Annotated in this window: 126 protein-coding genes, 1 tRNA gene, 1 other RNA gene and 2 pseudogenes (2 of these 130 cut by a window edge); 49 read left to right on the forward strand and 81 right to left on the reverse strand. The window is 60.8% G+C overall.

Annotated features, from left to right (window positions below; genetic code table 11):
- Positions 1-1,502, reverse strand: partial view of a DNA topoisomerase IV subunit A gene (locus K5R33_RS01390; protein ID WP_220747175.1) — the 5' portion only. 805 nt of this gene lie to the left of the window's left edge; 1,502 of the gene's 2,307 nt are visible here — the first part of the coding sequence; the start codon lies at positions 1,500-1,502; its stop codon lies beyond the left edge, outside the window.
- 163 nt (positions 1,503-1,665) lie between these two features.
- Here K5R33_RS01390 and K5R33_RS01395 point away from each other — a divergent pair, with 163 nt between their 5' ends.
- From K5R33_RS01395 to K5R33_RS01420, 6 genes are all read left to right on the forward strand, one after another.
- Positions 1,666-2,202, forward strand: a complete 537-nt coding sequence (locus tag K5R33_RS01395; protein WP_220747176.1) for an SH3 domain-containing protein — start codon at positions 1,666-1,668, stop codon at positions 2,200-2,202.
- Between the two features lie 69 nt (positions 2,203-2,271).
- Positions 2,272-3,096, forward strand: coding sequence for an SDR family NAD(P)-dependent oxidoreductase (locus K5R33_RS01400; protein ID WP_220747177.1), 825 nt, complete (start codon positions 2,272-2,274; stop codon positions 3,094-3,096).
- A 69-nt stretch (positions 3,097-3,165) separates the two neighbouring features.
- Positions 3,166-3,372, forward strand: a complete 207-nt coding sequence (locus K5R33_RS01405; protein WP_220747178.1) for a twin transmembrane helix small protein — start codon at positions 3,166-3,168, stop codon at positions 3,370-3,372.
- 3 nt (positions 3,373-3,375) lie between these two features.
- Positions 3,376-3,948, forward strand: coding sequence for a cob(I)yrinic acid a,c-diamide adenosyltransferase (locus K5R33_RS01410; protein WP_220747179.1), 573 nt, complete (start codon positions 3,376-3,378; stop codon positions 3,946-3,948).
- A gap of 160 nt (positions 3,949-4,108) precedes the next feature.
- Positions 4,109-4,867, forward strand: a complete 759-nt coding sequence (locus tag K5R33_RS01415; protein ID WP_220747180.1) for an electron transfer flavoprotein subunit beta/FixA family protein — start codon at positions 4,109-4,111, stop codon at positions 4,865-4,867.
- A complete protein-coding gene (locus K5R33_RS01420) occupies positions 4,867-5,793 on the forward strand; it encodes an electron transfer flavoprotein subunit alpha/FixB family protein (RefSeq protein WP_220747181.1) in 927 nt (308 codons plus the stop codon). Before K5R33_RS01415 ends, K5R33_RS01420 begins: the two co-directional genes overlap by 1 nt.
- Positions 5,794-6,034: 241 nt before the next feature.
- On the opposite strand, the gene K5R33_RS01425 is transcribed toward K5R33_RS01420, so the two are convergent.
- Positions 6,035-6,853 carry a DUF6473 family protein gene (locus K5R33_RS01425; RefSeq protein ID WP_220747182.1) on the reverse strand — a complete coding sequence of 273 codons (819 nt, stop codon included), beginning with the start codon at positions 6,851-6,853 and terminating at the stop codon, positions 6,035-6,037.
- A gap of 167 nt (positions 6,854-7,020) precedes the next feature.
- On the opposite strand from K5R33_RS01425, the gene K5R33_RS01430 reads away from it, so the two are divergent.
- A complete protein-coding gene (locus tag K5R33_RS01430; RefSeq protein WP_220747183.1) occupies positions 7,021-7,899 on the forward strand; it encodes a 3-hydroxybutyryl-CoA dehydrogenase in 879 nt (292 codons plus the stop codon).
- 21 nt (positions 7,900-7,920) lie between these two features.
- Here the strand turns inward: K5R33_RS01430 and K5R33_RS01435 are convergent, their stop codons facing one another.
- The 7 genes from K5R33_RS01435 to K5R33_RS01465 all read right to left on the reverse strand — a co-directional run bounded on the left by K5R33_RS01435 (position 7,921) and on the right by K5R33_RS01465 (position 13,517).
- Entirely contained in the window at positions 7,921-8,778 is an 858-nt protein-coding gene (locus K5R33_RS01435) for a lysophospholipid acyltransferase family protein (RefSeq protein ID WP_255576130.1), read from the reverse strand.
- A 44-nt stretch (positions 8,779-8,822) separates the two neighbouring features.
- Complete coding sequence (locus K5R33_RS01440; RefSeq protein WP_220747184.1) at positions 8,823-9,092, reverse strand: HPr family phosphocarrier protein; 270 nt, start codon at positions 9,090-9,092, stop codon at positions 8,823-8,825.
- 25 nt (positions 9,093-9,117) lie between these two features.
- Positions 9,118-9,510: a PTS sugar transporter subunit IIA gene (locus K5R33_RS01445; protein ID WP_220747185.1), complete on the reverse strand. Its 393-nt coding sequence runs from the start codon at positions 9,508-9,510 to the stop codon at positions 9,118-9,120.
- A complete protein-coding gene (rapZ, locus tag K5R33_RS01450; protein WP_220747186.1) occupies positions 9,507-10,442 on the reverse strand; it encodes an RNase adapter RapZ in 936 nt (311 codons plus the stop codon). The genes K5R33_RS01445 and rapZ overlap by 4 nt, the downstream gene beginning before the upstream one ends.
- 170 nt (positions 10,443-10,612) lie before the next feature.
- Positions 10,613-11,086: an HPr kinase/phosphorylase gene (locus K5R33_RS01455; RefSeq protein ID WP_255576093.1), complete on the reverse strand. Its 474-nt coding sequence runs from the start codon at positions 11,084-11,086 to the stop codon at positions 10,613-10,615.
- Complete coding sequence (locus K5R33_RS01460; RefSeq protein WP_220747188.1) at positions 11,070-12,806, reverse strand: sensor histidine kinase; 1,737 nt, start codon at positions 12,804-12,806, stop codon at positions 11,070-11,072. Before K5R33_RS01460 ends, K5R33_RS01455 begins: the two co-directional genes overlap by 17 nt.
- 9 nt (positions 12,807-12,815) lie before the next feature.
- Positions 12,816-13,517 (reverse strand): response regulator transcription factor, encoded by a 702-nt coding sequence (locus K5R33_RS01465; RefSeq protein ID WP_220747189.1) that lies wholly within the window; start codon positions 13,515-13,517, stop codon positions 12,816-12,818.
- 326 nt (positions 13,518-13,843) lie between these two features.
- Here K5R33_RS01465 and K5R33_RS01470 point away from each other — a divergent pair, with 326 nt between their 5' ends.
- Both K5R33_RS01470 and K5R33_RS01475 read left to right on the forward strand, forming a co-directional pair.
- Entirely contained in the window at positions 13,844-15,442 is a 1,599-nt protein-coding gene (locus K5R33_RS01470; RefSeq protein ID WP_220747190.1) for a phosphoenolpyruvate carboxykinase, read from the forward strand.
- Complete coding sequence (locus K5R33_RS01475; protein ID WP_220747191.1) at positions 15,427-15,948, forward strand: DUF3859 domain-containing protein; 522 nt, start codon at positions 15,427-15,429, stop codon at positions 15,946-15,948. The genes K5R33_RS01470 and K5R33_RS01475 overlap by 16 nt, the downstream gene beginning before the upstream one ends.
- A gap of 21 nt (positions 15,949-15,969) precedes the next feature.
- On the opposite strand, the gene K5R33_RS01480 is transcribed toward K5R33_RS01475, so the two are convergent.
- Complete coding sequence (locus K5R33_RS01480) at positions 15,970-16,728, reverse strand: sulfite exporter TauE/SafE family protein (RefSeq protein WP_220747192.1); 759 nt, start codon at positions 16,726-16,728, stop codon at positions 15,970-15,972.
- A 135-nt stretch (positions 16,729-16,863) separates the two neighbouring features.
- Here K5R33_RS01480 and K5R33_RS01485 point away from each other — a divergent pair, with 135 nt between their 5' ends.
- Positions 16,864-18,561, forward strand: coding sequence for an acyl-CoA dehydrogenase family protein (locus K5R33_RS01485; protein ID WP_220747193.1), 1,698 nt, complete (start codon positions 16,864-16,866; stop codon positions 18,559-18,561).
- Positions 18,562-18,723: 162 nt separating this feature from the next.
- Complete coding sequence (locus K5R33_RS01490) at positions 18,724-19,092, forward strand: META domain-containing protein (RefSeq protein ID WP_220747194.1); 369 nt, start codon at positions 18,724-18,726, stop codon at positions 19,090-19,092.
- A 4-nt stretch (positions 19,093-19,096) separates the two neighbouring features.
- Here K5R33_RS01490 and recO read toward each other — a convergent pair whose 3' ends face one another.
- The 14 genes from recO to folK form a co-directional block, all read right to left on the reverse strand.
- Complete coding sequence (gene recO / locus K5R33_RS01495) at positions 19,097-19,816, reverse strand: DNA repair protein RecO (RefSeq protein ID WP_220747845.1); 720 nt, start codon at positions 19,814-19,816, stop codon at positions 19,097-19,099.
- Complete coding sequence (locus K5R33_RS01500; RefSeq protein ID WP_220747195.1) at positions 19,816-20,145, reverse strand: DUF1491 family protein; 330 nt, start codon at positions 20,143-20,145, stop codon at positions 19,816-19,818. Before K5R33_RS01500 ends, recO begins: the two co-directional genes overlap by 1 nt.
- 349 nt (positions 20,146-20,494) lie before the next feature.
- Positions 20,495-21,415 carry a GTPase Era gene (era, locus tag K5R33_RS01505; protein ID WP_220747196.1) on the reverse strand — a complete coding sequence of 307 codons (921 nt, stop codon included), beginning with the start codon at positions 21,413-21,415 and terminating at the stop codon, positions 20,495-20,497.
- Positions 21,408-22,091, reverse strand: coding sequence for a ribonuclease III (gene rnc / locus K5R33_RS01510; RefSeq protein ID WP_220747197.1), 684 nt, complete (start codon positions 22,089-22,091; stop codon positions 21,408-21,410). Before rnc ends, era begins: the two co-directional genes overlap by 8 nt.
- Positions 22,088-22,972 carry a signal peptidase I gene (gene lepB, locus K5R33_RS01515; RefSeq protein WP_220747198.1) on the reverse strand — a complete coding sequence of 295 codons (885 nt, stop codon included), beginning with the start codon at positions 22,970-22,972 and terminating at the stop codon, positions 22,088-22,090. The genes rnc and lepB (K5R33_RS01515) overlap by 4 nt, the downstream gene beginning before the upstream one ends.
- Positions 22,969-23,754: a signal peptidase I gene (lepB, locus tag K5R33_RS01520; protein WP_220747199.1), complete on the reverse strand. Its 786-nt coding sequence runs from the start codon at positions 23,752-23,754 to the stop codon at positions 22,969-22,971. Before lepB (K5R33_RS01520) ends, lepB (K5R33_RS01515) begins: the two co-directional genes overlap by 4 nt.
- Positions 23,755-23,960: 206 nt before the next feature.
- Positions 23,961-24,386: a holo-ACP synthase gene (gene acpS, locus K5R33_RS01525; RefSeq protein WP_220747200.1), complete on the reverse strand. Its 426-nt coding sequence runs from the start codon at positions 24,384-24,386 to the stop codon at positions 23,961-23,963.
- Positions 24,383-25,009, reverse strand: coding sequence for a LysE family translocator (locus K5R33_RS01530; RefSeq protein ID WP_220747201.1), 627 nt, complete (start codon positions 25,007-25,009; stop codon positions 24,383-24,385). Before K5R33_RS01530 ends, acpS begins: the two co-directional genes overlap by 4 nt.
- Before the next feature lie 196 nt (positions 25,010-25,205).
- Positions 25,206-25,952: a pyridoxine 5'-phosphate synthase gene (locus tag K5R33_RS01535; protein ID WP_220747202.1), complete on the reverse strand. Its 747-nt coding sequence runs from the start codon at positions 25,950-25,952 to the stop codon at positions 25,206-25,208.
- Positions 25,953-26,026: 74 nt separating this feature from the next.
- A complete protein-coding gene (locus K5R33_RS01540; RefSeq protein WP_220747203.1) occupies positions 26,027-26,866 on the reverse strand; it encodes an AraC family transcriptional regulator in 840 nt (279 codons plus the stop codon).
- A gap of 85 nt (positions 26,867-26,951) precedes the next feature.
- Complete coding sequence (locus tag K5R33_RS01545; protein WP_220747204.1) at positions 26,952-27,647, reverse strand: DUF2062 domain-containing protein; 696 nt, start codon at positions 27,645-27,647, stop codon at positions 26,952-26,954.
- 35 nt (positions 27,648-27,682) lie between these two features.
- On the reverse strand, positions 27,683-29,830 hold the full coding sequence (locus tag K5R33_RS01550) for a RelA/SpoT family protein (RefSeq protein WP_220747846.1): 2,148 nt from the start codon (positions 29,828-29,830) through the stop codon (positions 27,683-27,685).
- A gap of 24 nt (positions 29,831-29,854) precedes the next feature.
- Positions 29,855-30,208 carry a DNA-directed RNA polymerase subunit omega gene (gene rpoZ, locus K5R33_RS01555; RefSeq protein ID WP_220747205.1) on the reverse strand — a complete coding sequence of 118 codons (354 nt, stop codon included), beginning with the start codon at positions 30,206-30,208 and terminating at the stop codon, positions 29,855-29,857.
- A 69-nt stretch (positions 30,209-30,277) separates the two neighbouring features.
- Positions 30,278-30,844 (reverse strand): 2-amino-4-hydroxy-6-hydroxymethyldihydropteridine diphosphokinase, encoded by a 567-nt coding sequence (gene folK / locus K5R33_RS01560; protein ID WP_220747206.1) that lies wholly within the window; start codon positions 30,842-30,844, stop codon positions 30,278-30,280.
- A gap of 115 nt (positions 30,845-30,959) precedes the next feature.
- On the opposite strand from folK, the gene K5R33_RS01565 reads away from it, so the two are divergent.
- Positions 30,960-31,526: a LabA-like NYN domain-containing protein gene (locus K5R33_RS01565; RefSeq protein WP_220747207.1), complete on the forward strand. Its 567-nt coding sequence runs from the start codon at positions 30,960-30,962 to the stop codon at positions 31,524-31,526.
- Here K5R33_RS01565 and K5R33_RS01570 read toward each other — a convergent pair.
- From K5R33_RS01570 to def (K5R33_RS01625), 12 genes are all read right to left on the reverse strand, one after another.
- Positions 31,523-32,149 (reverse strand): trimeric intracellular cation channel family protein, encoded by a 627-nt coding sequence (locus K5R33_RS01570; protein WP_220747208.1) that lies wholly within the window; start codon positions 32,147-32,149, stop codon positions 31,523-31,525. The genes K5R33_RS01565 and K5R33_RS01570 overlap by 4 nt on opposite strands.
- A gap of 457 nt (positions 32,150-32,606) precedes the next feature.
- A complete protein-coding gene (gene rnhA / locus K5R33_RS01575) occupies positions 32,607-33,065 on the reverse strand; it encodes a ribonuclease HI (protein ID WP_220747209.1) in 459 nt (152 codons plus the stop codon).
- Complete coding sequence (locus tag K5R33_RS01580; RefSeq protein WP_255576092.1) at positions 33,058-33,672, reverse strand: class I SAM-dependent methyltransferase; 615 nt, start codon at positions 33,670-33,672, stop codon at positions 33,058-33,060. Before K5R33_RS01580 ends, rnhA begins: the two co-directional genes overlap by 8 nt.
- Complete coding sequence (locus K5R33_RS01585; protein ID WP_220747210.1) at positions 33,648-34,103, reverse strand: DUF3429 domain-containing protein; 456 nt, start codon at positions 34,101-34,103, stop codon at positions 33,648-33,650. Before K5R33_RS01585 ends, K5R33_RS01580 begins: the two co-directional genes overlap by 25 nt.
- A 73-nt stretch (positions 34,104-34,176) precedes the next feature.
- A complete protein-coding gene (locus K5R33_RS01590; protein WP_220747211.1) occupies positions 34,177-34,629 on the reverse strand; it encodes a YdeI/OmpD-associated family protein in 453 nt (150 codons plus the stop codon).
- The gene (locus K5R33_RS01595; protein WP_220747212.1) at positions 34,626-35,243 is read right to left on the reverse strand and encodes a LysE family translocator; all 618 of its coding nucleotides are present in this window, start codon (positions 35,241-35,243) and stop codon (positions 34,626-34,628) included. The genes K5R33_RS01590 and K5R33_RS01595 overlap by 4 nt, the downstream gene beginning before the upstream one ends.
- Positions 35,244-35,742: 499 nt before the next feature.
- Positions 35,743-36,132: a hypothetical protein gene (locus K5R33_RS01600; RefSeq protein ID WP_220747213.1), complete on the reverse strand. Its 390-nt coding sequence runs from the start codon at positions 36,130-36,132 to the stop codon at positions 35,743-35,745.
- 169 nt (positions 36,133-36,301) lie between these two features.
- Entirely contained in the window at positions 36,302-37,252 is a 951-nt protein-coding gene (gene ispH, locus K5R33_RS01605; protein ID WP_220747214.1) for a 4-hydroxy-3-methylbut-2-enyl diphosphate reductase, read from the reverse strand.
- Between the two features lie 136 nt (positions 37,253-37,388).
- Positions 37,389-37,625: a hypothetical protein gene (locus K5R33_RS01610; RefSeq protein ID WP_220747215.1), complete on the reverse strand. Its 237-nt coding sequence runs from the start codon at positions 37,623-37,625 to the stop codon at positions 37,389-37,391.
- A 64-nt stretch (positions 37,626-37,689) separates the two neighbouring features.
- Positions 37,690-38,610, reverse strand: coding sequence for a methionyl-tRNA formyltransferase (gene fmt / locus K5R33_RS01615; protein ID WP_220747216.1), 921 nt, complete (start codon positions 38,608-38,610; stop codon positions 37,690-37,692).
- 25 nt (positions 38,611-38,635) lie between these two features.
- Complete coding sequence (def, locus tag K5R33_RS01620) at positions 38,636-39,127, reverse strand: peptide deformylase (protein ID WP_220747217.1); 492 nt, start codon at positions 39,125-39,127, stop codon at positions 38,636-38,638.
- Positions 39,128-39,595: 468 nt separating this feature from the next.
- Entirely contained in the window at positions 39,596-40,120 is a 525-nt protein-coding gene (gene def / locus K5R33_RS01625) for a peptide deformylase (protein ID WP_220747218.1), read from the reverse strand.
- A gap of 106 nt (positions 40,121-40,226) precedes the next feature.
- On the opposite strand from def (K5R33_RS01625), the gene K5R33_RS01630 reads away from it, so the two are divergent.
- The 14 genes from K5R33_RS01630 (at position 40,227) to K5R33_RS01695 (ending at position 52,569) form a co-directional block, all read left to right on the forward strand.
- Positions 40,227-41,411: a MalY/PatB family protein gene (locus K5R33_RS01630; RefSeq protein WP_220747219.1), complete on the forward strand. Its 1,185-nt coding sequence runs from the start codon at positions 40,227-40,229 to the stop codon at positions 41,409-41,411.
- A gap of 550 nt (positions 41,412-41,961) precedes the next feature.
- The gene (locus tag K5R33_RS01635; protein ID WP_220747220.1) at positions 41,962-43,068 is read left to right on the forward strand and encodes a tyrosine-type recombinase/integrase; all 1,107 of its coding nucleotides are present in this window, start codon (positions 41,962-41,964) and stop codon (positions 43,066-43,068) included.
- Positions 43,069-43,275: 207 nt separating this feature from the next.
- On the forward strand, positions 43,276-44,010 hold the full coding sequence (locus tag K5R33_RS01640) for a DUF7227 family protein (RefSeq protein ID WP_444542927.1): 735 nt from the start codon (positions 43,276-43,278) through the stop codon (positions 44,008-44,010).
- A gap of 128 nt (positions 44,011-44,138) precedes the next feature.
- Complete coding sequence (locus K5R33_RS01645; RefSeq protein ID WP_220747222.1) at positions 44,139-44,990, forward strand: hypothetical protein; 852 nt, start codon at positions 44,139-44,141, stop codon at positions 44,988-44,990.
- A gap of 9 nt (positions 44,991-44,999) precedes the next feature.
- Complete coding sequence (locus K5R33_RS01650) at positions 45,000-45,350, forward strand: hypothetical protein (RefSeq protein WP_220747223.1); 351 nt, start codon at positions 45,000-45,002, stop codon at positions 45,348-45,350.
- A 646-nt stretch (positions 45,351-45,996) separates the two neighbouring features.
- Positions 45,997-46,200: a helix-turn-helix transcriptional regulator gene (locus K5R33_RS01655; protein ID WP_220747224.1), complete on the forward strand. Its 204-nt coding sequence runs from the start codon at positions 45,997-45,999 to the stop codon at positions 46,198-46,200.
- 66 nt (positions 46,201-46,266) lie between these two features.
- Entirely contained in the window at positions 46,267-46,500 is a 234-nt protein-coding gene (locus K5R33_RS01660; protein WP_220747225.1) for a hypothetical protein, read from the forward strand.
- 61 nt (positions 46,501-46,561) lie between these two features.
- Positions 46,562-46,789: a hypothetical protein gene (locus K5R33_RS01665; protein ID WP_220747226.1), complete on the forward strand. Its 228-nt coding sequence runs from the start codon at positions 46,562-46,564 to the stop codon at positions 46,787-46,789.
- An 18-nt stretch (positions 46,790-46,807) separates the two neighbouring features.
- Entirely contained in the window at positions 46,808-47,119 is a 312-nt protein-coding gene (locus K5R33_RS01670) for a type II toxin-antitoxin system RelE/ParE family toxin (protein ID WP_220747227.1), read from the forward strand.
- A 406-nt stretch (positions 47,120-47,525) separates the two neighbouring features.
- Entirely contained in the window at positions 47,526-48,509 is a 984-nt protein-coding gene (locus K5R33_RS01675) for a type IV secretion system DNA-binding domain-containing protein (protein WP_220747228.1), read from the forward strand.
- A 2-nt stretch (positions 48,510-48,511) separates the two neighbouring features.
- Positions 48,512-48,850: a hypothetical protein gene (locus K5R33_RS01680; protein ID WP_220747229.1), complete on the forward strand. Its 339-nt coding sequence runs from the start codon at positions 48,512-48,514 to the stop codon at positions 48,848-48,850.
- Complete coding sequence (locus K5R33_RS01685) at positions 48,850-50,934, forward strand: type IV secretory system conjugative DNA transfer family protein (RefSeq protein ID WP_220747230.1); 2,085 nt, start codon at positions 48,850-48,852, stop codon at positions 50,932-50,934. Before K5R33_RS01680 ends, K5R33_RS01685 begins: the two co-directional genes overlap by 1 nt.
- A 55-nt stretch (positions 50,935-50,989) precedes the next feature.
- Complete coding sequence (locus tag K5R33_RS01690; RefSeq protein WP_220747231.1) at positions 50,990-51,982, forward strand: hypothetical protein; 993 nt, start codon at positions 50,990-50,992, stop codon at positions 51,980-51,982.
- Between the two features lie 56 nt (positions 51,983-52,038).
- Positions 52,039-52,569 (forward strand): CHC2 zinc finger domain-containing protein, encoded by a 531-nt coding sequence (locus K5R33_RS01695; RefSeq protein WP_220747232.1) that lies wholly within the window; start codon positions 52,039-52,041, stop codon positions 52,567-52,569.
- A 907-nt stretch (positions 52,570-53,476) separates the two neighbouring features.
- On the opposite strand, the gene K5R33_RS01700 is transcribed toward K5R33_RS01695, so the two are convergent.
- From K5R33_RS01700 to K5R33_RS01720, 5 genes are all read right to left on the reverse strand, one after another.
- Positions 53,477-54,247, reverse strand: a complete 771-nt coding sequence (locus K5R33_RS01700; protein ID WP_220747233.1) for a hypothetical protein — start codon at positions 54,245-54,247, stop codon at positions 53,477-53,479.
- A 3-nt stretch (positions 54,248-54,250) separates the two neighbouring features.
- Positions 54,251-56,107: a hypothetical protein gene (locus K5R33_RS01705; RefSeq protein WP_220747234.1), complete on the reverse strand. Its 1,857-nt coding sequence runs from the start codon at positions 56,105-56,107 to the stop codon at positions 54,251-54,253.
- Between the two features lie 1,367 nt (positions 56,108-57,474).
- Positions 57,475-59,934, reverse strand: a complete 2,460-nt coding sequence (locus K5R33_RS01710) for an AAA family ATPase (protein ID WP_220747235.1) — start codon at positions 59,932-59,934, stop codon at positions 57,475-57,477.
- The gene (locus K5R33_RS01715; protein ID WP_220747236.1) at positions 59,931-60,107 is read right to left on the reverse strand and encodes a hypothetical protein; all 177 of its coding nucleotides are present in this window, start codon (positions 60,105-60,107) and stop codon (positions 59,931-59,933) included. The genes K5R33_RS01710 and K5R33_RS01715 overlap by 4 nt, the downstream gene beginning before the upstream one ends.
- 343 nt (positions 60,108-60,450) lie before the next feature.
- Positions 60,451-60,786 (reverse strand): H-NS histone family protein, encoded by a 336-nt coding sequence (locus K5R33_RS01720; RefSeq protein ID WP_220747237.1) that lies wholly within the window; start codon positions 60,784-60,786, stop codon positions 60,451-60,453.
- Positions 60,787-61,235: 449 nt separating this feature from the next.
- On the opposite strand from K5R33_RS01720, the gene K5R33_RS01725 reads away from it, so the two are divergent.
- The gene (locus K5R33_RS01725; RefSeq protein WP_255576091.1) at positions 61,236-61,583 is read left to right on the forward strand and encodes a DUF3768 domain-containing protein; all 348 of its coding nucleotides are present in this window, start codon (positions 61,236-61,238) and stop codon (positions 61,581-61,583) included.
- Between the two features lie 36 nt (positions 61,584-61,619).
- Here K5R33_RS01725 and K5R33_RS01730 read toward each other — a convergent pair whose 3' ends face one another.
- Positions 61,620-62,195, reverse strand: coding sequence for a recombinase family protein (locus K5R33_RS01730; RefSeq protein WP_220747238.1), 576 nt, complete (start codon positions 62,193-62,195; stop codon positions 61,620-61,622).
- A gap of 622 nt (positions 62,196-62,817) precedes the next feature.
- On the opposite strand from K5R33_RS01730, the pseudogene K5R33_RS19205 reads away from it, so the two are divergent.
- From K5R33_RS19205 to K5R33_RS01770, 10 genes and pseudogenes are all read left to right on the forward strand, one after another.
- Positions 62,818-62,931 (forward strand): annotated as a pseudogene (locus K5R33_RS19205) (MerR family transcriptional regulator); the annotation flags it as partial.
- Positions 62,932-64,383: a hypothetical protein gene (locus K5R33_RS01735; RefSeq protein WP_373314135.1), complete on the forward strand. Its 1,452-nt coding sequence runs from the start codon at positions 62,932-62,934 to the stop codon at positions 64,381-64,383.
- Between the two features lie 933 nt (positions 64,384-65,316).
- The gene (locus tag K5R33_RS01740; RefSeq protein ID WP_220747240.1) at positions 65,317-65,856 is read left to right on the forward strand and encodes a hypothetical protein; all 540 of its coding nucleotides are present in this window, start codon (positions 65,317-65,319) and stop codon (positions 65,854-65,856) included.
- Positions 65,853-66,080 (forward strand): hypothetical protein, encoded by a 228-nt coding sequence (locus tag K5R33_RS01745; protein WP_220747241.1) that lies wholly within the window; start codon positions 65,853-65,855, stop codon positions 66,078-66,080. Before K5R33_RS01740 ends, K5R33_RS01745 begins: the two co-directional genes overlap by 4 nt.
- A 67-nt stretch (positions 66,081-66,147) precedes the next feature.
- A pseudogene (locus tag K5R33_RS19210) lies at positions 66,148-66,546 on the forward strand (DNA cytosine methyltransferase); the annotation flags it as partial.
- Positions 66,547-66,691: 145 nt separating this feature from the next.
- Positions 66,692-67,537 carry a hypothetical protein gene (locus K5R33_RS18970; protein ID WP_255576089.1) on the forward strand — a complete coding sequence of 282 codons (846 nt, stop codon included), beginning with the start codon at positions 66,692-66,694 and terminating at the stop codon, positions 67,535-67,537.
- A gap of 106 nt (positions 67,538-67,643) precedes the next feature.
- The gene (locus K5R33_RS01755; protein WP_220747243.1) at positions 67,644-67,913 is read left to right on the forward strand and encodes a hypothetical protein; all 270 of its coding nucleotides are present in this window, start codon (positions 67,644-67,646) and stop codon (positions 67,911-67,913) included.
- Positions 67,906-68,292 (forward strand): hypothetical protein, encoded by a 387-nt coding sequence (locus K5R33_RS01760; RefSeq protein WP_220747244.1) that lies wholly within the window; start codon positions 67,906-67,908, stop codon positions 68,290-68,292. Before K5R33_RS01755 ends, K5R33_RS01760 begins: the two co-directional genes overlap by 8 nt.
- 294 nt (positions 68,293-68,586) lie before the next feature.
- Positions 68,587-68,847 (forward strand): hypothetical protein, encoded by a 261-nt coding sequence (locus tag K5R33_RS01765; RefSeq protein ID WP_220747245.1) that lies wholly within the window; start codon positions 68,587-68,589, stop codon positions 68,845-68,847.
- Between the two features lie 198 nt (positions 68,848-69,045).
- A complete protein-coding gene (locus K5R33_RS01770) occupies positions 69,046-69,261 on the forward strand; it encodes a hypothetical protein (protein ID WP_220747246.1) in 216 nt (71 codons plus the stop codon).
- 233 nt (positions 69,262-69,494) lie between these two features.
- On the opposite strand, the gene K5R33_RS01775 is transcribed toward K5R33_RS01770, so the two are convergent.
- The 33 genes from K5R33_RS01775 to K5R33_RS01935 form a co-directional block, all read right to left on the reverse strand.
- Positions 69,495-71,702 carry a hypothetical protein gene (locus tag K5R33_RS01775; protein WP_220747247.1) on the reverse strand — a complete coding sequence of 736 codons (2,208 nt, stop codon included), beginning with the start codon at positions 71,700-71,702 and terminating at the stop codon, positions 69,495-69,497.
- A gap of 1 nt (position 71,703) precedes the next feature.
- On the reverse strand, positions 71,704-71,997 hold the full coding sequence (locus tag K5R33_RS01780) for a hypothetical protein (RefSeq protein ID WP_220747248.1): 294 nt from the start codon (positions 71,995-71,997) through the stop codon (positions 71,704-71,706).
- An 11-nt stretch (positions 71,998-72,008) separates the two neighbouring features.
- Positions 72,009-72,212 carry a hypothetical protein gene (locus tag K5R33_RS01785; RefSeq protein ID WP_220747249.1) on the reverse strand — a complete coding sequence of 68 codons (204 nt, stop codon included), beginning with the start codon at positions 72,210-72,212 and terminating at the stop codon, positions 72,009-72,011.
- On the reverse strand, positions 72,172-72,552 hold the full coding sequence (locus K5R33_RS01790; protein WP_220747250.1) for a hypothetical protein: 381 nt from the start codon (positions 72,550-72,552) through the stop codon (positions 72,172-72,174). Before K5R33_RS01790 ends, K5R33_RS01785 begins: the two co-directional genes overlap by 41 nt.
- On the reverse strand, positions 72,549-73,118 hold the full coding sequence (locus K5R33_RS01795) for an N-acetylmuramoyl-L-alanine amidase (RefSeq protein WP_220747251.1): 570 nt from the start codon (positions 73,116-73,118) through the stop codon (positions 72,549-72,551). The genes K5R33_RS01790 and K5R33_RS01795 overlap by 4 nt, the downstream gene beginning before the upstream one ends.
- 4 nt (positions 73,119-73,122) lie before the next feature.
- Positions 73,123-73,584 (reverse strand): hypothetical protein, encoded by a 462-nt coding sequence (locus K5R33_RS01800; RefSeq protein ID WP_220747252.1) that lies wholly within the window; start codon positions 73,582-73,584, stop codon positions 73,123-73,125.
- Positions 73,584-73,760: a hypothetical protein gene (locus K5R33_RS01805; RefSeq protein ID WP_220747253.1), complete on the reverse strand. Its 177-nt coding sequence runs from the start codon at positions 73,758-73,760 to the stop codon at positions 73,584-73,586. Before K5R33_RS01805 ends, K5R33_RS01800 begins: the two co-directional genes overlap by 1 nt.
- Entirely contained in the window at positions 73,757-73,957 is a 201-nt protein-coding gene (locus K5R33_RS01810) for a hypothetical protein (RefSeq protein WP_220747254.1), read from the reverse strand. Before K5R33_RS01810 ends, K5R33_RS01805 begins: the two co-directional genes overlap by 4 nt.
- On the reverse strand, positions 73,957-77,970 hold the full coding sequence (locus tag K5R33_RS01815; protein WP_220747255.1) for a right-handed parallel beta-helix repeat-containing protein: 4,014 nt from the start codon (positions 77,968-77,970) through the stop codon (positions 73,957-73,959). The genes K5R33_RS01810 and K5R33_RS01815 overlap by 1 nt, the downstream gene beginning before the upstream one ends.
- A 40-nt stretch (positions 77,971-78,010) precedes the next feature.
- Positions 78,011-80,491 carry a hypothetical protein gene (locus K5R33_RS01820; RefSeq protein WP_220747256.1) on the reverse strand — a complete coding sequence of 827 codons (2,481 nt, stop codon included), beginning with the start codon at positions 80,489-80,491 and terminating at the stop codon, positions 78,011-78,013.
- Entirely contained in the window at positions 80,488-82,323 is a 1,836-nt protein-coding gene (locus tag K5R33_RS01825; protein ID WP_220747257.1) for a hypothetical protein, read from the reverse strand. Before K5R33_RS01825 ends, K5R33_RS01820 begins: the two co-directional genes overlap by 4 nt.
- Before the next feature lie 74 nt (positions 82,324-82,397).
- Entirely contained in the window at positions 82,398-85,760 is a 3,363-nt protein-coding gene (locus K5R33_RS01830; RefSeq protein ID WP_220747258.1) for a transglycosylase SLT domain-containing protein, read from the reverse strand.
- A gap of 3 nt (positions 85,761-85,763) precedes the next feature.
- Entirely contained in the window at positions 85,764-86,225 is a 462-nt protein-coding gene (locus tag K5R33_RS01835) for a hypothetical protein (protein WP_220747259.1), read from the reverse strand.
- Positions 86,225-88,327 carry a phage tail protein gene (locus tag K5R33_RS01840; RefSeq protein ID WP_220747260.1) on the reverse strand — a complete coding sequence of 701 codons (2,103 nt, stop codon included), beginning with the start codon at positions 88,325-88,327 and terminating at the stop codon, positions 86,225-86,227. The genes K5R33_RS01835 and K5R33_RS01840 overlap by 1 nt, the downstream gene beginning before the upstream one ends.
- Positions 88,320-88,907 (reverse strand): phage connector family protein, encoded by a 588-nt coding sequence (locus K5R33_RS01845; RefSeq protein WP_220747261.1) that lies wholly within the window; start codon positions 88,905-88,907, stop codon positions 88,320-88,322. Before K5R33_RS01845 ends, K5R33_RS01840 begins: the two co-directional genes overlap by 8 nt.
- Positions 88,908-89,032: 125 nt before the next feature.
- Positions 89,033-89,389, reverse strand: coding sequence for a hypothetical protein (locus K5R33_RS01850; RefSeq protein ID WP_220747262.1), 357 nt, complete (start codon positions 89,387-89,389; stop codon positions 89,033-89,035).
- A gap of 1 nt (position 89,390) precedes the next feature.
- Positions 89,391-89,813, reverse strand: coding sequence for a hypothetical protein (locus tag K5R33_RS01855; RefSeq protein ID WP_220747263.1), 423 nt, complete (start codon positions 89,811-89,813; stop codon positions 89,391-89,393).
- Positions 89,814-89,824: 11 nt separating this feature from the next.
- Positions 89,825-90,787 (reverse strand): major capsid protein, encoded by a 963-nt coding sequence (locus K5R33_RS01860; RefSeq protein WP_220747264.1) that lies wholly within the window; start codon positions 90,785-90,787, stop codon positions 89,825-89,827.
- An 11-nt stretch (positions 90,788-90,798) separates the two neighbouring features.
- A complete protein-coding gene (locus tag K5R33_RS01865) occupies positions 90,799-91,575 on the reverse strand; it encodes a hypothetical protein (protein WP_220747265.1) in 777 nt (258 codons plus the stop codon).
- Positions 91,576-91,817: 242 nt separating this feature from the next.
- Complete coding sequence (locus K5R33_RS01870) at positions 91,818-93,338, reverse strand: portal protein (protein WP_220747266.1); 1,521 nt, start codon at positions 93,336-93,338, stop codon at positions 91,818-91,820.
- Positions 93,335-93,481, reverse strand: coding sequence for a hypothetical protein (locus tag K5R33_RS01875; protein ID WP_220747267.1), 147 nt, complete (start codon positions 93,479-93,481; stop codon positions 93,335-93,337). Before K5R33_RS01875 ends, K5R33_RS01870 begins: the two co-directional genes overlap by 4 nt.
- A complete protein-coding gene (locus K5R33_RS01880) occupies positions 93,468-93,890 on the reverse strand; it encodes a hypothetical protein (protein ID WP_220747268.1) in 423 nt (140 codons plus the stop codon). The genes K5R33_RS01875 and K5R33_RS01880 overlap by 14 nt, the downstream gene beginning before the upstream one ends.
- A complete protein-coding gene (locus tag K5R33_RS01885) occupies positions 93,890-95,455 on the reverse strand; it encodes a hypothetical protein (protein ID WP_220747269.1) in 1,566 nt (521 codons plus the stop codon). Before K5R33_RS01885 ends, K5R33_RS01880 begins: the two co-directional genes overlap by 1 nt.
- Positions 95,456-95,710: 255 nt before the next feature.
- Positions 95,711-96,217: a hypothetical protein gene (locus K5R33_RS01890; protein ID WP_220747270.1), complete on the reverse strand. Its 507-nt coding sequence runs from the start codon at positions 96,215-96,217 to the stop codon at positions 95,711-95,713.
- 72 nt (positions 96,218-96,289) lie between these two features.
- Entirely contained in the window at positions 96,290-96,763 is a 474-nt protein-coding gene (locus tag K5R33_RS01895; protein ID WP_220747271.1) for a hypothetical protein, read from the reverse strand.
- Positions 96,760-97,134 carry a hypothetical protein gene (locus K5R33_RS01900; protein WP_220747272.1) on the reverse strand — a complete coding sequence of 125 codons (375 nt, stop codon included), beginning with the start codon at positions 97,132-97,134 and terminating at the stop codon, positions 96,760-96,762. The genes K5R33_RS01895 and K5R33_RS01900 overlap by 4 nt, the downstream gene beginning before the upstream one ends.
- Entirely contained in the window at positions 97,131-98,354 is a 1,224-nt protein-coding gene (locus K5R33_RS01905) for an ATP-dependent DNA helicase (RefSeq protein ID WP_220747273.1), read from the reverse strand. The genes K5R33_RS01900 and K5R33_RS01905 overlap by 4 nt, the downstream gene beginning before the upstream one ends.
- Positions 98,351-98,911 (reverse strand): hypothetical protein, encoded by a 561-nt coding sequence (locus K5R33_RS01910; protein WP_220747274.1) that lies wholly within the window; start codon positions 98,909-98,911, stop codon positions 98,351-98,353. The genes K5R33_RS01905 and K5R33_RS01910 overlap by 4 nt, the downstream gene beginning before the upstream one ends.
- Before the next feature lie 176 nt (positions 98,912-99,087).
- Positions 99,088-99,618, reverse strand: coding sequence for a hypothetical protein (locus K5R33_RS01915; protein ID WP_220747275.1), 531 nt, complete (start codon positions 99,616-99,618; stop codon positions 99,088-99,090).
- Positions 99,618-99,995 (reverse strand): hypothetical protein, encoded by a 378-nt coding sequence (locus K5R33_RS01920; protein ID WP_220747276.1) that lies wholly within the window; start codon positions 99,993-99,995, stop codon positions 99,618-99,620. The genes K5R33_RS01915 and K5R33_RS01920 overlap by 1 nt, the downstream gene beginning before the upstream one ends.
- 116 nt (positions 99,996-100,111) lie before the next feature.
- Positions 100,112-100,699 (reverse strand): MT-A70 family methyltransferase, encoded by a 588-nt coding sequence (locus tag K5R33_RS01925; RefSeq protein ID WP_220747277.1) that lies wholly within the window; start codon positions 100,697-100,699, stop codon positions 100,112-100,114.
- A complete protein-coding gene (locus K5R33_RS01930) occupies positions 100,696-100,878 on the reverse strand; it encodes a hypothetical protein (RefSeq protein ID WP_220747278.1) in 183 nt (60 codons plus the stop codon). Before K5R33_RS01930 ends, K5R33_RS01925 begins: the two co-directional genes overlap by 4 nt.
- Positions 100,875-101,057 (reverse strand): hypothetical protein, encoded by a 183-nt coding sequence (locus K5R33_RS01935; RefSeq protein ID WP_220747279.1) that lies wholly within the window; start codon positions 101,055-101,057, stop codon positions 100,875-100,877. The genes K5R33_RS01930 and K5R33_RS01935 overlap by 4 nt, the downstream gene beginning before the upstream one ends.
- Before the next feature lie 119 nt (positions 101,058-101,176).
- Here K5R33_RS01935 and K5R33_RS01940 point away from each other — a divergent pair, with 119 nt between their 5' ends.
- Positions 101,177-101,401: a hypothetical protein gene (locus tag K5R33_RS01940; protein ID WP_220747280.1), complete on the forward strand. Its 225-nt coding sequence runs from the start codon at positions 101,177-101,179 to the stop codon at positions 101,399-101,401.
- A 7-nt stretch (positions 101,402-101,408) separates the two neighbouring features.
- Here K5R33_RS01940 and K5R33_RS01945 read toward each other — a convergent pair whose 3' ends face one another.
- Complete coding sequence (locus tag K5R33_RS01945) at positions 101,409-101,603, reverse strand: helix-turn-helix domain-containing protein (protein ID WP_220747281.1); 195 nt, start codon at positions 101,601-101,603, stop codon at positions 101,409-101,411.
- A gap of 28 nt (positions 101,604-101,631) precedes the next feature.
- Here K5R33_RS01945 and K5R33_RS01950 point away from each other — a divergent pair, with 28 nt between their 5' ends.
- From K5R33_RS01950 to K5R33_RS01990, 9 genes are all read left to right on the forward strand, one after another.
- Complete coding sequence (locus K5R33_RS01950; protein WP_220747282.1) at positions 101,632-101,997, forward strand: helix-turn-helix domain-containing protein; 366 nt, start codon at positions 101,632-101,634, stop codon at positions 101,995-101,997.
- A 293-nt stretch (positions 101,998-102,290) separates the two neighbouring features.
- Positions 102,291-102,443, forward strand: coding sequence for a hypothetical protein (locus K5R33_RS01955; protein WP_220747283.1), 153 nt, complete (start codon positions 102,291-102,293; stop codon positions 102,441-102,443).
- Entirely contained in the window at positions 102,443-102,898 is a 456-nt protein-coding gene (locus K5R33_RS01960; RefSeq protein WP_220747284.1) for a hypothetical protein, read from the forward strand. Before K5R33_RS01955 ends, K5R33_RS01960 begins: the two co-directional genes overlap by 1 nt.
- A 157-nt stretch (positions 102,899-103,055) precedes the next feature.
- Positions 103,056-103,472 carry a hypothetical protein gene (locus K5R33_RS01965; RefSeq protein WP_220747285.1) on the forward strand — a complete coding sequence of 139 codons (417 nt, stop codon included), beginning with the start codon at positions 103,056-103,058 and terminating at the stop codon, positions 103,470-103,472.
- 346 nt (positions 103,473-103,818) lie between these two features.
- Positions 103,819-104,778: an exonuclease family protein gene (locus K5R33_RS01970; RefSeq protein WP_220747286.1), complete on the forward strand. Its 960-nt coding sequence runs from the start codon at positions 103,819-103,821 to the stop codon at positions 104,776-104,778.
- A gap of 76 nt (positions 104,779-104,854) precedes the next feature.
- Entirely contained in the window at positions 104,855-105,823 is a 969-nt protein-coding gene (locus K5R33_RS01975; protein WP_220747287.1) for a RecT family recombinase, read from the forward strand.
- A 334-nt stretch (positions 105,824-106,157) separates the two neighbouring features.
- Entirely contained in the window at positions 106,158-106,478 is a 321-nt protein-coding gene (locus K5R33_RS01980) for a nuclease domain-containing protein (RefSeq protein WP_220747288.1), read from the forward strand.
- A complete protein-coding gene (locus K5R33_RS01985) occupies positions 106,478-106,771 on the forward strand; it encodes a hypothetical protein (RefSeq protein WP_220747289.1) in 294 nt (97 codons plus the stop codon). The genes K5R33_RS01980 and K5R33_RS01985 overlap by 1 nt, the downstream gene beginning before the upstream one ends.
- Complete coding sequence (locus K5R33_RS01990) at positions 106,758-107,942, forward strand: site-specific integrase (protein ID WP_220747290.1); 1,185 nt, start codon at positions 106,758-106,760, stop codon at positions 107,940-107,942. Before K5R33_RS01985 ends, K5R33_RS01990 begins: the two co-directional genes overlap by 14 nt.
- Before the next feature lie 75 nt (positions 107,943-108,017).
- On the opposite strand, the gene K5R33_RS01995 is transcribed toward K5R33_RS01990, so the two are convergent.
- Both K5R33_RS01995 and K5R33_RS02000 read right to left on the reverse strand, forming a co-directional pair.
- A tRNA-His gene (locus K5R33_RS01995) sits at positions 108,018-108,094 on the reverse strand.
- Positions 108,095-108,155: 61 nt separating this feature from the next.
- Positions 108,156-108,638, reverse strand: coding sequence for a GNAT family N-acetyltransferase (locus K5R33_RS02000; protein WP_220747291.1), 483 nt, complete (start codon positions 108,636-108,638; stop codon positions 108,156-108,158).
- Positions 108,639-108,683: 45 nt separating this feature from the next.
- Here K5R33_RS02000 and K5R33_RS02005 point away from each other — a divergent pair, with 45 nt between their 5' ends.
- On the forward strand, positions 108,684-108,872 hold the full coding sequence (locus K5R33_RS02005; RefSeq protein WP_220747292.1) for a DUF6324 family protein: 189 nt from the start codon (positions 108,684-108,686) through the stop codon (positions 108,870-108,872).
- A 3-nt stretch (positions 108,873-108,875) separates the two neighbouring features.
- On the opposite strand, the gene K5R33_RS02010 is transcribed toward K5R33_RS02005, so the two are convergent.
- Positions 108,876-109,364 (reverse strand): MmcB family DNA repair protein, encoded by a 489-nt coding sequence (locus K5R33_RS02010; protein ID WP_220747293.1) that lies wholly within the window; start codon positions 109,362-109,364, stop codon positions 108,876-108,878.
- A gap of 159 nt (positions 109,365-109,523) precedes the next feature.
- On the opposite strand from K5R33_RS02010, the gene ssrS reads away from it, so the two are divergent.
- Positions 109,524-109,677, forward strand: a non-coding RNA gene (gene ssrS / locus K5R33_RS19270) — 6S RNA.
- 69 nt (positions 109,678-109,746) lie between these two features.
- Here the strand turns inward: ssrS and K5R33_RS02015 are convergent.
- Together K5R33_RS02015 and K5R33_RS02020 are read right to left on the reverse strand one after the other, a co-directional pair.
- Complete coding sequence (locus K5R33_RS02015) at positions 109,747-110,466, reverse strand: alpha/beta fold hydrolase (protein WP_220747294.1); 720 nt, start codon at positions 110,464-110,466, stop codon at positions 109,747-109,749.
- Between the two features lie 4 nt (positions 110,467-110,470).
- Positions 110,471-111,049, reverse strand: the 3' portion of a protein-coding gene (locus K5R33_RS02020; protein ID WP_220747295.1) for a 2-hydroxychromene-2-carboxylate isomerase. It continues 15 nt past the right edge of the window; only the last 579 of its 594 coding nucleotides appear in the window; the start codon falls outside the window, past its right edge; the stop codon is at positions 110,471-110,473.

Consider the following 111,049-nt stretch of genomic DNA (forward strand, 5'->3'; position numbering starts at 1 on the left):
TCTCGCAATTCATCGGCAATGGTCTTCCATTGGATCGTAGGGTCATCGAGCAGGTCTTGCAGACCAGCCCGTTCCTCCATCAAGGCATCCCGCTCTTTGAGCAGCGCCATCTCTTCCAGCCGCCGCAACGCCCGCAGGCGCATGTTCAGGATCGCTTCCGACTGCACCTCGGAGAGGGTCTGCGCCCCCTCGGCGGGCAAGGGCGACCGGTAATCTGCCTCATCCGTGGCGCGGACATAGCCTTCGCCCCAGGGCTCAAACATCAGCGCTTCTTTGGGGGCGTCATCGTACCGGATGATGTCGATCACACGGTCCAAATTGAGGTAGGCGAGGATGAACCCCTCCAACACTTCAAGCCGGTGATCGATCTTGGCCATCCGGTGCCGGGACCGGCGCAGCAGAACGTCTTGGCGGTGATCCAAGAAGGCTTGCAACACCTCGCGCAGAGAACAGACCTTTGGCGTCACACCGTCGATCAGAACGTTCATGTTCAGGGAAAAGCGTGTTTCCAAATCGGACAGCCGATAGAGCGTTGACATAAGAACATCGGCGTCGACGTTCCGCGTCTTCGGCTCCAATACGATGCGGATATCGTCGGCGCTTTCGTCACGCACATCGGCCAGGATCGGGACCTTTTTGGCCGTCACAAGCTCCGCCAGTTTTTCGATCAGCTTACCCTTCTGGACCTGGTAGGGAATCTCGGTCACGACGATCTGCCACTGCCCTTTGCCCAGGTCCTCGACCGTATGGCGGGCCCGCAAACGAAACGCGCCGCGCCCCGTGCGGTAGGTCTCTAGGATGCTGTCCCGCGGCTCAACGATGACACCGCCCGTGGGAAAGTCTGGGCCCGGGATATGGTCGAGGAGGGTTTCATCCCGCGCGCCCGGCGCCTTGATCAGGTGCAGGCAGGCAGCGATCAATTCGTCCAAGTTGTGGGGCGGGATATTGGTCGCCATCCCGACGGCGATGCCCGCCGCGCCATTGGCCAGAAGATTGGGGAAAGCGGCAGGCAAAACAACGGGTTCCTGCAACGTCCCGTCATAATTATCGCGGTAATCCACCGCGTCTTGGTCCAGCCCCTCAAGCAAGGCTTCGGCGGCGGCGGTCATGCGCGCCTCGGTGTAGCGCGCGGCGGCTGGGTTATCGCCGTCGATATTGCCGAAGTTCCCCTGCCCGTCGACCAGCGGATAGCGCACGGCGAAATCCTGGGCGAGGCGCGCCATGGCATCGTAGATCGCCGCATCGCCGTGGGGGTGGTAGTTGCCCATCACGTCGCCAGAAATTTTCGCCGACTTTCGAAAGCCGCCGTTCGACGCCAATCGAAGCTCTCGCATGGCATAAAGAATGCGCCTGTGGACCGGCTTCAAACCATCGCGGGCGTCGGGCAAAGCCCGGTGCATAATCGTCGAGAGCGCATAGGTCAGATATCGGTCACCTATGGCGCGACTCAGCGGCTCGGAGACCACCTCCTCGGGCGGCGTCGTGTCGTTGGGGTCACTCATGAATTTGGATGTACGCCTCTGCCCTCGGCCTCGCAACAACTCGGCACTAAGGAATGTGGCAAAACTGTGTTATACAGGAATCGCCGTTGGACCGGGGGAACTGGACAGCCCCCAGTCTGGTTTGTGGACCAGATCATTTTTCGTCCGCTGGGGGACTGCCGCTATGCTACGACTGACCTTTACGCTCGGGGCCGCGCTTTATGCCGGTTTTGTTATTTGGGGCGAACCTGAAACGCATGCCGACGAAAGGGGTCTGCAAGAGGAACCAGTCATCGTAGCGGCAACCGACGGGGCCGATTTTGACCGCCCAACGATCTTGGGCCTCACCCCGTCGGCGCCGGCGGTGACGCGCGCTGCGGCCACGGTCTCTCCGGTTCCTGACCCGGCAGCGATTGCAGCCTCCGCACCCCTGCCAAGCGCCGTGACGCCGCGCCTTATCGGGGAGCCGGTCGTCGTCAGCCTTGTTCAACCCGCCTCGCCAACGGCGTCCCGGGAAGCAGACCGCGACCTTCTGCGTGTCACAGGCAGCCGAGTGAACATGCGCTCCGGCCCGTCCACGTCCAACCGCGTTGTCTCTAGCCTTGTGCAAGGGACATTGGCGGAACCGATTGGCGAGGAAGTTAACGGATGGTTGGAGATCCGCGAGGTAGAGACGGGGCTGACAGGCTTCATGGCTGCCCGCTTCCTCGACCCCGCCTAACCAGCGCCGTCGGTTTGCCTTTCCATTGAGACCCCGCTAGCCCGTTGCGAGACAAAGGGCGGGCGAGCGATGGCGAAGCGCAGTATACTGATCACCGGATGTTCGTCGGGCATCGGCCTGGACGCTGCGAAAACTCTGCGTGCGCGCGGTTGGACCGTGTTCGCCTCCTGCCGCAAAGAGGAAGATTGCCAGCGACTTCGGGCGGAGGGGTTCCTGGCCCCTCTGCTCGATTATGAGGACGAGGATACGATCCAGGCCGCGTTGGCCGAGGCCTTGGAGGCCACAGGCGGCACGCTGGACGCGATTTTCAATAACGGTGCCTACGCTATCCCGGGCCTCGTGGAAGACCTACCCACGCCCGACCTGCGACGGATCTTTGAGGCGAATTTTTTCGGTTGGCATACGCTCACACGGGCCGTCATTCCGGTGATGCGCGCCCAAGGCCACGGGCGGATCGTACAGAACAGCAGCGTCCTGGGCTTCGCGGCGGCGCCTTGGCGCGGGGCCTACAACGCAACGAAGTTCGCGGTAGAGGGTCTGACCGACACCTTGCGGATGGAGATGGCCGGAAGCGGCATCCACGTCAGCCTGATCGAGCCGGGCCCGATCACCAGCGCGTTTCGCAAAAACGCCCGGCGAGAGTTCGAAGCGACCATAGACTGGCAGGCCACGGCACGGGCGTCAGACTATGAGAAGGCGATCACCAGGCTTGGGTCGACCGACCGCGCGCGATTTGAGCTGCCCCCATCGGCCGTGACGGCCAAACTGATCCATGCCATCGAGTCGCCCCGTCCACATCCGCGTTACTATGTCACGGTTCCAACCCACCTAGGGGGGCTGTTGAAACGGGCTCTGCCGACGCGTGCCCTCGACCGGCTGCTGCGTAACAGCTGACGCAAATGCAGCCTCGAAATCCTGGGCCTCCCGTCTAGGTCCTCGTTAAGACTTCAGAAAGGAACACCTATGGCCGACGATCCCCTCTTCTACGTGGTGGTGGCTGCCTGCCTCGCCGTCGTGGTCATCCTGTTGGTGGGCATCGGCGGGTTTGCAAAAGGCGGCGAGTTCAACGCCAAACACGGCAACCGAATGATGCGCTGGCGTCTCGTCGCCCAGTTCATCGCCGTGGTCTTGCTGCTGGGTTTCGTTTGGTTACGCGGACGGGGGGCCTGACGGATGGTTGTGCTGTCGAAAATCTATACGCGCACAGGCGATGCGGGCACCACAGCCCTCGGCGACGGATCGCGCGTGCCAAAAACCAGCCCCCGCGTCGAAGCCTATGGAACGGTGGACGAAGCCAACGCGACAATCGGCTTGGCCAGGCTCCACGCCGCAGGTGACATGGACGCACGCCTTGCGGCCATCCAAAACGATCTCTTCGATCTGGGGGCCGACCTTTGCCGTCCGAACATGGACAAAGATGGAGAGGCGGAATACCCGCCCCTGCGCATGGTCAGCGGCCAAGTCGAGCGCCTGGAGGCGGAGATCGACGCCATGAACGACGCGTTGGAGCCCTTGCGATCCTTCGTCCTGCCGGGGGGGTCCGCTTTGTCGGCGCATCTCCACCTGTGCCGCACGGTGACCCGGCGGGCGGAACGGCTTTGCGTCGATCTGGCTGGCGAAGAAGACGTGAACGAGGCAGCGGTGAAATATCTCAACCGCTTGTCGGACTGGTTCTTTGTCGCCTCGCGCATCGCGAACGACGATGGGCGTAGCGACGTTCTGTGGGTGCCCGGCGCCAACCGGTAACCCGCCGGCATGTCAGGGGGACACGGCGCGATGGATCACATCGGAAACGCCGCGCAACAAACGGTGCGTCACAAGGCCCCGTAGGGTCGTTTTCCGTCTGTTGCCCCCCGAAACCATGGGCTAACACGCCTCTCAAAGATTTGTTTCGGAGGAACACGCAATGAAGGTTCTGGTGCCCGTCAAACGGGTGATCGACTATAACGTGAAGGTCCGGGTCAAGGCCGACGGAACCGGCGTGGACCTGGCCAACGTAAAGATGTCCATGAATCCGTTCGATGAGATCGCGGTCGAAGAGGCCATCCGCCTCAAAGAAAAGGGCGTTGCCACCGAGGTCGTCGCCGTCTCCATTGGCGTCAAGCAAAGCCAGGAAACCCTGCGCACGGCGCTCGCCATGGGGGCTGACCGCGCCATTCTGGTGACCGCTGCCGACGACGTGCACACCGACATCGAACCGCTCGCCGTCGCGAAAATCCTGAAGGGCGTGATCGACGCCGAAGAGCCGGGCATCGTCCTGGCCGGGAAGCAAGCGATCGACAACGATATGAACGCGACCGGGCAAATGCTGGCCGCGCTGACAGGCTGGGCCCAAGCGACCTTCGCGTCTGAGTTGACCGTCGAAGGCGACAGCGCAACCGTGACGCGCGAAGTCGACGGTGGCTTGCAGACGATCAAGGTCAAGCTGCCTGCCATCGTGACCGTTGATCTGCGCCTGAACGAGCCGCGCTATGCCTCTTTGCCAAACATCATGAAGGCGAAGAAAAAGCCGCTGGACGAGAAAACGCCCGCCGATTTTGGCGTTGACGTCGCCCCGCGCCTGGAAATCGTCAAGACCGCCGAGCCCGAGGCCCGCAAGGCCGGGGAAATGGTCGGATCGGTCGAAGACCTTGTGTCGAAACTCAAAGAAGCGGGAGCCGTCTGATGGCCGTTCTTCTGATTGCCGAAGTCTCCGGCGGTGCGCTGAACCTGGATGCCACCTCCAAGGCTCTGACCGCTGCCAAGCAGTTGGGCGATGTGACCATCCTCTCCGCTGGCGAGGGATGCCAGGGCGCCGCTGCCGAGGCTGCGACGTTGGACGGCGTGGCGAAGGTACTCTGCGCCTCCGACGCAGCCTATGGTCATGATTTGGCCGAGCCGGTCGCGGATCTGATCGTGTCGCTCGCTGGGGACTACACCCATATCTGCGCACCCTCCACCGCGGCGTCCAAGAACATCCTGCCCCGCGTCGCCGCGCTGTTGGATGTCATGGTGATCTCTGAGGTCACCGCCGTGGTCGATGCCGACACGTTTGAGCGTCCGATCTACGCTGGGAACGCGATCCAGACGGTGAAGTCGTCGGATGGCACGAAGGTGATGACGATCCGCACCTCGACATTTGACGCGACGGGCACCGGTGGATCAGCCTCGGTCGAAGAAATCGCACCGGCGGCCAACCCCGGTCTGTCGGAGTGGGTCGAAGACAAAGTCGCCGAAAGCGATCGCCCGGAACTGACCTCGGCCGGTGTTGTCGTGTCGGGCGGGCGCGGCGTTGGGTCCGAAGATGACTTCGCCCTGATCGAGAAACTGGCTGACAAGCTTGGCGCCGCCGTGGGCGCGTCGCGTGCCGCTGTCGACTCAGGCTACGCGCCGAACGACTGGCAGGTTGGTCAGACCGGAAAAGTCGTGGCGCCGGATCTCTATGTGGCCGTCGGTATCTCGGGCGCGATCCAGCACCTGGCTGGTATGAAAGACTCCAAGGTGATCGTCGCAATCAATAAGGACGAAGAAGCCCCGATTTTCCAAGTTGCAGACTACGGCTTGGTCGCGGATCTCTTCACAGCCGTCCCGGAACTGATCGAGAAGATCTGATCCCCGGACATCGACACCGTCTGACGCGGCCTTCTGGGCCGCGTTTTTCGTTCAAGGCCTACCGTTTTACGAAAGCATGCGTATTTGGGAAGCCCTGTGTGTTCCGGCCATGCCCCGGCGCAGCGACAGTCTGGATGCGACCGCGCAACGACCACCCAAAGGGCTGTATGGCCCCTGGCTCAATATGGTCCGAGAGCCGATACCCCTCCCATCCGGCCATGTCCACTGACCGCCGAGAAACCTACGCCGCAAGACCGTCGCGGCGCCCGATTGTGCGCGCGAGGGCCCTGGCAACCTGTTCGTGAGCCCTCCCCGACAGGCTCGCGAGCGCACTTGCCCGTTCCGTTTCGGGGAAGATCAACTCTGCCAGATGATGATCCTCGGTTTCTTCTTCGATCTCGCAATGCACAAGGTTGTCAATGAGCGGCTCCAACGTCTGGAGCATCTCGACCGTGACGAACAGGGGCTCTGGTCCCAAAGGACCCTGAGGGGGGCGTTCGATCCACAGCAGGACTTTGCGCCCGGGGACCCGCGTCAGCAGAAGACGCATCCGAGCGATCCAGGCTTGCGCCAACTCTTGGGTCACGATCGCAAACTTTTCCGGTGAGCTGTCCCGCAGGGCGCACAGCATATGACGCGTGAAAGCGAACTCACTGAAATCAATATCTTGAAACAGTGTCTCCATGAGAATGGAGTGGCGCAGAAACCGGTCATTGCGCCTGGGATGCACACTGTAGAACCGGTTCGAGATGTTCGCAGCACCCATGGCTTGTACGACAACGGTATCGGCCTGGGACAAGACAGGCATGAGGGCAGCGTCCTGGGCAAAGACGTCCAGACTGCCGTTCTGGACACCAAAGTTTATGACCCTGCGGTGCGTCAGGTTGCCAAGACGGTCGCTAAAGGGATCCTCGATATACTTCCCGAACGCCTCTGACCCGCCGAGCACGGCGGTAAAGCCGGCCTCCAACGGCTGGGCAGGTCCCCGAAACATCGTCCGAGACACGCCATAGGTGCACGGATCATAGTCCAGGAGGTCGGTGTATCGGTCAAAGCTCATGACTTGGTCCCGCAGGCGATTCGACACTGGCACCGCCTGTTGTGGCCCGAGACACGTTAGCGCTTCGTTGATGCGCACATTTGAAGCGAAACCGTCACATCCATCGCCACCGCTTGCGGCCCACCGCCCCGCTGCTAAGGTCCGGCCAACCGGATAGGAGACGGCGCATGGAGATCGGCAGCATTGGCATCGTCGGCGCGGGGCAGATGGGGAATGGCATCGCCCATGTCTGCGCCCTAGCGGGTTACGACGTGACCCTGACGGATGTCCGCCAAGACGCCTTGGACGCCGCACGCCAGACCATCACCCGCAATCTGGACCGCCAGGTCAGCCGGGAGAAAATCACGGCCGACGCCCGCGACGCGGCTTTGGCCAAGATACGCATGACCGCGACCCTGATCGACACCGCCTCCAGCGACCTGATCATTGAAGCCGCCACGGAGCGGGAGTCGGTCAAGCAGGCCATTTTCGAGGATCTGGTCCCCCACCTGGCGCCCCAGACAATCCTGACGTCGAATACCTCGTCAATTTCGATCACACGACTGGGAAGCCGGACAGACAGACCTCAGAAGTTCATGGGGTTTCACTTCATGAACCCCGTACCTGTCATGCAACTGGTTGAGCTGATCCGCGGGATTGCCACAGATGCGGAGACCTTCGCCGCCTGTGAGGCGGTCGTCACGCGCCTCGGCAAACAGGCGGCCACCGCCGAGGATTTCCCCGCCTTTATCGTCAACCGCATTCTGATGCCGATGATTAACGAAGCGGTCTACACGCTCTATGAGGGGGTGGGCACGATCACCAGCATCGACACGTCCATGAAGCTAGGCGCGAACCACCCCATGGGACCGTTGGAGCTTGCGGATTTCATCGGGCTCGACACCTGTTTGGCCATCATGAACGTCCTGCATGACGGCCTGGCGGACACCAAGTATCGTCCCTGCCCGCTTCTGGTGAAATACGTGGAGGCTGGCTGGCTGGGGCGGAAGACGCAGCGCGGCTTTTACGATTACCGGGGGGACGGCGATCCGATCCCGACGCGGTAACGAGGGGCGAAGCCAGGTCTCTTAGCGTCCCGACAAGGTGCGTTCGCGCAGCCAGCCCATAAACTCTTTCGGATTGCCAGCGAACGGTTTCCACTCGGACGGAGGGATTGCGGGTCGCACCTGGGGCGCTTGCGGGCGATTGAGCGCGTGGACGACCTCATGCAGCAGCAACCCTTGGCGCAAGGTCGCCGAAATGAGGTTCGCGATCTGATAGGCCCGCGAGTTCCGACCGGTGAAATAGATCGGCACCACCGTCGCACCCGATAGGCGGATCATCTTGGCGGTGAACGGGTTCCATTCCTTTTCCACAGCCGGCCCAAAGGCCGTCTCGCTGGAGGCCACGGAGCCGGACGGGAACAGCACAATCACCCCACCGTCGGACAGATGTGCCATGGTCTCTCGACGCATCTCCAGGTTTCGCTGCCGTGCGTCCGCCTCATGGGGAAACGGCACGGGGATCATGAACTGACCGATTTCTGGAACACCGGTCAGCAAGCTGCGGGTCAAGATCTTATAGTCGGTCCGCACCCGCCCGATCAGGTCGGCCAGAACCATGCCATCGACCAAACCATGGGGGTGGTTTGCGACAACGATCACGGGCCCTGTCGCGGGAATGCGGGCGATCTGCTCGTCTGGCGTATCGATCCGGATTCCCATCACCCGGAGGGCGTGGGTAAAGAACGCCTGCCCTTCTTCTACGCCCTCACGCTCGAACTTGCGGATCAGGTAGAGCAGCCGAGCCTTACCGGTCAGCCACTCCATCACCTTAATCACCCGTGCCCGCCACGGATCCGTGAAGGTTCCAGCATAGCTCAGCTTGGTACGATCATAGGGGACGTAATCGGGCGGAGGCCCAGCAGGATCCGCCTGGACCTCCACTGGATCTGTCGGGGCGGGACCCTGACGGAGGAAGCTGACGTCACTCACATCGGTTCTCCAAACTTATCGGCCACAAGCGCGGCCAAGGCGTCCATCAAAGCATCCGCGTCGTTGCCGCGCGTCTCAACCTCGATGCTGGTTCCGCAGGCCGCAACCAGCATCAACAGGCCCATGATCGAGTCCCCCTCGGCATGTTGACCTTCGCGCCGGACGACTGCCGAAGCATCAAAGCCTTCGACACATTCGACGAACTTTGCCGAGGCACGGGCGTGAAGCCCCTTTTCGTTGATGATCTGCAACGCACGCTGCGCCATGCCGTCCCCCTCTCGGACCTGGTGGTCAGGCCGATGGCCCTTGGGCCACATCCATGTACCGCGTTCCGGCGGCTTTCGCCAAGGCTACGGCCTCGGGCATGGGTTTGGCACGGCTGCGCGCGAGTTTGATCAACGCTGGCAAGTTGGCCCCATAAAAAATGACCCGATCGCTCGGGGCGCAGGCGGTCATCGATAGGTTGGATGGGGAGCCGCCAAAGATATCGGTGACGATCACAACACCATCACCGGTATCCACGGCATCGGCGGCGCGACAGATTTCGCTTTCCTTGGCGGAGCGGTCGCAGGAGGCGCCCACTGCGATGGACTTCACACCATCTTGAGGGCCGATGACATGTTCGACCGCCCTACGGTATTCGTCTGCCAGCCCTCCATGGGCCACGATGACTATGCCGATCACGCGGCGTTTCCCCCATCGGCCACCGGCCTGGTGACCTTAGACGTTACCTCGCCCCCGTGTTGCGCCAGGAGTCGATCCAATTCCCTATGACGTTTAGACACCTGCCATCCGGCCTCCGCAAGGGTGTCCCCAAGCAATTCCGTAACGGCAACCGACCGGTGTTTGCCCCCGGTACACCCTAAACCGATCGTCAGATGGGTCCTGCCCTCCTCCTGATAGGCTGGCAGGGTAAACTGGACGAGATCCGTAAGCCTTCGGAAAAAGCCATCAAACCGCGGGTCGGCAAGGACATGGTCCCGGACATCGGGGTCTTTCCCGGTGCGGGCACGCAGTTCGGGAACCCAATGGGGATTTGCCAAGAACCGAAGGTCAAACACCAGGTCCAGCCCACGGGGCAGGCCGCGTTTGTAGCTAAAGGACTGCACCGAGATCGCGAGGGCTGCGTCGGTATCAAACCAGCGCAGGACTTCGGCCTTCAGGTCATGAACCGTCAACGTGGTGGTGTCGATAATCACATCGGCCTGATCCGCCAGGTCGGAAACCAACTCTAACTCACGCTGAACCCCGATCTCCGTATCCTCATGCGGGGCCAGAGGGTGGCGGCGGCGGGTTTCCGAAAAGCGCGCAATCAGCGTGTCCGCCGCGCAATCCAGATAGAGCATCCGCGCGTTAACGGACGGATCCGCGCGCAAGGCCTGTAACCGTGACATGAGGGCCGCCACGCTGAAATCACGGTTTCTCACGTCCAACCCAAGCGCCAAGGGGCGCGGATCATGCTGGGCCGTCGCCAGAAGACGCGTGAGCATCGAGAGCGGCAGATTATCAATGACTTCATAGCCAGCGTCTTCCAGAACACGGATTGCCGTCGTGCGCCCGGCCCCCGAAGGGCCCGTAACAAGCAAGACATCAAGGGGATCGTGCACGTCGGTCATCGTCCCAACCCTATGGAAATCGCGGTATGGGTAGATCTAGGTGGCGCGCCCGAGATTTGTAACCGGTGTCACATCGCCGCGAGGTCACGGGTCACGAGCTGTGGCAGTGCCGCCAGAGTATCGGGGCAAGTTGCGCCGCCATGGGGACCGGCTGATAGTCCTCTTCGTCGTCAGGTCTGCGGCAGGCCCGCTCTAACCCATAGGAATAGCTTCGCAGCCAAGTCGGGGCTGTAAGGATGCCGCAGCAGCGGGATTGCTTGGTCGAAAACGGTCACTGTCTCCTCGGGCGGCAGCCGTCCGAGCGATGCCTCTAGGGACAGAATACAGGACAGGGGCGTTGGTCCACACAAGGACACGGGGACAAGCCCCATACCCCTCAATTCCAACTTGGCGATGGCGGTCGGCGGTGCAGCCATGCGCACATGCCCCTCTTCGCGCTGCAACAGGAGCCGGTCATCACAGATCAAGCCCGCACCGTGGACGATCAATTGGGCGGCCAGGCTGCTCTTACCGGCGCCCGAGGGCCCCACGATCAGAACCCCCTTTCCCGCCAAGCTCACAGCCGTCCCATGGACAGACAGGCCTCCGGTGGTCAGGGTGACAGGGCTTATCCCCTGAGGCCAGCCGTCAGACAGGGAGACCAACCACGAAGCGGGCGCCCAAAGGCTCGGACGTCAAGTCCGCGTCTGTGGGACGGATGTTCTCGGCCCAGATAACGCCGCCATGGGCCTCTACGATCTGTTTTGAGATCGCGAGACCTAGGCCAGAGTGATTGCCAAACTGCTTCACGGGGCGTTCCGAATAGAACCGGTTGAAGACCTTGGTGAGGGCAGCCTCGGGGATGCCGGGACCCGTATCCTCGACGACGACCAGCACCCGATTATCCCTACGCCGAAGCCAAACGCGCACGGCGTCGCCTTCTTCGCAGAAGGACAGCGCGTTGGTCACCAGGTTGACGAACACCTGGGCCAAGCGTGCCTCCAGCCCCATGATGACGATGGGTTCCTTCGGCAGGTCCGTGATGAAATCAATATCGTCAAGCTCCGCCTCTTGGCCGTGATACTGGGTCAGGTTGGAGATCATCTTGACAAGGTCAAACGGCTCCTCTTCTTCCTTCACCAACTCACTGTCGAGCCGCGAAGCGTTCGAAATGTCGGACACCAAACGGTCCAAGCGCCGCACATCGTGTTCGATCACTTCCAGCAGGCGACCGCGCTGATCGTCTGTTTTGGCAACGCGCAACGTCCCCACCGCCGAGCGAAGCGACGCCAGCGGGTTCTTGATTTCATGGGCGACATCGGCCGCGAACTGTTCGTTTGAGTCGATCCGGTCGTAGAGCGCAGCCACCATCCCGCGCAGCGCACCGGACAGGCGCCCAATCTCGTCTGGGCGCGCGGTCAGGTCGGGAATGCGGACCCGCTGGGGCGACATCTTACGGGCATGTTTGTCGCGACCGAGTTCCGCCGCGGCGGACAAATCGGACAGCGGGTTGGCGATTGTCGAAGCAAGAACCAAACTGAGACCTATGGAGACCAGAAGCGCGATGACGAACATCTGCAACAATTGCTCGCGCTCGGCCCGGACGAGCGCATCAATCTCTCCGGCACGGGTCGTTACCGCAATCGTGCCGACCTGACCGCCCCCGGCGGAAACAGGCGTGACGACGGTGTAGAGCTGTCCAGCCTCGCCCAAGTAACCTCGGATTTGCGTCTCACCCGGAGCAGAGGTGCGCACCAAGTCCTCCGCCACGCGCAGCGGTTTCGGAGCCGGACCTGTGTCGGGCGTGAAGAGCGCGGACGTCGTCTCCCAGATGGAGTTGAGCACGCTGGTGATGATCGTCGTCTGCTGCGTGGGATCGTTGAGCCCCCTGACGGGCACCGTCTCATTGGACCCGGTGGCCTGGGCGATCAACGTTCCGTTGGTGTCAAAGACATGCACCTCAACACCCGCGGGGAGGTCCGTCGCGGCCAGCAAGGCAGGGACGTCGATCCCGTCCCCTGCCGCGAAACTGACGGGCGCCGCCGTAGGGAGGGACGCCTCAAGGACGTCGGAGATCAGCAGGGCTTCGGTCACCAGACCTTGTTCGCGCTGCACCACCAAGCTGTCGCGAGACGGGTTGAGGAACAGCACCCCGGCGACCAACAAAAGGATCGCGAGGAGGTTGAACAGAATGATCTTCCGCGCCAGCGGCGAGCGGTCCAGTGAAAACAGACCGCGCCGTTCCCTGGCGCTGGCAAGTTCCGCTTCGGTGCCTTCGGGACGATCCCAATCCTCGCCCAGGACGACTTCTCCGTCCTCCTGGGGTTGGCCGCGGCCGCGTTTCTGCGGCTCTGGCATCACATCCATCTCGGTTGCCGAAGCCATGGCCTCAGCCTATTCCTCGTTATAGCGGTAGCCAATACCGTAGAGAGTCTCAATCGCCGAAAATTCCGGGTCAGCGGAGCGCATTTTCTTGCGAAGGCGCTTGATGTGGCTGTCGATAGTCCGGTCATCCACATAGACTTGGTCGTCATAGGCCACGTCCATCAGCTGGTCGCGGGACTTCACGAAACCGGGGCGCTGCGCGAGGGCTTGGAGCAGAAGGAACTCGGTGACGGTCAAGGTCACGTCACGTCCCTTCCACTTCACCGCGTGGCGCAGGGGGTCCATGCTCAACTCGCCCCGTTGCATGACCTGAGTCTCTTCCGGCGCCTCGGTTTCATCAGAGGCAATGGCCTCCTGCCGGCGCAAGATTGCGCGGATGCGCTCGACCAAAAGTCGCTGGCTGAAGGGTTTACGGACGTAGTCGTCCGCGCCCATGCGAAGGCCAAGTACCTCGTCGATCTCATCATCCTTAGACGTCAGGAAGATCACCGGGACCGACGACTTCTGGCGCAGACGCTGCAACAGATCCATGCCGTCCATACGCGGCATCTTAATGTCGGACACGCAAAGGTCCGGCAGCTCTCGGCTGAACGCATCGAGAGCGGACTGTCCATCATTATAGGTTTTCACATCGAAGCCCTCCGCTTCGAGTGTCATGGAAACGGACGTCAGGATATTCCTGTCGTCGTCGACGAGCGCGATACGCGACATGTGCATGTCCTCGTGGTTGCCTGTGTACTGCCGTTTGTTTTCCTCCGACTGTCCGAAAATTCCCGACAGAATCAACTGAAAACGCGAATCAGGTGATTCGCACGCAGAACTGTGGCCCCGTTGCCATTAAGGCGGCGTAAAGGCAGTGGTCCGAAAAAGATGAGGCGCCCGGAATCCGCGCCCAGATGATAACGCAAACAAAACGAGATGGTTGCGCTAACGTACCCTAAACCAAACACGACCGTGGTGGTAGGCTCCTGCAATCACGGCGCGGTCAGCGGCGTGACGCCATTTACAGACGGACATGTCCTGACAGGAGCCCGATTATGACCAACCTGCGCGTGAATCCCGAGCAGACGCTCGAAGCCCAAGGCATCACGGGTCTGGGTCGTGTCTATTACAACCTGCTCGAACCGGCGATCATCCAGGAAGCCTTGACCCGCGAAGAAGGCACGCTGGGCAAAGGCGGCGCGTTCCTTGTTACCACCGGCAAGTTCACGGGCCGCTCGCCCAAGGATAAGCACGTTGTCCGTTCGGCCAGCACCGAGGGTACCATCTGGTGGGACAACAACGCTCCGATGGAGCCAGGCGCCTATGACGTGCTCAAGGCCGACATGTTGGAGCACATGAAAGGTCGCGATTACTTCGTGCAGGACCTCTTCGGGGGTGCAGATCCCGTCTACCGCCTGGACGTGCGCGTCGTGACCGAGTTGGCCTGGCACTCGCTCTTCATTCGTCACATGCTGCGCCGTCCTGACGCGTCGGAACTGGCCAGCTTCGTGCCTGAGTACACCGTCATCAACTGCCCCTCGTTCAAAGCCGACCCCGACAAACACGGCTGCCGGTCAGACGTGGTCATTGCCATGAACATGGACGCCAAGGAAATCCTGATCGCGGGCACCGAATACGCAGGCGAGAACAAGAAATCCGTGTTCACCCTGCTGAACTACATGCTGCCGGAAAAGGGCGTCATGCCGATGCACTGCTCGGCCAACCACGCCGACGGCAACCCCACCGACGCCGCCGTGTTCTTCGGCCTGTCCGGCACTGGCAAGACCACCCTTTCGGCTGATCCCAACCGCGTTCTGATCGGCGACGACGAACATGGCTGGTCCGATCGCGGCACCTTCAACTTCGAAGGGGGCTGCTACGCCAAAACGATCAACCTCAGCCGTGAGGCGGAGCCGGAGATCTACGACACCACGACCAAGTTCGGCACTGTGATCGAAAACATGGTCTTCGATCCCGACACACTGGAGTTGGACTTCGACGACGACAGCATCACCGCCAACATGCGCTGTGCCTACCCGCTGGAGTATATCTCCAACGCGTCGGAAAGCGCCCTGGGCGGCCACCCGAAGAACGTCGTGATGCTGACCTGCGATGCCTTCGGCGTGCTGCCCCCCATCGCGCGTCTGACGCCTGCCCAGGCTATGTACCACTTCCTGTCGGGCTTCACCTCCAAGGTCGCTGGCACCGAGCGTGGCGTGACCGAGCCGGAGCCCACCTTCTCCACCTGCTTTGGCGCCCCCTTCATGCCCCGCCGCCCCGAGGTTTATGGCAAGCTACTGCAAGCCAAGATTGCTCAGCATGGTTCCGACTGCTGGCTGGTGAACACTGGTTGGACCGGCGGCGCCTATGGCACCGGCTCCCGGATGCCGATCAAGGCCACGCGCGCCCTGCTGACCGCTGCCCTGAACGGCTCCCTGTCGGCGGGCGAGTTCCGCAAGGATCCCAACTTCGGCTTCGACGTGCCCGTCGCTTGCGAAGGTGTGGACGACGGCCTGCTGGATCCGCGCAGCACCTGGGCGGATAAGGCCGCATACGACGCCCAAGCGCAAAAGCTGGTGGACATGTTCTCCGACAACTTCGCACAATACGTCGAACACATCGACGAGGACGTGCGGGCTTGCGCTATCGGCTAACTTCTATCCTGACACTCGGCCTTGCCCTCTGGGGCGAGGCCTCCTCGGCTCAGGTCCGCCTGCTAGAGACGGGTATCCTTTGCCCTCGCATCTCCTCGGGCGAATTGATCGAGGCTCCCGGTACCGAAGCAGGCGTTATTCGCCGGATTGATCAAGGCCTCGGCTTTGACCTGCCGGGCCGCACAGTTCCAATAATGGACAATCTGGGGTTTGGGTTCCGCATCGCGCTGAAAGACGGCGCCTCGGCCCAAGACGTCACTATCGTTGTCACGCATCCTCCGATGGGGGCCGCGCAAGTGACCCGCCAGGAATGGGCAGACACCATCTGGCCGGGCGAGACCAACCTCAACCTTTTCACCTTCGAAGAAGACTACGAGAAGGTGCCAGGGCCTTGGACCTTCTCGGCGGAGATCGACGGCGAGACACTCGTCGAGGTGCCGTTCACGGTGACGGAGGACGGCGGACGCGGTCCTGTCGAGGCGGCCTGCTTTCGCTTTATGTCCTAATGACAGCCCACCTAGCCCCCGTCATCCCAGCACGCCTTTACGGATCAGATTGATCCCGGCTACGACCAACACGATCAGTGTGACCTTCTTGAACAGCGCCTGATCCATCCGATCCTGGAGCCGGAATCCCACCGCCATGCCCGCCAAAGCCGCAGGCAAAAGGGCAGCGGAAAAGACCCCAGTGTCGGCGTTCAAGACACCCGAGCGGAGATGCGCCAAAACCAGAACGACGGACCCTGCACCATAGATTACGCCCTGGACCACCATCTGACGGGCCTTGGGCGTCTCAATTGCCAACAGGTAAAGCACCGTTGTCGGCCCCCATGTCCCGGCAAGCCCACCCAAAGCGCCAGAGATCAGGCCGATTCCCCACTCCGCAGCCACGCGCCGGTGCGGCGGGATGGTCAGGCGCACTCCGCTGAGTTGGATCAGCGACAGGCCGACGACCGGTATGCCGAGGATGAAGTAGAACCACTGCCGGGGGATTAACGTCACCAGCTGCGCGGTCGCGAAGATGGCCACCACAACCACCACCAAGTACCGCCAATGCAGACGCGCCGCATCTTTGGCGGCCGCAGGGCCTTGGCGCGTAACTTGCCAGCCATTCGTCACCAGAACGGACACCAGAATACCCGCAAGGGCCAACCGCGGGTCCAGGAAACTACTCAGCCCGGAAATCATGATGAGCGGCAGCGCAAAACCCACCGAGCCTTTGACCACACCGGCAAAGAAGGCGATACTCACCGCAAGGGCCCAGTCGATGGGTGACAGAACGTCCATGGCCCCCTGCTACGCCTCGGAGCGATCTGGGGCCAGTCAAAGTGACGCGGACATATTATTTTCTTGTCCGCGCCCCTTTCGGGAATTAAGTTACGCTGCAACTGCAAAGACAGACTCGCGAGACAGGAGCCTCCGATGCCCCATGATGGCCAGACAATGCCCGTTGCCGACACCACTGCCGGTGTCCTGCTGCCCGATCTACTGACGCTGACTGCTGAGGCCGTCACGGTCGTCGAAGCCCTTACGCAGAAAGCAAAAACGGCCGTTCAAGCGCGCGTGACCAAGGACGGGCGTATCAGCAACGGCCTGGTCGAGGCGGAACAGACCGCGACCCATGGCTTTGCCTGGCTGGCCACCTATTCCCAGTCGCTCACGCAGATGCAGAAATGGGCCGAGCGCCTGACCGCCGATGGTGCCTTCGGCGAAACCGAAGCGCTGATCCATCAGATCGCGTTCGGCGAGTACCTCTGGCAGCTCTACGGTGGCATCCCCATGAGCCAGACCGAAATACTTCGCCCGCAAGACATCGGCCTGAGCCAAGACGATCAGCGCGACATGATGACGCCCGCCGTCATGCTGCTGTGCAACCAAGGCAACAGCCAGGCTGCGCGCCAGCGCCTCGTCGAATTGATGCGCGACCAGACCGCAAACGCCACCTTTGGCACCACCGGTCTGGACGAAGAGCTGGAGATGATCCGCGATCAGTTCCGCCGTTGGTCCACGGATCGTGTCGCCCCCCATGCCCACGAATGGCACCTGAAGGATGAGCTTATCCCCATGGAGGTCATCGAAGAGATGTCCGAAATGGGCGTCTTCGGGCTCACCATCCCCGAGGAATTCGGCGGTTTGGGTATGCCGAAAGCGGCCATGTGCGTCGTCTCCGAGGAACTCTCCCGGAGCTACATCGGGGTCGGGTCGCTCGGCACCCGGTCTGAGATCGCGGCGGAGTTGATCCTCTGCGGCGGCACGGATGAGCAAAAGCAGAAGTGGTTGCCGCGCCTTGCCTCGGGCGAGACCCTTCCGACGGCAGTCTTTACCGAGCCGAACACCGGCTCCGACCTCGGGTCGCTGCGCACGAAAGGCGTCAAGAACGAGGCCGGGGACTGGATCCTGAACGGCAACAAGACCTGGATCACCCACGCCGCCCGGACGCAGGTGATGACCGTGCTGGCCCGGACCATTCCGGACACGAACGACTATCGCGGCCTGTCCATGTTCCTGGCCGAGAAGACCCCCGGAACGGACGAGCAGCCCTGGCAGGATCCCGGCATCTCTGGTGGTGAGATCGAGGTGCTCGGCTATCGAGGGATGAAGGAATACACCGTCAACTTCGACGACTTCGAAGTGAAGGGTGAAAACCTGCTGGGCGGCGAAGAAGGTCAGGGGTTCAAGCAACTCATGCAGACCTTCGAAAGCGCCCGGATCCAGACGGCCGCGCGCGCTATTGGTGTGGCCCAAGCCGCCCTGGACGAGGCTCTGGCCTATGCCGAGACGCGCAAACAGTTCGGCAAGGCTCTGGTGGAATTCCCCCGTGTTGCCAACAAGTTGGCGATGATGGCCGTGGAGATCATGGTCGCCCGTCAGCTCACGTACTTCTCGGCGGATGAGAAGGACAACGACCGTCGCTGCGACGTGGAAGCCGGGATGGCCAAGCTGCTCGGGGCCCGTGTTGCCTGGGCCAGCGCCGACAACGGGTTGCAGATCCACGGCGGCAACGGCTTCGCGCTGGAATACCCGATCAGCCGGATCCTTTGCGATGCGCGGATCCTCAACATCTTTGAGGGCGCCGCCGAAATTCAGGCGCAGGTTATCGCACGTCGCCTCCTCGGCTAAGTCTGAGGCGCAAGGTCCGTATTACGGCCTGCACGCCGATCGCTATCGCAAGGTCCGCCCATTGGGCGGGCCTTTTGCATTTGGGGCCGGACGAGGGCGCAAACAGAGGTATGATGCATCGGTGACATGGGGGTGATCCCGGTCCGCCCACCGGAGAAACCCATGTTATGCACCTTGCTGGCCCTGTTCTGCCCCGACGAGACAATCAGCGGATACGCGGAGCCGACCGTGTCCTACGCCTTGGTCGAGATGGCCGAAGCCGACGTGGCGTTAGATGCAACGATTTCTTTTCCGGAGGAGGGTGTCGTCCAAGGGCGCGGGCCGTGCAACACGTTCACCGCGGCCCAGTCCCTCCCCTACCCTTGGATCAGCATTGGCCCGGTCAAAACGACACGCGCAGCCTGCCCGGAGCTGGCGTCAGAGACGGCGTTCCTGGCCGCCTTAGAGCGCGCGACCCTGGCCGAGGTGCAAGGCCCGACCCTGATCCTCTCGACCGTGGATGAGGTGCTTTTGGTCTTCCGCGCGAAGTGATCGGTTACGCCCGGCGCAGCGCCTCGATCAAGCGTCCACGGGCGGGCGGCACGGGCCGGTCACCCAGGCTGGGGGCCAAAAAGGCTTTGAGAAAGTGCCCCGTGACGTCGAGGGCAGAAAGAACCTCGGACAGCGTCGCCTCTGCCCCCAAAAGCATCGGCGGCAGTGGTAGCAGACGGTCCGCCCAGACCCCTGCCCCCGCACGGCTGACGGCGCGGCCCGTGCGCGGCGAGATATAAGCCAGATCCTCCGTCGTACCCGTTGCAGCGCAGGCGCTGAGATCCAAGCGCAAGCCGGTCTCCGCCAACAGCGCCACTTCCCAAAAGGTGTAGTCGCGCAGCCAACCTTGACCGTCCGCGAGGGCATCACACAGTGCCTCGGTCCGTGCGTGGAAGTCTGGCAGCGCCTCCCGCTCTGGGAGCGCAAAGGAGCACAGCGCCGATGTCGACGTCAGCGCGGCCAGGCGGAGCGGGTCCGATAGAACGTCGCCCGCGCGGCTGCGGATCGGTTCGGGGCTATAGGTGCCAAGGTGGTCCACAAGTCGGGCGCGCCAGGTGACCGACACGGCGTTGCCGGGCTGTAGCAGTGGCGCCTTTTTGCGGGAGCGTCCCCCGTGGACCACGCCCAAGTGACGACCATGGTCGCGGGTGAAAACCTCTAGGATGGCAGCGGTCTCGCCGTGGGGCCGTGCCGCCAGGACGATACCTCGGTCGCGCCACTCGATCATGTGAGACCGTCTTCATCCAAGAGATGGCGGCCCGCGCGGTCTTCGACCTCCAACACCCAAAGGTCCGGGTCGAAGCTGGCCTGTTTGGCGCAGGCCGCATCGCAGTCGCGATCTGCACCTTCGGCAAGCACGATCCAGGCGCGATCCCCTGTGGTGAGGTCAAAACTGCGCTGATAGACGCGCGCCTGGCCATCAAGCGTGTTGAGTTTGACCAGAACCGCTCCGGACGTGTCGTCCCCGTGGCGCACGACCATGCATGGGATGCCGTAGAGATCCAGGCGCTTGCGGTAGGCCGCGACCCAGAATGATGCGGTGAGGCGGGTCATCGGGCAGAGGGGGGCGTTGCCCCCCGCCTGCGGCTCCCCCCGCATATTTTTGGAACATCGAAGGGGGGGCGGGCGGGTGTTATGGTTAATGGAGAGTGAAGAGGTTGGCGGGCTGTGGGGCCATTGTCTCGTGATCTTGGCCGGAGGGCGTCCACTGGGTGACGGCCCCAGGGAGAGCGGTGAGATTGGGTGTGGTTTCGTATGTGGCCGGTGTTTCCAGCCTCCGTTCGTGGACACACGGCAGAGCGTGATCGACGGGGATAGGGGACTGAAGACGCTGGCGCGGCGCGTCCCTTTGGTGCTGTCACATCCGCCTTGCGGTGGGACCGCTTTGAGGGTGTGCTGCGCCTCATGCCTCGCCGTCTTTGAAGTCGAGGCCCATGGCGTCGAACCGCTCCGCTTCGTCCAACCAGCCGGGGCGCACCTTGACCTGAAGGAAGAGGTGCACGCGGTGGCCGAGGAACTCTTCCAACTCGGCGCGGGCCGCTTGGCCCACCGCTTTGGTCGTTTCACCCTTCCGACCCAAAACGATGCCCTTGTGCCCATCGCGGACCACATAGATCACCTGGTCGATCCGGGCCGAGCCGTCGGGGCGGTCTTCCCAAGCTTCGGTCTCGACAGTCAACTGATAGGGCAATTCTTGATGCAGGCGCAGGGTGAGCTTTTCGCGCGTGATCTCCGCTGCGATGGCCCGCAAGGGCGCATCGGCGATTTGGTCGTCCGGGTAGAGCCAGGGTCCTTCGGGGACGCGGGCGGCCAAGTCGGCGCGCAGATCATCGACACCGTGTCCCTTTTCCGCCGAGATCAAGAAGGTCGCCCCAAAAGGATAGCGGTCGTTCATCTTTTGGGTCAGCGCCAACAGGGTTTCGGGCTGCACCCGGTCGATCTTATTGATCGCCAAAAGGACGGTCGCGCCCTGATCCTTGCGGTCGTCCAGGGCGGTCAGGATGGTCTCAACGCCGTCTGTCAGGCCCCTGTGGGCCTCAATCAGCAGAACCACCACATCGGCATCAGCGGCGCCTGTCCAGGCGGCAGCGACCATGGCGCGGTCCAAGCGCCGTTTGGGCCGGAAGAGCCCTGGCGTGTCCACGAACACCAGTTGGGACGCGTCCTGCTGGGCGATGCCGCGGATGCGCGCCCGGGTGGTCTGTACCTTATGGGTCACGATGGAGACCTTGGCCCCCACCATGCGGTTCAACAGGGTGGATTTGCCCGCATTCGGTTCGCCGATGAGGGCGACAAAGCCCGCGCGCGTCATCTCGTCAGTCATTGCTTACCTTTTCAAGGAGCGCCTTGGCAGCGGCTTGTTCGGCGGTGCGTTTGGCCTTTGCTTCGCCTTCGGCCTGGCGACCATCATCGAGGCGGGCCGCGATGCGAAACACGGGGGCATGGTCGGGCCCGGATCGGTCCAACACGACGTATCGCGGCGGGGGCATGCCACGCCCCTGGGCCCATTCTTGCAAAGTGGTCTTGGCGTCCCTGGCATCGGCCTCAACCCGGGATAGACGGTCCCCCCAGAGGCGCAGGATCATGTCGCGCGCGGCCGACAGACCACCGTCCAAATAGACAGCGGCGATAACCGCCTCCATCCCATCCCCCAACAGAGCGATCTTGCGGCGCCCGCCCGTCATCTGTTCGGAGCGTCCCAATTTGAGCACGGCGCCTAACTCCACTTCGCGCGCTACATCGGCGCAGGTCTCCTTGCGGACGAGGGCGTTGAAACGGGGGGCAAGCTGACCTTCGGTGGCGGCTCGGTCATCGCCCATGAGGGCCTCGGCGATCACCAGGCCCAGAACGCGGTCGCCCAGGAATTCGAGCCGCTGGTTGTCCGCCCGGGTCGCCGACGCGATGGAACTGTGGGTCATGGCGCGGATCAGCAGATCAGGCCGCGTGAAGACATGGCCGATGCGGTCTTGAAAGCCGCGTAGTTCCGCCGAGATCTTCATGGTTGCGTCCCCTTGGCAAAGAGCATGACGCGGCCCCGCACAGCCTCGGCCGGAATGAACCCGCGACCGCCATCGGCCAGACTGCGCCGGCTGTCGCTGGCCACCGCACGGTTATCGCCCAAGATATAGAGCGTGCCATCAGGCACCTGGACAGGCGCAATGTTGTCGAGATCAGACGCTCCGCTTTGCAGGATGCCGTAGCGCGCGCCGGAGGGCAGGACCTCGGTCGTGCAGGCATCATCGGGGCATCGTTCGTGTCGGGCGGGCACGCCGTCGATGATTGGCACGCCATCACGGAACGCCACCGTCTGCCCGCCGAAGGCAACGGCGCGGGCGATGTTGAGAGCCAATTCATTGCCGTTGTCGGCGAACTGATAGGTCACCAGATCCCCGGATGTGACCTCCCCCCCAATGGAGTCGAACGCCAAAAACACCGCCTCTGCGGGCAGGGTCGGTTCCATATGGGCGGATGTCATGCGGAGCGGCGACCAGAGGGCCCGCGTCGCAACCAAGAGCACCATGACGATCAACAGCCCCGTGCCGACCACGTAGCGGCCAGCGGGGCGAAAGCGGTCGGGGTCCACCGGGCGAGGGGCGGCCAGGAGCGCCCAGATCAGCATCCCAAGCCCAATCACCGGCACGGCGAACAGAGCGGCGAACCAACCGCTGCGTCCCATGTCATGGAGCCGTCGAACCACCGCCGTAAACCAGCAGGCCGCCGACAGTCCGAAGATCAGATAGAGCGCCAGACGGACCCACAGGGGTGCCGTCTCGAGGGAGCCGCTCGTCGCCAAAAGCAAGGCGATCACCTGAAAGCAGAGCGTCCAGACCAGCAAGCTGACGCGGCTGCCCGTGCCAGAAAGACCGATGTGCGGCGTCACACGATCTCCTCAAAGAAGCGGTCGAGGCGCCAGGTCCAGAAGAACAGCATCCGGCTGCCCGCAGAGGAGAAAATCACTCGGTCGGCCCGACCGATCAAATTTTCGTAGGGCACGAAGCCAACCCCGCCACGGGACCGCGGCGTCCGGCTGTCGGATGAGTTATCGCGGTTGTCGCCCATGAAGAAATACTGCCCTTCGGGGACCGTGAACACGGGCGTCGTATCGCTGGAGGTCACGCCCACATCCAAAATCGAATGGGTCACGCCGTTGGGCAGTGTCTCCAGGCTGCGGGGCTTTTCGCAAGCGCCGCCTTGACCGACCGGGGCATTGGCGCAGCGGGGCAGAATGCGTTGCGGCCCTTGGGGTTCGAAGGTTTCGATGAACGGCTCAACGGGCTCAACCGGCAGGGCTTCGCCGTTGAGGTACAAACGACCTTCCCGCATCTGAACCGTATCACCGGGCAACCCTATGAGGCGCTTGATGAAATCGTCGTTCGTGACTGGGTGGCGAAAGACGACCACATCGCCGCGTTCCGGCTCGGACCCCAGCAAGCGGCCTGAGAAGGGGCAAATCGAAAACGGGCAGGAGTGACGGGAATAGCCATAGGCCATCTTGTTCACAAAGAGGAAATCGCCGATCAGCAGCGTGTCCTTCATGGACCCCGACGGAATCCAGAAGGGCTGGAAAAAGAGGGTTCGAAAGACGCCCGCGATCACCAACGCCCAAAAGACCGTCTTAACGGTTTCCCAGGGTCCTTCTTTCTTATCCGCGCGCGCTGCCATGCCTGCTGTCCCTTGCGTTTTTCTCCCCCTGCCCCCTGCCCTCGCCCCTGTCAACCGGGGCCATGGGGCAACCCGCGCGCAGACCACCGAATGCCAAGCTAGACCAAAGGCTGCCGACGGCTGACTTGGGTCGGTTTGGCTAGGAAGTCGTGGCTTGGTCAGGGCTGTCCATGATGAATACTGGCAGCCTTCGCGACACGGTATGGTTAAGCCTGATCCCGGCGGGGAAGCGGCGCGCGCGGGTGGGCCTCGATCACGACAAAGGCCTGGGCCCAGGGTCGGTCGTCGGTCAGGGATACGTGGATTACCGCCTCATGGCCCTCTGGCGTCATCGCGGCCAGACGCTCTGCAGCCCATCCGGTCACCGTCATCACTGGCTGGCCCGTATGCAGGTTGGTGACGGCCATGTCCTTCCAGGCAATGCCCATGCGCAGGCCGGTGCCCAGCGCCTTCGAACACGCTTCTTTCGCGGCCCATCGCTTTGCGTAGGTGCCAGCCACGTCTTGGCGCCGCTCGGCCTTTGCTTGCTCGATTTCGGTGAAGACACGATTGCGGAACCGATCCCCGAACCGGTCCAGAACGCCCTGGATGCGGTCGATGTTCGCCAAATCGGTCCCGACGCCGAGGATCATGGGGCCGGATTGCGCCGCCACAGGGTCAGCAGGCCATCGCGGATCAAACCCAGACCGGCCAGACCGAACAGAGCCGAGGCGCCGGCATCTAGCCAGCGGCGCAACCGCCGGTAGGCCAACCGCATGGGGCCGCGTGAAAAGGCGAAGCCGTAGACGAGGTAGATGGCAACAGTGACCCCCATGGCCAAGGGAACCAGCAGCCAGGCAAGCTCGGGCGCATCCACAGGCGTGCCGACGGCGATGGTGGCTGTCCAGGCAAAGACCGACTTCGGGTTGGAGAGATTGAGCAGCAAGCCCGCACGGAACGAGGCGACCACGGGCGGTGGTGCCCCTTCCGTTGTATCCAACGCGGAGCGACCGGCGCCCCAGGCGAGGTAGATGAGGTAGAGACCGCCGAGGATTTTCAGAGCGATCAGGGCAGACGGCGCAGCCGCCAAGACGGCGCCGAAGCCTGCAGCAGCCAAGATGCCCCAACCACCGAGGGCAAGGGCCATCCCAAGGGTCAGGGCGACCGTGGCGCCAAAGCCGCGCGCCATTGCCGTGGTCACCACGGCGACAACTGCAGGACCTGGCGAGGCGCAGACCACAGCGAAAGTGGCCAAGCCGATCAAGAGGGTTTCCATGTGTCGTCTCCAATCTGCTCAACCCGCAGTTTAATACCCGAAATCTTTGCAAGTCAGGTGCGGCGGGGAAAAGAGTTTTCTCAGAAAACTCTTTCAAAGACTTTTGGACCAAAAGTCTTTGCCCCCCAAACACCCGTCCTGTCGCAAGATACGCCGCTGCACCGATCCGCAGTCGTGCTGGCCCTTGCGGCCCCTCTCAGGCCGCTGACCGAGCCAGGTCCATGAGGCGCCGCATCTCTGCGATTGCACCGTCCAGACCCCGAAAGACGGCTTCACCGATCAGGAAGTGCCCAATGTTCAGTTCGACCACTTCGGGCAGCGCAGCGATGGGCCCGACGGAATCGTAGCTGAGGCCATGCCCTGCGTGGACTTCGAGGCCGAGCTCATGGGCGAAGGTCGCCCCTGCGGTGAGACGTTCCAACTCTGCGGCAGCGGCCCCATGGTCGCCCGCGTCCACGGCATGGCAATAGGCCCCCGTATGCAGTTCGACCACGGCGGCGCCCACGCGCAGGGACGCCTCGATCTGGCGGGGATCGGGCGCAATGAAGAGCGACACACGGGCGCCTACCTCGACGAAGGGCGCGATGTAGCCAGTCAACCGATTGGCATCGCCCGCGACCTCCAATCCGCCCTCGGTCGTCCGCTCCTCCCGCCGTTCAGGCACGAGGCACACCGCATGGGGTTTGGTGGCCAAGGCAATGCGCGCCATCTCCTCCGTAGCGGCCATCTCGAAATTCAGCGGAACGTCTATGGCTTCGTTGATGGCGGCCATGTCCTCATCGCGGATATGGCGCCGATCTTCGCGCAGGTGCGCCGTAATCCCATCGGCACCGGCCGCCTGGGCCGCAAGGGCCGCGCGGACGGGATCGGGGGTCGCGCCCCCACGTGCGTTGCGCAGGGTCGCCACGTGGTCGATGTTGATGCCGAGCCGCAGAGTGTCCATGGGATGCCTCATGAGATGGAACCGCCCCGAAGCTGTAGCCCAGCGGTTGCGGCGGCTCCATCCCCCGTTCCCCGCTAGACGGAGGTCACGGGGACGCAGACCTCGGTCACCAGGTCCTCGACCGGCGTTGTCCGCACATTATTGAGGTAGCGTTCAAAGGGGATTCCCGCGCGCGGCACCAGGTTCCGTTCTGACAGCGCCACATTGAACATGTAGTGCCAAGCCGCCGGCAGGCCGAGGTAGGGCCCCACGTGGGTCAGCACGGCAAAGTCGCCACCTTCCACATCGACCCGCTCCATCGCGGGCGGCACCTCACCGGAGAGCACGACCCGGCCCGCATGGGACCGGAGATCCTCGACCGCCGTATCCTGTGGACTGTCGTAGTAGATCCCGATGGAGTCGCCTGTCGGCTGGCCGGAGGCTGTCAGCATATGGTCCATCTTTTGGAAGACGGCACCGATCTGCGTATAGGCGCCGCGATGGGACAGGGCGGCAATCGTGAAGGATGTCTCTGAACGGGTTTCAACGGGGTACATGGTCCAATCTCCTGTTTTGGAAGGGATGAGTGGCGAGAGCATTCGACGCCCCGCCCGCGCGGCCAGCGGCGTGACGCCAAAGGCCCGACGGAAGGCGCGCTCGAAGCTCTGCACGTTGACGTAACCGCACCCCTGCCCCACGCGGACCACGGGCAGGTCGGTGGTGACCATCAAAGCGGCGGCGCGGTTCAAGCGTATGCGCCGGACGACCGATGAAACACCCTCGCCGGTGATCTCATGGAACACGCGACTGAAGTGAAATCGCGACAATGCAGCCACATCCGCAAGCTCATCCAGGGAGAGCCCCCTGACGAGGTTGCGGTGGATGTGGGTCATCACACGGTCGATGCGTGGGGCTTGGGGATGGCGGGTCGTCATGGGGCCCACGTACCATGGTCCCATCCGACAGATCTTGCGGGATTGCTGCCTTGGTCGGCCCTGTCCTTGGGCGGTGCGAGGTGCCTCAGGCGGCGCCGTCGCCGGGGGGCGCCTGCAACTTCCGAGCCGCTTTGGCGGGACCTGAGGCCGCGGCCTTCTCAGCCGCGCGCGCCCGGATCGCATCCAGCTTTTTCTTGATCTGTCCGCGTCTGCGGCGCTGGTAGGCCTCAATCAACGGCAGGCTGATGGTATAGGCGGCGAGGCCGGTAAAGATGCCCGGAACGATCCCGCCCACAAGCCACGGATAAAACACGTCGTCCCAGAACAAATGGGTGGCGGTCCAATCAACGGATCGCCCGGTAAGCGCATACCAGGAGTTCCAGAACACATCCGCGCCAGCATCAAAGAACTTGCCGAAGATGGATTTATCGACCTCCCGGTCCATGTCGGACCCCAGCATCCAGTGGCCCAGGTTCAACGACACCACACCAATGGGGACGTAGGTCAGGGGGTTGCCAAAGAAGGTCCCCAGCAGCGCGGCCATGACATTGCCGCGCACGAGCCACGCCAGGAGCGCAGCCACCACGAAATGCACGCCGTAGAAGGGGGTAAACGTGGTGAAGACGCCCACCATAATGCCACGGCTGATTTTACGAGGCGTATCGGGCAGCCGCCGCAACCGGTGTTTCACATAGATCGCAGCACGGCCCCAGCCCCCACGGGGCCAAAGCGCCCGGAGGAATGATTGCCAGATCGGCAGCTTATCTCGGCGTTTGAACACCGGCGCGAGCTCCTCCTACGGCGCGGGCGCACCCCTCAAGACAAGGCGGCCCCGACCTCCATCGGTTTCGCATCTCGCAGGCGATGGCGCACCACCTTGGCGACATCGTCATCGGTCTCCGTTGCCATCATCACGGCGTGCAGATGCTCCCGATCACGCACGTCCACGTCGATGTGAAGTCGAAAGAAGTCAGGCTTACGGTCTTCGAATGTCATGTTCGAGATATTGGCGTTCTGCTCGGCGATCAACGTGCAAATCCGCCCCAAAACGCCAGGATCGTTCGAAATCGTGATGTCGAGCGTCACGGCGTTTTGGGCGGCGTGGTGACCCGGGTGCCAGCTGAGATCGACCCAACGGTCGGTTTGATCCTCGAACTCGGCCATGCGGGGACAATCGATGGCATGGACGTCCACGCCTTGGCCGCGATGGGTCAGGCCAACGATCCGCTCGCCAGGCACGGGCTGGCAGCAGGGCGCACGGGTGAAAGAGGCGCCGGGTTCAAGCCCGACGATGGCTTGCTCGGCCTGGACGTCCGGGGCGGGGCGGGCCGCCGCCAGTTCGGGATAGAGGCCCGAGACCACGGCGCGGGCGCTGATCTCCGAGGCGCCGATGGCGGCCAGCAGCGCCTCCGCATCTTCGTGACCCGCAGCGCGGGCGGCCGTGGCCAGGGCCTTGTCCGACGACGCCTTGCCCACCTGGGCAAAGGCCACGCGCGCCAATTCACGGCCCAAGCGCACATGGCCGGAGCGGCGTTCCGCCCGCAGCGCCTTACGGATAGCCGACTTGGCGCGTCCCGTAGTCGCGATGTCGATCCACGTCGCCTGTGGGGTCTGCGCTTCGGCAGTGACAACCTCGACCGACTGCCCGTTGCGCAGCCGTGTCCAGAGCGGGACCCGCATGCCGTCCACCTTTGCGGCCACTGTCTGGTGCCCCAAGCGGGTGTGGATCGCATAGGCGAAGTCGATGGGTGTTGCCCCTTTGGGCAGTTTGATCACTTCGCCCTTGGGCGTGAAGCAGAACACCTGATCGGTGTACATCTCCAGTTTGACCGCCTCCATGAACTCCGCATGGTCGGCGGATTCCACAAAGCGCTCGGTCATCTGCCGCAGCCATTCGGCGGGATCCACGGCAAAGCGGTTCTCGGCCCGCACCCCATCGCGATAGGACCAATGGGCGGCGACCCCACGCTCGGCGACTTCGTGCATCTCGCGGGTGCGGATCTGAACCTCGACCCGCTTCCCATCTCGGCCGGAGACGGTCGTGTGAATAGACCGGTAGCCATTGGATTTTGGCTGGCTGATGTAATCTTTGAACCGTCCCGGCACCGACCGCCAGCGCTGATGGATGGCGCCCAAGGCCCGGTAACAATCGCCCTCGTTCTCGGTGATGATTCGAAAGCCGTAGATGTCGGACAGCCGGCTGAAGCCGATGTCCTTCTCTTCCATCTTGCGCCAGATGCTGAAAGGTCGCTTCGCCCGGCCAAACACCTGTGCGGCCAACCCGGCCTTATCCAACTCGGTCACGATGTCGTCGCTGATCCGTGCGATCACATCGCCCGTTTCCTGGCGCAGGGTCGCGAACCGACGCAGAATCGAAATCCGCGCCTCGGGGTTGAGGACCGAAAAGGACAGATCCTCCAACTCCTCCCGCATCCATTGCATGCCCATGCGTCCGGCAAGCGGCGCATAGATTTCCATGGTTTCATGGGCCTTTTGGGCCTGCTTTTCGGGCTTCATGTGTTTGATCGTCCGCATGTTGTGCAGACGATCGGTGAGCTTCACGAGGATCACGCGCATGTCCTTGGACATGGCCATGAAGAGTTTGCGGAAGTTTTCGGCCTGTTTTGTCTCGGAGGACGACAATTCCAGGTTGGTCAGTTTGGTGACCCCATCGACCATCTCGGCGATATCCTCGCCAAACCGCTCTGCCACTTCGGCATAGGTCGAGCGGGTGTCTTCGATGGTATCGTGCAACAGCGCCGTGATGATGGTGGCATCATCCAACCGCTGTTCGGTCAGCAGGCCCGCAACGGCCACCGGATGGGTAAAATACGGCTCCCCAGAGCGGCGGGTCTGGCCTGCGTGCATCTCCGCGCCATAGGCGTAGGCGGCGCGGAGTCTGTCTTGGTCGGTCCGCGGGTTATAGGCCCGGACAAGCGCGACAAGGTCGTCGACCTCGATCATGGCGGTCTGGGCCATTGGCGGTCCTTACTTCTGGACCTGCGCCTCCATCAGAGCGCGCAGCAATTTCTCTTCGGACATGTCATCCTGGGCCGGTGCGTCTTTCTCAACGCCCATCAACAGGGCCATGCTGTCCTCTTCCGGCTCGTCCACTTCGATCTGCGTCTGGTTGGACTCGATCAGACGCTCCCGCAGATCATCGGCCTGCTGCGTCTCATCAGCGATCTCGCGCAGGGCCACGACAGGGTTCTTGTCGTTGTCGCGATCCACGGTGATCGGCGAGCCGGTCGCGATCTCCCGCGCACGATGCGCGGCGAGCATCACAAGCTCAAATCGGTTCGGAACCTTGTCGACGCAGTCTTCTACGGTCACGCGGGCCATGGGGCGCACCTCGGATCGGGAATAGGAGCGCTGGACATACGCGCGACGACGGGGCTTGACAACCCCGACCTAGAGCGGATGCAGCCGCCGAATACCCTTCCGCGCAGCCCTAGGCAGCCCCCGCACCATGCTGCGAACGCTCTGCCCCGTCAGGGGATGGCGCCACTGGGGCGCGATCTGAGCGAGAGGGATGAGGACAAATCCACGGTCCTGCATCCGCGGGTGGGGCACGAGCAGCCCGCTGGGGGCCGCGCTCCGCTGGGCCCCAAGGTCCAGCCCCATCCAGCGACGGACCGTGCCTGCATCCGGCAGCACACGGCCATCGGTCGCGATCAGATCCAAATCAAGCACGCGGGCACCCCACCGCAACGATCGGACACGCCCAAAGCGATCCTCGATTCGGTGAAGACGGTCCAAGACGGACCGTGACGGCAGATCCGATTGAATGGCCGCCGCGGCATTGACGAAATCGGGACCAATCCCAGGTGGCCATGCAGGCGTGGCATAGAGGGGGGAGACCCGCGTCGATGGGCCAAAAACCGCGCGCAACGCACCGGCGGCCAGCGCAAGCCTGCGTGCATTTCCCGCACGCGTGCCTGCAGAATTGGCACCGAGCGCGATCAGGTGTAATGACATAAGATGGTGCCTACTTATTGCGCGTTGCGTTAAACTCTTTACATACCCCCGAACGGAAGTCAGCGCCCGGACACTCACACACTCACCCGGTAAGCTGCCTCAAGAGGAAAATCTGATGTTTTACCGAGACGAGCGCTTGGCGCTCTTCATAGACGGGTCGAACCTATACGCAGCTGCCAAAGCGCTTTCGTTCGACATTGACTACAAGCTTCTGCGTCAAGAATTTGTCCGACGCGGCAAGATGTTGCGGGCGTTTTACTACACCGCGCTTCTGGAGAACGAAGAATACTCACCGATTCGACCGCTGGTTGATTGGTTGCAGTACAACGGCTTCACCATGGTGACGAAACCGGCCAAGGAATTCACCGACAGCCAGGGTCGACGCAAGGTTAAGGGCAACATGGACATCGAATTGACGGTGGACGCCCTGGAGACCGCTGAGCACGTTGACCACATCGTCCTGTTCTCCGGCGACGGGGATTTCCGTCCGCTGGTAGAGGCGCTGCAGCGCAAAGGTGTCCGCGTATCGGTTTGTTCGACGATCCGGTCCCAGCCTCCGATGATCGCCGATGATCTGCGGCGCCAAGCCGACAACTTCATCGAGTTGGACGAGCTGCGCGATGTCATCGGTCGCCCGCCGCGGGAGCCGCGCGAAGCCGACGCGCAAGTGGCCGCCGGCTAAGGGCCTTTGGGCGGGCGCGGTCGAAACGCTGGCAGACGCCAACCGAACCGGATCGCCCCTGCCCGCAGCGCAAAGGTGACAAGGGCGCAGGCCCCCATGGGGGCCAGGCCTGTCGCGCCCAACTCCCGCGCCAAGACCGCAGCGGCCCCACCCGCCAAGGCTGCGGTCACGTAGAGTTCGCCTTGCTTGAGGACGAGCGGGACTTCGTTGCAGACGACGTCCCGCATCAATCCGCCCATGCAGCCGGTGACAACGCCCATCACGACCTGTACCCAGATGCTTTGTCCCAGGCCGTGGGCGACCGCGACCCCCGCTGCGGCGGCAACGGACAGGGCGATGGCGTCCAGCCACACAATCCAAGTTAGGCGCGAGGCGACCAGATGATGGGTGAAGAACACCCCCAGCGCGACCGTGGCGGCCACGGCCACCGGCGCGGGGTCAGCGATCCAGAACACAGGCTCCCGCCCGAGCAATAGATCCCGCAGGGTGCCGCCCCCCACCGCTGTCAAACAGGCCACAAAGATGAAGCCCACCGGGTCCAGTTGGGCCCTCGCCGCGACCAGGGCACCAGTCATCGCGAAGACCAAGACGGAGGCCAAATCGAAGGCGGCGGCGAGTGTCATGCGCCCCCCGGGCGGTGGTCGCCCAAAGGGACCTCAGAGGCGGGTGTAGCACCGGTGCCGTCAACTTGGACCACTGCGGCGCGCCTGCGACCAAATGCGGATCGATACGGGGCGACCCGGGCCTGTGATGCCGATCCCCGGCGGTTTGTATTCGATGCGCCTGCGGCGCCGCCTATAAGCTGGGACGCGGCTATCCCATCAAAACAGCCCCGCATGTCGATGCAGGCGGCCAGGGCCTTGCGATGACGCGCTCCACAGACGGCGCCTAGGCTTCGCACCGGGCCCATGGGTAAGTCGGACCGCCAGTCCTTGCCAATCGCCACAACTCGCTTGGCCCCCCAGCCAGACGGCCACTGGCGCGCGCGGTTGGCCGCAGTTCGCGTCTGTCCCGAGGAGCAGACCGCGTAGCCGCCAGGAAACCAGCCGCAGACAGAGACGACCTGCGATGATCGCCCCTTCATCGGGCGGATTTGAACGGCGCCATACCTGCCCGCGCCAGGGCGTCCGCCCGTTCGTTCTCCGGGTGGCCAGCGTGCCCCTTGACCCATTCCCAGGTCACCGAATGGCGGGCTTGGGCCGCATCCAAGCGGCGCCAGAGATCCTCGTTCTTGACCGGCTTGCGCGTGGACGTCTTCCAGCCATTGCGCTTCCATCCGTGCAACCAAGCGGTGATCCCGCCTTTGACATACGCGCTGTCTGTCACGACCGTCAGGGTCACGGGCCGTTCCAAGGCTTCCAGGGCATGGATCGCAGCCAAGAGTTCCATCCGGTTGTTGGTGGTATCGGCTTCGCCGCCGGTCAGCTCCCGCTCCTTGATGACGGTGCCGTCGCGGCTTGCGATCAACAAAGCGCCCCAGCCGCCGGGTCCGGGATTCCCGGAGCAAGCGCCATCGGTATAGGCAATCAAATCAGTCATGGTCTTTCCGGCTCAGGTGAACGATGTAGCCCGCCGCGTGGCCATCCAGCCCCATGGCTTTGCCCTCCCGCCTGGAGAAGGGGGTCAGGCCAGCAGCCCCGGTCATACGGTCGAGATCGCTGGCCTCGACATAGGTGTACCGGCGCCCGAGCGCATCCCGTTGCATCCCGGCGCCGCGCTTCATGGCCACATGCAGCACGCCACCAGGGCACAGGGCCTGGGCCGCCCGTTCAACGAGACCGGGCACCTCGACCTCGTCCGCATGGAGCAGGGAAAAATTCGCCCAAATCCCACGATACCGCGGGTCCGTCGGAAGATCTGCAAAGACCTCTTGTCGGGCATCCACGCCCTTTTGGCGGGCAAGGGCGACCATTTCTGCGGTGGCATCCGTAGCCTCCACCGTAGCACCAGCCGCCGCGAAAGCCTGCGCATCATGACCGGGGCCGCAGCCCCAATCGAGGATCGGTCCGTCCCCATCCGGCAGCGCCGCCAAAAAGGTCGCACGATCCGGATCGGTGTCTTGACCCATCGCCTCATAGTCGCATGCCTTCGCCGCATAGACCGCGATGGTCTCGGCGTCTGTCACAGGACGATCGGAAGCAGGCATAAAATAACCCCCGTTGTCAGAAGGATGCGAAGTTTCATCCACCATTCGGGCGCAAGGCCCTGGTTCCAGAACATCCAGTCCAAGGCAAGCAGCCCGACAAATCCAGCCATCAGCGCCATCGCCGCCGAGACCGGGCCACCCCCGACCATGAAGAACGCCCAAAGGGCAGGCAAAACCGACAAAGCATAGCCCGACGTGGCGACGCCTTCCTCGGCCCGGGTGGAAAACCCCCAGAGCACGCCGGACATGAACGCCAAGATCACCGTCCCGTAAGACAGGCCGACATAAGGTCCGATGAACCGGGGGCCGACCCATTGCATCGTCAGCGACGCGGCTTGGGGCACCCACATCGTGACCACGCCCCAGGCGAACGGCAGAATTCCGGCCAAACCAAGGACCAAGGCAGAGGTTGGAACACGCGATGTAAACATGACCGGGGGATGCCACGGTCAGAGGATTTTCGAAACCTCCATTTTCGCGGAAGGCGCGACCGGAGAGGTACGCCTAGCGATCCAATGCACCCAGCACTTCGGCAATGCGTTTGTCGCGGGTGGCGGGGCGTTTCGCGGTTTCGATCCGATGGAGCAAGCCGCGACGTTTCCCTGGGCTGAGCGCCTCCCAGGCGGAGGTTTTGTCCGCTGCCCGCAAGGCAATGGACAGTTCGGGCGGCACCTCGACCACATTCGGATCAGCAGGGCGCAGGCGGACCGAGACAACCTCGCCCGGTTGCAGACCACTGGCATCGAGGAATGCCTTCCCCGCCCAAAGGAACGCTTCGTCTACGACCGGCGCGCGCGTTGGCGCCAGATTGACGGGGTGGTCCCCGATCTCCCCTTCGACGCGCTTGGGCTGGCCCAGAGCGGCCATAACATCATCGGGCAGGCGCAAGATGGTGTAGGTGCTACGCCCCCACTCCAGCGGTCTGAACTGCCCTTCGAAGGTGACCCAGTCGGTCACGCCCGCTCTAACGCGAGACGCCCGGCAAGCGCGGCAAAGACGGCGGCAAAGGACCGGTTGAGCCAAGCCATCGCCCGCTCTGGCGAGAGGATCCAAGCGCGACAAGTCCCGGCAAAGACGCCGTAAACCGCAAAGACCGCGAAGGTCATCGCCATGAAAACCGCGCCCAGCAGCGCCATCTCCAGCGTCGCGCGGGCCGGATCCCCCGAGAGGAATGGCGGCAGAAGTGCCAGGAAGAAGATCGACAGCTTTGGGTTCAGTACGTTGATCAGCGTGCCGCGCCAGGCCACGCGCCAAAGCGGGTCAGAAACCTGCTCGGCGGGTTTGACCGCAAGGGCGCCGGTCTGCCGTAGGGCCCCCCAGGCCATCCAGAGCAGGTACGCCACACCTGCAAACTTGACGACGTTAAAGAGCAGTGCGGAGGTATGCAGCACCGCCGCCAGACCAAGCGTGGCGGCCAGCAGGTGCGGCACGATCCCAAAGGTACAACCAACCGCAGCGGCCAAGGACGCGATGCGCCCACGCCCAAGGCCCATGGCAAGGGTATAGATCACGCCTGTGCCTGGGGCGATAACGACGACGAATGCGGTGACGATAAATTGCCAGGTAATCATTCCCGGAGCATGCGCGTTCGGGACAGGTCGCGCAAGGCTCTAGGACTTTGCATCACCGCGTTAGATGGCAACGCTGGTCAGCGTGGGCACCGGTGCCAAGTCCGACGGCGCCGCCAGGATCAGGGTGAGGAAAACGACCGCCAGCAGAGCGGCGGGAACGCGTAGTGTGTAGGGCATGGGTCTTCTCCGTGTGTTTGGTTCGAAGGGGTGCGGATCTGTCCGCCTGTGATCCAAACATAGGGGTGCGACGTCCTGCCGCATAACCACGATCCGTCACGCTTTGGCGATCCGGCGTGACGGCGGCGCGATCACTTGGTCAGGCGACCGCCGGGCACAAGGTCAGGGTCCGCGAAGTTGTGGGTGGCCGCATCCGTCTGGGTCAATCTCTGGCATGAACACACGGCCTCGAACGGCGCGCTTGCATCTCCAACAGCACCTCTGCCCTAGAGGTCATGGACAGCTTAACCTCCCGACGCGAGGGATCGGTCGCGGGCAACCCTCACCGCCGGTCGGTACATCCCATCAGGTCATCGGAAGGCAGGTAGGCCGTAACAACTGGGCAGAACACGACAACGCCACTGCGGTCGCGCGCGATCAAACAAAGTGCAGGGTGAGGCTCTCCCCTCGGGAGGGCCAACGCTGGCGGGAGGACGCCATCTCCCATCGCCGTCTTCTCAAAGGCTTGAAGCGAGGCGCCGTCAGTTTTTCCAGTCGGCTTTCCGACCATTGGGTCGCCCGGCGCCTCCTCGCGAGTCGGCTTGCAACCCACCCAGCGGTCGTACCGCGCGATGGTAAGTCCTTCGGCCTCGCCTGCCGCACCAAGCGCAGCCACGCCATTGGCCGAGACAGAGGAACAACTGGCATTCCCCTCCAGCCGCGCGATGGACACTAAAGCCGCCGTATGCTGCGGTCTGCCCTTGGCTAGGCCTGCGCTACGACCGCAGGACATCGACTGCGCATAATTGCAGACCGGTTGCGGCAGCGTTGGCCCGCGCCAACCGGGCTCGCGGGTCCAAGTGGCCGAGGCACCGGTCGGAAGGCATTCCCCCCCGCGACAGTCAGGCCGGTTCGCGCAGGACCCGTGGTACCTTGAACTCCACGTTCTCCTCGGCGGTGACGACCTTTTCGACGGTCATCTCAAACCGCTCTCCGAAAGCAGCTACGACTTCGTCGATCAAGACCTCCGGGGCGCTGGCACCGGCCGTAATCCCGACAGATCCGATCCCCTCCAGCGCACGCCAATCGATATCCGTGGCCCGCTGGACCAATTGCGCATAGGCGCACCCTGCTTTGGCCCCGACCTCGACCAGGCGCTTGGAGTTGGACGAGTTGGGCGCCCCCACCACCAAGATGGCATCGCACTTGGGCGCCATGGCCTTCACCGCCTCTTGCCGGTTGGTGGTGGCGTAGCAAATGTCTTCCTTGTGTGGCCCGACAATCGCTGGGAAACGCGCTTGCAGCGCGGCCACCACGCCCGCCGTGTCGTCAACGGACAAGGTTGTTTGGGTGATAAAGGCCAGCCGCTCCGGGTCGCGGGGCGTCAAGGTCGCGACGTCCTCAGCGGTTTCGACCAGCAAGACCTCCCCCTCGGGCAGTTGACCCATGGTGCCAATGGTTTCTGGATGACCAGCATGGCCGATCATCACCATTTGCAGGCCATTGTCGTGGTGGCGCGCCGCCTCAATGTGGACCTTGGACACAAGGGGACAGGTGGCATCCACAAAGGTCATCTCCCGCGCCTCAGCGGCGGCAGGCACCGATTTCGGCACGCCATGGGCCGAAAAGATGACGGGCCGGTCCGGGGGACATTCGTCCAATTCCTCGACAAAGACAGCCCCCTTATCGCGCAGGCCATCCACGACGAACTTGTTATGGACAATCTCGTGGCGGACGTAGACGGGCGCGCCCCACTTCTCCAGGGCCATCTCAACGATCTTGATGGCGCGGTCGACGCCCGCGCAGAAACCACGCGGGGAGGCAAGATAAAGGGTCAGGGGCGGCTTGGTCATGGGGCTGTCCTCGGATGTCCTAGGCAGATGTATGCGCCGCGAGCGGAGGGGTAAAGACGCTGGCCGTACGCCCCTACCGTCGGAATAGGGACAGGCCAAAGGCTGAGGACGCCGGGACCGGCGGACGAAGCCCCGCTTACCGCCGCCAATGGGTGGGCACGACGATCAACGCACCCACCGAGGCCAGGATTGCGTTCAACCCCGGAGCACGAAAGCCCAGGCCAAACATGATGGTGACGAAATAGAACACAAAGGCCCCGCCGACGCAGATGATAATGCTCTGCAGGATCCCATTGTGGGTAAAGCCCGTGCGCTCGCTCACGTAGCCGACGATCCCGGCGATGACGACCGTTCCGATCAGGGTTGGAAACATGGTGGGCTTCTCCTGGGGGCTGCCGCTCTCACTGTCGGGCGGCAGTCGGCGAGGGACAAGCCCCTTAGGTCTCGACCGAGGCAAAGGGCTGGCCTGCCTCGACCCGCGCGCCGCGCCGCCACTCTTCCGCCGCCATGGGCCCGCGTCCGGCGGGCTGTACCTCCAACAGGGACAGGGCGCCATCACCGCAGGCGACCACCAGACCCGGCGCGTCCAAGACTGTGCCCGGTGCCCCCTGCCCCGCACAGGTCTCGGCCCGCAGCAGCTTGATGCGCGCCCCATCGCGCAGAACGAAGGCCCCCGGAAAGGGCGACAGGCCATTCACCTGCCGGGCCAACCCCGTGGCAGGCAAGGTAAAGTCGACCCCACCCTCGGCCTTGTCGATCTTGTCTGCATAGGTCACGCCCTGGTCCGGCTGCGCCACCGGGGACAGCGTCTCCAACTGGGGCAGAACACGTCCAATCAAACGCGCGCCCATTTGCGACAGACGGTCATGCAAATCACCGGTGGTCTCGGTCGCGCCGATGTCCGTCGCTTCGCGCATCAGGACCGGACCGGTATCGAGCCCAGCCTCCATCTGCATGATGCAGACCCCCGTGCGGTCGTCGCCAGCCATGATCGCGCGATGGATAGGGGCCGCGCCCCGCCACCGGGGCAACAGCGAGGCGTGGATGTTCACACAGCCCAGGCGCGGCGCATCCAGAACCGCTTGGGGCAAGATCAGACCATAGGCCACGACCACAGCCACATCCGCCTGGAGATCGACAAAGTCCTGCTGCGCCTCGGCGTCGCGCAACCGAGTGGGGTAGCGCACCGGCAAGCCCAGCGCCTCGGCACGGGCCTGGACCGGTGACGGCCGGAGCTTCTTGCCGCGCCCTGCGGGCCGAGGTGGCTGACAATAGACGCAGACGACCTCATGCTCTGCCGCCACAGCCTCCAACACGGGCACGGAGAAATCCGGCGTTCCCATGAAAATCACGCGCATCCGTCCCCCCTCGCGCCCGTTTGGGTCATCCATACTTGCGGAATTTGCGCAGCAGCATGTCCCGCTTCATCTTGCTGAGACGATGGATATAGAGCTTGCCGTCCAAGTGGTCGATCTGATGCTGAACCGATGTGGCCCGCAACAGGACGAAATCTGCCTCACGCGGGACCCCGTCGCGGTCCAGAAAGGCGACCGTCACGGCGCGGGGACGACGCACTTTGGCAGAGACACCCGGCAGGTTGGGCGACGCCTCTTCATAGTCCCGCAAATCGACACTCGCGTGGAGGATCCGAGGGTTGGCCAAGTAGGTGATCCCCTGCCCGTCTCCGCTGTCGACGACGGCCAAGCGCTGCAGGATGCCCAACTGGGGCGCGGCCAATCCGACGCCCGGCATCGCCCGCATGGCGGAGACCATCTCGTCCCAGATTGCACGCGTCTCGGCGGTCACGGCAGTGACGGGCGCGGCGGGCGTGGTCAGCCGCGGATCGGGCCAGCGAAGCAGGGGACGATGGGTCATGCCGCCTCCTGCCACGGGGACCCGCCCGGGGTCCAGAGACTGGCGCATTTGGACGGGTAGGAGGTCGTTCGTTGAACGACTGCTGCGACGATGCCGGGGGTTTGAGGCCAAGGCGACTTTTGATGCGGGCGCTCCCGATCCAGAGGGCACATCCTGGTTTCGGTCACGTGGCTGCGTGTTGGCGTCTCTCGCGTCTAAAATGCCACTGGTGCAGTCTTGCGATAGGTCTGGGGTCATGCTCGCGGCAAAACCAGCATAACTTGCTTGGACACCGTTCGCGCGACGCGAGGGGCTAACACCTGCACGTTTTGATTTATCTGGCTTCCCGCTTCGCATTGGGAGCTGAGCATGAAAGCGACCACTGGCGCAGTTCCGAATGGGATGAGCCATCCGAGCCGTTCGCGAGCGTTCAACATATGGAAGGGCGCCGTAGCATCACAACCCAACCGTCACCCACCCCGCAGGGCGTTAGCCCGCGTCCCGCGCGCGCTCCCGCTTTAACTTGACCATCTTCCGCGTGATCATCTGACGCCGCAGCGGTTTCAAATAATCAATGAAAAGTTTGCCGTCCAAATGGTCGATCTCATGCTGCACACATGTGGCCCAGAGACCGTCCATGGTTTCCGTCTGCTCCGCCCCGTCGCGGTCCATCCAGCGCACCGTCACCTCCGCCGGGCGCGTGACCTCACCGTATTGGTCTGGGATCGAGAGACATCCCTCTTCATAGACATTCGTCTCATCACTGGCCGCAACAACCTCGGGGTTGAACATAACCAGGGGCCGGGGCGCCTCGCCCTCTTCCTTGATGCAGTCGAGCACGATGAGCCGGTGCCCAATGCCCACCTGCGGCGCAGCAAGACCAATGCCAGGGGCGTCGTACATCGTCTCAAGCATGTCATCGGCCAAAGAGCGCAGGCTGTCGGACAGGTCCGAGACCGGCTTGGCCACTTGCTTCAGACGCGGGTCGGGGTGGATCAGGATCGGGCGTTTCATCCGGCAGCAAATAGGCCGCAGCAGCCCTAGGCGCAACAGGGGCGCGGGCGTTGCGTCCACCCCCAAGCGGTGTCACATCTGCCTAGACCCAGCCGCAGGAGCCACCATGACGACCGATCCCCGTTTCGACACGCTCATCGAACGCCGCGACACCCATTGCTCCAAATGGGACGGGATGGAGCGGATCTTTGGTGTGCCCAAGGACGATGGATTGGCCATGTGGGTCGCCGACATGGATTTCCGTCCGCCCGCCTGTGTCCTCAAGGCCGTGCAAGACCAAGTGGACCACGGCGTCATGGGCTATTTTGACGACGAAGGGCCGTACCGCGAAGCGATCCGCTGGTGGATGCAAACGCGCCATAACTGGGACCTGGACACCGCAGGAATCTTCACTGTCCATGGGTTGGTGAACGGGACCGCGCTCTGCGTCGATACCTATACCGCACCGGGGGATGGCGTCATCCTCTTCACGCCCGTCTACCATGCCTTTGCGCGGGTTATCACGGCCAACGAACGGCGGGTCGTGGAATGTGAAATGGCCTTTGATGGCACGACCTATACCCCTGATTTTGACGCGTGGGACGCGCAGGTCGCGGATGCTGGCGCGAAAATGATGATCTTATGTTCGCCCCATAACCCCAATGGTCGCGTCTGGACGCGCGCGGAGTTGGAGGGGTTTGCCGACTTTGCCAAGCGCCACGACCTGATCCTCGTGTCAGACGAGATCCATCACGATCTGGTCTTTCCAGGCCACGAGCACACCGTCATGGCGCGCATCGAAGGGATCGAAGACCGCCTTGTGATGATGACGGCGACCACCAAGACCTTCAACATCGCGGGCAGCCATTCTGGAAACGTCATCATCCCCGACCCGCACCTGCGCGGTCAATTTGCGAAACGGCTATCGGGCCTGGGTCTGTCGCCCAACTCCTTTGGATTGTTTATGGCAACCGCCGCCTACAGCCCGGAGGGTGCAGCCTGGGTGGACGACTTGGTGACGTACCTCGATGGCAACCGCCAATTATTCGACGCAGGCATCAACGCGATCCCGGGCCTGCGGTCGGTCCCCCTACAAGCGACCTACCTGAGTTGGGTCAATTTCGACGGCACCGGCATGTCACGGGAAGACTTCACCAAGCGGACGGAGCAGGACGCGAAGATCGCCGCGAACCATGGCCCGACGTTTGGCAAGGGCGGTGAAACCTTCCTGCGGTTCAACATCGCCACCCCGCGCGCCCGCGTCCAAGACGCGGTTGACCGGATGAGCGCCGCTTTTGACGACTTGCAGTAGCGGCGGGCAGTCTTGGCCTGCGGGCTCGGGTCGAAGCATCGTCTGACCGCCGCAAGGGGTATGCAGGAGCGACGTGTGGGCAGGGTCCGCTCCCGACCGATGGATCTGCCTATTGCAGACTTTGGGGCTATGCATATTTGGAGAACATCAAAGGACCCAGGCCGCGAGGGATGATGGGGTTAGCGTATGGAACGAGAGGGATACGGTCGTCGGTTCCTGAGCAAGCCCTGGCGGGCGGACCTTGAGAGGCCCCGCAAGTCCCCTGCCCTAAACGCTAGGGACCGAGGGTCACGCCGGAGTGCCGGGGGCGCGTTAGGCACCGCAAAGAAACTGTGCGAACTCGGCACCCAAATCAGCACAACCTGTCGATGGAGTGGTACCACCTCCCCGGCTCGAACGGGGGACCTCCTGATCCACAATCTGTATTTGCCTGTTTTCATAGCACACCACAGCAACCCTTGAGGGGGTTTTTTTCTTTTATTATCTTATGCTGTTCGACTATCCTTACTCATGTTGCCTTCTCCTTACGCACGCGATTTGAGAGCCTAAGATGAGCCTAACGGACCTCCTGATCAAACGTCTGAAGGCCCCAGAGAAGGGGCAGAAGACGTACTACGACGACGCCCTGCCCGGCTTCGGGGTCCGTGTTTCCCAAGGCGGATCGAAGTCGTTTGTTGTGCTTTACGGCAGGGATCGCCGGCGGCGCACGCTCGGGAAGTATCCCGACCTCAAGCTCGCCGAGGCGCGGAAGCTCGCAAAGCAGGCACAGGTTGATGTAATGTTTGAGGAGGAGCATCCATCTTTGCCGCCGATGACCTTTGACGAGGCCCGGCGAAAGTTTCTGGATGACTGCGAGGCGAGAAACCGGCCGAAGACGGTAGTCGAGTACCGTCGCCTTCTGCACCGCCACTTCACGTTCAAAGGTGACCTTTCATCAATCACCCGCCGTGACGTGGCGCGCGCGGTCGAGAAGATAAATGCGCGTCCTTCGGAGCAGCACCATGCTTTCGTCGCAATCCGTACAATGATGAATTGGTGCGTTAAGCGCGCCGTTCTAGAACACTCGCCCGTGCCTGCTATGAGCTTCAAGACAACCGCTCGAGATCGCATCCTATCTGATGAAGAGATTGTGATTGTCTGGCAACGAGCAGATGAGATTGGCTACCCTTACGGTCGGATCATACAGCTTTTGTTGCTGACTGGTCAGAGACGCGGCGAAATCGTTGGATTGCGCCGAAGCTGGGTTTCCGACGATGAGATCGCCTACCCGCGAGAGTTCGTGAAGAACGGACGGCCGCATCGCGTTCCTCTGACCGAGCGGGTGCGCTCGCTTCTAGATGGATTGCCTGAGAAATCCGATCTCTTCTTCCCGTCGCGGCTTGATGCATCGAAACCGTTCAATGGCTTCTCAAAGTGCAAACGCACCTTCGACAAAGAGATAAATGTGGAACCATTTACGCTGCATGACCTGAGACGGACCTTCAGCAGCTCACTCGCCCGACTCGGCACGCCGATCCATATCACCGAGCGCCTCTTGAACCATACGTCCGGAACGATAAGCGGCGTTGCGGCCGTGTACAATCGGCACTCCTATTTGCCAGAGATGCGTGAAGCCCTGATCAGCTACGAGCAGTTTCTAGAAGACCTGACCCAGTAGCCCACGTTAGAGATCACCGAGACATCGGAGAAGTGTTGCGCACCAGCAACAGAAGTGCACTTGTTTCCGAGATTTCCGAATTTCTTTCCACTCCTCATCCGTCCTCACTCGGGCTCGCGCGCGTGCATAGCTGCGAACGGCGCTCGGTGACCGGCGATTAGAACTGCCTGACTTGGATGTCCTCAACTCTTTCTGAGGACATCCAAAATGCCAAAATTTCTAATCACGAGAAAGTCGCACAACCGGGTGAAGGGGCCAATCATGGTGACAACGAGTCCGCGCGTGACGTGTCCTGCGGCCTGCCTGCTGCGCAAATCGAGCGGAACCGATGCGGCTGGTGGGTGCTACGCAGAGCACGGATTTCTCGGTGGCTTCATCTGGACAAAACTTGATCGGCTGGAGCCGGGTCAGACGTTCAAAGCGGGACAGATGCGGGTGTATGATCTGCCACAGCTTTTGGCTGTCATACGGGAATTGCCCGACGCGACACTCTGGCGGCACAACCAGGCGGGCGATCTCTTCAGCATCGATCAGGAGACTATCGACGAGGAGACCTTGGCCGAGATCGTTTCGGCTAATCGTGGTCGCAGCGGCTTCACCTATACCCACTACGACGTGCTTTCGAATGCGCATAATCGGCGTGTCATTCGTCAGGCCAATGAGAACGGGTTCACGGTCAACCTCAGCGCCAACAATTTGGACGAAGCCGACTCATTGGCCGATCTCAGGATCGGCCCGGTGGCGGTCGTCTTGCCCGCGCAGCAGCGTGCGAACGTCACGACGGCGAGCGGCCGCAAGGTCATTATCTGCCCGGCGATCAAGCACCCCGGTATGACCTGCGCGACCTGCGGGATTTGTAGCAAACATCGGGAAGCCATCGTCGGGTTGCCTGCCGTTGGGGCGGGTGCGACGCGCGCGGAACAGGCGGTTATTGCGGCGTAAGCTTTGACGCCTTTTCGTGTCGAGAAGACGGCGACGCTCCTTTCACGAACCGGCAGGTCTGATCCGTCTGCCGGTTCTTTCGTGCCCGGCCATCCCGCGATCCGCATCGCGTGGTAGACTACCGTTATATGAACGATCACTTCCTCGGGCCGCGCCGCAACGTTCCGGTTCACGCGACGAACCAGACGAGCGCATCGGTCGAACCGGCCTTACAAACCAATGACGAACCGGGTGCGAACCCGTCCGAACAGCCTCTTCCCCAGACACCCGAGCAACACTGGCTAACGGTCGAGGAAGCGGTCAGCTACTGTGCGGATCAGGGGCTGTCGCGGACGGCGAAGACGGTCAGGAAATGGGCGGAGCGCTCCTTTCACCTGCCGGATGGTGAGGTTCTAGCGCAACGCGAGGACACGCTTTGGGGCCGTTACCGGTGGAAGATCGAAGCCGAGTCCCTAGCCCGCAAGGTTGCGGAAGAATTGTCCCGTGAGCGCGATGCCGGGCGCGAACCGGCGCAAACCGGTGCGAACGTCACGGCCGAGGTTCCGCCGAACGAAGGCGCCAATATCCCTTCGAACTTGGCCGAACCTGTGCGACCAGGTTCGAACGTGTTCGGAGCCAAGCGGGACCAGAAAACCCCATCGGTTCTCATCGAACCATCAGCGGAAAAGATCGAACCGGTTCACACCGGTGCGCACAAGTTGGAGGTGTCCCAGGTCGGATCGGACGAGACGGCCCGCCTCAAGACGGAGGTGAAAGAACTCCGCGAACAACTCAAGGTGCGCGGGGAAGAGATTACTTTCCTGCGTGAGGAGATCGTGTCCGCCCGAGGTCAGCGTGGCGACGTCGTGAAGATCGCGAACCAGATGCTCGGGACGTTGGAGACGATTGCCATCGGCGGGCGGCTGGAAAGGCCGGTGGGGAAGAGCGACGGGACGCCTGTGCGTTACTCACAGCCCGAGCACGACGCGGGTGCGGTATAATTCCAAGACATGAAATCCATCGGAGACATTCTCAACGAGAACGGAAGTAAGATCACGCTGAAGGCGCGGTACTGCACGATCTACCATCCCGTGCGGATTGAGTTGGGACTGAAGGTGACTGAGTACGTGCTCTGTGACGGCATCAGCAAGCTGTCCAATCGGCCGGGCTACGAGTGGTGCTTGGAAAGCCGCGAGAACCTCGGCGCCTACATCGGGATCAGTTTGAGCACGACGAAGCGACACATCGCGACGCTGATCGAGAAAGAGCTTCTGGAGCGCAACGGAGCGGATCAACTGCGGGCGACGGTAAAGTGGTACGAGGCGGTCGAGTTTTATCGCGAAAAGACGGGTCTCCGATAGCGGCCAGTGGGGTGTGAACCGGTGGGGGTCAAAATGAACCCCACCGGTTTTTCTTTGGATTACCCAGGGGAGAGGGGGTCAAAATGACCTGCGGCCTCAGCTCAATTTGACCCTCTGAGCGGTTCAGGTTGACCCCCTGAGAGGGTCAACCTGAACCCCAATAAATATATAGTTATATAAACATACTAGGGATAACGGTTTTCAAAAAAGAAAAGGTCGTCACGAACGGGGGGGTTGGAAAGACCGAACCCTCCACCAAACAGGCCACCAGGCTCCACACAATCCACGTGAGCGCGTTTAAAACGCGAAAACGGTGAATGGGGCGCTTTCCCTTATTTGAGCCCGCAGCGCGGCTTCTATGGCCTCTGAGCGTGAGCCCTTCCGCGCGAGTGGCGCCGATCCTCTGGTCTGGTACAATTCCGGCATATGACCACGTTGAAAATTGCCGTCGAAACCGCCCAAGAGCTTTCGCCCGAGCACCAAGCCGAAATCGCCGAAGCGATCCTGCGCTATACCGAGCAATTCCGTCTGCCGGTGATCCGATAGGGAAGCGCGCTTGACCGGGGCGCCTAAGCCCGCGACAGTTTCCACGCCTAGGTGTCGCAACCGAGGTGATCGCGATTGCCTCCTTTCAGGAGTAATCGTGATGACTAGACTACTGAGCAAGAAGCAAGTTCGGGATATCGTTGGATTGAGCTTGTCTCACATAGATCGCATGGAGACCGAGACGGCATATGCGCATTTGGAGTTTCCAAAGCGGGTGCAGATCGGGTTCCGGGTGTTCTGGGTCGAGGCGGAGATCAGCGACTGGGTTGCTGCGCAGATAGCTAAGCGCGATGCCTCCTCGTGAGGCACGGGGGACGGGGTAACTCGTCCCCCATTTTGGTTGTGGTGTGGATGCTGATATCCTGACGGTATGACAAAGCTGGAACAGGCCATCGAAGCGCTGCGCGCCCTGCCGCCCGACGAGCAGGAGCTGATCGCAGAGGAACTGTTGTTTCGGCTGTCGAGCCCGTCCGCCATGACGCCAGAGCAACGCACGATTGTTGAAGAACGGCTGCGCCAAGGCCTAGCAGAAGCCGAACGCGGCGAGGGCATCCCCATCGACGAGTTCCGCGCCAAGGCCGAAGCACGGATCGCCAAGGATTGAGACGAACGGCAGGAACGGGCCGCGACGTTGAAAGATCGGCGATCCGTGGTACCATTCGGACATGAGCAAAACACTCGAACAGGCCATCGCAGAGGCGCAGGAGCTATCACCGGCACGGCAGCAGGTGGTGGCCTTCTATGTCGAGCGCGCGCTGGCGAACCAGCCGGTCGCGCCTGACGACGCGTCGACGCTGGAGGGCTTGCAGCAGGCCCTCGCGGGGCAAGGCTATGACGAGGACGAAGCCCGCGCACGGATGAACGCACGGATCGAGGCCGCCCGCACCGCCTAGCCTATGAAGCCGAAACGGGTGACACCTGCGGCCGACGAGGCTTTGGCCGCAATCTTCGACTACATCAACGCCGATAATCCCGAAGCCGCCGCACGCTACTACAGCACCGCGCTCGATACGTTCTTCGGGCTGCCGGACGGCTTCGTCCCGCACCGCGCGAGCGACAGCCTCCCGGAGGTCATCCGCGCGCTGCCTGTACCTGGCTTTGGTGGTTACACGCTCCGCATCGCCATCTTGGACGATGCGGTCTACTTGATCACCGCCTTGCGTCCTGGCCTTACGGACAAGATGAAAGACGACCGTACGTTGCCGGGCTGGGACGAGGTGTAAGCGGCGCCCCGAGCGTGCAAAACTCTATGGAATCGTACGTGGAATCTATCGTTCGTCCTGTTTCCACGATCTGACGCATGGTCGGAGGCTGACCATACGGCCCCAAACAACACCATTCCGCATCAACTGGTCGTCAGGCTAACGCCATGACCCAATGCCCTTCAGGGCTATCACCCCCGAAGTCCTTACGGATGAAGCGCATTGGGTCATGGCGTCTTCGCGCCAGACGACACAGTTGAGCGGGGACACTTCCGCCGGAGGCAGACGGCTACAGCCCCCACGATCCCTTCATCTTTTCATCAGGCCGAACCTGATAGGATGGAGACCGGATGTCCTTTAACGGGAGAGGGCTAGCGGTCGCGGGCTGGTCACCGCACAGGGTTCCGCGATCTAGCAACCTCCCGTTATGGTGCGTCACATCATCGGACAACACGGCGCGGGGAAGACATCGCTTCTTCGAAAGATGATCGAGCAGGACGCGGCTCGCGGCTTTTGCGTGTTCGACACTTCCGGACAGTTGACGCCGCTGATCGAGCACGACCTCCTCCTCGATCCAGGATCGACCCGGTGGTCGCCCTTCGCAGAGCCGGTCGACCGCAACCTCGCGCCGAACCTCTTCGCGAACACCATCGTCGATCTACTCGGCCATTCGGGCCAGGATCGGCCGCTCTGGATCGTCAACCTCGGCCTCAACTGCCGGTTCCTCGCGTCCGCGTTCATCGATGCGCGATGGAAGCTGACGCAGGTTCCAGACTTCCTGCTAGACGCAACCGTCCGAGCCCAGATGAACGTGGCCGATCACGGCACGCGACGCTATTGGGCGTACTTCGAAGCCATGTCAGCCCGCGAGCGAACGTCTCACATCGCAAGCACGTATAGCATGTTCGCGACCCTGCTGCTCGATGATCGGATCAGCGCGCTTTTCCAAACGCGCGGCGGCAAGTTCTCCCTGGCAGACATCTCGAAACAGCGATTGGTTGTGCGGCTGCCTGTGCGAGAGTTTGGCCAGGAAGCCGTTGCCTTCATCGGTTCGCTTATGCTGGCCTACATCAACGTCTTGGCGGAAAACGACTTCGCTGTCTACGTCGATGACTGCGATCTCTTTGCAAATGGCATTCTCCTGGAGATGGCGACACGCGGCCGATTTAGACTATGTCTTGCACATCAATACCTCGATCAACTCAATCCGAAACTGCTGGCCGCAATTCTTGGTAATCCCGCTGAGCGATACATCTTCCGTGTATCCTCAAAAGACGCCAACATTTTATCTTGTGACTTGCCGCCCAACGACTCTAAGGTCTCCTTGGATCAATTGGGCATGCACCGTTACCGCACCATACCGTTTGACAGATACAGTCCAGACGGCCGGACATTTCCACTGGAGAATTAGAGTTGAGAGTTTCAATCACACAAGAAAAGCGCAAGGCAGGGCTGCTGGGCGGAAAGATCGAATGGCAAACCTCTATGACGATCACCGCTACGGAAGAAGAGAAGGCCATCGTCTCGGAGTGTAACCTTGGTAAGTTTGATATCGTCTCCTTGCCAACCGTTAGCATTGAGAGCGAGCAAGACTTGAACGTTGACCGTTTAATTTCCACGAAGACGATGGTCACAAGCACCAACAAATGGCACGCCAACCAGATGGCAGGCGAAATGAAAGCGGCTGCAGCAAAAATCAAGGCACTTATCGAGGAAACTATGGCCGACGAAACAGGTGAATTCGATCTCTGATGGATGATGCGCTCGGCTTAGTCTTCGCCGCGTTCATATTCGTCTGCATCGTATTCGCGGTTGTTGCAGCAAGCTCCGCTATTGCTATTGCTGCTGTCCCAGGTGCGATTGGCTACGCGATCTATTGGACCCAAGTGAAATCGCCTGCGGCGCGGGAGCGGCAGGCGAAAGATCGGACGATGCAGCTTTATCGGTCGGTGAAGGGTAAGTTCACCGCCATCGACATCCCGGATTTTATCGGCGGGCGGATCGGCTACCCGGATGATGATGATCCGAACTCCCATGTGCAGTTCGAAATCGCGACTCGCTTGGTCACCTTCGAAAACCTGGACGATTACCCGCCAGAGCCCCCGGAACTCTGCGATACCATCGAGGGCGGCCGCTATCGGGACTTCCTGAACCAGGTGTCGCCGGACGATTACCGCGCGCGGTTGGAGCACATCTGCAACCTGGCCGAACTCTGCAACCGGCCGATCACGAACGAGACGGTCGCGACCGTCATCTACACCGCCGTCGAGGTGCTGGACGACGGACGACCAATCCTGCCGGTGACGCGCAAGAAGTTGGACGAACACTACAGCCAACAGAAAGGCGTCGCGCCGCAGGACTACAAGGGCGACCACATTGTGCGGGACTATCTGCGCGGCACGCCATTGGAGCTGATGGGGGAGATGGTCTTCGAGGAGCCACCAGTCGCGATCCCGGATCATTTGCGCAACCAGCACCACATGATCATCGGCGGGACGGGGCACGGCAAGACGCAGTGCCTGCAAGAGATGATCCTGCGCGATCTGGAGGACGAGAACGCCTGCGTCGTGGTCATCGACAGTCAGGAGGGGATGTTGGAGCGATTGCTCCACGTCGTGTCCTGGGATCGGGCGATGTACTTGGATGCGGGCAACATTCGAAAGCCCCTGGCGCTGAGCGCCTTTGCCATCGGATCGACAACTCGGCCGGAGGACGAGCCCCGCGTGCGCATGGCAACGGCGCTCTATGAACACATGTTCGCGTCGCGCGAGACGAAGTTCACGACCAAGCAGCAGACGCTCTACCGCTTTCTATCGCGCTTCCTCTTCGTCATTCCCGACGCCAACTTCGACACTGCGTTGGACATCCTAGAGAACGGGTTTGAGCCCTATGGTGACTACGTCGCGCACCTGGAGGAGACCGAACAATCCTTCGTCCGGGGCAATCTCGACAACCCCAAAGCCAAGGGCGCGAGCCAGGGCTACCGCCAGACACGGCAGGAGGTGGCGCAGCGGCTCTATACCTTGCTCGAAAGCGCGACCATCCGGCGGATGTTCAACTCGCCGGAGAACCGCGTGGACATCCCCCAGGCGATCCGAGACGACAAGATCATCCTGATCAACACGGCGCAGCAGACCTTGGGCCTGGAAGGCGCGAGCCTCTTCGGCCGCTATTGCATCGCCCAGATCGCGATGGAGGTGCTGGCCCGGCCGGAGACGCCGAAGCGCGTCTATTTCTATATCGACGAGGCGCAGGAATACCTGAGCGGCGATCCGATCATCCATCGCCTGTTCGAGCAGGGCCGCAAACGGGGCCTTTGCATGATCTGCGCGTTCCACCGGCTAGGGCAGATCGGGGAAGATCTGACGGACATGATGCGATCCCTGACGTCCATCAAGTTCGCCGGTGGGATCAGCAACGCCGATGCGACGAAGCTCGCCAAGGAGATGCGGACGGATGCCGAGACGATCACTGGCCAACCGGCGCTCTCCTTCTGGGCCTGGTTCAAGGGACAGGAGCCGGGCGTTTATCGGGTGACACCCCAGGTGCTGGAGGATCGGATCTCTGCCGAGCCAGATGACATCGACACGCTTAAGGAGATGATGGTGATGGGCCATCACTATGATCCTGAAGCCTCGGAGGAGCCTGACGAGCGTGGGGACGAGGTCGAGACGGCCGAAGATGGGGAGGCACCGCCGCCGTCCGAAGAAGACTTCGCGAGTTACTACAATGATGGGTGGGACGACGATGCACCCTCCGAGCCGAAGCCCAAGCCATCACGTCGCGATCCGCCCACCGATGACGTCGATCCCGATGCGCCACAAAACCTCGACTAGAAAATTGCTATACTTCATAGGTGATTACACGCCCCATCGCTAACCGACGCATCCCATGCTGACCTTTGACGAGGCCACCCGGCCGCGCCACAACGACGGTATGCGGAAGCCACGGTTCAAACGCGTACGGCCCAAATCGGCACTGCAACTGCGGGAGGGCGGCTATCAAATCCTGGAGCTGCTCCATCAGTTCAAGGCGCTGCGCTCGCACCACATCGGTATGCATCTGCCGCAGCGCCACGAGCGCGGGTTGCTGCATTCACTGCGGAACCTCTTCGACCACGGCCTCATCGACAAGGTGGAAGAGCTGCGCCGGTTCAACGCGCTCTACCAACACGACACCTACACCCTTGCGAAGAAGGGGAGAGAGGCCCTGGCGGGACGGGATCTGCCGTTGCGGTTTGTCCCGACGGACGGCGAGCTGGGCTTCCTGCTGACCATCGAATGGGATCACTCGATGATGATCATCGATTTGATCTCGAACCTTGTCGCGGGCGCGCAGCAAAGCGGCGTGCGGCCTATCTCGGCCGAGGAAATCGCCCTCCAGGCCAAGGGACGTGTGCCATTCCTCTTCCCCCGCAAAACCACCTACAGGGATCGAGAGACCGGCGAGGAGCGGCCCTTCTTAGTTCGGCCGGACGGCGTTATCGGGTTCGAGTATCCGACAGGGAAGCGGGCCTTCTTCGCCATCGAGGCCGAGCACAACAAGCCCAACAGCCGCAAGGAGGACGACAATCCCAGGTCGCGTCAGACCTCCACCCGGAAGACGCTCAAGCACTACCGTGACGTGGATTGGCGTCGGGTCTACGCCAATCTCGATATCGGCAACATGCGTGTGCTGGTCGTCGCCCCCACGCCCACCCAGATCGAGAACAAGTTCCGCATCGCGCGCAGCATCGTCCCCGAAAGCCACCTCTTCCTCGGCCATTGGCTTCCAATCGTCCAGGGCGCGGACGTGCCCGTTTTGCCCGGCGTCTTCAACGCGCCATGGCTGCGGGTTGGGTTGCCGCCCGAACGGATCGACGCCTCCACCTTGCGCACAGGCTAAGCGCCTAACACCCTGTGATAAAATGACCTGCGGAAGTTCCAAAAGGAGGGGCCGTGGTGTCCACATTCATCGACTTCGATGCGGTCAAAGCCGCCAATCCAATCGAGACCGTCGCCAAGCGCCTTGGTCTCGACCTGAAGAAAGCGGGCGCAAGCCTGCGTGGCCCCTGTCCGTCCGGTGAGGGCGGGCCGAGGGCTTTAGCCATCACGCCCAGCAAGGGCCTCTGGTACAGCTTCGGCTTACAGAAAGGCGGAGATGTCATCGAACTCGTCGCCCTGGTGAACGGATGCTCGACGAAAGACGCGGCACACTTCCTGTCGGGAACCGTTCCACTGGAGAAGGCCAATCGGTCTTCGCCGGAGGGGACGGAACGTGGCTTCCGTCCCCTCGACTATCTCGAGCCTGACCACCAAGCGGTGCTGGCCTTGGGGATTGAGCCAGAGGACGCGAGCGCCCTTGGCATCGGCTACGCCCCTCGCGGCATCCTGCGCGGGACTGTGGCCGTCCCGATCCGCACAGAAGACGGGGCACTGGCCGGATACATCGGAATCACCGAAGCCACGCTCCCGCCCCGGTGGGAGATCTAGAGCACTTGAGATGGCCGGAGACGGCCATCTTTTTCTTGGCCGGTCGGAGTGGGCGACATGGGCGGTATGGTTTTCTGGCTGGAGTGAGCGGCCCGTGGTAGCCTGCCTATGCAGCGCGCGGCACTCCAACCATCTCAATCGAAGGGAAAAACGGTGCCCAAAAGACATGCGAAACGCGGTCAGCGACAGCTCAAAGCCGATTGCAAAGACGTCCTCACCGGCGTCGGCAAAGAACTCCTCTTGGTCGGTCTCTACGGCGTCAAAGACCTCACCGGCGTTGATCTCCATGCGAGCCCGAAAAAATCGCCGCCCCCTTGGAAAAAGGGTTGGGGCGCGCGCTAAGCGCCACCCCAACACCCTCGCCCCCGCCACGACGCGCCCGAATGGTCGGACGCGTCACAGCAGGGGAGAGGGTATGACCCATACGCGGCACGCTCTGACCATCTTGCCCGCAAGTGACTGTCAAGCTGGATCCCACAACAAGTGGGGTCCTTGCCGCTTTACGGCCCATAGTTCCCGTTCTCTCGACAACGCGATTGCTGCAGTGCAGCCTCTCAAAGCGGCCACTTGCATAACAAGCAGCGAAGTACAGCTCTGAGCCCAGTAAGTAAGTCGGATGCGCTGCGGCGAAGGACCGCTTCACCCTTTGTGAACCCGATTTCTATGTCGACTGTGCCATTGATTTCCCTACCGCCACCTTTGTGGTGCAATTGCATGAGTGGTGCAACACGATGGCTCCAAACGCATGCCAAAAACCTGACAGAACTAAAAGAGGTTTTGCCAAACCTCTGCGGCACAACACTCTTCAACGAAGTTGGCGCTTATGTCAGGTGTGCCAAAAACGACCGATAAAGCAATCGCCTAAAACACTGTACGCAATATCTTCATTACAAAAACCCTAAACGAATCATTGTTCGCGGTTTTGCTCTACACGGAGAAGGCTAGAGAGAGCATCAACATCCAAAAATGCGGCCTCCGCATCCCCTGAAAGTTCGTGTGCTTCTGACGCTGTCAGCAAGCCCGTAGAAAAATTCGATGAAATCGCCCCCAATAGATTTCGAAGTATTCTCTCATTGGGAACACTGGGGCTCAGCTCAAGCATCGCATCCCGGTTTAATCCAAAAACGATACTGTTGCAGTTCAAGAAGTCAGACCCACAAGCTTGTGCGCTAGGACATGCTGAGTAGACCCCAAAACTTACTTCGCAGTATGTATAAATTGTGGGTTCCTGTGCCACCTGCAAGCCGCCGTCGCATCCAGAATCCGAAAAATTTCCTACGCAATTAAAGCCATCTTGATCCGGAAGTCCCATAATCGTGGGAAAGACCTCCTCTCTTCTCCATGCACAGCGACCGCCAGGGGATGAAATGAAAACCTCCCTGAAGTTATCAGACGGCGCAATCGATACCTCGCTCAATTTTCTCCGAATGGCGGCAACCGGTGAAGTGGACGTACAAGCATCTTCCGAGGCCGGGGTTGGAATTGCGCAAGATACTGTTGCAGCTGCAATACCGCCGTCACGTCCGCAAGCACCGTGGCGGCATGAACGCGGTTCCGATCCACAAACCTCCCCAGCACCGCTTAGATAAAGGGGTTCTGTGGTGATCTCTTCCGCACCGATGGCGGTTCCAACATTCACTACTGCAATCCAAACCAGAGCACTTGCATAACTTCTCATGAATCAATCTCCATCTGCGGCGTCGGCGTCGTTCACTGCCGCATCTGAAATCTCAGTCAAACTAGCGACGCAGATCGCCGTGTATAGACCAGTGTCTGGATCAGCTCCTGTGGACACGCGGCTAGCTAGATTTACTATCCGCGTAACTTCCCCGTCAGCAGTCTCTCTGGCCCAGACCCAAACTTCCGACTCGGCGTCAGCGGGGCTGTCAACTTCATCGCCGCCCGCCAACAAGCGGTTAACTGCGGAGTCTGATCGAACCCTTGCGAGCCTCGCAAGCTCTGTACCTGAAGCAAGAAAGCGAAGCTCCAACTCCGTGGGTAATCTCCATGTTCGCCCTGACCCAGTGGAACGTTGATCGCAAAAATACTCTCCAATATCTGCCTCAACAAGAAATCTTGGGTTACTCCAAACCAACGAAGTCTCTGGATCGACGCAACCACCATCAACCGGAACTAATCTAAGAAAAACAAAGGAGGACTCTTCATCGCAGAGTTCTGCTTCCCTAGACTCGATTATCAGCTTTAAGCTCCCGAAAGAGAAGTTCGGAACAGCGTCTACGGGGAAAGAGTCAGCCGATATGGTTGCAATACTCGGGCATGAAGCTGTGCCATCAAGAAGGATTTGATAACACTCCTCTGTCGCCTTTCGAATTTCCTCCCGGGAAGCGAAGAGGCGTTCCAACTCTCTCCGAAAGACTACATCTAAGTCGGTTACTGATAATACCGCACCATCATTGTCGATAGCTTCAAAGATGTCCGGGTTCTCTCTTGCTGCCGTTATTCGGTCTATGGCTAGGGCATACCGATCAAGCGCTAACTCCAGTTCCCGAAACCTATTACGATTTAAGCTTTGAAGAACCGGATTTGGTGCGTTGTATCCTATGGTCTCATAGTTGAGCAAATAGCCGACATATGGCCATGGCCTGTCGGCGACCGCATCCGGAAAACTCATGGCAGCGTTCACAAGGCGCTGCAAATCCTGTATTCGTGAAATGTCAAAATCAGGAGTTAAGTCTAGGTTGAATGCGTCGTCGCCGAACCACGGTCCAGCAGTTTGAATCTCGATGTTTGCATCGCGCCGTTGTAGCGCAGTTTCCACAATTCTTGTGAAGCTCGCCGATGCCTCCACACCGACAGCGCCAAAGTTTCCACCACCACTCAATGATGCCCGAAGGCTTTCACGTTCCGTCTGAGACAATGTGTTGATTCTAGCGATTAGATCGAGCCGCCCGCCCAAACCTACGGCAGCAACAAAAGCATCGCCGCATCGGCGAGAATTGAGATTCGTACCACCGGTATCAGTGTCTCCTACAAGCGCTTCTGGTATTGAATGAATATCCCCACCAATGATCTGTATGCTCACATCAACTGTTAGCACGACAAAAAGGTTGTGTTCAGTACGCTCGAATTCTCTCTCTGTACTGTAAGAACCCGATGCGCTGAAACTAGCGTAAGAACCAGAAGCGGACACAGAGAGAGATTCGAACTCTCTTAGAAATTCTTCTGTATCTAGCAATCTGAGAGAATAGGTTACCCTTTGTGCCGGATCGATTTGGGAGGAATCGGTAGAAGCCGGGCCATCCTTCATCAGTTCGGATAACGAACTTGTTGAATCGACGCAAAATCCTCTCGGTTCGTTGATCGCTGTATCAAAACCTTGCCCGAGATCGAGGACTCCACCATCCAAATCAACGCGAAGGCCTTGAGCAAGAACTGGAAAAACCATGCTGCAGAATAACGACGAAAAAATCGCTAAAGAAAGAAACCCTCTCATTTCGCCCCCCACCAAAAAAAAGCACACCGTTACCAGATTGTGCATCTTGTTCGGCAGCGTCGCAGTACGCGAAACTCTGGTCAAGGAATACCTTTCACTTCGAATTGTTGCTCATCACAACCGGTGCACCAGCCCACAGTCGATGTCGTGATCTTTCTTAACCATCTGATCGTGCTCACCCGCATAATACAGCTTTCCAGCCGGGGTGTTCATGAATCACATAGTGAGCAAAGCTTGAACGAGCGCTATCGGGTTTCTTCTGCCCGTCCGCGCGAAACGCCTGATTGACAGCAGGTGGTTTCAGTTTGCCCACCGGCAGGTCACCCTGAAACCACCGTCTTTGCAGCAGTTTGCTTCATATACTCCAAGCTAAGCGACGTCGAAGCGGCCATCTGACATTGGAAGGCTTTGTCCGCATAACAGGCATCCGGTCTTTGGACAGTGGACGTGACTCCCGGCCCTTAGCAGCCATTCAAAGTGCAGGCCAATGCTGCGACGCAGCCGACCTAAAGCAGACCTTAGATTTTCGCCAAACGCAAATGCTCGTTCAGGGCACAGTAAGTCTCAGCTATCGTTCTGCGTTTTCTGTAGCGTTGCCCCACACAAAACCCAATCAAGCCTCAAGTAATGCTAGAACCAAACCACCAGAGTCATTGGTCCTGACGCCCGATCTGCGGCCATCGAGGCTTCCTAATTTTGGCATCAAACCAAAGTCACCTCAATAAGAGCACGCACAGATTGAGCAATCTGATAGCCAACTATGACTTCATCCACAGTGCCTTCTAGTCTAGTTGTGCTGCCCGTGTCTGGGTCAGTGAAGTCCACATACGTAGTTGTACCTTTTGGCGGCGGCGCATAAAGTGTGGCTTGATCCAAAGAAAATGTCACAACTTGACGATCTTTTCGAAAAGTTACTCGGGCATTCGCGACGGGAAGATCTGACAAAGTACTCTCCATTTTAAGCTCTTCGAGAACCTTAGCAGCCTGCAGAGTGTTTGAATAGACAATCACACGGCAGCGGATGGACGTGCTTCCAGATACTCTTAAGCGTTCTCTGCATCTGGGCACTCCGATCGTAGATTTCTGTATGAAATCCCAACACTTTCTCATTACCACTTCATCGGTCACGTAGAAGTATTGGTCTGGTAGGTCTGATGATGTCCTATCGGTGTTGACGGCCCATACCGGACGCTAAGCGCGCTCTTCAAAGTTGCATCTCGGCTTCTCGGAAGCGGGCATTGACGGATTGTGGCAGATGTCTCTTTTCAACCGAGACAGAAAATCTGCATGATTGCAAAAGTTCCTGGATAGCCCCTCTGAAGGCAGCCCACCTTCTGGCGTAGAACTATCCCGTTTTTGCGAGGACCGGTGAACTGCTGGAAAGCGACACAAGCCCGGAGAGCTCTCATAGCAGCTGCGACGTTCCTACCTCGGCCTTGGAAATGAACCTTTCATTTCTGAGCTGACTTGCGTTTTAGGTTGAGATTCGTCGCTGAACATGGGCAGCGCAGCGCCTCGGCTGGACCGTTGCGAGGCGTAACATAGAGCCATGCGTCGCAATCCGGGCATTTCGCGCAATTAAGGAGATCGCGAAAGGCTTTCACTACCGGCTCAAAATCCTTTGCGCCGAAATTAGCCCACTCGTTGAAGTGGACAGCACGATTGATCGCCCAGTCTTCTTCGCCCTTGTGGGTACTGGCCTCCTTCAGCTTCCGTTTTCGCGCCAGTGCATCCGCCTTCTGGGTCTCGTTGCCCCAGGATTGTCCCGCATCAGCTGCCTTCCCAAGCAGGTCTTTCAAGCGAGCCATGGCACTCGGGAGCAAACTTCCCATGTCATAGCTGTTATCGACTCTGAAAATCGTGGGCGCAGCCAATTGGTCCGCCAGCAGCCGTGAGACAAATTCCATGTGACGGCGCAAGATCGGTGCTGCTACCTCGACTTTGCCTTTCGCAAGCTCAGCTTCGATACCCGCCCATACATCAGGGTTGAACTCGACCAAAGGGCCGGTGTCTACCGACCAGCTGTCAAATGCGATGGACGTGTTTCTGGTAACCAGTTTCGCCGAGCGCATCTGCTCCGCCCAAACCTTGTCATGGGTGGCGATCACGAACTGAGTGTCGGGGAACTCTGACATCAACAGTTTGCAGAATTGATATCGATGATCTGCATCAACGGACATGACGACATCATCGAGCAGCGCGACCGTGAACCCATCCCCAAGAAGCCGTTTCATAAGAGCGAGGTACAGACACACACCCATGCCATCTTGATGGCCTTCACTATGAAACGCCCCGGGTGGGAACAGCCCACGCTCGTAGAAATTGACGTCGAAATCCAGGCGCCCTTCTGTCGCCTTCAGCCGAGCGACAAATTTCTGTTCGTCACCGTCGTTAAGGGCCCGGTAGAACTTGCTGAAATCGTCTTCTACAGCATCATAAAGTGCGTCGAGCTCCGTTTCCATCGCGCTGCACCAAGCCTCATATGCCACTTTGCTGGCATCGCGCGCTTTTTGGGCTTCGGCCTCAACCTTCCGTGCATCACGGTAGTCGCGAAACCTTTGGTCGGCGTTGATCAGGAAGCTTTGTGCCTCAACGGTCGCCGTCTGATCAGGTTTGGCCCGAACAGCTTCGGTAAATTCGGACAGCGCCGTATTGAAGCCGGTCGGCAACGCGGGCCATCCCTCTTCAAGCCGATCCTCTTGGGCCAATACATCAGAAAACTGCTTCAGTTTTTCCTGCAGGGACGCGAGGTCTTTGCCCCAGGTCTCGATCTGCGCTTGGAACTCGGTCGCCTTCTCTGCTTTTGCGATGCGATGTGCTTCGAGGAGGAGCGCTTTCAGGTTTCCGACCTCTGACGACAGAGCACTGGCGTCATCCATGACACTTTGCTGGACTTCTCCTGCTGTCTTCGATTTCTCTTGCTTGGCGTGCAAATGCGCCAGAAGATGTGTCTCATCTGGCCACTCATGGTCGCACATTGGGCATTCAGGTCCGTCGACAAGCTTCAGACCTTGGGACACCAACGCCCGTTGCTGCAGTGCGATCAGCAGCTGAGGGTCGTTGTCGAGTTTTCTTATATGGCCAAGAAGGCCGACAGCTGCCGGCGTTTCCAGTGCTGGCAACCTGTCGACCGTCTCTTTGAGCTTCGTGAGCTCAATCAGTGCTGCGGCCTTGTTGAGGGCTTGCTCGGAAGAGGGCTCCGCCAGTCCGTGGTCAAGTTTGGTCTCCGGCGTGACCTCTTCGAGAGCCGACAACCCAAGCAGTTGACGCTTGGGATTCACAGCGCTCATCACATCAGAGGCAGAAAGAGACGACACGCTAAGGTGTTGGAGCAGGGTGTCACGTTTGTTCTTCGTATCTCTTTCGGCCGCGGTCGCAGCACGATTGAGCTTGCCAAATGCCGTGTTCAAGACCGAGCGAGTTTGCCCTAGGTCTTCAATCTTCAGAATGGCCTGGATTTCCTTGGACCGCTCCGTGGGCTCAACAAGAATGAACTTCAAGATTTCCCGTCGGGCGAGCGTGATCTCCGGATGGCTTGCCACTTCCTCCAGGATTTCCACGATATCGGCATCATTGGGTTCGATCTTTGGTTTCTTTGGCGCTGAAACGCTGCGTGTGAGCTTTGCCGACTTCCCAAGGGTTGGGAATGTCAGCTCCAGTTCAACAAACGCCGCATCCGGGAAATTGGTGCGATCCACATGTGGTGCATGATCTCCGATGCTCAGCCCCTTAGTGCCGCGCCCCGTCAGACGGCCGATCTGCCCGGTCAGTCCAAATTCAATCGCATCGATCACCCCGCTCTTGCCGGATCCGTTGGGGCCAGACACCGCAAAGGTTTTGCCATCCAGATTGATGTCTAGTTTGCGAATTCCCCGAAATTCTTCGATATGCGCTGAGGCAATCTTGATCATAAAACCTCGCCCCCGTCCGGCAATGAGAAGATATCGACCAGCTCGTCTGCCTTCGTCTTCTTCTCATCCAGGAGACAGTCCTTTAGCTTTTCGATTTTGGCAGTGTCAAAGGTTTCGTCTGCCTCCAGTGTCTCAATAAACTTGGCGACCACAGCCGCTTGCAGTGACGCCATCAATTCAACTCCTAAGGCTTGCCGCACTTTCCTGACGCGAGGGTTAGCGAGGTGGCCCAACCGGCCGACCTTGCGCAGCGCTATGCCGCCAGAACAGCCTAATGCAATGACAGGTTTTCGTCGATTCTGGTGAGCTTTGATGTCAGGCGGCTCGTAGGTCAGCCGGGCTACCGAACGTCCGCTTCACCTGAGACGGTTTGCGTGCGAAGCACTCGCAGCGAATGTCGGCTTCCCGCCCATCGATGCAAATTAACCTTGCGGGTCCTAGATACGGTCACGTACAGCGCTAGACCTTTCGTCACCTACGAAGACGTAGGAGCCAGTTGTTACCGTAGATGTGCACTTAAGAAGGTCTCTCCCTCCCGATCAGAAGATCCGATTCTGCCGTCCCACCTTCCATCGCTGCTTTGAACCAAGCTGGCTTACGAACCCGGCCGGACCACGCGAGTTCGGAGTTCTCGGGGTGTCGGTACTTCGGCGTGAGAGCGGATTTCTTGTCGGCTTTCCCAGCCGTTACCAGTTCCGCGAGGGTGAATCCGGCCTTTTTCGCTGCTGCGTTTAGGGCGGTCAGAGCCGCTTGGCGTTTACGCGTTTCGAAATCTGTGATCGCCTTGGCGACATCTTTCTCTAGGGTTTTCAGTTCAGCCAGGGAAAGCATGTTGAGATCAATAATGGACATCATGCACCTGTAAAATTGAGTTTTCTGGTCAGCACCCCAGTCGTTAGGGAGTGGCCGAGGTTACTATAGTAGAGCTGACAAATCGGCGGATCTAGACTATATTGAGTTGTGTTAGTTAATTCTATTTATGAAAAAGTACGTTGTAAAAAGTGTTTCCGTGATTGGCATCGGGCAATGGAAGTATGAGTATAAGAATATCCCTGATGCGATAGCTGGTGTTCACGGTCTGTATGACGACGTGTTGGCGGGGCACCCACGAATGGACTTCATCGAAGTCATGGTTGAGTTCACCGGCGGAGCATTTGAACGCTGCTGCTACGAGACCGAGGAACGCGTGATCTGGTGGCTGAGCCGCTTCGAAGACGTGGTCGAGATCTAGGTCAGTAGGCGTCCTCGCCCGTGCTACGATGCGTCCGAATGGTCGGGCGTGTCGGAACACGGGAGAGGACATGTCCCAACAAGAAACGACGATCATTCGCAGTCACAACGACCGCTTTCGCACAGGTGATCAGATGATCCCAGGCACGGTGGTGATGACACAGGGTCTGGTGGCTCATCTGCAGGCCACCGACATCGAACAACGAGACGTCGTGCGTATCGTGCAAGAGTACGATGACTTCACGGCTGACAACGATCCCTATGGGCAGCATGACTTTGGAGTCTTTGAGCTGTCAGGGGAACGGTGCTTCTGGAAGCTCGATCTGTACGACAATGACAAACAATACTTCACGCCAGATCCCACCAATCCAACTGTCACGCACCGAGTGCTGACGATCATGTTGGCTAGCGATTACTGATTTGAGGCCCTGCCGTCGGCAGGGCCTCTTCCTTTTTTATGAAGTCGCCCGCTTCAACGTCCGATACACAGTCGCCCGCGACACCGCGAACACCTCCGCTAGATCACCAATCGTATATTCACCTGTGCCGTGCATCCGCAGGAGTTCGGTCTGCTGCTTGGCCGACATTTTTGGTTTCTTGCCACGCAGCTTGCCCTTGGCCCGAGCGATGGCCAGACCTTCGCGTGTTCGCAGTCTGATGAGGTCGGCCTCAAACTCGGCAAAGGTGGCCATGATGTTGAAGAACATCTTTCCCATCGGGTCGGTTGGATCATAAACCGTCTGTCCGAGTGCCAAGTTCACCTTCTTGCCAATCAGCTCTTCAGCAATGGCGCGAGCATCCGGAATCGACCTTGCGAGACGATCCATCTTCGACACCACGAAGGTATCACCCTCACGCACAGCGGCCAGCGCCTGGTCGAGGCCTGGCCGGTTGCGGTTGGTGCCAGTCATGCCGTGGTCGGTGTAGATGCGATCCGGTTCGACGCCGAGCGCAACCAAGGCATCTCGCTGCACCGTCAGATCTTGTTTGTCTGTTGAACAGCGCGCGTAGCCAATTTTGGTGGATTTCATACCGGAAGTGTACGTTAGAGGGGCGTCTACTGCAAATCAAATAGAAACAGTCTAACGAGACACTTCCGAGCCAACAAATGTAGGTGACAGCTTCGCGGTAGGGAAGTGTCCGTTAGACGATCGTCTATCGTACACAAGTTACGGGATTTTCCAGAGCAGAGGCGAAGACGTCTGCCTCCTTCAAAGAGAAACATGTTCTCTCACAGCTACTGCGCCAGCGCACTTAGTTGAAACGGAGACGATAGGCCTACACTTGCGCTCAACCTGTGTACGCCAGTCAAAACCTGCGACTTCCCCCCATCACGAGACGCCTTGCTGCAAACTCTTTCTCGAGCGAGACTTACTGACGCCGTTCATCATGTTGACCTGAACAGACTTACAGTGTTCGGTAAATCTGTGACGATTAAATGCGCAACTGAAGAGTAGGCGATTTCACTGCCGGTAGGACGGGGAGTAAATAGATTCAATAAATTCCCTTAGAAGCAGACATCAAGGAGAACCTATCCGCAACATTGAATTGTTCGCGACATAGTTCTCAAAGAGAGTATCACCTGTGAATGCAAAGAGTAATTCAGATCCTGAAGCCTTCAAAACAATCGCTGAAGTATCAAAGCTGTTGGATGTGCCAAGCCACGTACTACGGTTTTGGCAGTCCAGACTCCCTCAAATAACGTCAGTCAAAGGTAAAGGGGGTCGGTATTACTACCGACCTAAAGATGTAGCGCTACTACGGGAAGTGAAAACACTTCTTCATGATGAAGGCCTTACCATTAGAAGAGCTAAGGAAATCCTACACGATAGATCGAAGGAACCACCAGCACAAGTCGATACAGAAACTCTGTCGGATCTCACAGCTGATGGTTTCATCCTCGATCTTGATGATCCTCTTGTAAGGCTAATACGTGTGAACGACAAGTCGAACACCACTACCGAGATCGATTTACATAGCTCCGATTTCTTGAAGCAGCTCGCGTCGGCGCGCCTGCAGGCAGTCGGCGGGGAAGACCGCATTCTCAACGTCACAGTACTAATTCCCGCCAATCAGATCAGGCCAATCCGTTTCTCGGCTACGACAAATGATATCGCACATGCAAGATCGCTAGCATTCCAGAAACTTGATGGCATGACACCGTATCGTCTAGACGAAATAGAAGTCTCTGTGCATCGCGATCTGCAATTAAACGAAGTATTTGTTGCCGCCGTGGCCAAGGAAACGCTTCAAGAAGCCTTTGATTTTTGCATAAACAACAAGTTCGCACCCATACAATTTGCTAGCAAGCGTCTTGGACAAGACTACCCATACCATGCAGAATTTAGTTCTGAGAGTATTTCCAGGCCACAAGTTACAGCGCCGACCGACTACGATACAGAAACGAGCACCAGTCCAGACACCCGCCAAAAATCTGAGCGACCGAAGGAAGCAGAAACAGCCCGCGTCAAGGTCAAACAAGCCCTTGAGGTGCAAGGACGAAAGCTTCTATGCGCAGAGGAGGGCATTCTAGGGTTCAATTCGGCAGGGCTGGCAACTGCAAAGGAGAGCTTGAGGGAAGAGATCGGAAGCGATGGAGCAATGGTTCTAGCTGCTTTGCGAAGCCAATTAGCACAGCTTCAGAAAGAAGCAGTGAAGCGCCAATTACCAGAAGAACTCCTTTCACGCCTGACGTCCTACTCCGTGCCTCTAAACTACGAGACGCCTGCCCTCATCTTGCTCGACGGTCCTATGGCCTTTCTAAAGGGAGGGCTTAACGATCCCTACACGACTGACGCGTTGGACGGCGGCTTCATAGGCGGCTGGCAAAAGCTCTGTGATCTGCATGATCAATTTGCTAGTTGCTTCAATACAACCGGTGTTGAAACGGATTCAGAACTAGATCTGGCCGAAGACTTCGATATCGACGAGGCACGCGACCTTACAGAGCAAGTACTTGATTCCGTCGGAGGCCCCAGCGTTTCGGAAGAACTTGTCATTGTTCTCCAAGCCACGAGAGACGCTATCGAGAAAGCATCTGAAGGGGCAATTCAGCGAAAAGGTATAGTCCGTCGTGCACTAACCTTAATTGGTTCAATCGCAGCTTTCGCCGCTACTGGTACAGCCCTGCACTCCTGGTCTGTGTCGGTTGAAGGGCGCATCATAATCGAGAGACTACTGCCGCTCGTTGAGCGGTTTTCCGCTCTGTTTGCATCTTAAACTGATGATACACACAAAACAACTGATGAATATCATCAACTTAATTGCCGACCGGAATACAATCTTGTAAATAGAGGATTTTTCTAGAGCTTATCAAACATCCAGCGTGACATCCGAGCGGTTTGACGACGATGCAGGTCATGGTCATTACGTTGCTTGAGAAACTACTATTCTCTAAGTACTACTCTTTAATATCGTTGGCCATGAGATCATCTGTTAAGCGAGACAGCAGCAATGCAAGAATGAGGCTGGCCCTCTTCTGTATGCAAAATGATGCACTGGTTCTGATTGTAGAATGTCTGCGGCTCGAACTATTGACTTTCTGACATTCAATCACCGAATATTGACGGACTGAGCTAGCGCCGCATCACGAAAAGAGATCTTTTAAGAATAATATGTTTTCAAAAAGCAAAAGAAAGCCCCGAAAGAACAATTGCATTGTTTCGGAATCCTACTCCAGACCGCCACAAGAAAACTATTCCGACTAGCGAGCGGTCAAGAGAATAGAAAGCAAAGTAAGCCTAAACCAACAGCACCCATACAAATCGGCAGTCAGAAGGACGCTGACAAGAGGCTTCCGCTTTCAAGAGCATGTATGCCTTGAACCTAGAAATCCTCGAGACAGGCGCGACGCGTCGACGACCCCGAAGATGCGTCAGGGCTGATTCCAACAACCAAATGAAACCGAACCGGAGCCTAGAAAGAGCCTAAGACGATCTAAAGCAACGGCTAACATACTGTTTTCTATGGTACCACCTCCCCGGCTCGAACGGGGGACCTCCTGATCCACAATCGCGAATTGCAATTCAGGAAGCATCATAAAAACAGATGTTTAGCCGAAAGGTTTGTAACGGGACGGTGGTAAAAAACCGTATCTCGCCTGCTTTCTTGCGGGCGGGGTGCATCCCGAAGTTACAACCGTGAGGCCAGCAAATGAGCGATTTCGATCTGAGCAATCCCGACAAGGTGCCGTTGGGGGGAAAACTAACCCCGCAACAATTCATCGACATGGCCAAGGCGCACCGCGCGGCGGACCAATTGGCGAGCGGGCACTTTGAGCGGAGAGATGGGCAGGCGTGTTCCGTGGGGTGCTTCAACTATGACCTAGGGCAGACACCTGGTGATTTCGAAGCATTGTCTGAATCAACTGGATACCCCGAATGGGCGCACCGCTTTCAGGAAGCTGTTTTCGAAGGTCTACCGGACGGCGACCGGCAAGACTGGCATGTTCAGTTTGCGGAGCGCGCGGCGGCGGTGTCCGACTGGGGCGCTTTTTACCATCGGCTTATGATCGCTATCCTAAAAGTAGCCATCCCCTACGATACATCGGGATGCGTGAAGCGCGTAATATCCCTGCATAAGCGTGCCCCGGACGTTTCCCGAGAAGAGTGGGCCGCCGCACGGGCCGCCGCAGGGGCCGCCGCACGGCGCGCTTTCCGCGATGCGTTTCTTGAGCCGGAGGTTGGGAAATGAACACCAACCAACTCCCCACCGCACCCTCCCTACTGCCCCACCAGACGCCCGCAGGACGCCGCCGGATGAAGTCCGCCGTGGCCGACAAGCTGGCCGCTGAGAAGGCGCTTATGGACCGCCTGACACGGCCTGACCTGCACGCTCGGACGATGCTGTCGATTGCGGATCTGTGTTCCGCCACACCCGCCGCGCCGGGTCACTCACAAGGTCAAGGACAGGCATGACATGGCATCACGTCCCCGGCACGGACTGTCCCTCTGCGCAGGCGGCGCTGGATTGGATATGGGCATCATGCTTGCCGAGCCGGGCTTCCACACCCGCGCCTACGTTGAATGGGACGAATACCCCAGGGACGTCCTCATCGCTGCCCAGCGGGCAGGATACTTGGCCCCTGCCCCCATCTGGGACGACCTCACAACCTTCGACGCCAGACCGCTTGCCGGAGCGATCGACACCGTACTTGCCGGATACCCATGCCAGCCGTTCAGCGCGGCGGGCAAACGACGCGGGGCAAACGATCCCCGACACTTGTGGCCCCATGTCGCCAGAGTGTGCCGTGAGCTCGGGACAGGACTCCGATGGATCATCCTCGAAAACGTCAGCGGCCACGTCACCCTCGGCGCAGAGACCGTGTTGCGAGAACTATGGGACATGGGTTTCACGCCTGCGGTTGGCCTCTTCACAGCGGCAGAAGCAGGCGCGCCGCATAAGCGAGAGCGTTGGTTCAGCGTGGCCTACCGCCAAGGCGATGACGGGCGGCGCGAATACGAATCGTGTCTTACGGGGTGCCGGCGGCCCGGATCTGCAAGAGGCGACAGAGAATTGGCCGACACCGATGGCCGGGACACCGGCCCAGAACGGGAACAGTGCGGCGGGGAACAGCGATTTCACACGGCGGGCCGAGACGTTGGCCAAGGCGATGATGTGGGGCACGCCAGTCGCGAACGACGACAACAAGTCGCCTCAAGCCCATTTAGCCATGAAAGCCCGAATGAAGGGCGGGCCGCGGAACACGGTCACATCGTTGCAGGTGCAAGCCCGCATGTGGACCACACCGCAGGCCCACGACGTCAGCCCGAGGGGATCGGGGCAGATCCCGACAGCGGCGGCCGGCAATGCCTGCCTGGCGACCGATGCGCAGCAGTTTCCAACGCCAGCCAGTCGAGATCATCGGTCACCAAACACCACGCCCTTCAAAACGCGCGGGGGCGAGAACAAGGGCGAGCGGCTTCCGAATTTCATCGCCCATTCCTTCACCCACCCGGCCCCCAAGCCCACGACCTTTGGCAGATTGTCATTCGAGACGCGCCGGAACTTGCTCCGGCTCTTGGCCGAGGCGGGGTTTTTCAAGCGGCCAAAGCGCATTGGGCGGCCGTATTCGGAACCGACCCGTCGCAATCCGAGGGATGCAGCGCGGGCACACTGGCGCAGATACCGGAGTTACGAGCGGTGGGAACACCGCCGAAGGACGTGGATGGCGCGGCGGTTGAACGTGTTGTTCGTCGAATGGCTGATGGGCTGGCCGCCCGGTCACGCGCTTTGCGATTGCTCGGCAACGGCGTTTGCCCACTGGTCGCAGGCCATGCGTGGCGCACTCTGTCAGCAGCCCACGGCCTTAGCCGCTTGGATCTGGAAACCGCCGGTCCCGAAACCAGCGCCGAAGCAAGGGAGTCTGTTCTGAGGTCGTTACAGGAAACGCACCTCAACCTGTTCGCCCGTGGTGGGCGGAACCCCGGCGGGCACACTTCGCGGATACAGCCCGCCGGGGCAACTGATTGGAGATGATGATGCAGTTCAACTATCCCGAAGGGCGAAAGCCGCAACCAACCCCGGAGATTGAGGTCGGCAACGTCTACGCTAGCAAAAACACGCATAAGACGAAGGCTTGGCTTGTCCTCAACATAACGGGAAACACCGTCCACCTTCTTGGCTTGGATAGCGAGGGTGAAGTTTCTTCGACGCAGTCTTACGGGATGCATTCCTTTGAGCGCCGAACCCTGATCGGTCGCGTCAATCTTTCGAACATGGAGTTCGATATCGAGGCAACCAATGACTGACATGCCGGAAACGATTTGCGCACGCTATTACCCGGCATCAGGGGTAGTCAACGCGCGTGTAGATAACAATTGGACGTTTGCGGCGCACGGATGCGTAGAAGCCAACTACCGCCGCGCCGACCTACCCTTAACCCGCGAGAAGATAGAGGCGATGGTGAGGCCGTTGGAGTGGCTGGAGCGCAGAAACAACGCCTTTGAGGCGGGCGACTACTCCATTCACTGCAACGCTTCGCCATACGATGCGGACCAAATGTGGCGCGTGAAGTTCCACGGCAAGGTCGTATGCAAACAAATCAAGGGATCTGACCGAGCGATGGAATGGGCAGCAAAGCATCGCACCGCCCGCATTCTCCGCGCCCTTGGCATGGGGGATGGGTGATGCGGGTCAGCTCCTTCGAGTACCTAGCCAAGTTGCATCCTGATCGTCCCCCATACCCGAAACCGTTCGTCTGCGTGATTTGCCAGGAGAACCAAGATACCAAATGGCCAGGACCGGTGCAGCATTGGCCAATTCCACCGATCTGCCACTATTGCGAAACGCTTTGGGGTGCGAAAGGTCTTGGTCCAAACGGGTCTCACAAAGACCGTCGCCTTGCGCGGCAGGTAAAAGCCTTGGCTTGCTCGATAGAACAAGCCGCTTGGCGTGCAGAGCATAAGAGAAAGGGTATCTTCAATGGCGCGTGACTATGACAGTTCGCCGGTCAGTGACAGCCTTGGCCTACAAAACGTCATTGTGGGGCTGGCCGATGATCTGCAGCAAATGCGGACTGGCCAAATTAGCCCACAAGATGGAATGGCGCGCGCCGCTGTCGCCAAGCAGTTGTTTAACGGCGTTCGGATGTATTTGCAGGCCATCAAAACAATGGAGTCGATGGCAAAACCGGTTGGTGGTGAGCCTGACCTGTCTCTTATCGACAGCGACAAAGAGACCTAACATGACTGCCGAACCCTTCACTCACGCCGCTCGCCTCCAGACAATGCGTAGCGACTTTGACCGCCTGCGAAAGCTAGTGAAGTCATGGGCCGCGTACGAAGAAATTGAACAAGCCTGGGATCGGATTGAGCCGTGGCTGGATCAGTTGCAGCCGAAGACGGCTCCGAGCCGGTATCGACATAGAGAAGGAGACGCGTGATGGACTACGAAGACGATGACCTAGACGGGGTTCTGTTCCGTTTTTGGATTAGAGCGGCATCGTATCCTGGCGGTTGGCCGCTTCGACTGTCGCAAGTGTTTAGCGATCACAAGCCCTCTGACGGAGGCAATATGCAGCCTAACCACTATCGCGCTGCGCTTATGACTCTCGCAAAAGAAAAGGGCGTCAATCTTCCCCAGAGAAGCAAGCAATGACCCTCCCCGCCCACCTATCCGCCGCCCTGGACGCCCTAGGCGTGCGTAACGACCCCAAGCCTGTGCAGACTGCACCCAAGCAACACCCGGCCCCCTGGCGTCCCTCTGAGGGCGATACAGAGCCGCCTTTTTAGCGCCTCTTCCTTCGCAAACGCAAAAAGCCCCGCCGACCGAAGCCAGCGGGGAAGTTGACAGTGGGGAAGGCGCGCTTTTCCCGGCGCGCACGGGGCCTGCTACGGAGCCGAAATCGACCCGTTAGTCCATGGGTCTGCGTTGATCGCAGCGATGGAGCCTTGCTCTGCGATGGAGATTTCGGCGATTTTTTGCCCCTGGCCGGTCATGGTGATTGCGGTGGCCCGGAACAATGCACATTCCAGGCCGTCCAGAACCGCGTTTAGGCCGCCAGTGGTGGCTGCTCCAAATACAATCTGGCGGTCAGTTTGCAGAAGCCCAGTGCCAGAGGTGATCGACTGACGTCCGACCTCCGTGCCGTAGAGGTTCACCACAACCACCTCATTGGCGACGTCGATCAGCACCGATAGGTCAATCCAGGCATCGGCGGGGAGCTCTCCTAAATCCGTGGTGTTGCCGAGGTTGGTGCCCGTGCTGTCCTCGACCGCGCGCGTAAAAACGCTGGCATTGCCGTCCGTGCGGATCTGGCCAGCGGAGTGCTGTGCGGCCAGGACGACGTTTTCCAAGGCCGTGCTGCTGCGAATGAGGGCATCGAAGCGCCAAGCTGTGGAGCCTGTGGGTGGCGGGTCTGTCACGAAGTAGGTGTCTGCCCCCAGGACAAATACATCGCCCGCCTCTGGCCCGCCTGGGACGCGCTGCGCATCGGTAATGTCTGAGGCGACACCACCTGCCCCGCCCGCCGACACCACGCACTGAATATCGGCGCCAATGTCGATGTTGCGGATAGTGTAGCTGGCGTCGTTCGCATCTTCGATGACCCGTCCGTTGCGGACCCAAGCATAGCCGTAGTCGTTTGCCTCGACACCCGACCACGTACCCTGTGATGACGTGAGCGTGCCGCCGACCGTGAGCGACCCCGTGACGACTGGAGCGGCCTGCAACGTGGGCACAGCACTGGCGGACGGGGCGTTGTTCACAATAGCCGTTAGATCCGCGCCCTTGCCCTCCGCAGGACCACCGACCGCCGGTGTGACCGCCGCGATGATCTGAGCAAGCGACCCGAGGTTGTCGAACCGGTCAGCCGCGAAGGCTGTAGCGTAGCTGATGAGTTCCCCACGCAGACCAAGCACAATGCCGCCCGTGTCGGTGATAGGTGCGGTGCCAGCGTTGGGGCCGTCAAAGAAGGCCGGTTGGCCCGTGATGTTGTCCGTGAGTGTGATGGGATTGTCGCCAACAACATTTAAATCGAAACGGCAGAAAGAACCTGCGTTAGCCTCGCCGGGTGCGATGAAGGTGTTCCGTTCGAAAACGCCGCCATTGCACTGAATGGACGTGTGATGATTGCCGCTCGTAGCGATCACGCAATCACGGACAATCGGGTCGACCAAGGTCACCCTGTTCCCGCTGTCGGGAAAGCTGGTGAGGGCACCGTGCATGGTGGAGCCCCGTGCCAGTAAAGGCGCTTCGACGGCAACGACACGCTCGCTACGCACGCCTAGAACAGGCGTTCCCGTGGGTAAAGTCGTGCTGATAAATTGGAAAGATGGGTCCACGTGAGGGTTCACTTCGTCACGCGCGTCACCTGTGAAAAGCAAGCCTTCGCTGTCTTCGTGAACAAAAGGCCCTTCTGCTGCGGCTACCGTCTGCGGCGAGATATTCCAACAGTCCGCATATACGCGCTGATAGGTGCAGCGCCGAACAATCAGGCCACCCGCAAAACCTAGAAGAATAACCCCGACGCTGAGTAGGTCCCGGAAATTGCAACGCTCAAATGCGAGTGTCCCCGGCGTTCCACGGCTCGACCCAATGCACCGCACGCCGTGCATCTCCATTGGGTAAGACCCTTGCAACTTGTAATCCCCAAGCCGGTCGGTACGCAGGCCGTAGAAATTGCAATCTGATACAGTCAGGTATTCAACGTCGCCCTGCAATTCCAAAAGTCCCGCACCGCTGTCATCGCCTGTTGGATGCGTGAACGTCAAACCCGATAGACGCACGTTCTTCGTGTGGCGCAACTCCAACCCGTGTGTGAAACCGGCGGACCCGGAGCCGATGATTTCGATAGGCGCGGCAGGCGTCACCCCAACCATGTCCTGCTCCACCCTCCGCATCAGGCTGGTGTCGATCATCGTATTGATGCCGATGCTACCCCCGCCATCAGCAACAGCTTCGTTCAAGGCCGTCTGCAATTCGGCGATTGTGCTGACCACCACGTCGGGAACGTTGGGCACCACACCGTCAAGGAGATCCCCATCGCCAAAAAATGGAACGCCTCCATCGCCGAAATACGTACCTCCAAAATACGCCATGTCAGACTTCGGCCTGGTGGATGTTAATCGTGGCAGTAGTTGTGTCATCGTAGTGGCCCGCCAGAGCCAGCCAAACGCGCACACCCATCGGCAAGGTCATCTTATCGCGGGTTCCGGGTTCAATAAAATCGCCGTCCGCAACGTCACGCGTCGGCGGAGTGCCATCAGACGACGTGTGTAGATAAACCACATACCCGGTCGTGTTCGGAATACGAATCTGTGTGTTTGGCGCGGGCGAGGTGTATTGAGCGGCTTGCGGCCAGCCAGGGGATACGGTGACGGGAACATCGGCCATTTGAAAATCCTTTATTGTTGGGTTGCTTTGGCGTCGCATTCGTCAGCGATGCGATCGACGGCGACGATCTTGTCGTTGGCTTCGCCCAAGGCCGTGTCCTGGGCGACGATGATCCGGGCCACGTCAGCCGCTGTTGTGGCGGTCAGGTCGGGCCCTGGCACCGGCGTGCGCAGGTCATCGGGGATCGAGCAGGCTATCAGCCGCGTCTCCGTCACGACTTCGGGTTTCCCGCAGGAGGCGCAGAGCGCGCAGAGAAGCATCAGAAGCAGCGTCTTGGGCATCGGGGGCGTCCTCTATGGCGGCGATAATAGCTTGTGCGTCTCTGGCCCGTTCCTCGGCGGCCAGACGGGCCTCTGCGGCGATGCGGGCCGCGTCCTGGGCCAACTCAATCTGGGCTTGCTGGGCGGCGATCTGGTGGGCCTGGGCGGCCACAAGGGCGCGTTCGGCTGTCAGTTGATCGGACAGCTGGTTGGCCGACCTATTCTCAACCAGACCCCATCCCACGCCGCCAAGCGCGACGAGGACCAGGGTCGCGGTGATTGGGCTGCCGATCATGCGGCGGCACGATCTGAATCGGACAAGAGGCGTGCAGCCTTAAACGCGCCACGGAAAATGGCCTCGGCCAGTTCGTCCATGTTCTGATCCGCCACGACGCATTCGGCGGCGTTCGATCCGAAATAAGGCTCCGTCAGGATGGCCGGCGCACGGCCCTGCCAAAGCGACCGACCACCGCGATCGTGACGTCCGCGCACCTGCACGCCTCGGTCGCGATTTCCGAGCACGGCAGCGCAGCGGCTGCGAACTTCCTGGGCCAAGAGTAGGGATCCACGGGTGCCGCTGGACAGCGTGAGCCCACCGTTCGCGCGGGCGCTAGCCGATCCGTTGAAGTGGAGTTCGACGGACACGTCCGCGCCCCAAGCATCGACCTCGGCATATACCCGGTCGATCTCCGCAGAATAGCCTCCGCCACCCTGGCGCCGAAAGATCCGAACTTGGTTCCCGTGGGCCGCGATAAGTGTGGCAAGGCGACCATTCCAGTCGTATTCAGTGCGGCCGTCAGTGACGCGCACTGCCCCTTGGGCGCGTGCGTTGTGGCCGACGACAATAGCGATCTTGGTCATGTCCTTACTCCCGGCTTGCTTTGCGTTTGAAGAATTGCGCCAAGGCGGACAGCACGGCGCGCAGGCGGATGAACAGGCGCCAGGGCGGGTAGCCGACCACGTTCCACCACCGCCATTGATCGCGGTCCTGATCCGGTAACGATAGTTGGAGGCCGACGAGCGCCTGATACCCGGCCCAGATCATGCTGGCGTTCCAGACGGCGTTGATCGTGAGCCCGCCGCTCGCGTCGTTCCACGCGGCCCAGGCTTCGGGGGCGAAAAATGACCGGAACAGATCCCAGTAACCCATGCGCCACGCATAGGAGCCCGTGCCCCAGAACATAGCTTGGCCGAAGGCCCGGATCGCGGCCCCCAATGGGTCGATGCTGGGATCGACGCCTTTTGCCCACGCCGTGCGGGAGAAGGCCAGCTGCACCATCAGGCAAAAAACAAAAGCGACCCATGCGCTCAATTCGTTAAGCCACATCAGTGTGTCCTCGGGGTGTTTGGTTCGTCGTTGGGGGTTCGGTCTTCGTTGATCCGATCCAGCATCCGGCGCATCTGAGCGTTCAGATCAGCTTGGGCGGCCACAGTCTGTTCGTGGGCCTTGCGAGCGTCGTCGTCCTTACCGCTGCGGTTCGTGAGAAAGCGCCAAAGGTTCATAGCTTCTGCTCCAACCGTGTGAGGATGTCGCGAAACATGACCAAAGTCGTTTGGGTTTGGACGCTCTCCGCGTGCTGCCTATCGGTGAGGGTGTCGATCCTCTTGCTTTGCTCGTGGACCTTCCAAGCTAGGCCGATGATCACGACGCCAGAAAGGCCGCCGCCCAAGGCATTCAGAATGGTATCAAGCCACTCCATCAAACAGCCCTCTCCGCAACGCCGTTGCCAATGTAGTAATTCCCAGGTCGGCTGATTGAGGTCGCGCCGTCGGCGTCGTAGGCGATGCCCGTCAGCATGTTCCACAACAGGTTGTCCGCGATGATTGTGCGCGTCGTCTGCACGCCGTCATCGTCGGGGCCGGTGATGATCCCGACTTGGTGGTTGGCGGTATCGCTCTGCTCGGCGGTCCAATGCTCAAAGCTGATGGTGTTGTCGGCCACATGGGCTAATCGGACACCCCGAACCGTAATTGCCGCCTCGTATCCGTCGCCTTCCATCACGTCGGGCTGATAGTGGCGGCACCGGAAATCCGTGATCTCGTTGTTGGCAATGCGCCACAATTCGCCAGACGACACAAAGATCGCGTTGCCGTTGCAGCGACGGATCGTGTTGCCCGAAATGACCCCGCGCGTACCGTCGTTCCGCGTGCCTGACGTGTTGGTGGCGCCCGTGCTGATGCCGTTTCGGCCGTCTTCGACAATATTGTTGACGACCATGCAATCGCGCACAAACCGCTTCATTTGCACGAAGTTATCGCAGCCCATCGCTCTGTTGTTGGCGATATAGACGCGACGCCCGATGCCTTCTCGGAAGTAAGTGTATGGGGCTCCTAGGCTGACCGTCTCGTCAAATTGCCCGTTGCCACCCGACAGATAAACAGCGCAGTCCTTCGCCCCTATGAAGCGATTGCGTTCGATCGTCATGCTGTCGGCCGCGCCGAGATCCAGCGCAGAATCCCCGCCGAAGCCCGTGTCGCTCCAATTTGGGTTGGCCGCCGTGACGACGTTGCCTTGCTGGTCCAGCGAACCTTGATCGAACAGCAGGCCCTCAACCCACACGTCGCGATACCCCGGAAGCGTCTTTACGCCGTTCACGCCAAACGTCTTGGTCGGGATGCTGCGTAGGTTAACTGTGCCGCGACCCGTGATTTTGAGGTCGTAGGTCGGCGCTTGGCCGGGGGTACGACCCTGCGATGGCGCAAAGAAGAACAACCCTAATTCGTCGGTGCCGTCGATTGTCTCACCAACGTCACGTCCGACAGGTCCGGCCCACGGAAACGCTGCGCGGATCGTGCCGTTGATCTCAATGCTCGGATGCACGTCGGTGTCTATGACCAGAAGGTAACCCTCGCTGTCGCCCATGAATGTCGACGACGCGCCCTGTAGAACGTACTCTTGATTTTCGGTGAACTCGATCCGCACCCGCTTGCCCAGCTGCGTCCTCGCGAAGGCCCAAAGCGCCCGGGTCGACGCCGTCGTCTCAAGTGTCGTGGCCGCAGTGCCCGCAGGGCCGAAATGCTCGGGGCGATAAGGCTCGATCGGGTCTAGGCCGGGAAGGTCAGCAATGACCGTCGATGCCTTACGGACGCGCCAGGCCGCTTTGCGCACTCGGACTTTGTTGCCCTCGGGGACGTGGACCGAGTTGGCCGCCCACCAAGTCACCAATTCGGCCCGGGTGGTAAACTCGCGCTTTGTCTCTTGCTGCGATGCAAGGCGTAGCCAGCTGCCCCAAGTGGAAACGCTCTTGCCGCGGAAATACGGCATCCCGCCCGCCGCAGGACGATGCGCCAACTGCCACCCGCTGTCGGTGTCCCCCGTCTTGTCAGGCACATGGAGAACTTGCCAGCCAAAGCCGTTAGTCGGTGCGCCATGCGCGGTTTCCAAGAAGTTCGTCGTCGGGCCAAAACGCGCCAGGGTGTCGAAACTGGCTGTCAGATCAGCGAAACCAAGCTGCACGTCGCCGTCGATTTTGACGTTGCCTTGGATGGTCATGTTGCCAAGACCATCGGCCCAGACGTTGGTCCCCAGGAAGTTCCATTGGGTGGCGCTGTTCGACGAGGTGACCGTCCCGCTCCACGCGTACCCGGTGCCGTTGTTGGCGTCGATCACCCAGCCGAACGGATCCTGCTGCGCGCCCGATTGGAAAGGCGGAACGCGCTGCATGGCGTCAAAGACGACGATGCCGCCGACGTCCGATTGGGGGCCGATCTCGGCCAGTACGTCGCCCTCGCCAGCCGACCGCCAGCGCAGGTTCTTGAACGATACCGCCGTGTTGAGGTTGGTCACGTAGACCCGGGCCGACCCGAGGTTCTGCGCATCAAACACGCCTTCGAACTCGCCGCCCCAACGGTCGGCCACGATGTGTTCCAGCGGGTAGCGCGCGGGCTGCGGAGTTTGGTCCGGATGGAACTTCCCGTCCATGCGGAACAGCTCCATGTCGTCCACATACATGCCGTAGCCCGCGAAGGATTCAATGTTGAACTCGGGCATGTCGTTGTCGCTGGGTCCGTTGCCAAAGCTGGAACCCAGGAACTCGACACAGGCGACGGCAAATTCACTGACGGCCGACACAGGCGCAGGCTGGTCGAGTGTCAGCGTACTATCCCCATCCGTCGATATGATCTTTGCGCGGAAGGGGCGCCGATTCGTGCCCCCATCGCGGAAGACGACAACTAGGCCCTCGACGTCGCTGGTGGCGATGGGCGCGTCCACTGTGACCTCTACGCTGCCCGCTGTCAGCGTGGCCCAGGGCGACCCAAAATACAGCGCGCGGTCGACTGTGTCGTTGGCAGAGTAAGCCGCGGTGGCCGTCGTGCTCGACGTGACCTCCACGATCCTGATTTTGCGCCGAAGCGTGCTGCTGCCCGTGCCCCAGACGTTGACTGTCTTGCCTTCGTCTGACGCGCTGAAGATTGGCCCGCTGGCCGTCAGCGTCGTACCCGCCTGACGCACGGTGACACCCGTCGCGTCCTTGTACTGGAACGACCGCCCGCCAGAGAACGTGCGGATCCGGTCAAAGACACAGTTCTGGGGCGTCGCCACACGGATCGCGGTATTGTTCGATGACCCGATGCGGATCTCGTTGAACTCAATCTGGGCTGCGCCAACGTGGTCGATAAAGACGGGTGAGTTAAACTGAGAACCCGCCCGCCCGAACTCGATACCGCGGATGCCGATTTCCGTCTGATACGCAGGGGCATCCGGGTCGCCCATTTGAAAGACGGCCCCCTGCTTCGCATTCGGCCCGTAACCGTGGTATGCCACCGTGACGATGGTGCTGATCGCCCCGCCGTTGTTCGCGCCGCAAATCGTGCCCTTCTTTCCGCCGGTCGAGGTAAAGTCGATGCTGTCGGTGACCGTGATTGCGGGCGGTAGGACCAGCTGCGCGCAGTTTGTCTGGAGCGTCTCGACAAAGAATAAAGCCGCTCTCTGCAAAATCTCCGTATCGCTTTCGTTGCTGACCCCGAGCGTGCCGAACCACTTCACGTGGATGTTGGCCGGGTCATAGATCCGTAGCCAACGGCCAGCGCCCCCCTCAGATGGTGCCAGGGTGAACACCCCGTCATCGGCTAAGGTCGAGGCGGCGTCCCACTGAAACGTGCCATTGTCTGCCACAAACACCTGTGCGCCCGCGACGAGTTTGCTCAGTTCAATATCGCGGACAGCCTGCGTTGAGGCGGCCATAAACGCGCGCGTGGGATCGAGCGGAAGCACGATTGGATCGTTGGCATCCGGGCCCTGTCGAAAGCCCCCCTGCCCATCCCCGACCAGTGTCCGGTTCGCACCCAAGACAGGGATGCGCTGGATCTGACGCAAGCCCGTGGCCGGGTCTGGCACAACCCGCACCGTCGATCCGACCTCGCGCCACAGATCAACGATCGAGGCATTCAGTTCCGTCAGTTCGGTGTTGAGGTGCTTCGTCAGCGACGGATCAGTCGGCAGGTAGTCGGTGGAGCGATAAGGGATCAATCGGCCCACAACGATGACCTGATCCCCGGCACGCAATTCCGCGTCGAAGGTCAAGGTTGCCTGATCGTCCACCCCGTTGACCAAGTTCGTGTTGATCGTGAACGCGGTCGTTTCGTCATTATTGACAAAGACGGTTAGCCCATCGTCCGCGACCATTTGAAAGCCGATCTCAAACGGCCCTCGGCTGTCTGCCGCAACTGTGAACGGATGCACGCGGTTCGTGCCGGTGGGTATCTGTGCCATGGCGATTTGATGGTGCCGCCACGCACACTCAGACCATGCACTATCGGCCCAGCATCCCCGCGAAGTCTGGAACGCTTATCTCTGTGGATCCTGGAGGCACAAAATACCCGGCCCCACCATTGCGTTCCGACCGCGCGGCTTTTGCCCTAAAGTCTTGAGATGCTTCGGGATCTAGGATCATTTGAAGCTGGTCAAGAACCATCCTGTCGAATGCCAAACCGATGTAGGGAAGGTCTGTGCCGGGCGTGTATCTGTCCAGCATTCGCACCGTCTCACGGCCAAAATTCGTTTCTTCGCCAGAGGCCAATTCGATCAAATTGCCGAACGTATAGTCCCAGGCGTCGTCAGCCACATTAGCTAAAGGGCCCGCACCCCAGCCGCCAAACCCGGACCCGAACGACGTTTCGCCAGTGCTAACCAGATCGCCAAGGACGCCAAAGCCTCCGCCTTTCAATGCCGCTCGACCCCAAAACAACGGGTCGGTCATGTCTTCGGGCTCACGCCCAAGGGCCAGGTTGTAGAGTTGCAGCGCCACCGCCCCCATGACGGTCGCCCCGGCTACAAGATCGGCAGCGTACATCGCCCGCGATGCGTTGTCGGGCATCGACATGATGCGCCCGTACTGGTTGGCGGAAAACGCCATGATGAACGACTTCACCATGGTCAGCGACTTGCCCACCTCGTACCCAACCGACCCCGCCGGTGCATCGCCCTCGATCTTGGACCGGATGAACGTCGAATCCGTTGGGATGGCCATCTCCATTTGGTCATCGATCATTGCCTGCATCTTGAGAAAGATCCGGTCAGCCTCACGCGGCGGCAAACTGGTGTTCTCGCGCCACCAGATGGGCGGCAGGAACTTACCACCGTTGGCGGCCTCAAACAGGCCATCGCCTCGGAACTTGTCCCATTCGTCGGACGTGACGCCTGCCATCTCCAACCGGCTGCGCAGCGTGGGGTCCAGATCCTGCATTGCACGATTGGCCTGGTTAGCAAGCCCTGCGGCCTCAAGCTTCCACCATGCACCTCTAGCCGCATCGGTCCAACCGGCGAGGCCCTGCGCTCGGAACACAAAGCTGGACAGGCGCTCCCCAATGGCGGCTGGCGGAACCTCGCTTTGGTACCGGGCCATTGTCGTCCCAGGGTCGGCTAGCGTCTCGAAGATATAGCCCATTTGAAGAAGTTCTTCCCGGCTTGCGGACGAAGCCATCAACTCGACGTGATTCGATACCAAGTTGGCAGGGTTCAGGCCAATCGTCTTGGCAGCCATGCGCATCGAGTTCAGATCCGACACCGACGAGATAATCGCCCTATCCAGCATGGCCGCCGACAGGAAATGCCGCACGGTCGAAAAGAACCGCGCGCGCATGGCCTGATTGACGCTGCTGGGCTGCACGCCGCCGGTCGCCACCCGGAACATGCGCTTGGCCCTGACGGCGTTCTCTGCGGCGTCCTGGCCCATCTTCTCGTCACCGGCCTTGCGTGCCCGCTCCGCGACAAGCTGGGCCATGTAGTCGATACCGACCTCGGGCTGGGCGGAGAACTCCCGCAGGGTCACAATGTCCCCGGCCATCTTCTGTAGATGCGAGACAATGGCACCAAACGGATCACGATTGCCGTAAGCCTCATTGTAGGACAGCCAAGCCTCGGCATCGTTGAAGTGCAGCACGCGGCTTTCGTTGGCGCTGGCAAGCAACGACTGCCCCACCGGCCCGCCGTAGCGCGGATTGGCGCTCTCCTTACCAAAGGCGATGTTGTCGTAGACCTCTCGCAACAACAGGCGCTGCGACTCCAACGACGGCTCGCCACCGGCATCGGCCATGGGACGCCCGGTTAGGCGGTCTTCCATGCGGTTCCAGTTGATCGAGCCGCGAATGTCCTGAAACCACTTGTCGAAGCCCGCGCGCGTGATCGAGATTGCGTTGTGCGCGTGCGGGATGCCGAAGTCTTCCAGCTTCCCGATTGAACCACCCGCTTCGTTGAACATGCGCCGGGCATCCTCAAACGCAGCCTTCACCGCTTCAGCCAACTCACCGGCCGCCTGATCGCCAGTTTGCTCCCCGTGCATCTCACGAGCCACGTTCCGAAGGGTGGCAGGATCACGAACGTTGCCCGCCAGGTTGCGACCATGACGCACCAAGAACGTGTCAATTTTCTTGTAAAACAGACGCGTCAGGGCGGCCTGCTGGCTTTTGAACGAAGCGCCCTTGTTCTTGCCCGCCACCCAGAACTCCACCCTCTGCGTCAACAGGCGGGCCGGGTCCTTGGCCTCGTCCACCTGTTTTTGCACCTGCCGCTTCCAAGCCAGAAACGCGATGCCTCGATGCCGTTCTTCGCCAACGGCCTTTCGCATCGCGGCCTTGGTATCTTCCCCTGCCATTTGGTCCGCAATGTGATCCGGGTGCCCCTGGGCCCGGTATCGGTCGCGCAGATCGCGGTAGATCGCTGTCGCTTCCTCGCCCCGGATCTTGCTTATGTCGCCGGAGTCGATACCGCGCTGCATACAAACGTCAAAGGTCATCGGCGGGGGCCTCCACATAGTTCAACGGCAGCCAAGAACGCCTCGGCCTCGTCCAGTTCGGCAACTTCGTCGTCAAAGCCATCGGCCAGACGCAGTTCGGTCAACACAGCTTCATCATAAGCCCGTGCGTCAGGGCTTAGGGGGTCGTCGTAGATTGGGGGGGTGGCGGCGTCTGCGACGGCGTATCGCGCTGATACCGCTGTCGGATCAGATCCTGCATCTGTCGCGCCCTGTCGGTTCCCTGGTTCTCGAACATCGCCCAAAGCATCTCGTGGCGCGCCGTCATTCCCTCGGGTTTGTCCATGTCGCTCTCCAATCTGATGCCGGGCCTCGCGGGCGAGGAATTGGTCAATCACGTCGTCAATCGCACCACCGCGCCGGGCCACGATCGATGCAATCTCGTCCATTTCCGCATCCGATAGAAGGCGGTGATAGCCATTGGCGCGCATCCAGTCCGACGCCTGACCATATACCGCGCGCCCGTCGCCAACCCTAGAGGGTGGGAAGAACGGGCCGGACGCGCCTTCCTCCGGCTCAGTCCGTGGTGCCCGCAGGTCGGTATCAATCGCGTCCAGCGCGTCGAGCATATCCAGATCGGCTTGCAGGCGGTTGATCTCTGCCATGTCGTCCAGATCGGGCCGCTGCCCGTTTGCCTCTCCACCAAGCACGTCGATAAGCTGCTGACGGGCCAGATACCCGTTTTCCTCGGGGATCAACCGACCAATGCCCGGAAGCGCGTCCTCCGCCTCGACAGAAGGGATGTTGTCCAGATCCATGCGACCGCCACGCCTAAACAGCCCAGGAGCCCGAGTGTTCGTCACCCCAATGGCGCGCAGTTCCGCGGCGAAGTCGCCATCGGGATCAATGCCACCTAACGAGCGCACGTAATTGGCGACGGGCCGCTTTGGCGGCCTGACCTGGCGCGTGAGGTCTGCAATCTGGCGCTCAAGATCCTGGCGAAGCGTGTTGCCTTCCAAGCCGGTGTCTTCGGCGACCAGAGGTGGGCGTTCAATCCACTCCGGCGGGCGCGGCGGGCCGAATTGCTCCACCAGGGTTTCAATGTCCGCCTCGCGCCCGGTCGCCAAGGCATCCTCTACCTGATCGGCAATCGCCTGCGACTCCACTGCGGGCCGCGCAGACGTCACGGGCACAGACTGACGATCCCTAAAGTAAGATAGCCCACGCTGGGCCGCGATGGGTACACCGGCAAAGATCCCACCGACAGCGGCGGCCATGGCCAACTGCCCAGACACGCTTGGATCGGGAATGTCCAATCGCTCCGCCATGGCAAACTGTGACGGAAGGGTCGCCGCCTCGGTCGCCATGTTGATTGCCGCCTCGCGCCCGATAACGCGCATGGCGGATCCGCCAGCCGCACCGCCAAGAATCAGGAATGGGGCCTGGCGTAGGTCGGCCACACCAGAGACGACAGCACCGCCAAACTGAGGGAGAAAGCTACCGGGCGGCAGCGTTTCTAGATCATCTTGAGCCGCCTGATACTCCCGCCGCAGCGTGTCGTTTACGGTCTGCTGAACGGCTTCACTGCTGAAATCCATATCGGGCAGCAGAGGGGTACCGTCTCGCTGGGCACGGCGCGCAACCTTGAGGGCGTACTCTCGCAGCATAAGGTCGCGCTGCACGTCCCGCTCAAGGAACTGGTCCGCCTGTGCGATGCCCTGACGACGCATTTCGGCCACGACCGCATCAGTCCCGAGCGCGTCAAGCACACGCTGGCCGAGGTCTTCCTCTACGCGTGTCCGCTCACGCTGCACACGAAAGTTGGCGTTGTCTTCGAGATTGGTCGCACGGTACGCGGCGGCAAAGCCCTGCATGAACGTCGAAGGAGCCCGATCAGGGCCCCTTGGTTCAAGCGCGACACTTGGATCAGATGGCGGAAGGAAAAAGGTCACCGCGATGCCTCCAACAAGGCGTCCATGGAGAACTCAAACAGACCGCCATCGGCGGAGCGCACGTCTGTCTCAGACCCTTGGTAGCGTATCCGCAGCATGTGCCTCCCGTTGCGCGTCGGGACGACCTGAATATGACGGAAGCCCACGCCAGCATCGGCCAGAGACATGCCCTCGATCATTGGCGGTGAATTGGCGACCTCGGACCAATCAAAGGCAACCGCCTCGTCATCTGTGCCATATGCCTCGGTGATGAAGTTGCCTTGCAGCGCCAGGGCGTCGCGCAGCGCCTGTGTGACCATCTCACCGTTGACGTTTGGCGGCAGAAGCGTCTGCGTTCCGTTGACCTCCTGGATGCCCCCCAGGAGGCGCCCACGCCGATCCGTGGTCTGCCCGGCGGCTTGCTGGACAGCGGCGATAATGGCCTCCTGCTGCCCGGCCTCGTCCAGCTTCGCGCCTCCGGTGTTTGCCGCATACAGGGCAGACGCCGCTTTCCCAAGGTCGCCCCGCGCGCCGACGTCGATCCCAGCGAACGCGTCGCCAAAGTGTTCCGTAATCGTAGCATTCAACGCGCGACCATTTGGAGGCGATGCCGTGCCCGCCGCAATCATCTCACGGCCCTTGAGGATGGACACCGCCACGTTTGGGCTCACCCCACTCGCCAGCATCCGACCGGCAAACTTGACCTCCGCCGGGGCGTCTAGGCTTTGGATCACGCGCGGCGACGCATCGCCCAGACCCGATACCAACGCCCCAGCCACAACGGCTTGCAAATCCGCAGGCGTATCAGCGGAAAGGGCGGTCGACAGATCGTCGGATTCGGCATTGGTCAGATATGCCGGAACATCCACATGTCCCGTGACCTGCATCTGATCCCCATATTCCCGCCGTGCCCGGAGCCCGGAAACATATTCGTCCATGTTCTCCGGGGACAGTTGTGGCAACGGTGGCGGCTGAATTGGAAAATGTTGCTCTGCCCAGGCGATAGGATCGTCCTCAAGACCTTTTTCAGTCAGTCGATTCAGATCCTTACTCGCGTCGATCAGATCAAGTTCCCATTCGGCGCCGATTGGTTGTGCTTCTAAACGCTCAATCTCGGCCCGCTGTTCATCCGGTGACCACCCGAGAAACTCGGGTGCCATATCACGTAACATCGACTTGGCCCCGGCCTCCCGCGCCTTCTCCGGGTTGGCAGCAATTGCCGCAGGATTGCTCAATAAGCTGTCATACTTGGATGTGCCGTACCTTTCCGCAGCAGCAATCACAGTATCCCACTGGTCGTTCCATTCGGCCCTTTGAGCCTGAGCGCGCCTGGCTTGACGACGGGCCGCGCGCCGCTCTGCATCACGTAACACGTTGGCGCTTTGCTCTGGTGTCCAAGCCGCGCCGGGCAATGCTTCACGGGAGCGAAGAACCTCCGTCAGGTTGGCGCGGGCCGCATCAGCAGCCTCGGCATTTCCCGCCGCCACGGCGTCCTCGTAATCAAGCGCATACCGATCAGACAACGCGCGGGTCGCGTTGTTCGCGCGCCGCTGCGTCTCGTCATGATGCTCAGACATGGCCCCAAGAACCTGCTGCTGCGCCATGGACGATAGCCGCTCGCGCAGGGGAACCCGAAATTCCTCGGGCGCCAATTCGACCAGATCGTCAACGAAAGCCTCCGCCTGTTTGCGGAAGCCCTCCGGGTCGCCCTGATAGCCGCGACGCATGGTGAGAAATTCTTCGGCCCCGCGACCAAGCACCTCGGCGTTATAGGCGGCCATGGCCGACGCGTTGTGCGCCTGCAAGATCGGGGACGACGACGGCATGTAGAGGGCTTGCTTAAGGCGCCCGTCAGATCCCCGGATCATCGGCGCCTGATAGTCGTAGAGAATGGGCGTAAAGTCTGGGCCGCTGCGCGTGGAGCCCGTGGTCGAGCCGATACCCGCACCCGAGACCTTGCGGCTGCCTTCGTATTTCCGAAGCCACAGACCGGCAAACTCGCCAGCGGTCATACCAAGATTGCCGCCATTCAGGCGAACCGCATCGCGGCCAACGATGGACGCGGCGGAGGCGTTGGGATTTGCTAACAGCTTCGCGGCGCCGCCCCCGCCCTGTTGGTGGGCGAGGTACAATTCTGCGCCGGTCGGATCGCGGCCTAGGACACGGCGAAGCTGGGCCGCATTGTCGCGTGCCAAGCGCGCCGCCGCCTCCGTTGAGGCAACAGGATCAAAACGGTTTGTGAGGCCATATGCGCGCGCCGTCGAATTGATGAACTGAAATAGCCCGGTTGCGGAACTGTTCGGGTTCTTCGCATCCGGCCTACCCCGGCTTTCGATCCAGGCGGTGCGACCAAGGTATTCCGGCGGCAGGCCAAATTCGCGCTCGTAGCGGCTGAAATTGATCCCTGGCACGGTCGACGTCTCAAAACGATCATTGCCCTGCCCGCCATCCAGGGCATCGTCACCACCGCCGCCAAAACGGTCATTCTCCGACGCAGGCATCCCGCGCGCGCGAAGCATCTCTTGCGCCTCCGCCCAAGCCTCATCGGGGGTGTCGTCACCCTGCGATACTTCGGTGATGATCCGGTCGTACTCCGGCGGACGCTGATCCAGCGGCAAACCCGCCATGTTCATCAGGCTTGTGAGGATTACGGCCTCGTCCATTTTCGAAACGGTCGAGGCAGGCGAAGCCGTCTCTGTCGGAGCGGCCTCATCTATGACCGCGGCCTCCGGTTCCGCAGACTGACGTCGATCACGACGACCGACAGAGGACGGCGGCGGGGCCACCTCGGTAGATTGCGGCGCCTCTCCAACCGGCGCTGGCGGACCCTGCACGGGACGGGTTGGATCCACGCGCATGTAAGGACGGCCGCCAAAGGTTCGCGCGGTTGTGCCGGGGGTGGCCGGAGGCCGTGGCGACGGGCCGCCAATCTGAGGCAGACCATCCGCGTTCGGCGCCTGCGGAAGCCCTGGGCGCGCGCCTGGCGTTACTGGCTGACCAGACCCTGGCGCCGTAGGCGCTTGTCCCGGCTGCGGCGGTGTCAGGCCTGTTGGAGCGGGCGGCGCCGGTTGCCCCGTCCGAGCAGGCAGTGTCCCGCCGGGCATCATCCCAGACGGTATAGGCCCGCCTTGCTCATACGGCGCGGGCGCCTGCGGGACCCGCTCGATGAGGCGCCCACGCTGCCAATCGAGGGTGTTGGCCATGCTGCGGCCAAGGCTGTCTCCCTCGACTTGCATTTGCGAAACAGCAATGGGTTCCAACGTTTCATAGGCGGCATCCATCGCGTCCGCCAAAATGCCAAACAGCGGCGAGGGCGCCGCTGGTGCTTGACTGAAATTGGAGACGGGGGTGGAGCGGGTGACGGTGCGCAGTGTCGCCATGTGTTATCCCCGAGTCCGATAGTTGTAGAGATTGAAGATAGACGGCCCGGCTCGCACGAAGCCTTGCAACAGACCGGCGGTGCCCGCAGCGCCAGCAGCGCTCGCTTGAGCATCGAAGTCAGCAGCGGCTTGCATTTGATTGCCCACGTTGATGCGCCGCTCGCGCCCCCGCTCGTCCCGAAGTTCCGACATATACGACAGCGTGCCGACGCCGGGCCTTTGCTGGTTCGCGCCCAACGCCGCCCGGATGCTGCCGAGCTCACTTTCAAGGCCACGACGGGCTTGGGTGTCGACCTGATCGGCCCTCGTGCGCGCGACCCCCGCGTTGATCTTGGCCTGAGCCTTTTGCGCCCGCCCGGCCTGCAATGCTTGGAAGCCGCCCAATACGGGGGCCGCTGCGGATGCCCCGAGCGCCAAACCGGGCGAGGCCGCCTTCAATGCTGCAAGTCCAAGTCCTGGTCCCATTAGCCTGTCACCTCTTGGTAGAGCGCCAACACACGGAACGGGCCGGGCGTGTCGCGCTCGATTTTCATGTCTGGGTAATCGCGGTTTCCGAGGATCGGGAAGCGATAGATCTTGGTTCGTAGGGTCGGCGGATTGCTCAACACATCGCCAAACGAATAGCCCCCGACCTGGCGCCGCGTGCCGTTCAAGACGACGCTGAACGGCCCGGTCTTCTGCACGGCCACGCCGAGACGGATAACACGCGGCTGGACCATGCCCCGGCGCGAACTCTCTTGGATGCGCGACACCCAAGGCGAGATGAACGCGTCAAAGAAAAGGCCAATCTGCCAGTCGCCATCGGGCGCTTCGCCCGGCCACGCCCCGTCAACAGGCAGCACCGCTTGGCCACCGTAACCGTCGTTCCGCATGAGGGAGACCGTCTCCCCAACAAGGTGCGGGGCGGTCAGGGTGGCGTCGCCAGACACCGCGCTATCCACCCAGAGTGTTTCGTCAAACCGCTCTAGGAATCGCTGCGTGGTGCCGTCCACGTCGCGGTCAACGAGATACAGGTATTGGTCGAATATCGGGTTCGCAATCTTGTAGGACCCTTCGGTGACCCACGGCACAAACCCCACGGTTTCTTGGTCGAGGTCGTTGCGCCACGACACCGCGGCCATGGTCCCGCTGCCGTTCACCACAAGCAGATACTTCTCAGTGGTGCGGAAGTTGGCGCCGGGCCCACAAAGCGCGACGGGGTTGTCGATTACCTGCGGATGGAAGACCGTCATGTCTCGCACCTGCCAACGCAGGTTCACGTTGCCCATCAGGTTCGCATAGAGAACCGTGCGCTTAGTGTGGTCGATGAAGGCAACCCCAGCATCCACCAGGGTCGGACGAACCAGAGACGACGCGCGCTTGTCAAATAGGATCGCGCGAAACGTCGATGGAGAGATGACACCATTCCCACGCGTGGGCACGTAGTAGCTGCCTCGATCGCTCAACAGGATCAGATCGCCCGCGTTGATCGCGTGCAGGAATCGCGGGACGTCATCGCCAACCTGGCGAAGGATCGCATCGTCTTCATCGGAACCCGTGACGAAATCCGTAACCGACCGCACAGAGGACAGCGCGATGAGGTCAGGCACCTTCGGAAAATCGCAGAGGATCAACCGACCACCAACTGCGCTGCCCGACCGCGCCCAACCGTTTTTGGTCGACATAAGCGGCTCGTCCCAGACTGTGGACGGCAACGGGGCGATGCTGACCTTGCTGGACACCGTACTGGATCCAACAGGGTTGGATAGGTTCTCGCCGTTGTCTGGGCCGTCGTAGAATTTAACCGTCGCCACGAAAAGGTCGTTGCCGCTGATCGCCTGCACAACGCCCTGATACTTTGTCTGTTCGCCCTCGACAGCCTGCCCAATCTTGAAGGTTTCCGCGTTGGCCACCGTGATGCGAAACGACGGAGGCAAGGTGTTGAGGACCGTCGCCTGCACCGAGGTGTTGCTCGTCACGCTGGTGATCCGAAACTCTTGCTCGCCATACCGGAACACCTGCAAAGCATCGGTAACGTCAAAAACCGGCGCGCTGGACGTCACCGTGATATTGCCGGTGCGCGCGGACGGGGTGATCGAAACACCTGGCTGGAACTGCCAATAGGGTTGTGCCGTCGCGTCGCCGGGGGTGGCGTCAAACGTGATCCGCGCCAGGGACCACACGCCATCGGTCAACTCCAACACGATGATGCCAGCGCTTGGATGCCCGATGAACGTCTTCTGACGGAACGTTTGCACCCAGATGCCATTGAGGTCCGTCCAGGGCACGGAGCGGTTGTTGTAAACGGTCGCACCGTCTTCCTGAATGACCGTCAGACGATCAGCCGCCAACAACAGCCCATAGACCAAACCATCCCGAGGCCGGATCTCGCCCAAGTATTCGTAGCCGGTGCCGTCTCGGATGAACATGGATCCAGGCCGGGCTTCAATGGCGCGGCTGGCCAGAGACCGGACGTTGCACGCGTCTTGGAGCGACCGGCTGCGCGCTTCAATGTCGTCCGCTTCCAGAAGATCCTCGCGCACCGCCATCAGCGAAAAGTCGGCTTGTTTGATGACGGTCTTAACCACCGCGACCTCGACGGGCGGACATTAGACGACCGGGCGACCGAAACATCGGTTTGGCGGTGCGGGATTTAGAAGACGACGTGCGCGCGCGCTGCAAAAACATCTCTGCCGTCTGATCGGCGCGGTCGGCGGCGCCGTATTCCTCTTTCAGCGACCGCAGGATGATTGCCTCAAGGCGTTTTTGGATGCCCTGCGTGAAGGTCGCAGACCATTCATCGGGGCCCGGCGCATAGGTGATTTCCATCGAGACGCCGTTGCTTTCCTCGGCGTAGACGTTGCGCCCGTCTTGCAGCCAATCAATGGGTCGGCGCTGATCGACCGGCTGGCCTACGGGGTAGACGTCACGGACATGCAGGGCACCGGCGGGGACAGAATAGCCGTAGGTAAACCCATAGGCCCCGGCCTGGCGGGCCAGCACGACGGTCGTCTCCCGCGTGAAGTGATAGTTCCCGTCCTCAAGTTCCGCCTCCACCACGCGTGGCCAGCTACGGACCAAGACGCGGTATTCGTCGGACCCCTCCCCTTCGGAAAGGATCTCGTGCTGTCCCTGCGCCAGGAGCGCGGCATTCATGATTTGGAGCATCGAAGCCATGCGGGAAATAGAAACGCGCCGCCGACGTCCAGCCATGCACGCCAAAAGAAAGGCCCCCGCCCTGGGGAGCGGGGACCTTAAGGCCGCAGGGGATCTCGGGAATTGAGTGCGGCGGCCTATTCGTCGTCTGCGAAAACGATCTCTTCAGTCGCAGCTTTGACCTGAGCGCGAAGGGCCGCCTGGGTGGTTCCCTTCTCGATCTTGATGCCCAGCGATGCGGCGGCCAGGATCAAGTCCTGACGATCCATATCTTCAATCGGATCAACCGGTTTAGATACGGGCTTGGCGGTCGACACCAGACGATACATGCCGCCCGACTGACGGATGTTTTCCATGGCCGTCGCTTCGGCGACGTTTTTGAGGACACCACGCGCAACGACTGCCTTGTAGGCTGCGACTTTCTTCGCATCCGGTTTTTTGTCCGTGACCGCTTTGTAGTCCGGGTTTGGCTCGATGCTTACCAAATTGGGCACGTCACACCTCCCGCGAGATATAGGCGGAGAACGTCATCGACGGAGCAGTCCCACCGACCTCAAGGTGCAGGTCGATATACTGATAGCGCATATCGTCCTTCTCCGTGCGGAACCGAATCTCGCCGCGGTCACCAACGGCGGACGTGTCAGTCTCAACAGAGGACACGGACGCCGCGCCCATCTCCAACGTGCCAAGGACAGTGGCATCGCTGCGACCGGGGTCGTTGTAGCCGACCATGCGGAACGTGTATTCGCCGGTCGCGGCCAAGGCTTCCACGTTCACGATCATGATGCCGTCAGTCGCCGCCGGGGCAAGCTGATCCCAGGTCGGGCCAACATAGCCCGATGCGGTGAGTGCCGCGCTATTCCGGTCCCGCTTTAGCAGGCCCGGCGCGGCGTCAAAGGCGTAGTATTTCGTCGCCATGTTTGGCCTCCTTACTTCTGGATTGGCGCGTTGGTGATCGAGGACATGCGCAGCGCGGCGTAGGCCCCCTCAAGGCAGATGCCGTTGTCGTGTTCGACGTTGGTCCGGTAGTAGACCGCGCCCTCTGTCAGACCGAAGTCCGTGACCTCCATCGGCGCGACTTCCAGCCCGCACAGGCCACCCTCACGGAACGAGACCACGTAGATCGAGGACGTCACGGCAGCGCCGCCGCCGAACCCAACCTCGTTGAACGGCAGGAACTCACCCAACGGCGTGATCTCGTACCCGGTGAGGATTGGCAGTTCCCCATAGCGCGTGATGGTCTTGCCCATCTCGTCCTTGTCTTGCGTGACAAAGCCCGTGGTGCCCTGGTCCCGCGCGGCGGCTGGCAGACGCGTTTTCAGCGCCTTTGGCATGATAAGGTGCGTCGGGTCCTCAACCAAAGAAATCGCCAAGTCCAACTGTGCGAGGGACAGGGGGCCACCACCGGCGGCGACGCTGTTTGCCAAAATCCGCGACTCGTAATTGGTGCCGTCGACGGAGTTGTTCACCGCCCGGAGACGGGTTTTCAGCCCGGTATACTCACGCGGCTGGGTGGCATTGTCGCCGTTGATGAAGGTGTCCGACCACAGCTTGGCCTTAGCCTTAATCATCATGGCTTCTTCGCGAGCGCGGCGATCAGTTCCGTGGCGGTTCACAAGAACACGATCAACGTCGAGGTTGCCCGCGACGGGGAACGTCTGCTCAACAAGATCGTTCAAGACGCCGTGACCATCGGTAGGCGTTTCGTTGATCCCACGGAACGCCATGTTGTTCGGCAATGCCCCTTCGCGCTGATAGCGATAGGAGCCCCCCGGCGCTGTCATGAACGGGATAGCGCCCATGACGTCGCTCATCTCGGGGAACATCTCAATGACCGCACGCGCTTTGTCGTCCTCGACGGTCTTGGCGTATTCTGGAAGTGTGTGGACCATCGTGGCCTACCTCATTTGTTTGACATGCTTCGGGCGTTGGCAGCGCGCATACGCTCCATTGGGGTTGCGTCTTCGGGGATGCCGGAGGACGCGTTCGACTGCGGGAAGGTTCCCGATGGCGTGAGCAAACGCTCAAGGGCCATGACTGCCTTGGAACTGACGGTGACCTCTTTAAGGGCCGTGGCCAGATCGGCAGGCAAGCGAGAGTCGATCAAACGCGCGACCTCGCCCACGCGTTGCTGGCCGGAAGGCCCAAGCGCGTTGAAATCTTGCTGGCGGGCGGCATACGCCTGCGCGTAATCGGCGGCCTGGTACTGCGCCATGAGACCAAGCAGGTCGCTAGCGGCAGAGGCCGGAACCCCGTGCTTGTGCAGCGTGGCACCGAACTGTTCGTAAATCGGCGCATACACGGGGTCATCAAGGCGCAAGTCGACGCTGAAATCCTCGGGGAGCCCCATGCCTTCGTAGGACAGATCCTCGGGAAGCGCGAATTCGTAGCCCGCTGGCGTTTCTGGCACACCGGCCTGTCGGTCGCGCAGGCTGTCGCGCTCGGCGGTCAGCGTCTCGTAGTGTTCGCGGATCTTGTCGGGATCGGAGCGGACGTCCTCGGGCAGGTACGAGAAGTCCGGCGGCGCGGCGGGCGTTGCAGGCGTAGCATCAGGCGTTGCGGGCGTGGTGTCAGGAGTTGCAGCGGCGGGCGTTGCGGGCGGATCGGCAGGCAGATCACCCGCCCCGGTTCCGTCGTCCGGTGCGCGAAGAAGGTTGCGGTTGCCCCAGGTAATTTTCATCGTTCACGATCCTCCGTAAATCGTGAGCGATAAGAGACTGAGCGTTTAGGGCAGCCAATGCACACGCATCAATTCGCGGGTCGAGGCCAAATTCCGTCGTCGCAACAGACAGAAATTCCATGAACAATTCGCCGTCTTCGGTTTTCAGCAGCCGCCGAACCGCCGCGACGATTTCTTTGGCGGGTTCTTCGATTGCCGGATCACCGGCCCGGCGAGCGTGGTCCATGCGGCTATCGAGATAGTCACGCAGCGGGCCCTTGGCCGCTTCCCGTCGTGGTAGGGTCATCGGTGTTGTCCTCTGGCGATTGAAGCACGATCAGATCGTCGCCGGTTGCTTTGATGACGTTGGTCAGCGTGCCCGGAATGTCCACGTACTGCCCAAGCGCTTCGGGGCCGAAGGTCTGCATCCCCAAGTCGAGGTTGGAGCGTGTGGTCACAACCTTGTCCAGGTCGGCGGCGATTTGCAGCGGCGAGATAGGCGTGAGGGAGATGACGTCCCCGGCGTGTGTGATCGCGTCTGGCAAGCGGCCAATCTGCACGCCGATATGCTCAATCCGCTTGATAAGGTCCGCACCAAGTTCCGAGAAGATGGTGGCAGACGGGCGGCCCAGGCGCCGTTGCGCCATACGGCGTTGGTCGGACCATTGGGTCGCTGACGGGGGCGTGTCGCCGCGCTGCCGGGGGCCGTCTTGGAAGAAGGCGACGCGCAGCCGTTCCTCGATGCGTTCCTCAGTGAAGTATCCGAGGTCAAGGTTCGTGCCGGTTGGAACCTCGTAAATCGAGTTGCGGTTGAAGCCCCGGCCCGCAGGGTGGGCCACACCAGCCGTCAGACCTTCGGACAGATCCAGAAACCCATCATCGGGGTAGATCATCGTGTTGGTCAGGGATTGGTCGAGACCTTCGAGGATCACCTCGTCCAGGCGGTTGAGAAGCCGCAGATCGGGCAGCGCCTTGAGGCCAGCGCCCCGCCCCCAGGCGCGACCGGGCCACGCGTTAAAGCGCCCGACCAGCAGAGGACAAGCGCCCGCCATGGGTCCGATGCGCTCGCTTTCCTGGCTGATGCGCTTGCCGTCGAGTGTGATCTCACGAAGCCACTGCGGGTTTCCGGGGTCGCTCCAATCCAGCCAATAGCCCCAGCACACCTTGAGCGTAGCGTCGGTCTTCTTTTGCTTTTCGCGGATCTCTTTGGGGATCGTCACTTGGTCCTGGGCAAACAGGGCATCGACGGTTCGCGCGGGCACAGTGGTTTCGCGGAACCGGTCGAGGTAGCCAAGATGCCCTGGCACCAACAGCAGTTCTGACGGGGGCACAACCTGGCAGTGAACGGGGCGCGTGGTGTGTGCAATATCGACCCACATCGCGGGCGTGCCGTGGATGGCGGCCTCCAACATGACGGAGGCTTTGATTTCGTTGAAGTTGGAGCTTTCGAGAAGCGTAAAGCTCGCGTCTTCGCGGGCCTGCACTTCTGCCTGAACCTGCGCCTGTTGATCCTCTGGCACCTCGATCGTGTAGTCGTAGGACGCCCAACGCTGTTCGTCTGGAAAGTAGTAGCTGACCAGATCCGTTGACAGGTCAGACGTCAGTTCCTCGCCAAGCGAGTGCAGGTTTTCGGCTTCTTCGTGTTCGCGTTTGCGGCGATTGTCGAAGTCCTTTTCCCGACCGGGCGCGCAGAACGACAGCGCCTCTTTGATGTAGGGTTCGATTTCCCTACGGATCTTGCGGGCGGCGTTGAGGCGAGACGTGAAGTCGCGCGACGGCTTCACTTCATGCCCCCGAACATGGACAGGACACGCCGGGCACTGGCGGCGGATGCCAGACCGGAGGACCCACCGTAGACGGCTTTGAGGTCGCTTGTCAGACCGGCGGCGGTTTGTTGGGAGGCTTCACGTCGCTCAATGGAGGCCATACGCTCCTGGCGTTGTTGCTCTGCGGATTTCTTCGGAGTGCCCATTCGTGATCTTCCTCGCGCCATTTGCACGCAAAGTCCGGCGCAGGCCGTTTGGCGTCCATGCACGCAATCCGAGGATATGGGCGCAGACGGTCACGCAGTTCATGGGCGGGAACACCGGGACGCGGACGCTCGACTTAGGGACGTAGGACCAGACCTCCGGGCATCGCTCGTTTCGCTCAGTCAGCAGATGCAAGACATCATCATGCCGATGGACGATGCGGATCTCTGGCAGGATCGAATTGAAGTCGAAAAACACCCAATCCTCGTCGTCGGTGTAGCCCCACATTTCGACATGGCCGAACCACATCCGAGGCTCTGACGCGCGCGGCGGCATAAACCCGATGAACCATTCCAAGATCAGCATCAGAACTTCCTCCGCAGGGATACCTTGGCGCGCTTGACCTTGGCTGCGACCTGGCGAGGGCGGCTCTTGTTCTGCGTGACGTTGGCGCCCTCGCCCCCGCCGATCAGCGCATTCTCCAACGCCTCCACCACGTGGGAATAGCGGTTCTTAAGCGGCTTTGGAGCAACCATGCCGGGGCGGCCCTTGATCTTCGGGTAATGATAGCCGCCGTCCATGCCAGCATGAAGGACCGGACACTGCGACCCGATCAGAAGACCGCCGCGCCGATCAAGGACGGCCTCCATGGCGGACTCTCGCAACACGCGGTTGTTGTCGGTCGTCGCGGGAACGACGAACATCCCGTGGCGATTGAACACATCGTAGGCCGTCGTCTCGGTCGCTTGCTGCCCATCGGCGCCCCGAGGATCACCATAGTACGCGTCGACCCGAAAGCCTGGGAACTTGCTGGCAATCTCACGAGACACCCGCGGCGCAAACCGCTCCGCGCTCTCATTCCGACCGATCACCTCACCGACAGCCCGCCACCCGGCGCCCACAAGCTGCATGATGACAGCCGCCGGATCCCGGCCAAAGTCCAGCCCAACGATCAGGGGGACGCCCTCAACGGCGATCAGGTGCGCGTTGCGATAGTGGTCGGCCTCGAAATACGTCGGATAGACCGCCGCGCCCGAATGCTCCAAAGACGTCTTGTTCAAGATCCGGGCGTTGATCCATGACCGCTTCTTGCCCCGGATCTGTTCCAGATACGTCTTCCGCAAATGCTTCTGGTTCTCGGCCGCCGGGTTCTCACGATAGACCGTCTTGCCCTCGACGCGCGCCTCGATCAGCGCCGGGGGCTGCACAAAGAAGTTCCACCCCTCCGGCTTCTCAAACTCCGCCCGCTCGTGTTCGTCCATCCCCTCCGGCAAAGCAACGTCCCCCCGCATGTAGGGAACCCAATGCCCCTCCGGCGGCGCGTTCATGTCAACGATCCCGCCATACCAGCGAGCCCCAGGGCCGTTCTTCATCGACGGATACCGACCGCACCGAGACAGAAACTCGTCTGTCACCTCCTTCTCGGCAAACTGCCCCTCGTTGTACCAGAACCACGTCAACTCCAACGACGCCGCCTCAACCTCCGCCGTCTCGGGCCCGTCAACCGACAGAAAGATCACCTCACAATCAATCACCGTCCCATCACCGGACGGATGCGGGCGAACCAAATGATGCGTCATCGGCTCAGACCGAACCAAGTCCCCCCACTCGTTTTCAGGAAACCAATCCAACCACGTCTTCAACGTCGTCTTCTTCAACTGCCGATAGCTGTTCCGAAGGATCACACCGCGCGTCCGACGAACCCCATCATAATCCGGCCACTGCTCCATCGCCGTCGCCCAAATCCGATGGCAACACGCCGAAGACGTCCCAGACCCAATCGGCCCCTGGATCACGTCCAACTCACCACGCGACCAAAAGAACTCCGTCAGCACAGCCCCATCAGGCTCGTAAACGCTCGCAGACATGAAGATCAGCCCCCAGAACACTTCGTCCGAGCAAACCTCCCCCACCCCACAAACCAGGGACATGCACACACCCGGCGCGAAACTTTCTTTCTACCCGCCGACGAGACAGCGAAAGAAAATTTCAAGCCACACAGCAGGCGGAAATAGGCGGAAATAAGAAAAATATAAAAAAAATGAATGGCTTGGGGGTGGGTGGACTACAGACTGCGCGCGCCCCGATTTTTGGGGCCGCCCCCTCCGACCCAAGCCACCCCGGTCAGCAAAGGCACCCCCCGTTTTCGCTGTTGTGACGTGCTGCGTTACAAACAATCGCCTAAGCTATTGATCTTCCTCAGGGGTTACGTCTTTCGCGCCTGATGCGGGATCACGCGGATCGCTGTAAACGTAGCCTCCTGGCGCGTTCACGATGGTCACCGGAGAGGCGCTCGGAGGGGCCTTACTGGCCAGAAACTCCACCATTTTCACCCTTATTCGCTCGTCCTTTGAGTTCTGCAGGAGGTCTATTGCGGTTATGAGCGCGACCTTTTCGCCGGATGCTCTGAGTTGGGCGATGTCTGTGTCTGCGATGACCTTTTGTTCGTTAAAGTATTGGCGGACATGGGGTTTCTTCATGACGATGGTGAAGTAGCCTGATGACAGGTCTGCTTCTTTCTCGGCATCCATCTGTGTTTTGCCTTGGTGGACGACGAGATGGATAGCTTTCTTGACGCGCTCAGAGATGCGGCGGGCTCCGCCCGTAGTGTTGTTCTTCTCTTTAGGTGTTGTTGAGGGTTGCGTGTCGTTACGGGCGGGTTGGGTGTTCTTGCGTGCGGGTGGTTTTGGCATGTCGTGTCCCCAGGGTTGTTTCGGGCGGATCATGCGGGCGGGTGGGCCGGGGGACCATTCACACAGGCCAGCTTATCCCTGGTTCGCTGCGCGGCGCCTCTGAGCGGTACGGCGATGCGGCACCAAGTGACGGCTGTCTGAGATATGCCGCAGCGTGACGGGGGGCAGCGGGGCGGGCTTGAGGACGATCTCATAGCCAAGGGCCTGCGCCCACTGGATGCACAGTTGCAGCCCAGGCGTGCGGACGGCCTTGCTACTTTCCGCCTTGGCGAGGTGGTCGCTTGAGAAGCCCGCAGCGTGTTCGACCTCAGGGATCGTTAGGGCGAGTTCATGGCGCCGGTGCTTTAGGGCGGCAAGCAAGTCCTCAAACGACACGATGACGATATGGTCCGTCATGGGCGACGCCTGGGGGATCGGCTTGCCGGGTACGAACTTGGCGACCATGCCACAGGACGCATTCGGGCATTTGGCCACGCAGTGCCCTTTGTGGGCCGTCACCAGGATCCACCCGGCCCGCTGCACGCGCTTGAGGAAATCTTTAATCACTTGGACGCCTCCTTGGCTTTGCTATTGATATAGCGGTCGAAATTCGCGCGCATATCTGCTGGCATCGCCTGGTATGCGGCAAAGGTGTAAGCCCGCAACTCCTGGGGCGACGCATTGGATGCCCAGAACTTGGCCTCAGAGGTCAGGTTCTCCAAGACCGGCTGCGGGGCCCCATAGCGACGGATGACGGCCTGCATGGCCTCGTTGCGGCGGGCATCGGGCAGCGTCATCAGCGCCATGATAGCCAATGCTCCACGATGCCGGTCCCCAAGGTATTGCTCCAAGTTATCCGCGAACGCGCGCCACGCCTCCGGGCTGTCCACAGAGGCCGCCACATCGAGGGCGCCGCCTATGACGTGCCCGATGCTCATCGGACGATGGTCAGGCGCTCAGAGGCCCGCGTGATGGCCGTATAGCGCCACTGCTGAGCGTGTTCGCGAAAGACGTCCCCTTCATCATAGACAAGCACGTGCTTCCACTCGCTGCCTTGGGCTTTGTGGGTCGTCATGACCTGGGCAAAGTCAAACTGCGGATACATGACGAACTGCTGCGGCGTCGGCTTCCAGTTGGGATTCTGCCAACCCTCTTGAAAGGACATGACGGTGCGGACCCGTTCGTCGTCGTCATCCACGTCAACGATGCGCGTCTTGCACATCTGCGACGTCAGGAACGACGACGTGACCCGAAACACCTGACCGTTGAACAAGCCCGTTTTCCGATGGTTACGCGTGCACATGATGCGGTCCCCGGATTCGGGAAACGCGCCCACGTTCCCGGCGTGCTTGCGCATCTGCTTCGTGTAGCTGCGCCGAACGCGGTGGGTGCCGCATAGGACTTGATCGTAACCGCAGACTTCCTTGACCCCCAGCGTGCCGCGCTCGATGACTTCTAGGGCGCCAAACTCGCCATACTTGATTTCACCGTCTTCACGGATGCGCGTCGCGAGTTCCAAGATCGGGTTGTCCAGCGCCTGCCGGTGAACCTCTGTCAGCATTGCGTCGGGCTCGGCGTTCGTCAGGTAGCCCTGCCCTTTGACCGGCGGTAGCTGGAACGGATCACCAAGGACCAGGATCGGCTTGTCGTACCGGAGAAGGTCGTGCGTGATTTCCTCGTTCACCATGGAGCATTCGTCCACAACGACGATCCCGGCGTCCGCGATCACGCTTTCCTCTTGCCAGACAAACGCCGTGCGATCTCCATCTTCCATGGGCTTGTAGATCGTGGAGTGAATCGTCGCGGCGTTGTCGCATCCTGACTGACGCATCCGCAGCGCCGCCTTGCCGGTATAGGCGCAGTAGACAGGGCCTCCGATCACTTCCTCAGCCAGCATCCGGGCAATGGTCGTCTTGCCGGTGCCTGCGTAGCCGAACAGGCGGAAAATGCGTTGCCCGCACGGATCATCAATCCAATCGCGCACCTTGGCGACTGCCGCCTCCTGGCCTGGGGATAGAGCAAAGCCCCCGACGTCTGCGCCAGCTGCACCGACGAGACAGGAGGGGGATGTGGTGGACGCGCCGCCGTCTGCGGTCTCGCCCTGCCCCATCTCTATCCCATGATCCGACGAATGCACCATGCGCAACGCCGCCGTCATGTCGACCACCCAAACGCTGCGTCCATGTCATCGAGGGTTATCGGGGCGCTTTCAGCTTGCGCGACGGTTTCAGGGCGCGGCGGATCAGCCAGGAAATACTGCTGCGCACGCGTGCCCGCGCGTTCCTTATATAGGGGCTGCGAGTCGATGTTACGTGATAGGTTACGTGATAGATCGGGGTTTTCGGGCGCCTTTGGGCGGGGCCACGACCGGCCCTTTGACCACTGTTTGAGCGCGTCCAGCCGCTTGAGCGCCGCCTTTGTGAGCGAGCGATAGCCAACCAGATCCCGCAGCCAACAGATCAGCCGCGCAACGTCGAGGCGGTACTCCTTCACCAGCCCGCGCCCCGTCTGGCGGTCCTTCATCTTGATGGCACCCGCGCCGATTAGCTGCTGGCGGATTCGGTAAGCCTGCATTCGGCTGATACCGCCCCAGGCTTCCCAGCGAGCCGAGGGCGCGGCCACCCAGCCCGATCCGCGACGGCCTTCCAGGGCGAAGAACCGAACCGCCTTTTTGACCACCTGACAGGTCCGTGCGCCCGCACCAGCCTTGCGCATGAGGCGGTCAATGCAGGAAATCGTTGCGTTCAGTTCCTGAATTGCGAACGGAATTGACGAATTTTCTTGCACCGATGCCGATTTCTTGCAAGACGAGTGCACGGACACTCTCGTTCTGTGGTCTGGGGTGGAGCCGGTTAGGTCGTGGCTCCACCCACTTCTCCCGAAAATACCAGTCATTGCCGCGCTCCTTTGGCGAATAGGGGGGTGCTTCGGTGGGCTTGATGCTGTCCGTGACGTGCGCAGGCGAAGTCCCAGCACGCCGCTGCATCCGCCGCGTCATGGTCAGGCACGTCCCAACCCAGCAAACGGCAGCGGTGAACGACCATCTGTTTGATGGCCTTCTTGGCATCGGCTTTGTTCTTTGCTGACTGTCCGCGCGTTGTCGGAACGGACCCCAGAAAGTGCTTGCGAACGCTGCTGATGTGGACGCTATCAGCATGGACGCCGCGCGCCTTGCAGACCGACTTGGCCACGAACGCCAGCCCGATCAGAAGGTGCGAAGCGTTAGGGCCACCAATGGGCGCCTCAACCACCACCAGGTCGGGCCGCTCATCACGCAACAGCCGGTCCACGACGCCGAGCAGCTTCGCCCCGCGGGCCTCATCGCCCTTGCCCAGATCCACGGACCACGCGCGAGGATCACCGCCGACGTCACCAACGGCGATCCCTGTTTGCGTGGCAATGTCCAATGCCACGACGCGCATCAGACGGCGATCTCGTCGGGTGCCAGCGCCTCGTCACCGTCGAACGGCTGAACCTCGTCGGCCTCGGTGGCCTTCGGGCCGTCCTCGAACATGTCGGGCGTCGATTGCCCTTCCCATTGCCCTTGCAATAGGTCGCGCAAGTGATCGAAAGAGCGCAGGTAATCGGCGCGCTTCTCATCGTCCATCTTGTCGATCCGGCGAATGTCCGACAGCGCCTTTTTGTGCAGGCCCGGATTGTCATCGAGGAATTGGCGGATCTCGCCCCGCCGTTCTGCGGCTTCGCTGGCCGATTTGCTTTCCCCTCGAGCCCAAGCGTCCATGTGGCTGACGAGATTGTCGTGATCGACGTTGAGGTCTTCGTGAGTGTCGTCTGACATTGTAATCTCCAATGTGAGTGAGGTGTCGGCATCTCGCTGCCGACCGGCGCCTGGGTGCTGTCCATTTCCCGGTTTTCCTCACCGAAGGAGGCGGGAGGCATGGCAGCGTCGCAGCCTCAGCGGGCGGCTGTGTTACGCCCTCCTTCGGTATGCTGTTGGATTTGGTCGCCCATGACGTCCCAGCCGGGCCGCGCCCGACGTGAGAACAATTCCAGGCGACGCGTGGCAGACGGCAGCAACCGCTCCGCTGCCGCAAAGGCCGCATCCGGCTTTTCGGAATGCCGCCCAGCTTGCGCGATGATGACAGACCGGACGTCGCGCGCCGTCTTTGGCCGACCGATCCGTCCAATGAGGAATGGCTCACCCGCGCCGCGCAGCACATAGCCGGTGCCGAACGCTTGCTTGCCGTGCTTGGTCGTCTTGGCCCAATGCCCGGAGGTGACGAACGAGAACCCCCACGCCTTGAGGCAGTCGATTTGCTGATCGAGCATGGGGTTTGTGGCCCATAGCCAGAGCAGCGCGTCAGGCTTGCACAGATCCGCGACCGGCAGCGCCTTGATCCGGTCCATGGACCAGCACTCGTAATGCGCCTGGGCGGATTTGGCCTCCCCGCGCTCCGACCGCAGCGCAAACGCCCAAGGCGGGTCAGCCATAACGAAGTCGTAGACGAACAAGGGAAGGTCAGAGAACGCCGTGAAGATCATGGCGCCGTCCTCGGCTTCTTCATCGCCGCTTGACGCTTCACCAGGGCCGCGCGCCGGAACTCGTCCTTGAGTGGATCCGTGTCGGACAGGCACTCGACCACGATCATCGCCAACCGGTGGCCGAGCGTCGCAAACGCTTCTCGCCGGTCCTGGCGTTCCGCTGCATCCGACCGCTTCATGACGCTGGCCGCCGTGCCGAATAGATCTCCGCAAGCCGCCCGGTGTCGCGCAAAACGCCCACGATGATACGACACTGATCGACGGGAATGCCGCTGCGGACGCTTATGTCATCGACACCCCAGCCGAGCATCAGACCGTTGACCACGACCATGTGTGCGGGCGGCAATGTCTTGGTCATGCCGAGAACCCTTCCCGGCCAAGGCTTTCCGCCGTAGCGTTGGCGGCGCGACCTGGGAAAGGGACCCAAGCCGCGCCTACGTCACACCATCCCAAGGAGTAAAAAATGGCGGACGATTCATGAGAACGATTTTGGCCGCTGCGCTGCTGGCGCCGACGCTGACAGCCTGTGTTGAGCAACTCGTCACGCCCGAAGGGTGCCCGATCTACTACGACGACATCATGCGTCACCATACTGAGGCTTGCGTTGCAGCCTACCGACGCGAACGCGCAAGACAGGCTGGTGTGCCGGTCACGGAGTGCACGCCTAACGGTCGCGGCGGCATGATATGCGTGACGCAGTAGCCGCATCCTAGGCCGCGCTATCAGGCGCCCAAGCGCTGACCGAAACTGCTCCCTTCGTCTCTTTCTCGATGCGGAGCATCAGGTCAAAACTTGGGCGCTTTTTGCCTGACAGGATCTGGCTCAGGTACGCAGGGACGATCTCGACGCTACGCGCAAAGTCGCCTTTGTTCTTGCCTTTGAGGTAGTCTTTGAGGTCTTGCATAGCATCATTTAGCCATTAGCTAAATTTGATGCAACTCCAAGTTTGCCATTCGCAAATTCCGACAGCGCTCATCGCCTGCTACCAAGTCGGCATGACTCTCGACCTTCGTATTCGCGCCTTGCGCAAAGAGCGTGGACTGACGCTTGCTGAATTGGCTTGTCAGATAGGGGTGTCAGCCCCTCACCTCTCTGAGGTCGAGCGCGGCAAGAAGAACTTGAACAATCACCTTTTGGTGCGCTTGGCCGACGCTTTGGAGGTGAAGCCGCAGGACCTTATTTCTGGGGACCAGGAGCGCGACGAACTAACCGAGTTGCTGACCACTGCGTCGGATCTCAGCGATCAGGATCTTGAGCGTCTTTTGGCTTTTGCAAAGGCTCTACAGAACAGCGTTTGAGTTCTCGGGCGTACTCTAGCACCCGCGCTTTGCTGGCTTCATCAAGCCCCTCGTAGACGTCAACCAGCGTCTTCCACATACCTGCCCCCCGCACTCAGCAAAGCATTGTGCGCAACCTTCGGCTGCGCCATCGCAGAAGAAATTTACCTATCAGCTAAATTTTCTCTTGCGAATATTTATCTATTAGCTAAGTTCCTCTCCATACACAAACCGGCTCTTACCCGCGAAACACCAGAATTTACCTTAATTGAGGTCAAATTTGGGCAGGGGCCTCTTGACGTAAAGGAACGCTGATGGACCCGCTGTTTGATACCCCGCCCGCCCCGCCATTGCCCGCGACGGATGCTGATTTCGATTGCTACATCCTGCCTCGCTCCGCTTGGCGCACGGTGCCTGATGATCTTGCGGATCTGGTGACGTTCAACGTGTCGGCGGGTGCGGTCTGATGGTCGCGCACACCCCTCAGTCCGACGTCCTGAACGCGATGGAGCCCGTCGTGTCGTTCATCAGCCTGCGCGCTCAAGCTGACACGGCTGCCGACTATCATGTGATCGGGTCTTATCGTGACGGTAAATACGTTGACGCCTGCGACGGCGAAGGTTGCGAGATTGATGCGGTCACAACGGCGGGCGCGTTCATCGGGAAGGAATGGGCTCACTGGAAAACGAGCGCGCTTTGGGAGCGTCCGCCAGCGGTGTGTCGTCGGTTCTACGATCATCCGCGTTACGGCCCGACCGAAAGTAGCCCGCTGACCAAGCTGAAAGTCTCGGTCGTGGCCTACATCGACGCCACTTTCGAGGGCGACCTGCACCCCGGCTATCCCGATTGGTGCGCCGACGCGGCCCAGGAAAGCGACGACTATTACGAGTTCCAGCGCCAGGAATACGCGGCGCGCGGATAGGTTCCGGGCAGCATCACTCACAAGACGCGCACCCCGCTCCTGATACCTGCCCGGTAGGGGTGCGCCACTTGCCGGGGCCAAGCGCCTCCCAACACCTCCCAAACAGTTTGGTCCCGGCCTTTTCTTGGTGCTGACCAGCAAAAAAGGATGATCCCCAATGAATACGTCAACCATCGTCTTCCTCATCAATGACCACGCACGGGCCATCGAGGCCGTCTATGAGGAAGGCGCAAAGGTGGAATTGTTTAAGACGCTAGATCCATCCATCGCAGTTGACGATTTGATCGTCGTCCAATCCGGCACGCGGCACAAGATGACGGTGGCTAAAGTCACCGCCGTTGATGTCAATGTTAATTTCGACAGCCCAACAATTGTCAAATGGGCTGTGCAGCGGGTGGACACTCCTGCGTTCACGGAAATCTTGCAGTCGGAAAGCGATGCGATTTCGGCGGTTCAGGCTGCCGAGCGGCGCCGTAAGAAAGAAGAACTTCGCAAGACAATGTTTGCCGATCACGAGGCAAGCATCGCTGCGCTCAAGCTGACCGACCGCTCCGATGATGATGTGGTCGAATAGATACTGAATAGCGACGTGACCTAGTGCCTAGCCCCATAGGAGCGTCCGCTAATAGTCATGCGACTATTAGCCAAGAGAGATCTTTCTCTCGAAAAAGCGGGTTAATCGGCCAATTTACGTGGGGCTTCTAAGGCGAAGTGCTTGGTCGATTAACCCGACTTTTCCCAACAGGAACCGGTCAAATGAATTGTCGGAAATGCGGCGCGAAGCGAATTACCCGCCGAAAGGCTGGCGCGTTCTTCTGTCAGCGATGCGGCATGCAACCTGGAGCCCTCAAGATGGACAGGTTCGGAAATCTTCCAAAAGAAACAGATCCGCAACCCTCAACAAATGAAGGTGCAGAATAATGTCCGACATTCGCCACCTCGCAGACGATGAGGTCATCCGCGAACCCGGCCTCTACGCGATGCCGCTTGAGCGCCACCACGGCCAGCCTTGCGACGGTGTGAGCGTCACGTCGGGCATTCTGCGGGGGATGGAGTTGAAGTCGCCTGCCGACGTCTGGGCCTTCCACCAGCTTAACCCCGGTCGGTTTGAACGGCCCGTGACCGCCGCCCTGCGAATGGGGCAGGCAATGGCCGCGCTGATCGAGGGCGGCATAGATACGCTGAACGCAAACTTCGTCGTCTCCGGTGGGTCGGCCCCGCGCCGCCCGACAATCAAACAGATGATCGCCTATGATGAAGGCCGCGCGACGGACGCGGGCCGGGAGTCGGTCGAATACTGGCGCGCAATGGAGGCGGACACCCGCACGGTCGTTTCCCAGGCCGAGTTTGACCTGATCGTCGCCATGGGTGGCGTGCTGGCACAGTCGCCAGAGGCCGCGGCGGTTATGTCTGGGTTGCCGGAGGTTACCATGGCTTGGCAGTGCCCAGAGACGGGCCTGTGGGTCCTGTCACGGCCCGACACGGTGTCCCTCGACGGGATGACGTCCGATTACAAGAAAATGTCCACCAAGGGCGGTGCGTTCGATTACCGCTTGGTGGACCGTCGCATCACAGACCACGCATACGACATGCAGATGGCCTTGGCCGCCGAAAGCCTTGAGGTTCTGGGCTACGGCTGGCCCGCTTCTGTTGGGATCGTCGCGCAGTGTGACGCCCCGCCCTATCACGTGATCCTCCGTGAAATCCCCGAGCATGTGTTGCGCGTCGCGCAGTTCCGCAATCGCCGGGCCCGTCTGCGCTTTGCCGAATGCCTGGACAGCCGTCGCTGGCCTGGGCCGGGCGAGGACACCGGCGCCTATCAATACCCCGAATGGTTGGAGCAGCGCCTCCTATCCGAGCAGCAAGTCGCAAATCAGTGAGGCCAAACCGATGAATGAAGTCGCCACCCAGCGGGCACAAAGCCCACTGCAACAGTTCAAGCAAGACCTTAAGAGGATGAAGACGGCCGGCGACATGGACATGCTGCCTTCCAATGTCAGCTTCGACGCGTTTCGCAACGCCGCAATCGTGGCGGTCACCGACAACCCTCGGATCCTGTCATGCAAGCCTGAAAGCATCTTCAAGGCGCTTCGGCGTCTGGCGGCAGCCGGGCTTGTGCCAGATGGCCAAGAGGCGGCAATCGTTCCTTACGGGAGTGATGCGACCGCACTTCCCATGGTGCGTGGCCTCATCAAGACAGCGCGCAACAGCGGCGAGGTCGTCAGCCTATGGAGCGAAGTCGTATACGAGACCGAGACGTTCACCCTGCGTGTTGATGCGGGTGAGCGGGTGTTTGACCACGACATGGACCCTTTCAAGCGCGAGGGGAATATCGTTGGCGCCTATGCCGTGGCAAAGCTGAAAGACGGCACGATTGAAATGGAGCCTATGGGCCGCGACGAGATCGAGAAGCGTCGTAGAGCCAGCGCCAACCAGCGCAGTGCTGATCCGACTGGTGTGTGGAAAGACTGGTATCCAGAGATGTGCCGCAAGACGGTTATCCGCGCTCTTTGCAAGCGGCTTCCCGTTTCCAGCGAAGATCTGCGGCGTGTCATGATCGAGCATGACGAAGCGACCTTTGAGCCGCGCGACGTCACACCTCAATCTGAGGCGGTGGCAGGCTTTGCAGCCCGTGCCCGCGCCGCCAAGGAGGAAGCCATGGCGGCGAAAGATCCTGACGAGATTGTCTCGCCGTCTGACGACCTGCCGTCTCGGGATGTGAACGACGACGTGAGCCTGTTGACGCCAGAGGAAATCGGCGCCGCCGCGCCTATGGATGACGGCTGGAACGAGGGGATCGAAGCCTTCAAGGCCGGGACGCCCGAGCAAGAATGCCCGTTCGATCTATCGGACGACCGTGAGCAGGCCGCCGCATGGACAGCGGGATGGCGGGACGCGCGCGCGGCGGCGGAGCAAAGCGAATGACCGATCGGATCCTGTCTCAAGAGGATGCCGCCAAGACGTGGCTTTGCCCTCTGGCCCGCACGTTTGGCACTCAGCCGCTATCCCAATACTGCCGAGGCGCTGCATGTGCCGTGTGGCGGTCGGCGCCACGGCCTACGGATGACGCGTGGAGGGCCGCCGTTAAGGCCGTGGCCGATCAGAATCGTGAAAAGCCCCCTTTCGCAAAGGCAGCGCGGGCCGTTGCGGATGATCCAGAGGGGCATGGGCTGGGCCCCTGGGACAAAGGTAGCTGCGGGCTGCGGGAGCCATGATCTTCAACCCGCAGATGCTCCCCAAGATACGCTCTGAGGCGCTTATGCAGTCGTTCAGGGGGATGCCATGCTCCTTGCGCATCGCGTCCTTTGCTGGGCTTCCCTGCGCGCCTCAGTCGACCGTCGTGGGGGCTCACCTGCCAGTGTTTGGACGAGGCATAGGCACGAAGGTGTCTGACCTCTTTGTCGTGGCGGCGTGCCAGCGGTGTCATGACATGCTCGACGAGCGGGATCTGATCGGCGCGGAGATCCGCAAGTCCTATCCCGGCGCCTACGCTGACCGCCTGCTGAAAGCCCTCTGTGAGACGCAATCCCGGTGGATTGCTGACGGATTGGTCGTTGTCCCAAAGGCAAAGGTGATCTGATGGACCACGAGACGGACCAAACCTTTTCGCGTCATTCCAGCTATGGATCAAAACTCTGGGTCGCGACGCGCCTTGGCCGTTCTGTCGAATGGCTTCGGAAAAGGCAAAGCGTCTTGAAGGATATGGCCTTTCCCGCGCTTGATCCTGCAACCGGCCTCTACCTGAAAGCAGACGTGCAAACCTGGGTCGAGAACCGCAGAAAAGTAAGCCCCCGCCCCGAAACTGTCGTTACCTTGGCGATGCCCGAACAAACGGGCGATGCAAAAGGAGAACCTGACTATGACAACCTCTAGACCTGACCAGAGGCTCTACGACGGCAGCGATCCGCTCTACTGCCCTTGGACCACGAAAAGCGGCAGCTACGCCTATTGGGTGTGTCGGCCCTGGGCCCAGCACTTCCCCGGCCCCAAGCGTGTGAAGCTGGAAGGTCCGACCCCCGAAGACCGTGCGGCCATGGCTCGTAAGCTGACCCGCGACGTCTATCAGTGGTCGCAGAACGGGACCGGCCTGGCACCGCACACATGGTCGTGGCTCATCTACCGTTATGAGAATGACGACGTGTCCCCAATCCAAGACGTGAAGGCCAACACGCGCGCCGGATATGTCGAGGCGTTCGCAAAGATCGGTCGCGTGATCGGTGACCGGCCTATCGGCTTTCTGACGTATGCCGAAGCAAAGAAGATGATACGCGCCATGCAGGCCAATGGGCGCAGCGACAGCTACATCAGCCGCTTGTTTCGACACCTGCGGATCCTCGTCGGCTACGCTGTCCTTCTAGAAGCCCCTGGGGCGTCCAAGGTGCGGACGATGCTTGGCGAGTTGAAGGTCAAGCAGCCAAGGCCAAGGAGCAGCGTAGCGACTGCCGAGCAAGTCGCTCAGATCGTAGAGGCCGCCGACGCGAAGGGACTCGCCGCCTATGCCACGGGTTTGCTGATCCAATGGGAATCGGCCCTGCGTGGGGTCGACGTGTTCGGCCACTGGCTGGAAGCCCCTGGCGTGGGTGGCATCCGTCGCGGCAAGCGCCTTTGGCAGGACGGCCTCACGTGGTCGATGGTTTCGGATGATTGCCGGTCCTTCGCAAAGGTTCCGTCCAAGACCCTCAACAGCTTGCCCGAGGAAATGATCTTCCGCCTGTCCGACACGACAGCGCAGCGCCTTGAGACCCTGGCGACCCGTAGCAAGGTGGGCCCGGTGATCGTATCGGAGCGCCTTGGCACTCCGTACACGCGGGACTCGCGGGCGGCTATCTGGCGGGCGTTACGGGCAGACCGCGGCATCTCCGACGACGTGAAGATGATGGACACGCGGGCCGGGGCTTTGACCGAGGCCGCAGACGCGGGCGCCAGCCTCGTGCAGCTACGCGATGCGGCGCAGCACACCACAACCGACACGACTCAGCGCTACTTGCGAAGCAGAAACGACAACATCCACAACGTTCACGAACTGCGTCGCGGCGGCCTTTAGAGGCCAGCGTTACAAACGACCGTCACAAACCGTTACAAATCGAAGACCGCTGAAACGTCTAACCTATTGTTTTTATGGTACCACCTCCCCGGCTCGAACGGGGGACCTCCTGATCCACAATCAGGCGCTCTAACCAACTGAGCTAAGGCGGCACTGGCGCCGATGTAGCGAAGCCCGCTGCGGGGTGCAAGTCCGTCCTGACGTCGAAAGCCGTCACAGCGGGAGGCGCCAGTTTTGTTCCATCGTGGCGAGCCCGAAGGCATCAACGGGCCGTTGTGCCTCCAGGATGAACCCATTTCGGCGGTAGAGGCGGCCCGCGGCCCTGTGACTCTCGTGCGTCCAGAGGACAAGGGACTGAGCCTCTGTCGTTCGAGCGTGATCGATGACGCACTCCAAAAGACACTGGGCCAACCCCGTCCCGCGCCAAGACGGTTCAACCAAGAACAACCGCAGCTTGGCGGTATCGGGCGCGGGACGGGTACAGAAAATGCAGCCTTGCCGCACGCCATCGGTATCGATGGCAATCCAGGCGCGTTCCAACGGCTGCCGCCCCTCCAGGAAGTCAGCGAGGACCCGGGCCACCAAAACCTCGAACCGGCTGTCATAGCCTTCGTCCCGCCAATAGAGCTCGCCATGCCGTTGCAAGACCCAGCCCACATCGCCGGGAACCAAATCGCGGATTGTGATCCCATCCATGGCCGCAGTCTTGCGCGCGCGCAGGCGGAGGTCTAGGCACACCGCATGGGAATTAATGACGAATCCGATATCGAAGCGAACCTGCAGATCGGGCCCACCGACGCCGGCATGGTGCGATTGTTCGTGGAAGGCGGTGGCGTCGAGATCCCCATGGATTTCGAACCCGACGAAGCGTTGGAAATCGCCGAGGAATTGCGCGCTGCTGCTGCCCTTGCCGTCAAAGCACGCCGCTAATCCCTAAAACCCAGTCTGTCCCAAGGGATCACGGCTGGCCTGAAGGCGCAGCATTGCACCGCGTGCAATGCGGCGGGTGAGGGCCGTGCGTCGGGCGGGGGCCAATGCCGTCGCCTCTGGCATTCGAACGACCTCCGCATCGAAGCCATCGGCGATTATCAGGCCGGTGTCCGGCGGCAACAGCTCCGTCGGGAAGTCCGTGTCGACGGCCCAGAAGAAGCGGTCGGACCACTCCAGATATCCCTGCCACTTACCATCGGACGTGAAATCCACCCGGCTGGATTTGCACTCGACCACCCAAATCTCCCCCTTCGGACCCAGGGCAATGACATCGAGGCGCTTGCCCCGTTCCGGCACGAATTCCTCCAGACACGCAAAGTCATGGGACCGGAGGTGGCGCGCCACGCCGCGCGCAAGAAGTTGGCCGGGCTGAAGGCCAGTGTCATCGGAGATCGCCGTGGATTGGGCCGTCTGGACGGAGGGAGTGGACATGGCTCAAACATGAACAAAAAGTAAACATAGGTCTAGGGCCTTTGTCGGCCCCGCATGCGGTGTCCCAATCCTGTGGCAAAACGCGCGCGGAGGACCTTCACCGGCCCGGGTCTTGTCCCTTGCTGCGGCGTGCGACGAAACCTATGTCCTGGGTCGGCGGTGCTTCTGTGCTTCTCGTCATCCGACATAATTCCGGTGGCCTTAAGCAATTCCGAGGGAGCTGGCTCTGGCGCGATCCTGGTCGTGTTACCTGGCGCCCACCTGTATATACAGGTCCTCGGGAATACATGTTCGACGGTTGCCACGGTTCACCGCCACCCAAAATTCCCCCTGCAGTTCGTGCCAAGCCGACGCTGCCCGTTCCTCGAAACCGTGGGCGCGGTCAGGACCAGGCAGCCTGCAACACTTTGGCGACGTCTGAGACAGCAGTTTGGGGCAGCATGTGGCCCTGCCCCATCCCATACCTGCGAAGCTTGGGAAGCCGTGTGGCAAGACCCTGGGCGATGGCGGACACGATCTCTGGCGGGTCCTGGCGTAGGATAACGGTCACCTCCCGATCCGCTGGCAAGCGCGGCAGGATCCCATGGATGTCGTCCATAACCTCTGGTTCTGTCGCTTGAATCAGGTGAATGCGCGCTGCGAGGTGGCGGCGGATAGGTTGCGGCAGATCGGCCCAAGCCCCTTCCCCCCACAACCCGTGAAAGACTTCTGCCGCGCGGTCTCGGTCATCGCCGGCCAAAGCCTTCGCAAATGGCACCATCTCGGCGCGGTGGCGCGCACGGGCGCCCGGCTCTGCCGCCGCGAAGAGGACGGGTTCGATCAGGGTCACACTGCGAAAACGCTCCGGCAGGTCCACAAGCAAGCGCAACGCCAGGACGGCGCCGTAACTATGCCCGACCAAGTCCACGGCCCCGTCCGGCATCGCTGCCTGGACACGTTCGAGGGCCGCGTCCATGAACCGACCCCGCCCATCAAAATCGGGCGCGGCGCCATGGCCCGGCAGGTCGGGCGTGATCCAATCCCGCGCCCCACAGGCGCGCGCCAGCGGCCCCCAGGCTGCGCTCGATGCCAAGGCGCAATGGAGCGCCAGAACAGGGACCATGCGTTTACGCCAAAGTGGCGAGGTGGGCGTCTAAGTCGTCAAGACGATCCTGGCCCCAGAAGCGTTCCCCTCCGACGATGTAGAACGGGGCGCCAAAGGCTCCGGCGGCCACGGCGTCTTCGAGGTTGCGGGCGTAGATTTCGGCCCCTTCCAAAAGGCCTGCGTTCACCAGCGACCGGGGAAAGCCCGCCGCCTCCAGGGCGTCTGCGATGACGTCATCCTGGGCGATGTCCCGTTCCTCGGACCAGCAGGCTCGCGTCAAACCGGACACCAGCGCGCCCATGTCACCCGACCCATCCTTGGCAGCAGCGATAATCGCATAAGACGAGGGCGCGGGGTTCGTCGGCCAATGGGCTGGTTTCAGGTTGATCGGCACACCGGCCTTGGCCGCCGAGCGCCGCAACTCCTGCAGCCGATAGGCCTGGCGACTTTCATGCCGATCCTTGGGCGGCGTGCCCCCCGTACGGGCGAAGAGATCCATAATCGACAATGGCTTATAGGTGACCGTGGCCCCATGCCGGGCGGCGATCTCTTCCAGACGCGTTCCGGCCAGGTACGTAAACGGCGAAATCGTCGCAAAGTA

It is taken from the genome of Jannaschia pagri (assembly GCF_019655435.1).
Lineage (GTDB): Bacteria > Pseudomonadota > Alphaproteobacteria > Rhodobacterales > Rhodobacteraceae > Jannaschia > Jannaschia pagri.

Coding starts and splice junctions, on each gene's coding strand:
- K5R33_RS01395 (WP_220747176.1), top strand. CDS start 1,666: ATGCTACGACTGACCTTTACGCTCGGGGCCGCGCTTTATGCCGGTTTT.
- K5R33_RS01400 (WP_220747177.1), top strand. CDS start 2,272: ATGGCGAAGCGCAGTATACTGATCACCGGATGTTCGTCGGGCATCGGC.
- K5R33_RS01405 (WP_220747178.1), top strand. CDS start 3,166: ATGGCCGACGATCCCCTCTTCTACGTGGTGGTGGCTGCCTGCCTCGCC.
- K5R33_RS01410 (WP_220747179.1), top strand. CDS start 3,376: ATGGTTGTGCTGTCGAAAATCTATACGCGCACAGGCGATGCGGGCACC.
- K5R33_RS01415 (WP_220747180.1), top strand. CDS start 4,109: ATGAAGGTTCTGGTGCCCGTCAAACGGGTGATCGACTATAACGTGAAG.
- K5R33_RS01420 (WP_220747181.1), top strand. CDS start 4,867: ATGGCCGTTCTTCTGATTGCCGAAGTCTCCGGCGGTGCGCTGAACCTG.
- K5R33_RS01425 (WP_220747182.1), bottom strand. CDS start 6,853: ATGAGCTTTGACCGATACACCGACCTCCTGGACTATGATCCGTGCACC.
- K5R33_RS01430 (WP_220747183.1), top strand. CDS start 7,021: ATGGAGATCGGCAGCATTGGCATCGTCGGCGCGGGGCAGATGGGGAAT.
- K5R33_RS01440 (WP_220747184.1), bottom strand. CDS start 9,092: ATGGCGCAGCGTGCGTTGCAGATCATCAACGAAAAGGGGCTTCACGCC.
- rapZ (WP_220747186.1), bottom strand. CDS start 10,442: ATGACCGACGTGCACGATCCCCTTGATGTCTTGCTTGTTACGGGCCCT.
- K5R33_RS01460 (WP_220747188.1), bottom strand. CDS start 12,806: ATGGCTTCGGCAACCGAGATGGATGTGATGCCAGAGCCGCAGAAACGC.
- K5R33_RS01465 (WP_220747189.1), bottom strand. CDS start 13,517: ATGTCGCGTATCGCGCTCGTCGACGACGACAGGAATATCCTGACGTCC.
- K5R33_RS01470 (WP_220747190.1), top strand. CDS start 13,844: ATGACCAACCTGCGCGTGAATCCCGAGCAGACGCTCGAAGCCCAAGGC.
- K5R33_RS01480 (WP_220747192.1), bottom strand. CDS start 16,728: ATGGACGTTCTGTCACCCATCGACTGGGCCCTTGCGGTGAGTATCGCC.
- K5R33_RS01485 (WP_220747193.1), top strand. CDS start 16,864: ATGCCCCATGATGGCCAGACAATGCCCGTTGCCGACACCACTGCCGGT.
- K5R33_RS01490 (WP_220747194.1), top strand. CDS start 18,724: ATGTTATGCACCTTGCTGGCCCTGTTCTGCCCCGACGAGACAATCAGC.
- K5R33_RS01500 (WP_220747195.1), bottom strand. CDS start 20,145: ATGACCCGCCTCACCGCATCATTCTGGGTCGCGGCCTACCGCAAGCGC.
- era (WP_220747196.1), bottom strand. CDS start 21,415: ATGACTGACGAGATGACGCGCGCGGGCTTTGTCGCCCTCATCGGCGAA.
- rnc (WP_220747197.1), bottom strand. CDS start 22,091: ATGAAGATCTCGGCGGAACTACGCGGCTTTCAAGACCGCATCGGCCAT.
- lepB (WP_220747199.1), bottom strand. CDS start 23,754: ATGGCAGCGCGCGCGGATAAGAAAGAAGGACCCTGGGAAACCGTTAAG.
- acpS (WP_220747200.1), bottom strand. CDS start 24,386: ATGATCCTCGGCGTCGGGACCGATTTGGCGAACATCGACCGCATCCAG.
- K5R33_RS01530 (WP_220747201.1), bottom strand. CDS start 25,009: ATGGAAACCCTCTTGATCGGCTTGGCCACTTTCGCTGTGGTCTGCGCC.
- K5R33_RS01535 (WP_220747202.1), bottom strand. CDS start 25,952: ATGGACACTCTGCGGCTCGGCATCAACATCGACCACGTGGCGACCCTG.
- K5R33_RS01540 (WP_220747203.1), bottom strand. CDS start 26,866: ATGACGACCCGCCATCCCCAAGCCCCACGCATCGACCGTGTGATGACC.
- K5R33_RS01550 (WP_220747846.1), bottom strand. CDS start 29,830: ATGATCGAGGTCGACGACCTTGTCGCGCTTGTCCGGGCCTATAACCCG.
- rpoZ (WP_220747205.1), bottom strand. CDS start 30,208: ATGGCCCGCGTGACCGTAGAAGACTGCGTCGACAAGGTTCCGAACCGA.
- folK (WP_220747206.1), bottom strand. CDS start 30,844: ATGTCATTACACCTGATCGCGCTCGGTGCCAATTCTGCAGGCACGCGT.
- K5R33_RS01565 (WP_220747207.1), top strand. CDS start 30,960: ATGTTTTACCGAGACGAGCGCTTGGCGCTCTTCATAGACGGGTCGAAC.
- K5R33_RS01570 (WP_220747208.1), bottom strand. CDS start 32,149: ATGACACTCGCCGCCGCCTTCGATTTGGCCTCCGTCTTGGTCTTCGCG.
- rnhA (WP_220747209.1), bottom strand. CDS start 33,065: ATGACTGATTTGATTGCCTATACCGATGGCGCTTGCTCCGGGAATCCC.
- K5R33_RS01580 (WP_255576092.1), bottom strand. CDS start 33,672: ATGCCTGCTTCCGATCGTCCTGTGACAGACGCCGAGACCATCGCGGTC.
- K5R33_RS01585 (WP_220747210.1), bottom strand. CDS start 34,103: ATGTTTACATCGCGTGTTCCAACCTCTGCCTTGGTCCTTGGTTTGGCC.
- K5R33_RS01595 (WP_220747212.1), bottom strand. CDS start 35,243: ATGATTACCTGGCAATTTATCGTCACCGCATTCGTCGTCGTTATCGCC.
- ispH (WP_220747214.1), bottom strand. CDS start 37,252: ATGACCAAGCCGCCCCTGACCCTTTATCTTGCCTCCCCGCGTGGTTTC.
- K5R33_RS01610 (WP_220747215.1), bottom strand. CDS start 37,625: ATGTTTCCAACCCTGATCGGAACGGTCGTCATCGCCGGGATCGTCGGC.
- fmt (WP_220747216.1), bottom strand. CDS start 38,610: ATGCGCGTGATTTTCATGGGAACGCCGGATTTCTCCGTGCCCGTGTTG.
- def (WP_220747217.1), bottom strand. CDS start 39,127: ATGACCCATCGTCCCCTGCTTCGCTGGCCCGATCCGCGGCTGACCACG.
- def (WP_220747218.1), bottom strand. CDS start 40,120: ATGAAACGCCCGATCCTGATCCACCCCGACCCGCGTCTGAAGCAAGTG.
- K5R33_RS01630 (WP_220747219.1), top strand. CDS start 40,227: ATGACGACCGATCCCCGTTTCGACACGCTCATCGAACGCCGCGACACC.
- K5R33_RS01635 (WP_220747220.1), top strand. CDS start 41,962: ATGAGCCTAACGGACCTCCTGATCAAACGTCTGAAGGCCCCAGAGAAG.
- K5R33_RS01640 (WP_444542927.1), top strand. CDS start 43,276: ATGCCAAAATTTCTAATCACGAGAAAGTCGCACAACCGGGTGAAGGGG.
- K5R33_RS01645 (WP_220747222.1), top strand. CDS start 44,139: ATGAACGATCACTTCCTCGGGCCGCGCCGCAACGTTCCGGTTCACGCG.
- K5R33_RS01650 (WP_220747223.1), top strand. CDS start 45,000: ATGAAATCCATCGGAGACATTCTCAACGAGAACGGAAGTAAGATCACG.
- K5R33_RS01655 (WP_220747224.1), top strand. CDS start 45,997: ATGACTAGACTACTGAGCAAGAAGCAAGTTCGGGATATCGTTGGATTG.
- K5R33_RS01660 (WP_220747225.1), top strand. CDS start 46,267: ATGACAAAGCTGGAACAGGCCATCGAAGCGCTGCGCGCCCTGCCGCCC.
- K5R33_RS01665 (WP_220747226.1), top strand. CDS start 46,562: ATGAGCAAAACACTCGAACAGGCCATCGCAGAGGCGCAGGAGCTATCA.
- K5R33_RS01675 (WP_220747228.1), top strand. CDS start 47,526: ATGGTGCGTCACATCATCGGACAACACGGCGCGGGGAAGACATCGCTT.
- K5R33_RS01685 (WP_220747230.1), top strand. CDS start 48,850: ATGGATGATGCGCTCGGCTTAGTCTTCGCCGCGTTCATATTCGTCTGC.
- K5R33_RS01690 (WP_220747231.1), top strand. CDS start 50,990: ATGCTGACCTTTGACGAGGCCACCCGGCCGCGCCACAACGACGGTATG.
- K5R33_RS01700 (WP_220747233.1), bottom strand. CDS start 54,247: ATGAGAAGTTATGCAAGTGCTCTGGTTTGGATTGCAGTAGTGAATGTT.
- K5R33_RS01710 (WP_220747235.1), bottom strand. CDS start 59,934: ATGATCAAGATTGCCTCAGCGCATATCGAAGAATTTCGGGGAATTCGC.
- K5R33_RS01715 (WP_220747236.1), bottom strand. CDS start 60,107: ATGGCGTCACTGCAAGCGGCTGTGGTCGCCAAGTTTATTGAGACACTG.
- K5R33_RS01720 (WP_220747237.1), bottom strand. CDS start 60,786: ATGTCCATTATTGATCTCAACATGCTTTCCCTGGCTGAACTGAAAACC.
- K5R33_RS01725 (WP_255576091.1), top strand. CDS start 61,236: ATGTCCCAACAAGAAACGACGATCATTCGCAGTCACAACGACCGCTTT.
- K5R33_RS01730 (WP_220747238.1), bottom strand. CDS start 62,195: ATGAAATCCACCAAAATTGGCTACGCGCGCTGTTCAACAGACAAACAA.
- K5R33_RS01740 (WP_220747240.1), top strand. CDS start 65,317: ATGAGCGATTTCGATCTGAGCAATCCCGACAAGGTGCCGTTGGGGGGA.
- K5R33_RS01745 (WP_220747241.1), top strand. CDS start 65,853: ATGAACACCAACCAACTCCCCACCGCACCCTCCCTACTGCCCCACCAG.
- K5R33_RS18970 (WP_255576089.1), top strand. CDS start 66,692: ATGGCCGGGACACCGGCCCAGAACGGGAACAGTGCGGCGGGGAACAGC.
- K5R33_RS01755 (WP_220747243.1), top strand. CDS start 67,644: ATGCAGTTCAACTATCCCGAAGGGCGAAAGCCGCAACCAACCCCGGAG.
- K5R33_RS01760 (WP_220747244.1), top strand. CDS start 67,906: ATGACTGACATGCCGGAAACGATTTGCGCACGCTATTACCCGGCATCA.
- K5R33_RS01765 (WP_220747245.1), top strand. CDS start 68,587: ATGGCGCGTGACTATGACAGTTCGCCGGTCAGTGACAGCCTTGGCCTA.
- K5R33_RS01770 (WP_220747246.1), top strand. CDS start 69,046: ATGGACTACGAAGACGATGACCTAGACGGGGTTCTGTTCCGTTTTTGG.
- K5R33_RS01775 (WP_220747247.1), bottom strand. CDS start 71,702: ATGGCGTATTTTGGAGGTACGTATTTCGGCGATGGAGGCGTTCCATTT.
- K5R33_RS01780 (WP_220747248.1), bottom strand. CDS start 71,997: ATGGCCGATGTTCCCGTCACCGTATCCCCTGGCTGGCCGCAAGCCGCT.
- K5R33_RS01790 (WP_220747250.1), bottom strand. CDS start 72,552: ATGATCGGCAGCCCAATCACCGCGACCCTGGTCCTCGTCGCGCTTGGC.
- K5R33_RS01795 (WP_220747251.1), bottom strand. CDS start 73,118: ATGACCAAGATCGCTATTGTCGTCGGCCACAACGCACGCGCCCAAGGG.
- K5R33_RS01800 (WP_220747252.1), bottom strand. CDS start 73,584: ATGTGGCTTAACGAATTGAGCGCATGGGTCGCTTTTGTTTTTTGCCTG.
- K5R33_RS01805 (WP_220747253.1), bottom strand. CDS start 73,760: ATGAACCTTTGGCGCTTTCTCACGAACCGCAGCGGTAAGGACGACGAC.
- K5R33_RS01810 (WP_220747254.1), bottom strand. CDS start 73,957: ATGGAGTGGCTTGATACCATTCTGAATGCCTTGGGCGGCGGCCTTTCT.
- K5R33_RS01815 (WP_220747255.1), bottom strand. CDS start 77,970: ATGGCACAGATACCCACCGGCACGAACCGCGTGCATCCGTTCACAGTT.
- K5R33_RS01820 (WP_220747256.1), bottom strand. CDS start 80,491: ATGACCTTTGACGTTTGTATGCAGCGCGGTATCGACTCCGGCGACATA.
- K5R33_RS01825 (WP_220747257.1), bottom strand. CDS start 82,323: ATGCAGGGCTTTGCCGCCGCGTACCGTGCGACCAATCTCGAAGACAAC.
- K5R33_RS01830 (WP_220747258.1), bottom strand. CDS start 85,760: ATGGCGACACTGCGCACCGTCACCCGCTCCACCCCCGTCTCCAATTTC.
- K5R33_RS01835 (WP_220747259.1), bottom strand. CDS start 86,225: ATGGGACCAGGACTTGGACTTGCAGCATTGAAGGCGGCCTCGCCCGGT.
- K5R33_RS01845 (WP_220747261.1), bottom strand. CDS start 88,907: ATGCTCCAAATCATGAATGCCGCGCTCCTGGCGCAGGGACAGCACGAG.
- K5R33_RS01855 (WP_220747263.1), bottom strand. CDS start 89,813: ATGGCGACGAAATACTACGCCTTTGACGCCGCGCCGGGCCTGCTAAAG.
- K5R33_RS01860 (WP_220747264.1), bottom strand. CDS start 90,787: ATGGTCCACACACTTCCAGAATACGCCAAGACCGTCGAGGACGACAAA.
- K5R33_RS01865 (WP_220747265.1), bottom strand. CDS start 91,575: ATGAAAATTACCTGGGGCAACCGCAACCTTCTTCGCGCACCGGACGAC.
- K5R33_RS01875 (WP_220747267.1), bottom strand. CDS start 93,481: ATGGCCTCCATTGAGCGACGTGAAGCCTCCCAACAAACCGCCGCCGGT.
- K5R33_RS01880 (WP_220747268.1), bottom strand. CDS start 93,890: ATGCTGATCTTGGAATGGTTCATCGGGTTTATGCCGCCGCGCGCGTCA.
- K5R33_RS01885 (WP_220747269.1), bottom strand. CDS start 95,455: ATGTCCCTGGTTTGTGGGGTGGGGGAGGTTTGCTCGGACGAAGTGTTC.
- K5R33_RS01890 (WP_220747270.1), bottom strand. CDS start 96,217: ATGCCAAAACCACCCGCACGCAAGAACACCCAACCCGCCCGTAACGAC.
- K5R33_RS01900 (WP_220747272.1), bottom strand. CDS start 97,134: ATGAGCATCGGGCACGTCATAGGCGGCGCCCTCGATGTGGCGGCCTCT.
- K5R33_RS01905 (WP_220747273.1), bottom strand. CDS start 98,354: ATGACGGCGGCGTTGCGCATGGTGCATTCGTCGGATCATGGGATAGAG.
- K5R33_RS01910 (WP_220747274.1), bottom strand. CDS start 98,911: ATGCGCAAGGCTGGTGCGGGCGCACGGACCTGTCAGGTGGTCAAAAAG.
- K5R33_RS01915 (WP_220747275.1), bottom strand. CDS start 99,618: ATGCGCGTCGTGGCATTGGACATTGCCACGCAAACAGGGATCGCCGTT.
- K5R33_RS01920 (WP_220747276.1), bottom strand. CDS start 99,995: ATGTCAGACGACACTCACGAAGACCTCAACGTCGATCACGACAATCTC.
- K5R33_RS01925 (WP_220747277.1), bottom strand. CDS start 100,699: ATGATCTTCACGGCGTTCTCTGACCTTCCCTTGTTCGTCTACGACTTC.
- K5R33_RS01930 (WP_220747278.1), bottom strand. CDS start 100,878: ATGAAGCGGTCGGATGCAGCGGAACGCCAGGACCGGCGAGAAGCGTTT.
- K5R33_RS01935 (WP_220747279.1), bottom strand. CDS start 101,057: ATGACCAAGACATTGCCGCCCGCACACATGGTCGTGGTCAACGGTCTG.
- K5R33_RS01940 (WP_220747280.1), top strand. CDS start 101,177: ATGAGAACGATTTTGGCCGCTGCGCTGCTGGCGCCGACGCTGACAGCC.
- K5R33_RS01945 (WP_220747281.1), bottom strand. CDS start 101,603: ATGCAAGACCTCAAAGACTACCTCAAAGGCAAGAACAAAGGCGACTTT.
- K5R33_RS01950 (WP_220747282.1), top strand. CDS start 101,632: ATGCAACTCCAAGTTTGCCATTCGCAAATTCCGACAGCGCTCATCGCC.
- K5R33_RS01955 (WP_220747283.1), top strand. CDS start 102,291: ATGGACCCGCTGTTTGATACCCCGCCCGCCCCGCCATTGCCCGCGACG.
- K5R33_RS01960 (WP_220747284.1), top strand. CDS start 102,443: ATGGTCGCGCACACCCCTCAGTCCGACGTCCTGAACGCGATGGAGCCC.
- K5R33_RS01965 (WP_220747285.1), top strand. CDS start 103,056: ATGAATACGTCAACCATCGTCTTCCTCATCAATGACCACGCACGGGCC.
- K5R33_RS01970 (WP_220747286.1), top strand. CDS start 103,819: ATGTCCGACATTCGCCACCTCGCAGACGATGAGGTCATCCGCGAACCC.
- K5R33_RS01975 (WP_220747287.1), top strand. CDS start 104,855: ATGAAGACGGCCGGCGACATGGACATGCTGCCTTCCAATGTCAGCTTC.
- K5R33_RS01980 (WP_220747288.1), top strand. CDS start 106,158: ATGCAGTCGTTCAGGGGGATGCCATGCTCCTTGCGCATCGCGTCCTTT.
- K5R33_RS01985 (WP_220747289.1), top strand. CDS start 106,478: ATGGACCACGAGACGGACCAAACCTTTTCGCGTCATTCCAGCTATGGA.
- K5R33_RS01990 (WP_220747290.1), top strand. CDS start 106,758: ATGACAACCTCTAGACCTGACCAGAGGCTCTACGACGGCAGCGATCCG.
- K5R33_RS02000 (WP_220747291.1), bottom strand. CDS start 108,638: ATGGATGGGATCACAATCCGCGATTTGGTTCCCGGCGATGTGGGCTGG.
- K5R33_RS02005 (WP_220747292.1), top strand. CDS start 108,684: ATGGGAATTAATGACGAATCCGATATCGAAGCGAACCTGCAGATCGGG.
- K5R33_RS02010 (WP_220747293.1), bottom strand. CDS start 109,364: ATGTCCACTCCCTCCGTCCAGACGGCCCAATCCACGGCGATCTCCGAT.
- K5R33_RS02015 (WP_220747294.1), bottom strand. CDS start 110,466: ATGGTCCCTGTTCTGGCGCTCCATTGCGCCTTGGCATCGAGCGCAGCC.